This is a genomic window from Brevibacillus parabrevis (assembly GCF_003710905.1).
Classification (GTDB): Bacteria; Bacillota; Bacilli; order Brevibacillales; family Brevibacillaceae; genus Brevibacillus; species Brevibacillus parabrevis.
This window is the reverse complement of record NZ_RHHV01000005.1, coordinates 115,344-230,686: the sequence shown is the minus strand read 5'-3', so window position 1 is coordinate 230,686 and position 115,343 is coordinate 115,344. Positions and strand designations below refer to the sequence as shown.

Annotated in this window: 109 protein-coding genes, 1 riboswitch and 1 other annotated feature (2 of these 111 cut by a window edge); of the genes, 23 read left to right on the top strand and 86 right to left on the bottom strand. The window is 52.6% G+C overall.

Annotation, left to right across the window (positions count from 1 at the left end; translation table 11 throughout):
• Positions 1-674 carry the 3' portion of an amidohydrolase gene (locus EDM60_RS04450; protein ID WP_122962868.1) on the top strand. Its footprint begins 625 nt before the window's first position, so 674 of the gene's 1,299 nt are visible here — the last part of the coding sequence; the start codon falls outside the window, past its left edge; its stop codon occupies positions 672-674.
• A 19-nt stretch (positions 675-693) separates the two neighbouring features.
• On the opposite strand, the gene EDM60_RS04445 is transcribed toward EDM60_RS04450, so the two are convergent.
• Positions 694-1,152, bottom strand: a complete 459-nt coding sequence (locus EDM60_RS04445) for a TspO/MBR family protein (RefSeq protein WP_122962867.1) — start codon at positions 1,150-1,152, stop codon at positions 694-696.
• A gap of 158 nt (positions 1,153-1,310) precedes the next feature.
• Between EDM60_RS04445 and EDM60_RS04440 the strand changes: the two genes are divergently transcribed.
• Complete coding sequence (locus tag EDM60_RS04440; protein ID WP_122962866.1) at positions 1,311-1,535, top strand: hypothetical protein; 225 nt, start codon at positions 1,311-1,313, stop codon at positions 1,533-1,535.
• An 82-nt stretch (positions 1,536-1,617) separates the two neighbouring features.
• Here EDM60_RS04440 and EDM60_RS04435 read toward each other — a convergent pair whose 3' ends face one another.
• Together EDM60_RS04435 and EDM60_RS04430 are read right to left on the bottom strand one after the other, a co-directional pair.
• Positions 1,618-2,313, bottom strand: coding sequence for a metal-dependent hydrolase (locus tag EDM60_RS04435; RefSeq protein WP_122962865.1), 696 nt, complete (start codon positions 2,311-2,313; stop codon positions 1,618-1,620).
• Between the two features lie 167 nt (positions 2,314-2,480).
• On the bottom strand, positions 2,481-2,675 hold the full coding sequence (locus EDM60_RS04430; RefSeq protein WP_122962864.1) for a hypothetical protein: 195 nt from the start codon (positions 2,673-2,675) through the stop codon (positions 2,481-2,483).
• A 290-nt stretch (positions 2,676-2,965) separates the two neighbouring features.
• On the opposite strand from EDM60_RS04430, the gene EDM60_RS04425 reads away from it, so the two are divergent.
• Together EDM60_RS04425 and EDM60_RS04420 are read left to right on the top strand one after the other, a co-directional pair.
• The gene (locus EDM60_RS04425) at positions 2,966-3,562 is read left to right on the top strand and encodes a MerR family transcriptional regulator (RefSeq protein ID WP_122962863.1); all 597 of its coding nucleotides are present in this window, start codon (positions 2,966-2,968) and stop codon (positions 3,560-3,562) included.
• 600 nt (positions 3,563-4,162) lie between these two features.
• Positions 4,163-4,738, top strand: a complete 576-nt coding sequence (locus EDM60_RS04420) for a hypothetical protein (RefSeq protein ID WP_122962862.1) — start codon at positions 4,163-4,165, stop codon at positions 4,736-4,738.
• 319 nt (positions 4,739-5,057) lie between these two features.
• Here EDM60_RS04420 and EDM60_RS04415 read toward each other — a convergent pair whose 3' ends face one another.
• The 6 genes from EDM60_RS04415 to EDM60_RS04390 form a co-directional block, all read right to left on the bottom strand.
• Positions 5,058-5,429: a hypothetical protein gene (locus EDM60_RS04415; protein ID WP_122962861.1), complete on the bottom strand. Its 372-nt coding sequence runs from the start codon at positions 5,427-5,429 to the stop codon at positions 5,058-5,060.
• An 11-nt stretch (positions 5,430-5,440) separates the two neighbouring features.
• The gene (locus EDM60_RS04410) at positions 5,441-10,234 is read right to left on the bottom strand and encodes a polymorphic toxin-type HINT domain-containing protein (RefSeq protein WP_122962860.1); all 4,794 of its coding nucleotides are present in this window, start codon (positions 10,232-10,234) and stop codon (positions 5,441-5,443) included.
• Between the two features lie 160 nt (positions 10,235-10,394).
• Entirely contained in the window at positions 10,395-11,258 is an 864-nt protein-coding gene (locus EDM60_RS04405; RefSeq protein ID WP_122962859.1) for an ABC transporter ATP-binding protein, read from the bottom strand.
• 4 nt (positions 11,259-11,262) lie between these two features.
• Positions 11,263-14,139, bottom strand: a complete 2,877-nt coding sequence (locus EDM60_RS04400) for an ABC transporter permease (protein WP_233454052.1) — start codon at positions 14,137-14,139, stop codon at positions 11,263-11,265.
• An 18-nt stretch (positions 14,140-14,157) separates the two neighbouring features.
• Positions 14,158-15,294 carry an efflux RND transporter periplasmic adaptor subunit gene (locus tag EDM60_RS04395; RefSeq protein ID WP_233454048.1) on the bottom strand — a complete coding sequence of 379 codons (1,137 nt, stop codon included), beginning with the start codon at positions 15,292-15,294 and terminating at the stop codon, positions 14,158-14,160.
• Between the two features lie 4 nt (positions 15,295-15,298).
• A complete protein-coding gene (locus EDM60_RS04390) occupies positions 15,299-15,988 on the bottom strand; it encodes an ABC transporter ATP-binding protein (protein WP_122962856.1) in 690 nt (229 codons plus the stop codon).
• A gap of 246 nt (positions 15,989-16,234) precedes the next feature.
• On the opposite strand from EDM60_RS04390, the gene EDM60_RS04385 reads away from it, so the two are divergent.
• Genes EDM60_RS04385 through EDM60_RS04365 form a run of 5 tightly spaced genes read left to right on the top strand, consistent with a single transcriptional unit; the run spans position 16,235 to position 20,069 of the window.
• Positions 16,235-17,242, top strand: coding sequence for a helical backbone metal receptor (locus EDM60_RS04385; protein ID WP_122962855.1), 1,008 nt, complete (start codon positions 16,235-16,237; stop codon positions 17,240-17,242).
• 19 nt (positions 17,243-17,261) lie between these two features.
• A complete protein-coding gene (locus EDM60_RS04380; protein ID WP_122962854.1) occupies positions 17,262-18,257 on the top strand; it encodes a FecCD family ABC transporter permease in 996 nt (331 codons plus the stop codon).
• Between the two features lies 1 nt (position 18,258).
• Positions 18,259-19,038, top strand: coding sequence for an ABC transporter ATP-binding protein (locus EDM60_RS04375; protein WP_122962853.1), 780 nt, complete (start codon positions 18,259-18,261; stop codon positions 19,036-19,038).
• Positions 19,039-19,063: 25 nt separating this feature from the next.
• Positions 19,064-19,570, top strand: coding sequence for a HugZ family pyridoxamine 5'-phosphate oxidase (locus tag EDM60_RS04370; RefSeq protein ID WP_122962852.1), 507 nt, complete (start codon positions 19,064-19,066; stop codon positions 19,568-19,570).
• A 28-nt stretch (positions 19,571-19,598) separates the two neighbouring features.
• A complete protein-coding gene (locus EDM60_RS04365) occupies positions 19,599-20,069 on the top strand; it encodes a DinB family protein (protein WP_122962851.1) in 471 nt (156 codons plus the stop codon).
• A 79-nt stretch (positions 20,070-20,148) separates the two neighbouring features.
• On the opposite strand, the gene EDM60_RS04360 is transcribed toward EDM60_RS04365, so the two are convergent.
• The 5 genes from EDM60_RS04360 to EDM60_RS04340 all read right to left on the bottom strand — a co-directional run bounded on the left by EDM60_RS04360 (position 20,149) and on the right by EDM60_RS04340 (position 25,262).
• Positions 20,149-21,333: a M20 family metallopeptidase gene (locus EDM60_RS04360; RefSeq protein WP_122962850.1), complete on the bottom strand. Its 1,185-nt coding sequence runs from the start codon at positions 21,331-21,333 to the stop codon at positions 20,149-20,151.
• Positions 21,334-21,391: 58 nt separating this feature from the next.
• Positions 21,392-22,621 carry a Zn-dependent hydrolase gene (locus EDM60_RS04355; RefSeq protein WP_122962849.1) on the bottom strand — a complete coding sequence of 410 codons (1,230 nt, stop codon included), beginning with the start codon at positions 22,619-22,621 and terminating at the stop codon, positions 21,392-21,394.
• A gap of 130 nt (positions 22,622-22,751) precedes the next feature.
• Positions 22,752-24,050, bottom strand: a complete 1,299-nt coding sequence (locus tag EDM60_RS04350; protein WP_122962848.1) for a helix-turn-helix domain-containing protein — start codon at positions 24,048-24,050, stop codon at positions 22,752-22,754.
• A 72-nt stretch (positions 24,051-24,122) separates the two neighbouring features.
• On the bottom strand, positions 24,123-24,659 hold the full coding sequence (locus EDM60_RS04345; protein ID WP_122962847.1) for an HXXEE domain-containing protein: 537 nt from the start codon (positions 24,657-24,659) through the stop codon (positions 24,123-24,125).
• Positions 24,660-24,671: 12 nt separating this feature from the next.
• Positions 24,672-25,262 (bottom strand): TetR/AcrR family transcriptional regulator, encoded by a 591-nt coding sequence (locus tag EDM60_RS04340; RefSeq protein ID WP_122962846.1) that lies wholly within the window; start codon positions 25,260-25,262, stop codon positions 24,672-24,674.
• A 133-nt stretch (positions 25,263-25,395) separates the two neighbouring features.
• Positions 25,396-25,660 (top strand) — a binding site (T-box leader).
• Between the two features lie 67 nt (positions 25,661-25,727).
• On the opposite strand from EDM60_RS04340, the gene trpS reads away from it, so the two are divergent.
• The gene (gene trpS / locus EDM60_RS04330; protein WP_122962844.1) at positions 25,728-26,711 is read left to right on the top strand and encodes a tryptophan--tRNA ligase; all 984 of its coding nucleotides are present in this window, start codon (positions 25,728-25,730) and stop codon (positions 26,709-26,711) included.
• 71 nt (positions 26,712-26,782) lie between these two features.
• Here trpS and EDM60_RS04325 read toward each other — a convergent pair whose 3' ends face one another.
• The 8 genes from EDM60_RS04325 to EDM60_RS04290 form a co-directional block, all read right to left on the bottom strand.
• Positions 26,783-28,255 carry a sodium:solute symporter family protein gene (locus EDM60_RS04325; RefSeq protein WP_122962843.1) on the bottom strand — a complete coding sequence of 491 codons (1,473 nt, stop codon included), beginning with the start codon at positions 28,253-28,255 and terminating at the stop codon, positions 26,783-26,785.
• Positions 28,252-28,455, bottom strand: a complete 204-nt coding sequence (locus EDM60_RS04320) for a DUF3311 domain-containing protein (protein WP_122962842.1) — start codon at positions 28,453-28,455, stop codon at positions 28,252-28,254. The genes EDM60_RS04325 and EDM60_RS04320 overlap by 4 nt, the downstream gene beginning before the upstream one ends.
• 114 nt (positions 28,456-28,569) lie before the next feature.
• Positions 28,570-29,775 (bottom strand): Zn-dependent hydrolase, encoded by a 1,206-nt coding sequence (locus EDM60_RS04315; RefSeq protein ID WP_122962841.1) that lies wholly within the window; start codon positions 29,773-29,775, stop codon positions 28,570-28,572.
• 7 nt (positions 29,776-29,782) lie between these two features.
• The gene (locus EDM60_RS04310) at positions 29,783-31,138 is read right to left on the bottom strand and encodes an MmgE/PrpD family protein (RefSeq protein WP_217021881.1); all 1,356 of its coding nucleotides are present in this window, start codon (positions 31,136-31,138) and stop codon (positions 29,783-29,785) included.
• 2 nt (positions 31,139-31,140) lie between these two features.
• Positions 31,141-32,529 carry a dihydroorotase gene (locus EDM60_RS04305; protein ID WP_122962839.1) on the bottom strand — a complete coding sequence of 463 codons (1,389 nt, stop codon included), beginning with the start codon at positions 32,527-32,529 and terminating at the stop codon, positions 31,141-31,143.
• A gap of 19 nt (positions 32,530-32,548) precedes the next feature.
• The gene (locus EDM60_RS04300; RefSeq protein WP_122962838.1) at positions 32,549-33,280 is read right to left on the bottom strand and encodes an IclR family transcriptional regulator; all 732 of its coding nucleotides are present in this window, start codon (positions 33,278-33,280) and stop codon (positions 32,549-32,551) included.
• A gap of 275 nt (positions 33,281-33,555) precedes the next feature.
• The gene (locus EDM60_RS04295) at positions 33,556-39,087 is read right to left on the bottom strand and encodes a chitobiase/beta-hexosaminidase C-terminal domain-containing protein (RefSeq protein ID WP_122962837.1); all 5,532 of its coding nucleotides are present in this window, start codon (positions 39,085-39,087) and stop codon (positions 33,556-33,558) included.
• A 170-nt stretch (positions 39,088-39,257) separates the two neighbouring features.
• The gene (locus EDM60_RS04290) at positions 39,258-39,938 is read right to left on the bottom strand and encodes a queuosine precursor transporter (RefSeq protein WP_122962836.1); all 681 of its coding nucleotides are present in this window, start codon (positions 39,936-39,938) and stop codon (positions 39,258-39,260) included.
• Between the two features lie 351 nt (positions 39,939-40,289).
• Here EDM60_RS04290 and EDM60_RS04285 point away from each other — a divergent pair, with 351 nt between their 5' ends.
• Positions 40,290-41,348 carry a hypothetical protein gene (locus tag EDM60_RS04285; RefSeq protein ID WP_122962835.1) on the top strand — a complete coding sequence of 353 codons (1,059 nt, stop codon included), beginning with the start codon at positions 40,290-40,292 and terminating at the stop codon, positions 41,346-41,348.
• Between the two features lie 151 nt (positions 41,349-41,499).
• On the opposite strand, the gene EDM60_RS04280 is transcribed toward EDM60_RS04285, so the two are convergent.
• Entirely contained in the window at positions 41,500-41,940 is a 441-nt protein-coding gene (locus EDM60_RS04280) for a GNAT family N-acetyltransferase (protein WP_122963249.1), read from the bottom strand.
• 827 nt (positions 41,941-42,767) lie between these two features.
• On the opposite strand from EDM60_RS04280, the gene EDM60_RS29060 reads away from it, so the two are divergent.
• Complete coding sequence (locus EDM60_RS29060; RefSeq protein WP_217364955.1) at positions 42,768-43,958, top strand: hypothetical protein; 1,191 nt, start codon at positions 42,768-42,770, stop codon at positions 43,956-43,958.
• Between the two features lie 88 nt (positions 43,959-44,046).
• Here EDM60_RS29060 and EDM60_RS04265 read toward each other — a convergent pair whose 3' ends face one another.
• The gene (locus EDM60_RS04265; protein WP_122962834.1) at positions 44,047-44,523 is read right to left on the bottom strand and encodes a hypothetical protein; all 477 of its coding nucleotides are present in this window, start codon (positions 44,521-44,523) and stop codon (positions 44,047-44,049) included.
• A 203-nt stretch (positions 44,524-44,726) separates the two neighbouring features.
• A complete protein-coding gene (locus EDM60_RS04260) occupies positions 44,727-46,019 on the bottom strand; it encodes an NCS2 family permease (protein WP_122962833.1) in 1,293 nt (430 codons plus the stop codon).
• A 144-nt stretch (positions 46,020-46,163) separates the two neighbouring features.
• Between EDM60_RS04260 and EDM60_RS04255 the strand changes: the two genes are divergently transcribed.
• Together EDM60_RS04255 and EDM60_RS04250 are read left to right on the top strand one after the other, a co-directional pair.
• On the top strand, positions 46,164-47,033 hold the full coding sequence (locus EDM60_RS04255; RefSeq protein ID WP_122962832.1) for a LysR family transcriptional regulator: 870 nt from the start codon (positions 46,164-46,166) through the stop codon (positions 47,031-47,033).
• Positions 47,034-47,130: 97 nt separating this feature from the next.
• Positions 47,131-48,654 (top strand): glycine betaine uptake BCCT transporter, encoded by a 1,524-nt coding sequence (locus tag EDM60_RS04250; protein WP_122962831.1) that lies wholly within the window; start codon positions 47,131-47,133, stop codon positions 48,652-48,654.
• A gap of 122 nt (positions 48,655-48,776) precedes the next feature.
• Here EDM60_RS04250 and EDM60_RS04245 read toward each other — a convergent pair whose 3' ends face one another.
• The 12 genes from EDM60_RS04245 to EDM60_RS04190 all read right to left on the bottom strand — a co-directional run bounded on the left by EDM60_RS04245 (position 48,777) and on the right by EDM60_RS04190 (position 59,853).
• The gene (locus tag EDM60_RS04245) at positions 48,777-49,217 is read right to left on the bottom strand and encodes a 2-thiouracil desulfurase family protein (protein ID WP_122962830.1); all 441 of its coding nucleotides are present in this window, start codon (positions 49,215-49,217) and stop codon (positions 48,777-48,779) included.
• A 32-nt stretch (positions 49,218-49,249) separates the two neighbouring features.
• Positions 49,250-50,182, bottom strand: a complete 933-nt coding sequence (coaA, locus tag EDM60_RS04240; protein ID WP_229049841.1) for a type I pantothenate kinase — start codon at positions 50,180-50,182, stop codon at positions 49,250-49,252.
• A gap of 155 nt (positions 50,183-50,337) precedes the next feature.
• On the bottom strand, positions 50,338-51,324 hold the full coding sequence (locus EDM60_RS04235) for a hypothetical protein (RefSeq protein WP_122962829.1): 987 nt from the start codon (positions 51,322-51,324) through the stop codon (positions 50,338-50,340).
• Entirely contained in the window at positions 51,315-51,806 is a 492-nt protein-coding gene (locus EDM60_RS04230; protein ID WP_229049840.1) for an RNA polymerase sigma factor, read from the bottom strand. The genes EDM60_RS04235 and EDM60_RS04230 overlap by 10 nt, the downstream gene beginning before the upstream one ends.
• Before the next feature lie 179 nt (positions 51,807-51,985).
• Entirely contained in the window at positions 51,986-52,438 is a 453-nt protein-coding gene (locus EDM60_RS04225) for a Dps family protein (RefSeq protein WP_122962828.1), read from the bottom strand.
• A 100-nt stretch (positions 52,439-52,538) separates the two neighbouring features.
• Positions 52,539-53,753, bottom strand: a complete 1,215-nt coding sequence (locus EDM60_RS04220) for a M20 metallopeptidase family protein (RefSeq protein WP_122962827.1) — start codon at positions 53,751-53,753, stop codon at positions 52,539-52,541.
• On the bottom strand, positions 53,750-54,679 hold the full coding sequence (locus tag EDM60_RS04215) for a S66 peptidase family protein (RefSeq protein ID WP_122962826.1): 930 nt from the start codon (positions 54,677-54,679) through the stop codon (positions 53,750-53,752). Before EDM60_RS04215 ends, EDM60_RS04220 begins: the two co-directional genes overlap by 4 nt.
• A 233-nt stretch (positions 54,680-54,912) precedes the next feature.
• Complete coding sequence (locus EDM60_RS04210; RefSeq protein ID WP_122962825.1) at positions 54,913-56,283, bottom strand: sigma-54 interaction domain-containing protein; 1,371 nt, start codon at positions 56,281-56,283, stop codon at positions 54,913-54,915.
• Positions 56,280-57,764: a HAMP domain-containing sensor histidine kinase gene (locus EDM60_RS04205; RefSeq protein WP_122962824.1), complete on the bottom strand. Its 1,485-nt coding sequence runs from the start codon at positions 57,762-57,764 to the stop codon at positions 56,280-56,282. The genes EDM60_RS04210 and EDM60_RS04205 overlap by 4 nt, the downstream gene beginning before the upstream one ends.
• A complete protein-coding gene (locus EDM60_RS04200; protein ID WP_122962823.1) occupies positions 57,754-58,434 on the bottom strand; it encodes a response regulator transcription factor in 681 nt (226 codons plus the stop codon). Before EDM60_RS04200 ends, EDM60_RS04205 begins: the two co-directional genes overlap by 11 nt.
• 173 nt (positions 58,435-58,607) lie before the next feature.
• Entirely contained in the window at positions 58,608-59,354 is a 747-nt protein-coding gene (locus tag EDM60_RS04195; protein WP_122962822.1) for a stalk domain-containing protein, read from the bottom strand.
• 244 nt (positions 59,355-59,598) lie between these two features.
• On the bottom strand, positions 59,599-59,853 hold the full coding sequence (locus EDM60_RS04190) for a hypothetical protein (RefSeq protein WP_063228359.1): 255 nt from the start codon (positions 59,851-59,853) through the stop codon (positions 59,599-59,601).
• Between the two features lie 260 nt (positions 59,854-60,113).
• On the opposite strand from EDM60_RS04190, the gene EDM60_RS04185 reads away from it, so the two are divergent.
• Positions 60,114-60,611, top strand: a complete 498-nt coding sequence (locus EDM60_RS04185) for a cation:proton antiporter regulatory subunit (protein ID WP_122962821.1) — start codon at positions 60,114-60,116, stop codon at positions 60,609-60,611.
• 2 nt (positions 60,612-60,613) lie between these two features.
• Positions 60,614-61,843: a cation:proton antiporter gene (locus EDM60_RS04180; protein WP_122962820.1), complete on the top strand. Its 1,230-nt coding sequence runs from the start codon at positions 60,614-60,616 to the stop codon at positions 61,841-61,843.
• Positions 61,844-61,944: 101 nt separating this feature from the next.
• Here EDM60_RS04180 and EDM60_RS04175 read toward each other — a convergent pair whose 3' ends face one another.
• Both EDM60_RS04175 and EDM60_RS04170 read right to left on the bottom strand, forming a co-directional pair.
• A complete protein-coding gene (locus tag EDM60_RS04175; protein ID WP_122962819.1) occupies positions 61,945-62,511 on the bottom strand; it encodes a peroxiredoxin family protein in 567 nt (188 codons plus the stop codon).
• Positions 62,501-63,193 carry a hypothetical protein gene (locus EDM60_RS04170; protein ID WP_122962818.1) on the bottom strand — a complete coding sequence of 231 codons (693 nt, stop codon included), beginning with the start codon at positions 63,191-63,193 and terminating at the stop codon, positions 62,501-62,503. Before EDM60_RS04170 ends, EDM60_RS04175 begins: the two co-directional genes overlap by 11 nt.
• 85 nt (positions 63,194-63,278) lie before the next feature.
• Here EDM60_RS04170 and EDM60_RS04165 point away from each other — a divergent pair, with 85 nt between their 5' ends.
• Positions 63,279-63,584 carry a hypothetical protein gene (locus tag EDM60_RS04165; protein WP_122962817.1) on the top strand — a complete coding sequence of 102 codons (306 nt, stop codon included), beginning with the start codon at positions 63,279-63,281 and terminating at the stop codon, positions 63,582-63,584.
• A gap of 39 nt (positions 63,585-63,623) precedes the next feature.
• Here the strand turns inward: EDM60_RS04165 and EDM60_RS04160 are convergent, their stop codons facing one another.
• From EDM60_RS04160 to EDM60_RS04060, 21 genes are all read right to left on the bottom strand, one after another.
• Positions 63,624-64,280, bottom strand: a complete 657-nt coding sequence (locus EDM60_RS04160; RefSeq protein ID WP_122962816.1) for a precorrin-2 dehydrogenase/sirohydrochlorin ferrochelatase family protein — start codon at positions 64,278-64,280, stop codon at positions 63,624-63,626.
• A 71-nt stretch (positions 64,281-64,351) separates the two neighbouring features.
• A complete protein-coding gene (gene cobA, locus EDM60_RS04155) occupies positions 64,352-65,140 on the bottom strand; it encodes a uroporphyrinogen-III C-methyltransferase (protein ID WP_122962815.1) in 789 nt (262 codons plus the stop codon).
• Complete coding sequence (cobT, locus tag EDM60_RS04150; protein WP_173596049.1) at positions 65,137-66,189, bottom strand: nicotinate-nucleotide--dimethylbenzimidazole phosphoribosyltransferase; 1,053 nt, start codon at positions 66,187-66,189, stop codon at positions 65,137-65,139. Before cobT ends, cobA begins: the two co-directional genes overlap by 4 nt.
• Complete coding sequence (locus tag EDM60_RS04145; protein WP_122962814.1) at positions 66,186-67,703, bottom strand: cobyric acid synthase; 1,518 nt, start codon at positions 67,701-67,703, stop codon at positions 66,186-66,188. Before EDM60_RS04145 ends, cobT begins: the two co-directional genes overlap by 4 nt.
• Positions 67,696-69,075: a cobyrinic acid a,c-diamide synthase CobB gene (locus EDM60_RS04140; RefSeq protein ID WP_122962813.1), complete on the bottom strand. Its 1,380-nt coding sequence runs from the start codon at positions 69,073-69,075 to the stop codon at positions 67,696-67,698. Before EDM60_RS04140 ends, EDM60_RS04145 begins: the two co-directional genes overlap by 8 nt.
• Complete coding sequence (locus tag EDM60_RS04135) at positions 69,072-70,214, bottom strand: cobalt-precorrin 5A hydrolase (protein ID WP_122962812.1); 1,143 nt, start codon at positions 70,212-70,214, stop codon at positions 69,072-69,074. The genes EDM60_RS04140 and EDM60_RS04135 overlap by 4 nt, the downstream gene beginning before the upstream one ends.
• Positions 70,211-70,990 (bottom strand): precorrin-4 C(11)-methyltransferase, encoded by a 780-nt coding sequence (gene cobM, locus EDM60_RS04130; RefSeq protein ID WP_063228368.1) that lies wholly within the window; start codon positions 70,988-70,990, stop codon positions 70,211-70,213. Before cobM ends, EDM60_RS04135 begins: the two co-directional genes overlap by 4 nt.
• On the bottom strand, positions 70,987-71,700 hold the full coding sequence (cobI, locus tag EDM60_RS04125) for a precorrin-2 C(20)-methyltransferase (RefSeq protein ID WP_063228369.1): 714 nt from the start codon (positions 71,698-71,700) through the stop codon (positions 70,987-70,989). The genes cobM and cobI overlap by 4 nt, the downstream gene beginning before the upstream one ends.
• Positions 71,697-72,926 (bottom strand): precorrin-6y C5,15-methyltransferase (decarboxylating) subunit CbiE, encoded by a 1,230-nt coding sequence (cbiE, locus tag EDM60_RS04120; protein WP_122962811.1) that lies wholly within the window; start codon positions 72,924-72,926, stop codon positions 71,697-71,699. The genes cobI and cbiE overlap by 4 nt, the downstream gene beginning before the upstream one ends.
• A complete protein-coding gene (locus EDM60_RS04115; RefSeq protein ID WP_122962810.1) occupies positions 72,889-74,025 on the bottom strand; it encodes a cobalt-precorrin-5B (C(1))-methyltransferase in 1,137 nt (378 codons plus the stop codon). The genes cbiE and EDM60_RS04115 overlap by 38 nt, the downstream gene beginning before the upstream one ends.
• A gap of 4 nt (positions 74,026-74,029) precedes the next feature.
• Positions 74,030-74,680, bottom strand: coding sequence for a precorrin-8X methylmutase (locus tag EDM60_RS04110; protein ID WP_063228372.1), 651 nt, complete (start codon positions 74,678-74,680; stop codon positions 74,030-74,032).
• A gap of 57 nt (positions 74,681-74,737) precedes the next feature.
• Positions 74,738-75,505, bottom strand: coding sequence for a precorrin-6A reductase (gene cobK, locus EDM60_RS04105; RefSeq protein WP_122962809.1), 768 nt, complete (start codon positions 75,503-75,505; stop codon positions 74,738-74,740).
• Positions 75,506-75,518: 13 nt separating this feature from the next.
• On the bottom strand, positions 75,519-76,568 hold the full coding sequence (locus EDM60_RS04100; protein WP_122962808.1) for a sirohydrochlorin chelatase: 1,050 nt from the start codon (positions 76,566-76,568) through the stop codon (positions 75,519-75,521).
• Positions 76,569-76,617: 49 nt separating this feature from the next.
• Positions 76,618-78,402, bottom strand: a complete 1,785-nt coding sequence (gene cobJ, locus EDM60_RS04095; RefSeq protein WP_122962807.1) for a precorrin-3B C(17)-methyltransferase — start codon at positions 78,400-78,402, stop codon at positions 76,618-76,620.
• Positions 78,403-78,489: 87 nt separating this feature from the next.
• Positions 78,490-79,449 (bottom strand): adenosylcobinamide-phosphate synthase CbiB, encoded by a 960-nt coding sequence (gene cbiB / locus EDM60_RS04090; protein WP_122962806.1) that lies wholly within the window; start codon positions 79,447-79,449, stop codon positions 78,490-78,492.
• 13 nt (positions 79,450-79,462) lie between these two features.
• A complete protein-coding gene (locus tag EDM60_RS04085) occupies positions 79,463-80,068 on the bottom strand; it encodes a histidine phosphatase family protein (protein ID WP_122962805.1) in 606 nt (201 codons plus the stop codon).
• Positions 80,065-80,805: an adenosylcobinamide-GDP ribazoletransferase gene (gene cobS, locus EDM60_RS04080; RefSeq protein WP_122962804.1), complete on the bottom strand. Its 741-nt coding sequence runs from the start codon at positions 80,803-80,805 to the stop codon at positions 80,065-80,067. The genes EDM60_RS04085 and cobS overlap by 4 nt, the downstream gene beginning before the upstream one ends.
• The gene (cobU, locus tag EDM60_RS04075) at positions 80,802-81,332 is read right to left on the bottom strand and encodes a bifunctional adenosylcobinamide kinase/adenosylcobinamide-phosphate guanylyltransferase (protein ID WP_233454051.1); all 531 of its coding nucleotides are present in this window, start codon (positions 81,330-81,332) and stop codon (positions 80,802-80,804) included. The genes cobS and cobU overlap by 4 nt, the downstream gene beginning before the upstream one ends.
• Positions 81,333-81,337: 5 nt before the next feature.
• Positions 81,338-82,444, bottom strand: a complete 1,107-nt coding sequence (gene cobD, locus EDM60_RS04070) for a threonine-phosphate decarboxylase CobD (RefSeq protein WP_122962802.1) — start codon at positions 82,442-82,444, stop codon at positions 81,338-81,340.
• Complete coding sequence (cobO, locus tag EDM60_RS04065) at positions 82,444-82,983, bottom strand: cob(I)yrinic acid a,c-diamide adenosyltransferase (RefSeq protein WP_122962801.1); 540 nt, start codon at positions 82,981-82,983, stop codon at positions 82,444-82,446. The genes cobD and cobO overlap by 1 nt, the downstream gene beginning before the upstream one ends.
• A 271-nt stretch (positions 82,984-83,254) precedes the next feature.
• A riboswitch (cobalamin riboswitch) is annotated at positions 83,255-83,476 on the bottom strand.
• Between the two features lie 180 nt (positions 83,477-83,656).
• The gene (locus EDM60_RS04060; protein ID WP_122962800.1) at positions 83,657-85,747 is read right to left on the bottom strand and encodes a TerD family protein; all 2,091 of its coding nucleotides are present in this window, start codon (positions 85,745-85,747) and stop codon (positions 83,657-83,659) included.
• A gap of 273 nt (positions 85,748-86,020) precedes the next feature.
• Between EDM60_RS04060 and EDM60_RS04055 the strand changes: the two genes are divergently transcribed.
• Positions 86,021-87,265, top strand: coding sequence for a copper amine oxidase N-terminal domain-containing protein (locus EDM60_RS04055; protein ID WP_122962799.1), 1,245 nt, complete (start codon positions 86,021-86,023; stop codon positions 87,263-87,265).
• On the opposite strand, the gene EDM60_RS04050 is transcribed toward EDM60_RS04055, so the two are convergent.
• Positions 87,245-88,843: an FMN-binding glutamate synthase family protein gene (locus EDM60_RS04050; protein WP_122962798.1), complete on the bottom strand. Its 1,599-nt coding sequence runs from the start codon at positions 88,841-88,843 to the stop codon at positions 87,245-87,247. The two genes, EDM60_RS04055 and EDM60_RS04050, sit on opposite strands and share 21 nt — an antisense overlap.
• A 213-nt stretch (positions 88,844-89,056) precedes the next feature.
• Here EDM60_RS04050 and EDM60_RS04045 point away from each other — a divergent pair, with 213 nt between their 5' ends.
• Positions 89,057-89,587, top strand: a complete 531-nt coding sequence (locus EDM60_RS04045; RefSeq protein ID WP_122962797.1) for a peroxiredoxin — start codon at positions 89,057-89,059, stop codon at positions 89,585-89,587.
• Between the two features lie 93 nt (positions 89,588-89,680).
• On the opposite strand, the gene EDM60_RS04040 is transcribed toward EDM60_RS04045, so the two are convergent.
• Positions 89,681-89,992 carry a hypothetical protein gene (locus tag EDM60_RS04040; RefSeq protein WP_122962796.1) on the bottom strand — a complete coding sequence of 104 codons (312 nt, stop codon included), beginning with the start codon at positions 89,990-89,992 and terminating at the stop codon, positions 89,681-89,683.
• Positions 89,993-90,273: 281 nt separating this feature from the next.
• On the opposite strand from EDM60_RS04040, the gene EDM60_RS04035 reads away from it, so the two are divergent.
• The 4 genes from EDM60_RS04035 to EDM60_RS04020 are packed head-to-tail and all read left to right on the top strand — an operon-like array spanning position 90,274 to position 93,810.
• Positions 90,274-91,662 (top strand): right-handed parallel beta-helix repeat-containing protein, encoded by a 1,389-nt coding sequence (locus EDM60_RS04035; protein ID WP_233454047.1) that lies wholly within the window; start codon positions 90,274-90,276, stop codon positions 91,660-91,662.
• A complete protein-coding gene (locus tag EDM60_RS04030) occupies positions 91,659-92,246 on the top strand; it encodes a nitrous oxide reductase accessory protein NosL (RefSeq protein WP_122962795.1) in 588 nt (195 codons plus the stop codon). Before EDM60_RS04035 ends, EDM60_RS04030 begins: the two co-directional genes overlap by 4 nt.
• A gap of 27 nt (positions 92,247-92,273) precedes the next feature.
• Positions 92,274-93,080 (top strand): ABC transporter permease, encoded by an 807-nt coding sequence (locus tag EDM60_RS04025; RefSeq protein ID WP_122962794.1) that lies wholly within the window; start codon positions 92,274-92,276, stop codon positions 93,078-93,080.
• A gap of 4 nt (positions 93,081-93,084) precedes the next feature.
• Positions 93,085-93,810, top strand: a complete 726-nt coding sequence (locus EDM60_RS04020; RefSeq protein ID WP_122962793.1) for an ABC transporter ATP-binding protein — start codon at positions 93,085-93,087, stop codon at positions 93,808-93,810.
• A gap of 118 nt (positions 93,811-93,928) precedes the next feature.
• Here EDM60_RS04020 and EDM60_RS04015 read toward each other — a convergent pair whose 3' ends face one another.
• The 24 genes from EDM60_RS04015 to EDM60_RS03900 form a co-directional block, all read right to left on the bottom strand.
• Complete coding sequence (locus EDM60_RS04015) at positions 93,929-94,654, bottom strand: nucleotidyltransferase family protein (protein WP_122962792.1); 726 nt, start codon at positions 94,652-94,654, stop codon at positions 93,929-93,931.
• Positions 94,655-94,666: 12 nt separating this feature from the next.
• A complete protein-coding gene (gene dgt / locus EDM60_RS04010; protein ID WP_122962791.1) occupies positions 94,667-96,172 on the bottom strand; it encodes a dGTP triphosphohydrolase in 1,506 nt (501 codons plus the stop codon).
• A 150-nt stretch (positions 96,173-96,322) separates the two neighbouring features.
• Positions 96,323-97,240: a response regulator gene (locus tag EDM60_RS04005; protein WP_122962790.1), complete on the bottom strand. Its 918-nt coding sequence runs from the start codon at positions 97,238-97,240 to the stop codon at positions 96,323-96,325.
• Positions 97,241-97,243: 3 nt separating this feature from the next.
• A complete protein-coding gene (locus EDM60_RS04000) occupies positions 97,244-98,512 on the bottom strand; it encodes a sensor histidine kinase (protein WP_122962789.1) in 1,269 nt (422 codons plus the stop codon).
• An 80-nt stretch (positions 98,513-98,592) separates the two neighbouring features.
• A complete protein-coding gene (locus EDM60_RS03995; RefSeq protein ID WP_122962788.1) occupies positions 98,593-99,243 on the bottom strand; it encodes an amino acid ABC transporter permease in 651 nt (216 codons plus the stop codon).
• 13 nt (positions 99,244-99,256) lie between these two features.
• Complete coding sequence (locus tag EDM60_RS03990) at positions 99,257-99,910, bottom strand: amino acid ABC transporter permease (RefSeq protein WP_063228395.1); 654 nt, start codon at positions 99,908-99,910, stop codon at positions 99,257-99,259.
• An 83-nt stretch (positions 99,911-99,993) separates the two neighbouring features.
• A complete protein-coding gene (locus tag EDM60_RS03985; RefSeq protein WP_122962787.1) occupies positions 99,994-100,848 on the bottom strand; it encodes a glutamate ABC transporter substrate-binding protein in 855 nt (284 codons plus the stop codon).
• 33 nt (positions 100,849-100,881) lie between these two features.
• The gene (locus EDM60_RS03980) at positions 100,882-101,610 is read right to left on the bottom strand and encodes an amino acid ABC transporter ATP-binding protein (protein WP_122962786.1); all 729 of its coding nucleotides are present in this window, start codon (positions 101,608-101,610) and stop codon (positions 100,882-100,884) included.
• Positions 101,611-101,802: 192 nt separating this feature from the next.
• Entirely contained in the window at positions 101,803-102,321 is a 519-nt protein-coding gene (locus tag EDM60_RS03975) for a DUF2179 domain-containing protein (protein WP_122962785.1), read from the bottom strand.
• A gap of 174 nt (positions 102,322-102,495) precedes the next feature.
• Positions 102,496-103,422 (bottom strand): ADP-ribosylglycohydrolase family protein, encoded by a 927-nt coding sequence (locus EDM60_RS03970; protein WP_122962784.1) that lies wholly within the window; start codon positions 103,420-103,422, stop codon positions 102,496-102,498.
• A gap of 78 nt (positions 103,423-103,500) precedes the next feature.
• Positions 103,501-103,698 carry a hypothetical protein gene (locus EDM60_RS03965; RefSeq protein ID WP_122962783.1) on the bottom strand — a complete coding sequence of 66 codons (198 nt, stop codon included), beginning with the start codon at positions 103,696-103,698 and terminating at the stop codon, positions 103,501-103,503.
• 114 nt (positions 103,699-103,812) lie between these two features.
• On the bottom strand, positions 103,813-104,103 hold the full coding sequence (locus EDM60_RS03960; RefSeq protein WP_122962782.1) for a DUF3817 domain-containing protein: 291 nt from the start codon (positions 104,101-104,103) through the stop codon (positions 103,813-103,815).
• A gap of 94 nt (positions 104,104-104,197) precedes the next feature.
• The gene (locus EDM60_RS03955) at positions 104,198-104,719 is read right to left on the bottom strand and encodes a PadR family transcriptional regulator (protein WP_063228400.1); all 522 of its coding nucleotides are present in this window, start codon (positions 104,717-104,719) and stop codon (positions 104,198-104,200) included.
• A 13-nt stretch (positions 104,720-104,732) separates the two neighbouring features.
• Positions 104,733-106,256 (bottom strand): MDR family MFS transporter, encoded by a 1,524-nt coding sequence (locus tag EDM60_RS03950; protein ID WP_122962781.1) that lies wholly within the window; start codon positions 106,254-106,256, stop codon positions 104,733-104,735.
• 167 nt (positions 106,257-106,423) lie between these two features.
• Positions 106,424-106,993, bottom strand: a complete 570-nt coding sequence (locus EDM60_RS03945; protein WP_122962780.1) for an FAD-dependent oxidoreductase — start codon at positions 106,991-106,993, stop codon at positions 106,424-106,426.
• A gap of 160 nt (positions 106,994-107,153) precedes the next feature.
• On the bottom strand, positions 107,154-107,678 hold the full coding sequence (locus EDM60_RS03940; protein ID WP_122962779.1) for a GNAT family N-acetyltransferase: 525 nt from the start codon (positions 107,676-107,678) through the stop codon (positions 107,154-107,156).
• Between the two features lie 137 nt (positions 107,679-107,815).
• On the bottom strand, positions 107,816-108,133 hold the full coding sequence (cyoD, locus tag EDM60_RS03935) for a cytochrome o ubiquinol oxidase subunit IV (protein WP_063228404.1): 318 nt from the start codon (positions 108,131-108,133) through the stop codon (positions 107,816-107,818).
• A 1-nt stretch (position 108,134) separates the two neighbouring features.
• Entirely contained in the window at positions 108,135-108,737 is a 603-nt protein-coding gene (gene cyoC, locus EDM60_RS03930) for a cytochrome o ubiquinol oxidase subunit III (protein WP_173596270.1), read from the bottom strand.
• 2 nt (positions 108,738-108,739) lie between these two features.
• Positions 108,740-110,710: a cbb3-type cytochrome c oxidase subunit I gene (locus tag EDM60_RS03925; protein WP_122962777.1), complete on the bottom strand. Its 1,971-nt coding sequence runs from the start codon at positions 110,708-110,710 to the stop codon at positions 108,740-108,742.
• A gap of 21 nt (positions 110,711-110,731) precedes the next feature.
• Positions 110,732-111,709 (bottom strand): cytochrome aa3 quinol oxidase subunit II, encoded by a 978-nt coding sequence (gene qoxA / locus EDM60_RS03920; RefSeq protein ID WP_122962776.1) that lies wholly within the window; start codon positions 111,707-111,709, stop codon positions 110,732-110,734.
• Positions 111,710-112,249: 540 nt separating this feature from the next.
• Positions 112,250-112,462 carry a hypothetical protein gene (locus EDM60_RS03915; protein WP_122962775.1) on the bottom strand — a complete coding sequence of 71 codons (213 nt, stop codon included), beginning with the start codon at positions 112,460-112,462 and terminating at the stop codon, positions 112,250-112,252.
• 279 nt (positions 112,463-112,741) lie between these two features.
• Positions 112,742-113,821, bottom strand: coding sequence for an AbrB family transcriptional regulator (locus tag EDM60_RS03910; RefSeq protein ID WP_122962774.1), 1,080 nt, complete (start codon positions 113,819-113,821; stop codon positions 112,742-112,744).
• A gap of 179 nt (positions 113,822-114,000) precedes the next feature.
• The gene (locus tag EDM60_RS03905) at positions 114,001-114,873 is read right to left on the bottom strand and encodes a LysR family transcriptional regulator (RefSeq protein WP_122962773.1); all 873 of its coding nucleotides are present in this window, start codon (positions 114,871-114,873) and stop codon (positions 114,001-114,003) included.
• Between the two features lie 2 nt (positions 114,874-114,875).
• A protein-coding gene (locus tag EDM60_RS03900; protein ID WP_122962772.1) for a TerC family protein crosses the window boundary here: on the bottom strand, positions 114,876-115,343 show its 3' portion. The gene runs 234 nt beyond the window's last position; only the last 468 of its 702 coding nucleotides appear in the window; its start codon lies off the right edge, out of view; the stop codon is at positions 114,876-114,878.

Sequence of the window (115,343 nt, the reverse complement as noted above, 5' to 3'; positions counted from 1 at the left end):
TTCACCTCGCGGAAACGCGCGAAGAAGTGGCCAAAGTCCGCGAAAAATACAACCAGACTCCTACCGAGTATTTGCACGAGCTTGGGATGTTCCACGACAATCACGTCCTGCTCGCCCACGCTGTCCATCTCGATCTGGAAGACATCGGACGGCTTCGCGGCATGCGCGGCGGTGTCGCGCACAATCCCGTCAGCAACCTAAAGCTCGGCTGCGGCATCGCGCCTGTGACGGAACTGCTCTCGCAAGGTGTCACAGTCGGAATGGGTACGGACGGAGCAGGAAGCGCCACAACGCTCGACATGTTTGCCGAAATCAAGGCGGCATCATGGATGCAAAAGCTGCACTACGGCGATCCGACTGTCCTGCCTGCCGAGCAAGTTTTGCGCATGGCGACGATTGAAAGCGCCAAGCTGCTGCACATCGATCACGAAGTGGGCACACTTGAGGTCGGCAAGCGGGCTGATCTCATCCTGATCGATACGAACAAGCCGCATCTCTCTCCCCTCCACGACTTGCATTCGCTCATCGCTTACAGCGCTACCGGAGCAGATGTCGATACGACCATCGTCAACGGGGAAATACTGATGCGCAACCGCGAACTGACGCTCATTTCCTGGGAAGAAATCCAGCGGGAAGCCGCTGTGCGGGCCAAGCGACTCGTCGAAGGACTGTAAGCCAAGCAGCGCTCAGCGCTCACAAATTCAGCACACAGAACGAAACAGCCAAGTAGATGGCAAATACGCTCCATTGCAAATACGGAATCAAGAGCGAGGAAGCGATTTTGTCCAGAGGACGGATCGCTCTGATCAGGACCCATGTCGAGTACAAAATCAGGAGCGTGTCGACAGCGGCAAGAAACGGGAGCTGCAAGCCATAGAACAGAAGCGGGAACAACTGATGAAAAAACCAGTTGATTCCATATAATAGAAGCAGCTCCCGGTTCATTTGCCTGCGGCGAACCGAAAGAACGACAGAAGCGGCGATGAGCGCATGCAAAAGAAACCAAACCGTTCCCAGCACATAGTCGGGTGGCGTTCCGTCAGGCTTGGCTAATGAAGCATACCAAGCCCCACCTACTGGAAAGGCGAAGCTCGCCAGCGAATAAAGGACAATGACAGTGAAAAATAGCAAAACATGATGCAGCGTACTCATTCAGACAACCCTCTCCTTTTTGCCAAGCTGCCTTTCCTATGTTTCTATGTCTATGAGAGTCGCTACCATTTTCATGCCGTATTTTCAAAGATAGTCCCTTGCTCTTTTTTCAGCGTCAAGTTTAGAATGCGTATTGCCTGATAAAAGGAGGCAAGCAAATGAACAGACCTCTCGGAGTAACCTTAATCGGCTATTTTTACATATTTGGTGCAGTCGTGCTGCTCGTCACAGCCGTAATGTGGCAAGCAGATGCCAGTGAAATCGGGCTTGCAGACAGATTTGGCGTCTCGCCCTTCCCGGAACAACTTTTTCGAGTGATCGTGGCTATTGCTGCTCTGATCGGCGTCTATGGCTACATGCGGCTACAAAAATGGGGTTTCTGATAACTCCTGGCAAAACAAGAAAAACCGCTTGTCCCTTTTTCGAGACGAGCGGTTTTTTGCAATCGCAAAACAAGTGCTCAAGCTACGGCAGACGCAAAATCTCTCCCGGCTTGAGCGCTTTGCCTCTGATATCCTTTTCGGCCAATGTCGCAACAAAGGCGTCTCCATCCTGCTTGATCGGCGGGAAGGTGTCATAATGAATCGGCACAACGTAGTCGGCTTCGATCCACTCAGCAGCCTTCACGGCATCCTCCGGCCCCATCGTGAACACGTCTCCGATCGGCAAAAACGCCAGATCGATGTCGTGGGAATCGCCGATCAGCTTCATATCCCCGAACAAGCCTGTATCTCCCGCGTGATAGATCGTTTTGCCGCCCAGCTCGAATACGAATCCGCCCGGCATGCCCATGTAGACGATTTGCTGTTGGTCATCGAGCACCACGCCCGAGCTGTGGAACGCCTGTGTCATTTTGACTTTGCCAAAAGGCAGCGTCACCGATCCGCCCAAATTCATGGAAATCGTTTTTACTCCTTGCCAGCCAAGGTATGTAGCAAGCTCATGCGTCGCAACGATCGTGGCATCGTTCGCTTTTGCCAGTTCCACTGCATCGAGAATGTGGTCCTGATGTCCGTGCGTCAGCAGGATGTACTGGACGTGGATGTCTTCAAGCTTTGTTTTTGCCAGCGGATTTCCCGAAATAAACGGGTCAATCATGATCGAATGACCTTCACTGGTCAACTGCACGGAAGAGTGTCCGTGAAACCGGATTTCCAACATGGTATCCCCTGCCCTCTTTCATTATCGTTTTGTACTCTATCATGTTACCACGTCCAGGGGTGGGAATAAAATCCACCTGAACAGTTGCTGCCCAAAAAGAGAAGAGGCCGCCGATTGCTCGACAGCCTGAGGAACAACTTTTTTCTTGCCAAGACTTCCTTGGAAGCTTAGCAATCGTGGTCGTGTTCTGTAACGGCAATGATTTTCGAATCACGGATGATAGTGCGGCGATTATTATCGTGTTCACGCAGGATGATCGTGCTGGATTTCACTTCAACCAGCTTGCCGAAAAAGTTGCCATTCACAGTCTCAACCTTTACATTTTTCCCTTCGAATCGTTTCACCTGGTCTCTGAATGCCATGGTCAATCCCTCCTTCTGTAAGCATCCTATGTACGTTTGGCATAGCCCTACTGAGCAGATGCACAGACAAACAGAAAATGTACTTGTACCCGTCCGTCATTTGTCCCGATTGCCGCTTTTCCCGTCAGATAGACAAGTTTTTCCGCCAGTTGGCAGAGCCGGACAAACAGTCGTGCACGAGTTTCGAACGCTGCTGGAATTTGTCGCACGATTCCAAAAGGATTTCTCTTTTGGCGCACAGAAAAGGGTTAGAAAACGTACGAACGCACTCTGCGTCAGGAGGGGTAAACATGGGAGACGTCATTGAGCTTGTTGCCAGAGAACGGACTTACAGCGGCAGGGAAGTCGCCGAGATGCTGGGAATTGGCGCGAGCACCTTGCGCAAATGGAGCATGCTCTTAGAACAGCACGGCTACTGGTTCCTGCGGGACAGCCAAAACCGCCGCGAGTATCGCCAGCTGGATGTATCCTGCATGAAACGCTTTTATCGGCTGACCAAAGATCAGCTCATCCCCCAGGAAGAAGCGGCGCAAATGATCGTCAGCCAAACCCAGGTGGAAACGACCCGAAACGAAACGGCTGTCGCGGTTGCCCTCGCTCCTGTCACTCACCCTGCCGCAAATGAAGACGCCCTGGAAGCACTGGAAGCCATCGATGAAAAGCTGCACGCACTGGCGCTCCACGTGAAGCAACAGGACGAGAACCAGCAGGCATTGCTCGCCCGTCTGGAAAAGCAGGAAGCGTACATTCGCACCAGCTTGAAGGAGCGCGACCGCCACCTGACCAAAGCAATGAGCGACATCATGGCCGCCAAGGTACAGTTGGCAAAAATGCAGGACGCCGAGCGGAAAACTTCTATTTGGCATAAGCTGTTTCGGCTGAACTAAATGTAATGGTAGATAGCTGCTGCTTGGCAAGCTGGCGGGGGAAGGTTCTGCGGTTTCGTTCATTTGTTCGTGAGGCAAATGCAAAAACACTCTGACTCGCCTCGGTGCGTAAGGGGCGGTAGAGTGTTTTTTGTTTTGGACGTTAACTGTTACGTTGTGGGGCTGGTCATGATAGGTGATTGCGCATGCGCTTCAGGCGCGTTGCTGATCATTGGGTGTATTTTTCATCTCTTCCGCCAGTTCGATTCTGGCAGACAGCTTGCCGCTCCATCGTCCATTCAGGTAGCCTTCCCTTTGCCCTCGCTGTCTCTCCGGTGAAATTTCTTGATGCGAGTCGTTTACGATTTCAATGAACCACTGTTTATCTGTCTCCTGCGAAGAGTCAAACCTGACGATCCCTTGTCATTTATTTGGCACTCTTGTGCAGACATTTGATAATGTTCTAAAGCCAGTTTGGCACCACTCAGGAGGGACTCAGAAGCTGACGCCAGTTGAGTACCGACATCAGCTTGCTGCCCAGGACTTTTTTCAATGTCCACTAAACAGGGCTTGACCACAACTCGACCTATTCAGATACCAAAAGACAGGTGGAGAAAAGAAATGAAAAAGCTTTCCATAACGGTACTTTCAAGTATGTTAGCTGTATTACTGGGAGTGGGTTCTGTTGTCGCTCTGAACGAATACAAAAAAAGCGATCGTCAGGAAACCACTGCTTTAAGCCCAGCCTACAAAGAAAAAGACAAGCTTATGAAGAAATCGGATCTGATTGTGACAGGCTTTGTTCCCGAACAATATACGGAAGTAGAAGTAGAGCTGCCTGACGAAAAAGGGCTTTATGAAATTTCACGCGTGTACGAAGTCAAAGTGGCAGAGTCCGCCAAAAACAACAGCAGTCACGCTCTCAAAAAAGACGAAATGATTGAGCTTTACGTTCCAGTTGGATTGAAACAAAAGAAAAGCGGTAAATTTCTTCCTCTTGTCGAAGAAGAAAAAATAAAATTGGAGGCAGGGGAATATTTACTCTTTCTTAAAAGCACCCACTCAGATTTATACGGGAAAGAAATTTATCAGCTGACAACTCCCAACCATATATACAAAAAGAACGGCGAAAAATACGAAAACATCGGCTCTTCCCTTGTTCCAGTAATAGAAGCAAGAGAGCTTTCCATTGAATAGTTTTGCCACAGCAAAAACAGACACGTCACATGCACGTGTCTGTTTTTCTTGCAACAACTCCCCGCACCCGAACCGGAACTTGCACGCTTATAGTAACTTGGATCTGTACTTCCTTCCATCATCTTCCCAAAAGCATAAAAATTCAAGCGTTTAAGTACGTACAAGCATATTAGAGGAATATCATGCGGAGGTGATGAGGGTTAAGTTCTTTCGGAGTGTGCCGCCCGATTCATTTGGCACTGGGTGTGAAGGAGAGATAGAGAAGGTGGCAACTATTCAGCTACCACCCTCTTGTAATTATTTGTTCATTGCTTATTCTTTAACATCTATTTATGTCTACATCCAACACTTCAATTTCGTCATGATTTTTAAGTACACTTTTAAGCAGCATGGTTAAATAATAATCAAGTTTAAACTCCTCTCGTTCAACATCACATATATTGTCATTTGGCAAAATTGATAATACATAACCTTCTGTTTCACCAAATCCTTTATACCCTTGTAATACCACGCTCAGACCTAATAATGGAGATGAGATGAATAATGCTGGTACCTCATCATAAATTCTCTTCTCCTTCCCTCCAAATTTTAATCCCCCTAATATTTCCTTAGAAATAACGTTTCCTACTTCCTCTATTTCCAAGTTCGATTTTATTGTAACATCGCCCACGAGATAAGGTAATTTATCCATTCATGTCCTCCCTATTTAAATAAATTGTATCCATACGGTTTAACCTTTTGTTCGAACTCTGCCTCTGTCCAAACCCTAAATGTAAATGGTTTTCCAGGTTCCGTGCGATATCCATCAAAGGATTTTTTAAATACCTTCTCCAAGTCATCACATATAGCACCTAATTCCTTAAACCTTCTCGCATCCCTGAAAACAACGTTAGGGCCAAACTGAGAAGCCAATTTATCACTTACGATGAAAGCATCTACGTCAAAATCATTCGGGTCAAAAGGGCCCCCAGTGGAATATTTGGTGCCAGTTGCAAGAGACCCTCGATAACCAACTTTTGCATCGGGATATAGCTTTTTAATTTTTGTTACATAGGTAGTCATAATGTTGTAAACACTTTTAGCTATATCACACCATCCAATATTATGAACCCAAATGCCCAAGTCACTTACAAAGTAGGTATGGAAGTCAGCAACAGTAAAATTATATACCTCAACTGGCTCATCATGCTTAACAATCTTGATGTTGTCAATCGTCAAGGTATTCCCGTTACTCTGCTGTAACTTATCCCCCACCTTCAAGTCTGCCGCCAGTACCCAGCCTTTGCCTATTGCCCAAAACGGATGGTTATCGGTTGTCTCAATGACTTGGTCGCCTACAGTGAGTTCATAGATGATCTCCTTATCATTTCGATACAGATGCGTAACTACCTTGTAAGCCTGCTCACCAGTTTCTTCATTCTTGGAAAGAACCTTATCTCCGACTTCAATGTCTTCGATATTTTTCTCCCCTGCGTCTGTTAAAATCTTTGTGCCTGCTGTAAAGCAGTTGCATTCAAATAGATCATCAATGGTCTTACCCGCTTTCTTGACTAGCTTTCCACCACTCTTGGTCAAGCGAAGCACAGGAACCGCGGCTGCACCAGTCTCATATATAACAATATCTCCATTAAAGAGAAACTGAGCAAACTTTCCATATTTATCCCGCCCAGTCGCTCTTCCTGAATGGATGTAATAAACTAACTGATTCGTTAACTCCCCTTTCTCTTCTAGCACTTCTCCACCGCCAACGTTTACGTTGAGAGAAACATGCACGCTTCTGTTCAGAATCACTTCAAAAGCAATGGCAGACATCAAGAAGTCTTCATTGTACGCACCCGTGATCGGGCCATCGTAGAACAGCATCGCCTGTAGGTTCTCTTGTGCTTGACGGATCGTTGCGCTTGGAATGGTGCTATTGTAGCGAGAGATTAAATATTGGATATCAAGCTCTTCATTCGGGTTCGTATTCACAACGCTTATTGGCACAAGAATTTGATATTGTTGTGCATCGGAAGCTACGACTTTAACAAAGTAGACGCCACTTTCAGCCCGTTGTCCGGGATTCCCTTTTGTGTAGATGCCATTCCAACTAAACGTATGGTATCCTGCTGGTTGGTTTGTTCTGGTTTCTTCATAGACAGGTCTTCCCTGCTTGATTACCTGAATCGTTACGCTTGGATGCGGATTTGAAAATCTCCATTGTACAGTTACTGATTTTTCAAAACCTGGTGTTGTATCCACTGCGAAATTACTGGAAATTCGTTTTGGACCATGAAAGCCTGCCTGATAGTTTCCACCGATTTCGGTGGACAATAGCGAAATGCCAGACTTTAATTGGGCTTGCGTCTGGCTTTTATTCCAAACTACTTTTGCATAATAGGTCCCAGCCACTTCCGTAACAAACAACGTGTCTTCCTCATTCGCGTGGAAGGTTTTAAGCTCTGTTCCTTGTGAGTCCTCCAAGATGAGCATGTTATTTGTCACATAAAGGTTCATGTAAGCCATTTCTTCAGCCGTGAGCACAAAGTAGTCAACGTCATAGGGAGAAGACAATTTGTCCGTATAAATTTCATCCCATTCAGCCGGAATGGCTGTTTCTCTCGTGCTGTCCAAGTCTTCTTCAAATGTAAGTCGAGACTGCAAGGCAGATGCTGTTGTTTCAAGTTTAACGTAGTATGTTGTATTCGCTGTTGCGTCCCATTCGACTTTTGAAAATTTGGTGCCAAAAGGACCACCGTGATCGTCGTTGCTTGTCACTTCATTCTGCAAATTTACATCCGAATAAATATACAGTCTTGTATCTTGTTCAAGTCCATTATTTAAATACGGAGACGAAAAGATCCGGTGCTTACCAGAATGGTCCGGCGTCACTTTAAAGAAAGCTGCTGTGCGATTATTTTTATTTACATCCGTAAATGCATCGACACTCAAGTTCTCAAACTGCGGTTCATTGCCGCTGTCATTTGCGATTTGAATATGATCGTAGGAACCAAAAAAAGTGATCGGAGCTGCTGATGTTACGGTTACTTTAATCGCTCCACCTGCCGGAACTTGAAGCGAAGTAAGCGCTGAGTTTAACTCGCTGGAAACCAGGGAACCCGCGCTATCGTAGATTTCGTAGTCGTATCTCTCCACCACATTGATCGCATCGTATCTCAGTAGTTGGCTCTCCAGCAAAGATTTGTTTTTAAATGCAAGGTTCTGGCCTTGAACAACGGTTTCTCTAATAATTGCAGGCTGTGTTCTTTCCAAGCCAACAAAATCCGAGGTGAAGGCTTCTAGCATGAGCGGATCATTGGAATGATTCGTAATGATCAATTTGCCACGCGGCGGAACTTGCATGGTAGAAATGGTCGCATCCATATCTTGTGAACGGATAGACCCATCCTGATTCAAGATCACAAAATCAAACGACTTTGCTCCATTGGTACGGATATCTACACTTTGTTGCTGATCGGTTTGATTCACAAACTCATACGATTGAGTGTTCTCCAAAGTCTTTTGAATGATAGAGGAGGCACTCTGCAATTCCGGCCGAAATATTTGTTCGTATCCGCTAAAAGTAACGGGCTCCTCTGATGTGACTGTAGCAAGAATAGTTGCATTCGCAGGGATGTTTCGATAGGAAACAGTGGCATTATGATGAGCAGAGGTAACCGTTCCGTTTTCCATCAACTGGTAACTAAACTTGCCTCCACTGCTCATGGTGAGCAAGTCTGCATTCGCCTTGCCGATGTTCGTTACCGAGATACTGCTTCCTTTGCTGAGCTTCTGTGTAAATAGAGCAGGTCTCGATGTATCTTGCCCGATAAAATAAGATCTGAATGCCCGGAAGGTTACAGGCAACTCTGATGTTGCGGTAACGACAATCGTTCCACCTGCAGGGACAACTTTGGAAGATACGCCTGAATCAATATCCTGGTATAACGGGTCCCCGCTGCCGCTATAGATGGCATAGTTAAAAGTTCTTTTACCGGACGAATTTAAAGTCCCATCTGTATCTATGCTTTGGTTAGAACCTGACGTATTTACGAAAATATAAGATTGACCATTGTCCAACGTTTTCGTAATGATCGAATCCGCCGAAGTAAGGTCTTGCAAAATATCATAATAGCCGGTAAAGGTAACAGGCGTATCACTGATTGTAGTTGCGATCAGCTTGCCACCAGCAGGGATGGAGAGAGAGGTATTTCCAGAGTCATAGGACTGTTGATAAGTAGATCCATCACTTTTTAACAACTGGTAACTGTAGCGTCTGCTGCTGGAGCCGTTTACCAAAACGGTCGTGCTTTCCGTTGCCGTATTGAATAGTTGAATGGTTTCCTCTTTTTTGAGTGTTTTTTTGATTAATGCCGGATGATCGTTTCTTTTCCCACTAAAGTAGCTTGTGAAAGCCTTAAAGGTAACGGGAATAGCTGACGTGGCAGTAACGACCATTTTCCCGCCAGCAGGGATCGTTTTGGAAGTAACCGTTGCATCGGCATCCTGGGCATGAGCGCTACCATCTGCTTTATATATGGCTGAATCGTATGTCTTCTTGGCACTGGACGAGTTTGAAGCGTTTGTTTTAATGACGTGGGTAGCCGTATCATCAAGATTTTCAAAAAGATAGGATTCCCCTGCTTCCAAAGTTACGAAAAGTAATGCATCGCTTACAGGTTCTTCGTCGTTAAAGTCATAATATCCAGCAAACGTAACGGGATCGTCGGCTGTCACTGTAGCGATGATTTTCCCGCCTGCGGGTATCGTTACGGTACTGGAAGCATAATCATAGGCTTCGGTTGATAAAGTACCATCTTCTTTATACGTTTGATAACTAAACTCTTTTGTTACACCTTCCACCTTGATGGAATTGTTAACCTCCCCGGTATTTACAAACGAGAAACTCTCTCCTGACGACACTTCTTTTTTTACTAATGCCGGAGTAGTGCTCGCTTCAGAGATGACTTGACTGGTAGTAAAAGTGAAAGTAACGGGGTTTGACGAGGTAACTGTAACGACCATGTGCCCACCGGCACGAACGGACCTGGAAGTAGACTTTGAATCCGTATCATAATCGTAACCGGATCCGTCTGGCAGGTAGATGGCGTAATCGTACGTATTTGTACTCGTTGCGTTAGATTTTATGTACGTGGCATTCGTATGGATGTTCGTGAATTTATAAGACTCACCCTTTGATAAGGTGATGGATCCATCGTAAGCTGCTGCTAGTGCAAACTCCCCTTTTACCGGGGCTTCTTCTTCAAGATTAGCAGGCTCTGCTTCGGGTGTTTTTTCTGATGACGTGCCATCAGCAATCTCTTCTTCTGTATCAGTCTGGACAGGTTCTTCCGGAGGGGCAGTGCCCGGATTCGTCTTGCTTTCATCGACGGATGAAACAACTTCCTGGGCCAAGGCCGTATTGTTAAAAATGAGTGGCTGGCTAAAAATACCGATTGGTTCTAGCAATAGGCAAAACATAACAAAGCAGCATAAAAGTCGCTTTAAGTGAACCAAACCTTACACATCCCTTCCTCTTTTTCCAATTAATTGATATGCAAACTTGATTATACGCTTAATGAATCTGAGTGCAAGATGATTAGCTTTTCACATCAAAAACAGACACGTCACATGTACGTGTCTGTTTTCTAACAAATCCCTGCCCCCAAACCATAATTTACCGCCGCGGCGGGAAGAGAACGATTCGATCATCCTGCAACTCGATCCGCAGCTTGCCGTCTGCCTGGATCGCCTGGAGGTACTCCATCGGGATTTGCAACCGTCCAGCCTGGTCAAGCACTGCCCATTCTTCATGGGAATCCGCCTCTTCTCCCGCTGAATCGCCGCTGTCCTCTTCTGTTCCTTTTCGCCGCAACAGCTCGCTGGACGTCTTTCCGTCCCGGATCGCTACGACGCGATCCACCTTGCGCGCAAGCTCCAGGTCATGCGTCACGATCACGACGGTAAGACCGAACGAACGGTTCAGCTCCTGAAACAAGTCGAGAATGATCGCCGCTGTGCGGGTGTCTACGCTTCCCGTCGGCTCGTCAGCCAACAGCAGCTTTGGGTTGTTTGCCAAAGCAATGGCGATCGCCACTCGCTGCTGCTCGCCACCGGACAGCTCGCTCAGCTTGTTCTTTTTGCGATGGCCCAGCCCGACCAGTTCCAGCAGTTCGTGCGCCCGCTCGCGTTTTCGCATGCCGCGAAGCAGCATCGGCATCTCTACATTTTGCAAAGCCGAGAGATACGGGATCAGGTTGCGCGCGTTGTTTTGCCAGACAAAGCCGACCGTCTGCAAACGATATTGCACCAATTCCCTCGGCGTCAACCGAAACAAATCCGCTCCCGCGACCGACAGCTTTCCGGCCGAGGGACGATCCAGTCCCCCCAGCATGTTCAGAAGCGTTGACTTTCCGCTCCCGCTATTTCCGATGATTCCCATCAATTCTCCGTTCTCCACACGCAGATCCAATCCTTGCAGCGCCACTACTTCCAGATCGTTAGCCTTGTAGATTTTAACCAAGTTTTCGCACACAATCATCTGCTTAGTCCTCCCCCAGCTTGACGGCCTGGTGAATCTGCATGCGCGACAGCAAAAACCCTACAATGCCGATTCCGATCGCAAGCGTCACCGCAATAAACGTATAGATCACTTGCTCATCTTGCGGCATCGAGACGACGGTAAAGGGCGGCACTTGCTTGTCTGCATGCAAGTAGAGACGCAGTGCCGGCAAAAACAGGATGTTGGACAGCTTGCCTGCCGCCATTCCGATCGCAAAAGCAAAGCCGAACGTCAACAGCTGCTCCCAGGCCAGGATGGACAAAAGCTGCCTGAACGGCATGCCCATCGCGCGGAACACGCCGTATTGCAATTTCCTTGCTCCCAGTGTCAGTACCCAATACATCACGTACCCGATAAAAGTAACGAGCATCGACAGCAAAAATCCGAGCGTCAGCGAGCCGTTCAGTCCGAGGTAAAAGGCGTTGTTTTTCACCGTGATCAGCTGCTGCCTGGCATTGTCCAGCATGGCGAGCTTGACCCCGCCTTGGGCCAAACTTTTGTAGAGCGACTCGGAGGATGCCCCAGCCTTCATTTTGATCCAGACCTCATAAGGCTCCAGCCGAATCTTGTCCTGGACAAAAGGCAAGTTGGCCACAGCCAGGTACTGTTCCTGCATTTTGCTTGTATACGTGCTTTTGACTGGCGCCGGACTCCATCCCGGCCAGTAGTCGACGATCGCATATACAACCATCTCAACCCGGCGCGAATTGCCCCATCCCATCAGGATCGTTTGCCCCTCCACAACGTGCAGCTTGTCGGCGAGCGAACGGGACAACAAAAGCGCCCGCGGTTCTTTTGCCAGCAAGTTCAAATATTCATGAAAATGATGCGGCAGCAAACCAGGCTTGATCCAGGCCGTCTGTCCGAACTCTTTTGGATCGATCCCCATCAAGGTAACATCGGACACCGGATCTCCCTGAAAAGCGGCCTCGGCCAGTCCATTTACGTATACCTTCGCGGCATGCTCCACTTCCGGCAAGCTGGTGAACACTTGAAAATCCGGCTCGATATACTGAACAGGAGGCGCTACAGGCTCTTTTTCCGCGCTCTCGCCTTCCTCTGCGTTGTTGCCCCGCCTAAAGACCATGACAGGTGGCTTGTCGCTCTCCCACTCGGTTTTCAGCCGGATGTCGGCACCTGTTCCGTAGCGGATTCGCTCTTCCGCATTTTGATTAATGGTCCGCGCCGTGCTTGCGCTGTACATCCCCACTGCAACGGTAATCGTCACAAAGAGCATGAGAAAATGATACTGGCGCGGCGACCTGCCTACCTGGACCAGCGTAGTATGCAGCGAGAGCGGAAAGACCGAGCGCCCCGCCCACGACAGCAACCGCAGCAACCACGGGTACAGCCGGAGGCAGAGCAAGCCAAAGCCTAGCGAAAACAGAACAGGCACAAAAAAGAGCAGGAAGTCTACGGAGATGTCCGAAGCCCCTTCCGTCACTTTGGCGGCGTTTTCCACGGCGAGTCGGTGCGAATACCAGCCATACCACGATATCGCAAGCAGCAGTACATCGAGGAAAAGCCGATGCCAGACCGCCGAGCCACTCATTCGCGCGAGACTTTGCTTATGCGTCACTATATTTTGTCTCGTAGCGAAAAACACCGACAACAGCAAAAGCCCGATACATGCAAGCACCGTCCACGCCGCGTAAGCAAAAACCTCGCTGTTTACGGCGATCTCCAGTCCTTTGCGATCGACAAATTCGAGAAACCCGTTGGAAATGCCCAATATTTTGCTGAGCTGAACCCCGACAAAAGGCCCGAGCAGAAAAGCGCACAATCCGAGAATGCCTATCTCCATTAAATAGATAAAAAAGATTTGCAGCCGACTCGCTCCACGGCTCCCGAGCACTGCAATCTCTGTGCGCTGCCTCTCCACAATCAAGCCGGAAACCATGACCAGATACAGGCCGAGCATCAGAAAAATCGGGATGTAGAGCGACCAAAGAATCAGATTGAACTGCTTCGCCTGCTCCTCGTATTTTTTCGCGATACTGCCTGCTGGAAACTGGATGCCGTACTCCGCCCCCTTCAAACCTTGCTGCTTCAAATACGCTTCCATCCCCGCTACGACAGAAAGCAACTGTTCCGTATCGGGAATGCGAAACGACTGATACTGCATGGCCACGTACATCTGGGCAGATATAACGAGATTCTTTTCCTGCAAAAAAGCGCTGCGCAACAGTTGCTCGTCCAAAATAAAGCCTTTTTCGTATTCGGACGCGGTGACAAACCAATACGGATCGTTTCCCTCTTTTTCCTTGAATACGCCAACTGGCTTGACTCGTACCGTAAGCCCTTTTGCCTTATCTGTCGTCAGCTCATACAAACTTCCCAGGACCATTTTTCTATCCCGCAAAGCTTTTTCCGTCACAAGCGCTTCCAGCACGCCATCTACTTGCGTTGCAGCCGGCATTCGCCCATCGACCAGAGTCATATGCTTTTCCAGCTCACTCAAGGAATAGAGCGGCGTACTATCGGAGCTGGCAGCCTTTGTTCCTTGCAGCCGGGATGGCACAGCGTCAAAAGGGACTGTCCGCAAAACGGTGACATGTTCGAGTACAGGCACACCCAGCGGAGCAATCACCTCGTTTTGCAAATGGACGGCCATATTGTCGAAAAGGGCTGCGCTATTCTCCACTGGTTTGTTCAAATTGACGGAGACGAGCAGGCCGCCAGGGAAGTGCTTCACCTTGTTTTGGTATTCCTCCAGCTCCTTTGTGAGCAAACGCTGGAGAACCCCTGACGTGAAGGCAGGAATGCTGGAAACCAATCCTACAGCGACGATCAGCCCGATCAGCAAACTGCCGACAAGCCAGCGGTTATTTATCATTTTTCGCAGGATCATCTGCACCATCGCCACGACATTGTCCCCCTATTCCAAAATAATCAGTTGGCCTGCCACAAGACCTTTGCGAATTTCGACCTCCGTCTGGTTCATGATCCCGATCTCCACGTCCACTTCCTTCTTGCTCTTGCCGTCCAAGACGCGCACGTAATTTCTGCCCGCTATTTCATGCAGCGCTTTTCGCGGGATAATCAGTGTCTGCTCCGCTTTGTCCACGATAACCTCAATGCTGACTCCCGTTCCGATTTCCAGTCCCTGCGCAAACGTTTTCGGGGAGATGAGCAAGCTTCGCTGATACAAATTGCTCAAATCTTCCGGCAAATTTCCCGGGACGTGAAGCGGTGTCTGTACGACTGTTCCCTCTATTTTATCTCCGCCGTTAACAGAGATAATGACGTTCATGCCTTCCTTGACATCTTTCAGAGCCTCTCGCTCCGGAGCAGTGTAAATGACGTACAGCTTGCTCGGATCGCCTACAGTGACGAGCGTTTGGTGCGCGTCCACCTCATCGCCTACTTGCTCGTTGCTGACAAAGATGACGATTCCGTCAAAAGGCGCCACCAGCTTGGTCTGCGTCCAGCGTTTTTGCAGATTGTCCAGCTCCATTTGCTTTTGCTTCACATTCAGCTTCGCCCGCTCCACGGCGTACTTGCGTTCTTGCGGGTCCTGCAATTTTGCCAGCTCCAAAAGAGCCTTGTCCCATTCGATCTTGGCCAGCTTCGTCTCACTCGCCTTGGCGTTCATCTCCGCCTTCAGAGCATCCAGCTTGGCCGATTCCACTTCGTAATGATTGTCGCGCTGGGCATCCAGCAGCTCCAGCTTGGCTTTTTCCACCTCGTAGCGGGCGGATTCGATCTCCCGCTCCAGATCGGCGGCATCCAGCTCAGCCAGCACTTGCCCTTTTTTCACCCGCTCCCCGCTTTGGGCAGCAAACGACTTCAGGCGCAGTCCTTTTGTCTCGGGAAAAGATAGCTCCACCGTATTCGCGGTCGTAAACGTACTGTTGCCTTTGACGCTTTTCACGATTGATCCTTGCGTCACTTCGGCAACCTCGTACGTAATCGGAGATGGCTCCACCAGCGGCGGCGCCAAAGCTTCCTCTTCCTTTGGCAACAGGGAACAGCCTGTCAACATCACGGCCAACGATACATACAGCCACTTCATCTGCTTACCTCGAACCGCGTACCGTCTTGATGCGACCGTCCTCCAATTCATAGACATCATCCGCCACCTCCATTACCCCAGGATCGTGTGTGGTCATGACGATGCTCATTTCGCCTTCATCCACCAAGCGGCGAAACAAACGGCTGATCTGCAGCCCTGTTTTGCTGTCTAGCTCGGCTGTCGGCTCATCTGCCAAAAGCAGTGTCGGCCTGCTCGCAATCGCTCTGGCAATCGCACATCGCTGCTGTTCTCCTCCGGACATCTCGAACGGCCGATGCTGTGCCCGTTTGGACAATCCCACGAAGTCAAGAGATTCACCAACACGCTCCTTCCATGTCGCAGCAGACGCTCCGGACAGGCGCAGCCCAAACTCGACGTTTTCCGCCGCTGACATGAGTGGAAGCAAGCCAAACGATTGAAAAATAAAGCCCATGTGCTTTTTCCTGATTTTGGTGCGCGCATGATCAGGAAGCTTGCCGATTTCACGGCCCTCGAAATAAACGCTGCCTGACGTCGGGCGATCAAGGCCGCCCAGCAGATTTAAAAGAGTCGTCTTGCCTGACCCTGATCTTCCTTTTAAAACTAGCAATCTTCCTTTTTCCACGTGCATTTCTACACCTTGCAGCGCTCGAACGGCAGCGGCCCCTCGGCCAAATATGCGCTCTACGCTTTTTGTCTCTGCAATCAAAGTCACGATGACACCCCCGAAAATAAATTTTTAAATAGATAGAATATTATAGTAACGAAAATAATGACTTCTTTTCCATGAAAATGCAATAAAGCAATATAAAATAAAATAAACCGTTACTTTATTTCTTTTTGTTTCCAGTTCTATTCCTATTCAAAATTCTTATTGATAATAGTAATCATTCTCTAATATAATCATCCCAAAAGACAAAGATATTGATTCTCATTATCAAGTAACGGGAGGCTATACATCGTGAAGCAAGCAGGATGGAAAATGGGCATGATGGCGTTGCTGTTGACAAGTGCAGTCGGGTGCAGCAACACGCAACCTGCCGAACCGGCGAAGGATTCAAGCGCAACCGCACAACAACCAGCTACAGAACAACAGACAACCTCGTCCTCTCCAGAGAAAGCGGCTGCCGCAATCAGCGTGGACGAGAAACAGGCAGCAGAGCTGCTGGCGCAATTTCAGGGTCACTCTCCTGCCAAAGTCGTAACGATCTCCGTCGCGATTACCGAAATCATGAACGAGCTAGGCATTGCCCCGATCGGAGTGCCTACGACCAGCAGCAAGCTGCCTGCTGCTCTGGACAGCGTGCCCCGGATCGGGACGTCGCACCAGCCTGACCTGGAGCAAATCGCCAAGCTCCAGCCGGAAATCGTCCTCGGCCCCAGCTCCATCAAGGACAGTGTCGACAAAAAATTGAAGCCTGCGGGCACGCCAACCGCTTATTTGCCCGTCGATTCCCTCGATGAGCTGAAGCTGTCCACAGTCGTGCTCGGACGCCTTTTCAAACAGGAAGCGAAAGCAGAACAACTGCTCGGCAAAATCGCGGAACAGGAAAAAACCGCCATCGAGGCGACGAAGGGCAAACCGGCTCCCAAAGTGCTGTTTTTGTTCGGCTCGGCTGAAGCGCTCATGGTCATGAATGAAAACACGTTCGCCGGAAGCATTGCCCGCAACCTGGGGGCTGTCAACGTAGCTGCCGATACACTCAAGCAAACGCAAACCTACGCTCCTTTGAACATGGAGAGCATCATCGCGGCCAATCCGGATGCCATCTTGCTTGTAGCTCACGGCGATCCGAATGCTGTAGCGAAAAAATTCGAAGAAGATGTGAAAAAGAACGGCGCCTGGGAAAAAATGAACGCCTTCAAAAATGGCAAAATGCAGTCGCTTGATTTCAGTACGTTCGGCACGGCTTCTCTCGTCAACGCCCCTGCGGCCTATCAGCAGCTTGCGGACATCCTGTACAAGTAAGCAATAAGGAGCTTTTGCCGTGAGCCAGAACCACTCAAACAAAAAAACAGTCGTGTTGGGAATCGCCTGCCTGCTGCTTCTGCTGGCTACGCTGCTCTCTGTCGGGCTCGGGAGTGTGCAGCTATCGCTGTGGGAAACAATGACAACGGTACTGGGGCAAGGGACTGAAGCCAACCATACCATCCTGTGGGACATTCGGATTCCCCGCGTTTTCCTTGCGCTCTTGATTGGCGCCAATCTCGCCGCATCCGGAGCGCTGTTGCAGGCTGTCATGCAAAACCCGCTGGCTGATCCCGGGCTGACCGGAGTGTCCAGCGGTGCAGCCGTCACGGTTTTGTTCATTATGCTGGTGGTGCCCGGCTATTCCGCTCTTATCCCGCTTTTTGCCATCCTTGGAGGCGGGGTCGCTGCCTTGATGGTTTACATATGGGCTTGGAAAAAGCAGGGGGGCTTCACTCCTGTGCGCATCATCCTGTCTGGTGTCGCCGTCAATGCCGTATTTGGCGGCGTCATCGGCCTGTTGTCCATTTTGTACAGCGACAAGCTGCCAGCGGCTCTGCAATGGATGAACGGGAGCCTGTCCGGGAAAAGCATGAGCGATGTGCTGACGATCCTCCCCTACTCGGTCGCCGGGTGGATCGCCGCTCTGTTATGCATTCGCTCCGCCAACATTTTGCGCCTGGGCGAGCAGGTCGCGCACAATCTCGGGCAAAACTTGAATCGGCTCCGCTTCACCTTGTCCCTGATCGCCGTCTACCTCGCTGCCATCTCCGTATCGACCGTGGGACTGGTCGGTTTTGTCGGGCTGATCGTCCCGCATATGGCGCGCATGCTGATGGGCTCCGATTACCGGATGAACCTGCCTTTCGGACTTGTCCTCGGCTCTCTCGTCCTGCTCGTAGCGGATACGCTGGGACGGACGCTTTTTGCACCGCTCGAAATTCCGGCAGGGATCGTCATGGCGATTGTCGGCGGCCCCTACTTCCTTTACCTGATGCGAAAAGGAGGACAGTGAAGTGCTACATGTACAGTCGTTGAATATAAATTACGGGAGCAAACGAATCGTCAACGATTTTTCCCTGACGATCGAGGAAGGGGAAATCGTTTCGATCATCGGACCAAACGGCTCAGGCAAATCGACCGTGCTCAAAGCGATCTCACGCCTGATTCCTTGCGAGAGCGGCTGCGTGCGCATCGCGGGCCAACTGGCGGACAGCATGAGCATGAAGCAGCTGTCCCGCGTCATGTGCATGCTGTGCCAATCCAACTCCTGTCCCTCGGATGTCACCGTCGAGGAACTCGTCGGATATGGTCGTGTTCCGCACAAAAAGTGGTATGAACGACTCGATGCAAACGATTTTGAAATCGTCGACTGGGCCTTGCAACAAACAGGCATGGACAGCTACCGGAAGCGCTATCTGGCTTCCCTGTCCGGCGGGGAAGCCCAACGAGCCTGGATTGCCATGGCCTTGGCCCAGAAACCGAAGCTTCTCTTGCTCGATGAACCGACAACGTATTTGGACATCGCCCACCAGCTGGACGTGCTGGAGCTGGTAGCAAAGCTGAATAAGGAATTACAGCTCACGGTTGTGATGGTGCTGCACGATCTGAACCACGCCAGCACTTACAGCGACAAGATTTGCGTCATCAAGGACGGGGACATTCGCGTATTCGGCAAGCCCCAGGATGTCTTTACGATGGAGCTGATTCGCAGCGTCTACGGCGTCGACACGGAAATTCAATATACGCCAGACAGCAAAAGCCCGCGTATCCACGTCCTGAAAAAAGCACAATAATTTACGAAAAGCGAGGGATGCTCGTATGAAAGCAATGGACAAAGAAGCGATGAAGGTTCAGTACCAGACGTTTGCTGCCGGTATGAAAACACTCATGCTCAGCACAATCGACGAGCATGGAACGCCGTTTATCTCCTATGCCCCGTTCGTCAAGCACAACGGAAATTTTTATATTTACATCAGCAAAATCGCCAATCACTACCGTTACCTGGAAGAACAGCCGGGAGTCGATGCGATGCTGATTGAAGACGAATCCAAGACGGCGAATCTGTTTGCCCGCCAGCGCGCCCGCTTCGTCTGCACAGCCCGCAACATCGGCAACACCGGACATGATGAGATATTCGCCCAGTTCGAACAGCGCTTCGGCAAAAGCATGATGGATATGCTGCGCGGCCTCGACTTCTCCCTGTTCGAGCTTGAGCCATCGGAAGGCCGCTACGTTGCCGGATTTGGTCAGGCGTACGACATCGACCTGGCCGCGGACAAATTCGTGCACGTCAACCGGGACGGCCATTCCCAATCAGCCAAATAGACATTCACGCCAACAGGAGGGCACTTTCATGACTACATATTCAACTGCATTGACACTGTGGCTCACCATCCAGGAGAGATTCCACAAAACAGCCAAAAGCATGCCGGAAGAAGATTTGAAGCTCCGCATGGGCGCGGCATCCATCGGCTATATGCTCAGACATAACGCCGAGGTGGAATACATGTTTGCCGACTGGTATTTCGGGCAAAGCATCCCGGCAGACGTTCAGCTTTTGACGAAAAACGGGCCTGTCGAGGGAAAAGAATTTACCAACATGCGCGAGCTTGCCGATTTCATGACAGCCTCCAACGATCATCTGCTTGCCGGAATGCAGAACATGTCGGAAGAAGCGTGGACGACGCCTGTGACGACGCCGCTCGGTACGTCGACCCCGCTCGAAGCATTGGGACGCCTCATGTACCACACAGGCATCCACGCCGGACAAATCTCGCAAATTCAACGAGCGTTCCATGCAAAAGAAAAAGAGCGCACGCATTAAAGCGCCGCTCTACACAAAAAAGATCGCCCCTCGTCACGATCCAGCGGACGAAAGGGCGATTTTTTCATTGGCAATTGCGTCAGGACATGACGATTTTTCTGGCTGCGTTCAAAAACATTTTCACGCCGATTTCCAGCGCATCCTCGTCGATGGTAAAGCGCGGATGATGGTGCGGGTAAGTGATCCCCTTTTCCTTGTTTCCGGCCGCGACATAGAAGAAGCAGCCCGGAGCTTTTTGCTGGAAGGCGGAAAAGTCTTCGCCACCCATCGTCGGACGCATATGCTCGACCCACTCTTCGCCCAGCGCTTCCACGACGACCTCTTCCATCAGACGCGTCACTTCCGCATCGTTGATTACCGGACGGTAGCCGAACTCGTACTTGAACTGATAGCTCGCGCCGTGTGCTTCGGTAATCCCTTTGATCACCCGCTCCATCAGGCCGGGAATGGACTCCCGCAACGTTTGGTCAAAGCTGCGCACCGTCCCGCAAATTTCCACCGAGCCAGGAATGACGTTGTGAGTAGTCCCGCCGACAAACTGTGTGACGGACAGCACCAGGTTGTCGAGCGGATCGGCATTGCGCGAGACGATATGCTGCAAATTGGTTACGACCTGTGCCGCAACGGCGATGCTGTCGATAGTTTCATGCGGAAGCGCGGCATGGCCGCCTTTTCCCACCACAGTGATCCAGAACGTGTCAGGCGCTGCCATCATTGGTCCCGGGCAAATGCCGACTGTCCCGAACTCCATCGTCGCCCACAGGTGCGTCCCGATGACGATATCCACGCCATCCATTACACCTGCCTGCACCATCTCCTCCGCACCGCCTGGAAACACTTCTTCGGCGTGCTGGAACAAAAAGCGCACTTCGCCCTTGATCTGCTCTTTCATGCCGGACAAAATTTTCGCAGTACCAAGCAGCATCGAGGTATGTCCGTCGTGCCCGCAAGCGTGCATCACGCCCGGATTTTTCGAGACAAATTCAAAGCTGTTTTCTTCCGTGATCGGGAGCGCGTCCATGTCCGCGCGCATCGCCAGCACTTTTCCCGGCTCGGAGCCGATAAGCCGCGCCATCACACTGTTTTTCGTCGGTCTGCTCACTTCCAGGTTGCCAAAAGACAAAAGCGTCTCATAGACGAATTGCGCTGTCTTCTCTTCGTGGAAGGACAGCTCGGGATGCTCGTGCAAGTAGCGTCTCCACGCTATGACTTGCTCTTTGACCGCTCCGGCCGCCTGGTTCAAATCTGTCACTGTCGCTGTCATCGTTGTCTCCTCCTCGCCCGGCGAACGGCTTTGGAGCGCCTGTCCGCCTGCCTGCTCTCTATATTTGCTTTGCCAAAGTCAAAACGGTTCGGTACAACACCTTCGCGCCGTCCGCGCAATCCTCCATAGTCGAGTATTCCGCCGGATTGTGGCTGATGCCGTCTTTGGAGCGGATGAAAATCATCCCGACCGGACACAAATCGACCAGCTGCATGCAGTCGTGCCCCGCTCCGCTAGGGAGTCGAAACACTTCCAAGCCTTCCGCTGCACAGCCGTCCGCCGCAGCCTCCTGAATGCTGTCCGAGCATACCGCTGGCGCGATCCGCTGCAACAACTCCACTTTCAGCGTCACGTTGCGCTCTGCGCAAATCGCCTTGGCCCGATCGCAAATGCGCCGTTCCACGTCATCGCGAATCAACTCGTCCACATCGCGCAGGTCGAGCGCGAACTCTACCCGGCCCGGAATCACGTTGACCCCGCCAGGAAACGCCTGGATTTGTCCGACTGTCCCGACGCTGGTTCTCGTCCGGGCGGCTTCGTCTTCGATGGCGAGCATCACGCGTGCGGCCGCTGCCAGCGGATCACGGCGCAAATTCATCGGGGTAGCTCCGGCATGCCCTGCCTCGCCTTCCAAAATGAATTTCATCCAGAGCGGCCCCGCTACACCTGTGACGATTCCGACGGACAAACCGCGGCTTTCCAGCACTTTGCCCTGTTCGATATGCATCTCCACATACGCCTTGACGCTGCCAGGCGCGCGTGCGGCAAGGCCCGTCTGGTCAGGATCAAGCCCGACCTGGCGCATCGCCTCGGCTATGGTGATTCCGTCCTTGTCTGCCTGCTCCAGCTCGCTTCTTTTGATCAGTCCGGCAATCGCCCGGCTTCCGATCATCCCGTAGCCAAACCGCGTTCCTTCCTCGTCCGTCAAAGCAAGCACCTCAATCGGGTGCTCCGTCTCAATTCCCTGCTCATTCATCGTCTGCAAAATTTCCACGCCTGCCAAAACGCCAAGAGGCCCGTCAAAATCTCCGCCATTCGGCACGGAGTCGATATGCGAGCCAACCAAAACAACAGGTGCCGAAGGATTTTTCCCTTCTTTGCGTCCAATCAGATTGCCTACTTCATCCTCGCGAACGTCAAGCCCTGCTTCCTTCATGAAGGAAGCTACGAGATCTTTTGCCGCACGCTCCTCGGGGGTAAACGACAGCCGCGTTATCCCTCCAGCTTCCTGGGCGCCAATCTTGCCCAACTGCCCCAGCCGATCCCACAACCGATCCGCATTGATCATGACGAGTGACTCCTCCCTTATCCAACCGCTTATTAACGGTTGATTTACGGCTATGTCCCTAATTGTATAATAGTCTGTCTATTTTGAAAAGAAAAAAGCGTGTCGCCACGCCTCCCAAATAACGCACTTATCACAAGGAAATCCGGTACACTTTGCGCGGACGGCCGCGCGGATTCGGACTCTCCTCGCCGACGACTTGCGCGATGCCTTTCGACTCCAGCTCGATCAATATCCGGCGGGCGCTGCGCGGCAAAATTTGCATATGCGAAGCCAACTCATGCGCGTTGATCTCTTGCTTGCCCCGCTTTTTCAAAATCGACTCCAGCTTGGACAAAGTCATGACGCTTAACGACGTCAACTGGCTCAGTTCCTGCAGCTTTTCCGAGTCGTAGCGATAGGCGATCTGCTCCTCCCGTCCCAGTGGCCCAAGGACGCTTTTGTCGTCCAAAAACACCATCCAGTTGCCAGCTCCCCGCTCCTTGGCGTGAAGCAGTGCCGTGCCGCCGTGAATTTCCGCTTCGTAAGCCGTTTTGCCGATGCCGATGCCGCACGTGACCAGATCGGGGCGAATCCCGAACAGCTCCTCCAGATCGGGAATCGTGGCGTAGTCAGACGTGACCTCCTGCACTTTTCCGCGCGTGGTAAAAATCACGTAGCGCCCCGGCCCGGCCGTCTTCAGCGAGCCTTGCAAATACTTGGCGTAGCGCAAGAGCTTTTCCATCGTCTTGATCTCGGCATTTTGCCATTCATCCGTGGAAAAATTGCCGCCCGCAAGCTCGCGGAACGGATCGATTTCCATCATCTGCACCGCGATCTGCGTATCCTTGAAGTGGAGCATCTCGTGCGTGCGCAAAAGCATGTGGATGACAGACAGCACGCCCGCTTTTGTCGGCACGACGCGATGTACCGGGACACCGCGGCGCAAAAGCTCCTGCTCAGCCGTTCGCAGGCAAGTGACCGCTGCCTTCGTCTTGCCTTCCTGCCATAGCTTTTCGTGAAAATCCGCCAGCTCGCTGGCCAAAATCGCGCCCTCGTAATGTTTGAGCCAGCGAAAGCCTTCTGCTATGCCCGCTTCCTGCAAAAAGTGTCCAAGCTCTTCCGCAGTGAACGTGTCGAAGCTCACCTCGTCTACGCGAATCCCGAGCTGGTGGGACAAATGCAGCAACGTTCGGTACAGGCTCGCGCCAATGTGCGGCACATAGGCTGTCGGCACCTGGATTTTTCCCGTCTGGCTCGCCATCGCATGCGGAACCTGGCCGGAAAAAAGCCACATGTCCACCTCGTCCAGGTGCGGCAGCAGCAAATCCGGAATGTCTTCTTCTCTCCAATACACAATCGGCAAGCATTCAATCTCGGGAAACTCCTGCACAGCCGATTCGATGATCGCAAGCGAATCATCCGCGCCGATCACGCCTAGTCGCAGCCTCAATACTCGTCCCTCTTTCACGCTTTTTTCCTAGAATAGCAAAAATTTGCGCCGGCAAACAGCCACCGCCTTCCGTTAACGGGCGACCAGACTGCCTGCTGCCTGCCCGATCCGGTGCGCCGCGTACAAAATGGGCACGACCAGCAAACAGTAAGGCAGCGTGCTCCAGACGAGCGACCATGTGACCAGACCCGCTTCGAACAAGCGGACATACGTGTACACGCTGTAGGGCAGAACCAAAATCACGGCAGTTGCCACGCCAGGTGTGTACGTGCGCAGCGCAATCGTATGCCCGAGATGGGTGAAGACATGCAGAAACATGGCGTGCAGGCAGACCAGGAACAACGGCAAATAAGTTCCCTGTGGCAGTGTGGCAGCCGCAAGAACGACCGCAGCAGAGAGGACAGCGAAAATGCACGCGACTGCCACGGCAAACTGCGCGGTACTCATGGACAGAGACGGCTCCAGCCATTTTTGCAGGCCGCGGGGAACCTTTTGCATGATCTGCTCCCGCTTCACCCGGAGCCAGCTTTCGACCATGATGATTTCCTCCAGATCGTGAAAGACAAACACAACCAGCAACAGCCAAATGAGATGCGTCAACTCACCCATGCGCCATCCTCCTCATCGCTTTTCCTGCAAAATTCCGTGCGCCAAAAAGCATACGGCTTCGTCGGCGAGCTGCTCGGGCGGCTTTTCCCCGGTCAGCAAAAAGCGGGCCGTCAGCCGGTAGCATACGGCGACCATCGCTTCTGCGGCCACTTCAGGCGACAAAGCGGCGCGGACGTGTCCGGCAGCCTGATTTTGCCGCAAGTTGGCGCTTACCATCGCTGCCAGCTTGCGGTGCAGCTCCTCTCCTGCTTCCGCCTGATACAGGACAATCTGCGTCAATTCGGGCCGCTCCTGAAAGAACCTAAACAGAGCGACGAGATTTTCGCGCACCTGGTCGAAGACGTCTGCTTTGCCCAACGCCGTTACCTTGCTCCCTCCGTCAGCAAGCTCCCACAGCCGGGAAAAAAATTCGTCCATAAGCTGCTGGTACAGCCCTTCCTTGCTCTCGAAATACTGGTAAAAGGAAGCTTGCGTCAGCCCCGCCGCCTTGACGATGTCGCTCACCCGCGCGCGATGAAACCCTTTCGCCGCAAATTCAGAAGCTGCCGCCGCAAGCAGTCGGCCACGGCTTTGCTCGCCTTTTGGCAATTTGCTCTCCTCCATCTCCCCACCCCCAAAAGTAACTCAACAGTTATATAACTCATGAGTTACTTTTACATTTTTTGGCTTATTTTGTCAATCCCCTCTTGCTTTTTTGATTGGCACTGCGTAAAATGATTGCTCAAAGGGTATCTTTTTAATGGCAATGAGGAAGAAGAGTAGTCATTTTTCGAGACGACAGAGAGCTGATGGTTGGTGCGAATCAGTGTTGAGGGAATGATGAATGGGCTTCCGAGCTCCAAACCGAACCCGGCTTGTTCGCAGCGGCAGTAGGCTTTGGCGTTACGTCCGTACGTTACAAAGGACACCGTATCAAAACGGTACGGAACAAAGCGATTTTGCGCATGATTGTTTCCTGTGCAAAATAACAAGGGTGGCACCACGGTTCATTCGTCCCTGTCCAGGGCGGATGGACCTTTTTGTATTTCCATCATTTATTTCCCCATTTGGAAAGGAGCAGCATCTATCATGAAAACCATTTTTTCCGGTATTCAGCCCAGCGGCATCTTGACCCTCGGCAACTATTTGGGCGCCATGAAGCATTTTGTTCCGTTGCAGGACCAGTTCAACTGCTATTACTGCATCGTCGATCAGCATGCGATCACTGTGCCGCAAGAGCCGGCTGTTTTGCGCGAAAACATTCGTCGTCTCGCAGCCCTCTACCTGGCAGTCGGCCTCGATCCGAACAAAATGACCTTGTTCATCCAATCGGAAGTCCCGGCCCACGCCAAGCTCGGCTGGATCATGCTTTGCACGGCGTACCTCGGCGAGCTGGAGCGCATGACCCAATTCAAGGACAAATCGGACGGACGCGGCGAGTCGATCCCTGCCGGACTGCTGGCGTATCCTCCACTGATGGCGGCAGACATTCTCCTGTACGGCACTGACCTCGTTCCGGTCGGCGAAGACCAGAAGCAACACCTGGAGCTGACACGCGACCTGGCAACCCGCTTCAACAACCGTTACGGAGAAATTTTCACCATTCCGGAAGTTCGCCTGCCGGAAACGGGCGCACGCATCATGTCGCTCGCCGATGGCACGAAAAAGATGAGCAAATCCGATCCGAACCAGGGCGGCTTCATCTCCATGCTGGATGACCCGGCTACGATCACGAAAAAAATCAAGCGTGCGCAGACCGATTCCGACAGCGCTGTGCGCTATGACAAGACAGAAAAGCCAGCTGTCTCCAACCTGATGACCATCTACTCGCTCTGCTCCGGCAAATCGCTGCAAGAGATCGAAGCGATGTACGACGGCAAAGGCTACGGCGCTTTCAAGACCGACCTGGCCGAAGTCGTGGTGGAAACATTGCGTCCGATCCAGGAGCGCTACGAGCAGCTATTCCACTCCTCCGAGCTGGATGACATTCTCTCTGCCGGAGCCAAAAAAGCCAATGATGCTGCCAACGAGATGCTGCACAAAGTCGAAACAGCGATGGGCATGGCTCGCTGACCGACAGCAAGAACCACGCAAAAAACGGGCCGGGATATATCTCCCGACCCGTTTTCTTTTGGCAAAGGCGACTACGAATACTGCGTTACTTGCTTCGCATCGGCCGCCTTTTTGGTAACGAAGCTGACAGCAACCATGACGAATATGTTGACCACGAGAGCGAAAACCCCGTTGTTCAAATCCTGAATCCACTGGGGGAAGCCCGCGAACAGCATGGCCATGGTCGTTTTGGTGAACGTCATGTACAAGACGATTCCTACCCCGAAGAAAATGCCCAGGAACGCCCCTTGCTTCGTAATCTGGTTACGCTTCATCAAGCTGCAATACAGGGCCGGAGCCAGTTGGGTCACCAAACTGAACGAGGTGAGGTACAAAGTGGCAAGCGTGTTGTTCTCGCCCAAAGCCATCATCGTGCACACGAGGGACAGGACGATCACGAAGCTTTTGGCAATCAGGGCAGAGTTGGCCCCTTCGGCCTTGGGAAACATGTAACCGTATACATTCTTCGTCAGCATCGTAGCCGCAGACATCAGCATCATGGAGCCGGGCACGAGGGTAGCCAACAAGCCTGTAGCACCGATGATGCCCACAAACCACGGATCAAACGTCTTCATCGACAGGCGCAAAAGCGCGTAATCGCCGTCTGGCCCCGTAAGTCCAGGCACTTGAACGATGGCGGTAAAGCCGACAAAGTAGACGAACAAAATCATGATCGCATAGAGCGGAAGCAAAATGGCGTTGGTACGGAATGTCCGCGCATTTTTGGCTGCGAAAATCGTCGGTGCGTTATGCGGCCACATGAAGTAGCCGAAAGCGCTGATCGCTACGGTGGAGATGAACCAGGAGAGACTCATGCCTTTGTCCGGCAAGGTCAAAATCCCTTCCTTGGCCGCACTGACCGTTTCAAACATATGTTGAAAACTGCCATGGTAATGCACGGGCAAGTAAATACCGAGGAACAGGATGACAAAGAAAATCAGAAAGTCTTTCACCGTGGAAGTCCAGGCAGAACCGTGGATGCCGGAAATCATGACGTAAACGACCAAGGCGATCATCCCGATCCAGATCGCTACGGTAGGAGAAATCGCTCCGTACGAAGTGGCGGACACCAGTATACCCATCGACTTGAACAACAGAACAATATAAGGGACAAGGGCGACTACGCCGACAATCGTCACAAACACGCCCAACACGGGACTGTTGTATTTGACGGCAAAAAATTCGGATTGGGACACGAGGTTGTGTTTCTTCGCGAACCGCCAGATCGGGGGCAACAGCCAGTAGGACGTAATCGCGCCCAAAGTCGTTAAAGCGATCAGATAAAAGCCGACTGCGCCTTTGGAATAAGCCAGACCGCTCGTGCCGAGCAGGGTAAAAATCGAGTACGTCTCACCCGCCAACAGCAGGAACACGAAAATACTGCCGAATCCCCTGCCGCCAATCGCCCATTGCTCCATGCTCATGTCTTTTCCCCTGCGGGCCATGATGCCCAGCAACAGACTGACGAGTAACGCCCCGAAGATGATCCACATCGCGCTGTTCATTCGGTTTCCTCCTCTTGTTTGTTAATCGGATCGAGCTTGAAAATGATCCACATGATGACAGAGGACATAATCGTCCAGAAAAAGAACCAGAACAGCAGGAAAGGAAGTCCGAAAACGAATGGTTCCATTCGGTTGACAAATCCTGTGCCGACAAGAATTGCCAGAAACGGCAGCAAGCCGAGCAAATAATACACTTTCATCGATGTAGCCCCCTTTTCGTGGCAGGCAACAGGAGACCAGCCGCCCGGTCCGGTCGTTTACAGCCGTTCCGGTAAAAATGGCCAGCGCTCCGTTCGCCTGCTCTGTGACTGTTTTTATTGGGCCTGTCCGTATGTTTTCATCAACAAATGCAGCGTTTCCAGCATGACATTGGCTCCAGCCTCAATGTCTTCCCAAGACGTAAACTCATCCGGATGATGGCTAACCCCGTCCTTGCTGGGAACGAAAATCATGCCGACGTCGGTAACAGCCGTCAGCGAGTTGGCATCGTGATTGGCCCCGCTGAACATGTACTGGTAAGACTCGCCTAGTTGCTGGCACGCTGCCTCTATGTTCGCCTGAATCCGCGGCGAGAGCGCGTTTGGCCGCTTTTCCACGTCCACCTCGATCCGGGCCGCGATATTGGCTTGCGACCAGTTCCGAATCTGCTCCTCAATCCCCTTCATTTCCTCCCAGTTGCTGCCGCGAATTTCAATGTTGAGATCGGCTTCGCCTGGCACGACGTTTGCCAGATTGGGCGAAATAGCTATTTCGCCAACCGTTGCCACAATATCGCTGTTCGCTGCGACAGCGAGCCTGTTGACCTCCTGGATCAAGCGCGCCGCATCAAGCAAGGCGTCATGGCGCAGATGCATCGGTGTCGTGCCGGAGTGGCTGGCCTGCCCCTTTACTTTCACGGCTAGTCTCAGGATTCCCGCAATGGCTGTCACAATGCCGATTCGCTTTTGATTGGTTTCCAAAAGGGCTCCCTGCTCAATGTGCAGTTCCAGATAGCAATGGTAGTCGTCTTTACTGCGCTTGGCGCCTGCAACGTCGCACCATGTAAAGTTCAACTGACGCAGTTTTTTGTCAAAATCTTCCGACTGTTCGATTGATCCTGCGACTGCTCTGCTGCCAAATGTGCCTCCGAGAAGATTGGCTTCCTCGCCTACAAAACCAACCAGTTCTAGCGGCACTTCCGGCAGGCTGCCTGCTTCCTGCAATGTCTGGATACATTCCAGTCCGACGATGACGCCGAGCGCTCCGTCGTACAATCCGCCGTTTGGCACCGTATCGAGGTGGGAGCCAAACACAATGGCGGGTACTCCCGCAGCTCCCCACCGACCAGTCACGTTTCCCAAGCTGTCTTCGTTTACCGTCAGCTTCAGTGCGGACATCTTTTCTTGCAGCCAGGCAAGCGCCCTTTTTTCCTCGGCGGAGTAGGCCAGCCGGGTATAGCCTGCTGTTCCTGCATTGGCAACCGCGCCCACTTCCATCAAGTTGTTTTTCAACCGTTCGAGGTTGATGCGCATTCGTGTCATGTTGTCTTCATCCTTCCACTGACCAACTTTCGATCCGCTCCAGCCATTCGCTGACGGACGTTCGCTCTGGCAGCAGCAAGGCTTCTGCGATCATCTTGCTGGATACATCCGCCTTCCATCGTCCGAGCATGCTGGTAAATTTGTCGCGCAGCAATTCTGTTGGAAACGGCTGATCGAATCCCCCCGATGCCGCATCGACGTAGACGCTTTTCGTTGTGCCTTCGCGCGTCGCAACCGTCACTCTCGCCGCACGCTTGGCTGGCAGCAGCGCCGTCATTTCGGCACTTTCCGTCACGCGTATTTTTTTTGCCAGCTCGCGGACAGAACGGTCTTGGAACAGGGCTCCAGAGAAGCAATCGTACAGCGAATGGCCGTGAATGAGCACGGAGAGCAAAAACGGGATGGAAAACTTCGCCGCCAAAGCGTTCGCCGGATCTGGATCGTCCAGGCGGGCCGCCAAACCGTACGTCTCTACTTGCACGAAGTCGATCTGCGCTGCTTGCAGCTCCATTTCTTGCTGGAGAGCAAGCAGGGCATCGATTGCGGAATGGGAAAAACGGCAAGACGGGTATAGCTTGAAGTAATTTTTGTTCAACAAGGGCGGTGCCCACAAATCCGTCTGGAACAGCTCATACCGGATGCCTTTGGACAAAATCGTTCCCCACAGATGGTCGACGACATGCTCGCTGCTTGCAAAACCGGCCGCCTGGAACTCCCACGCCTGCAACGCCAGAAAACTGCCGATCCCGGCATACAGATTGCGAACCGTCATCCCCGTGACGGCTGCTTCCCAAGACGTTGCCAGCGGGAGCGAGGCAGCGAGCAGCGCCGCCTCGATGATTTGCTGCCTGGACTTTTTTTGCAAAAGGCCGCTGGCAACCGCTCCCCCGACAATTCCCCACGTTCCGTGCGGGTGCATGTCGTCATTCATGTTGCTCGCATAAGCCAGACGCGCTGCTACTTCATAGCCAATGGCAAAGGCACGGATCAGTTCTGCGCCTGACGCCTTGTGCTCCAGGGCGGTAATCAGGGCAGGCGCGAGCATGTGCGCCGCAGGATGCCCTTTTGCAAACTGGTTGCCCTCATCCAGCTCATTCGTTACGATCGCAGTGCCGTACAGCATCGCTGCCTGCGCACTCGTCGTATACAATCCGGTTCCAAATACGGGAACGGCGTGCAGTTCGTCCCGCTCGGCAAAAGCCACGTTTTCCAAATAGGCGCTCAGCTCTGGCGAAGCGAAGCCGTAGCAGGCAGCAAACAGCGTATCCGCAATCATCCACGTAGCCCGCTCGATCGTCTCGTCAGGGATGTCTTCCGGCCGCAAGTCGAGCAGTTCGCTCAACATGTCTGTAAATCGCTCCATGCTCAATGGTTGCGCCCCCCAACAGCCGCTCCCTTGTAAGCGGAACCGGGAACAAACGAACCGAAGCCCGGCTCGACAGTGACCTCTTCGCCGTCGTACACAGTCGTCCCGCGCACAATCGTCTGAATGACTTTGCCCTTCACTTCCTGGCCGTGGAACGGCGACATTTTCGAATGAGAGCGGAAGCGAGTCTCGTCAATTACCCATGTCTGGTCAGGATCAATCACGGCAAAATCGGCATCGTAGCCTACCGCGATTTTCCCTTTGCCCGGAATCTGGAACACTTCTGCCGGATGCTGCGCCATTACTTTGGCGAACTGGACAGGGGTCATCGTGCCTTTTGCTACCGTCGCAGCAAACATCAGCGGCGTCATGATCTCCACGCCTGGCAAACCGGATGCCGCTTTGAAAATGTTGTCATTGCCCGGATTTTTGTGCTCGGCTCCCCATGGCGCATGGTCGGAGGAAATCAGTTCGATATTCCCGTCCTGGAGGTGCTTCCACAACCCTGCCACTTCCTCTGGCTCGCGCAGCGGAGGATTGTTTTTCGCTTTCGGTCCGAACTGATCCAGTGCATTCACGTCCAGCAGCAAGTACGGATAACAAGTTTCGCTCGTCACCTGGACGCCTTGCGCCTTGAAAGCATTGATCAAATCGATCGTACGCGGATGACTGACATGGACGATGTGCAGCTTCACGCCTGTCCAATAGGCAAATTCCATCAGCTTGAGCACGGCGCTTGTCTCGGTGACAGGCGGGCGCGTCTCATTATGCGCTTTTGGGTACACTTTGTTTGCCTGTTTATACTCCTCGATCATGTCGACGATGATTTCGTCATTTTCGGAGTGAAAAGCTGCGCGCAGTCCCGTTTCTTTGATCAGCTCCATCGCCTTGATAATTTCCGGGTCCGGGATGCGCGGAAAACGGTACGCATCAGTCTCAAACGTGGACATTTTGAAAGCGACGGCGCCAGCCTCCGCGAGCGGCACGATCTGATCCGTCCCGTTCGTTTTGGAAATGGTGCCCCACAGACATATATCCACGACTGCTTCTTGCTCCAATTGTTTTACCTTTTTTTCAAAGATTTCTACATTCGAAATCGGATTTGGCAGGTCGTAGGGCATGTCCAGAAATGTCGTGATTCCCCCTGCTGCCGCAGACATGCTCGTCGGGATAAATCCTTCGTTCGGATTGCTGAAACAGTGAACGTGAACATCGATGGTTCCCGGGAACACGTAGGCGTTGGCAAAATCCAGCACCTTATCCGCCACAAGAACCGCATCCGGCGACTCGATAACGGCAATCTTCCCGTCCTTGACCCCAATCTGTCCCAAAGTCACCTGATCTTCTCGTACCATCTTCCCGCGAACAACCAAATCGTATTTTTCCATTGTATTCTCCCACCTATCTTTACAGATAGCGCTGAATCGACTCTGCCGCTGCCATCAGATGGGCAACCAGTTCCTTTTCGTCTTTTTCCAGCATCCGTCCACGAGGTCCGGCAATGCTCAAAGAAGCGACAACCTGCTGATCGGAATCATGGATGGGTACACCGTAAGAAACGACGCCTTCATCGATCTCCCCATCCGAGAAGGCGTACCCCTTCTCTCTGATTTCAGCCAAATTTTGTTTCATGACGGCGAGATCGGTGATCGTCTGCTCGGTATGTTTGCGCACAAACCCTTTCCCGTACAGCTCTTCCACGATCTCCTCTGCAAGAAAGGCAAGCAGCGCCTTGGAAGATGCCCCGCCGTACAACGGAACAATCTGTCCTTGCTCCGACGAAACTTTGATGGGCTGATGAGACGCAATCGTTTCGAGACAGACCGCATGCATGTTGGAGTACACCAGCAAAATCGACGTCTCTTCTGTCTCCTTGGTCAATTGCCTCATCACAGGCTGCGCGATGGCTGTTATGTTCATGTCCAGGCGGACGATTTTCGCCAGCTTCAAAAAACGGTAGCCCAGGCTGTAGTACCCGTTGGCCGATTCCATGATATAGCCTTTTTCTTTGAGCAAACGCAGATGACGATAGACAGAACTTTGCGGCTGTCCCAACTTCTCGGCGATTTGCGGTACGTTCAACGCTCTTGTGTCAAAATCGAACAAATCCAAAATGTCCAAGGTTTTCTCTGCACTCATCTGATCTTGTATCCTTCTTTCGTAGTGTGATATCCCTCCTAACAGATTAGCATAGGACTGACTCTTGTTCCATTATCAATATTTGATAATTGATTATCATTTATTAAATTTTATGTTTTTACTATAGCGCACTTCGTTTGCTGAAGACAACTCATTTTTTCATTTGCCTGAAAATAAAGCTTTTCTCCCGGCCATAACTGCTTGATACGATTGGATTTTGTTTGGTACGCAGCAAAAAAGAAAAAGCTCCCCTGTTTGACAGAGGAGCTTTTCGCTCATTGGCTAGTTTCTACATTTCGCACAAACACATACACCTTCACCGTCTTGCCTTCATACTGGATCGTGATCGTTGCCCTTGTACCCCCAGAGGCATCTGCCAAGACGCGAATCCGTCCTGTCTCGTCTACCTCCACCTGCTCGGGCACGCTCGACTCGAACTGGATTCCTGCTGCATCCGTCACTTCTTCTGAACTTCCGTCGCCGTAAGTAGCGAGGACTTCAAGCTGCAGCTCCTCTCCAGGTACGAGCTTTAGCGATTTTGCCTTGACTTCGAGTTTGTCCAAAGCGGCATCTCCGACGACGTAAGCCGCAGCGGATTGCACCGGGAACACGGCCATGTCATCCTCTTGTGTCACCTTGATCGGCTTGCCCTTGGCTCCGGTTACCGTCTTCCACTTTTTGTTCCGGTACGTGTAAACTTGCCGCTTGTCGTCGCCGTCAGTTGCAGCGGGCAATCCGAGCGTGAAGCCTGCTTTGCCCAGGCTGGTCAGTTCTTTTCCGTTACTCCACGCTTGCAACAGGTAGGCTTCGCCCGGATTGGGAACGCCTTGCCACCCGTTTCCTTCTGCTTCCGTCAAAGAGAGGGCGAATTTTCTGGCCCGTTCCGCCGCAAAATACGCTCCCGGCACTTCCACCCATGCCCCGCCAGGTACGGTCAGTCTTGCGCCGATCTCCTTTTTCTTCAACACTTCGACCAGTTGCTGATCCAGTGAAATCTGCTGCTCTTCCTGCCTTGCCTGTTTGCTCTGGAGGCGATCTTCTGTATCGGCATCATCCTCCTCGGGTGCCTCTACTGCCTCCTCTTCGATCTGGATGAACAACGCAGGCGTGAAGCCGATTTTTTCCCTCACATCCTTGATCGCCACAAGGAAATCGCCGAGCGTTTCCAGCAATTCCTCCACTTGCTCGTCTGACGCCTTGATCTCGGCTCCAGGCTCGACCTCGATTGTGCCAGCCTGTTTCAGCAGCGTTTCAGCCAGGACGCGAACGCGTTTCGCAGCATCTTTTGAGATATCTTCTGCATCGAGTGGGGCGAGCGCCGTTTTGGCAAAGTTCGTCAAGGCAGCAAGCCCGAGTCTGGCAAGCTCTTCGTCCTCCCCTTTTTCGCTGACAAGAGGATCAAACGCTTTTTGCAAAAATGATTCGGTCAAATCACGCAATGTCGCTTCCCGGATGACCTCACGTTCGGCCTGCTCCATTACAGCAGCCAGCACCGTTGAAATCGTATCGGAAACTGTATCCCACTTGTCCGCTGGCTCCGGCTTTTTCGATTGGAGCAGCTTTTCCAAACTGCCGAGAACGAGACTCACCTGTTTCACAATGCTTTCCTCGTCGGTTGCAGACAAAATCGCGTTTTCCGCTTGCTTGTTCAGCTCCCTCTGCTTTTCCGGCGTCGGTGTCGTGTCTGGCGGGGTGACTGGCGGAATCGACGGGCTTGTCGGTTTGGCAGGCACTTGCACCGCAAGCGTTTGGGTCAGGGCAGTCGATTGATCTGACAGCCTGGTTACTTGCAAAATCAGCTCTACACTCGTCGCGCGATTCGGCGGCGTGATCGTGCCATCCAGCGCTACGACATCGGTGTCGCTCGACGACTTGATCGCAAGCGCAAATTTTGCCGGCACTTGCGGCAGAACAAGTCTGGTCGCTCCGGCTGCTGGCTGGGCGATGCGTGTAATACTGTCTGCTACTTCCTGCGCTGTCGTTTCGTGCTCGCCTTGATTTTGCAAATCGAGCTGCACAAGCACCGGATCATGGTCGCTTACCCGGCCTTGACGCTCTGTGAACCCGGCATTGATATGCACGATATCGACCTTCGCGTTCGGTTCCAGATGCGGGCTGACCAAAATTTGATCGAGCACTTGCGAGTTGCCTTGGTACACATACGTGTATTGTCTGCCCGGCGGCAGCGTCTCGACCATGTTGGTCAAAGCTCCATCCGCCAAAGCTCTCACCGGGTTGGAGAACGGGAAGTCATTCAGGTCACCCAAAACAACTACGTTTGCCTTGGCGTCTGCTGCGTGAATCTGTTTGACAAAGCGGTTCACAACGCCGGCGATTTTCATCCGCTGTGCTTCACTCACCAGCTTCGGCGGCTGATCTTTGCCAAACAGCGCCCCATCTCCGCCCTTGGAATTAAAATGGTTGGCGATGACAAACACGGATTGGCCCTGGAATACAAACTCGGCTGCCAGCGGCTTGCGGCTGGACGCGAACGCCTCGTTGTTCGGATCGACCCGGCCCGGATTGAGTGTGAGGTGCGGCGCTCCGTTGCGCGACTCGACCTGCACCGCTTCTGTTGCTGTTCCCGCTGCGCCGTCTGCCAGTTGCACGCGATCCGGGTTGTAGAAAAATCCGACGCGAATGTTCCCGCCTGGCTGGCCGCCGTCCTGGTTGTTTTGCGGAGCGATATCGACGTAGCGGTAAGCAGGCCCGTTCTTTTGCCCGATGGCCTGAATCAACGCTTGCGCCGATTTGGAAGCATCCGTCTCACCGTTGTCTGTCGGCCCGTTGTTGTCCTGCATCTCTACGACACCGATAATATCCGGCGCTTTCATGTTCTCCACGATCGTTTCCGCGATGCGCCCGATTTTGTCTGAATCCGTTTTCGCTGAAAAGTTCTCGATGTTGTAGGAAGCGATCACGAGCTTATCCGGTTTCGGAGACAGTTTGGTCACAGTCGGCTCGCTTTCGCCTGCCTGTACGGAAAACGTTTTGGTGTGATACAGCTTGTAGTTCGCAAAGCTGTAATCGACAATTCCTACCAACGGTTCGGAAAAAGTGTCGCCAACCTTCGGATGATCCAAGATCGGCTCGAATTTGTCCGCTACCGTAATGCGCTCAGGGTGAAAATCGTCTGCTTGCAGCAAAACTCCGCCCGCTGGCGTGCGCGGCTGATCGGGGTGCGCCTGGTCGTCAATGATGACGAACTCAACGCTTGCCGGGTTGGAGAAAACTTTTGTCTCCCCGACCACGACTGGATTGTCGATCTGAACCAGCATCCCTTCGAGGCTTTCCCAAAAATCAATGCCGTCCTCCTCCGGATCGAACTTGCCCAGACTGTCGTTGTCGATGACCCTTTTTGGATAGCGGTAATTTCCTTTTCCGAGCACAATCGGGTCTGGCAAGGACTGATCCGGTTTCGTCACGGTGACTTTCGCAGCATCAATCTGCGTCTGCGTGAGGTCAGTGGCCGCCCTGCTCTGTTGCACATACTCCTTCACAGTCCCGTCGACGCTCACTTCATCGCCCGGTTTGACGGCTGCTTTCGGCTCATACACATAAATTCCTTCTGATGTACGCGGATCATCGTCGGGAGCTGTGTCTTGCATGTAGAAGCCCTGGACCGTTCCGCCGCTTTTCACGACCGCCGTGACAATTCCCGCAACGGCTTTTACCGTGCCGTCCGCCATCGGCGATTGGTGCGAAGCTCCTTGGATATCATGAATGCGAATGTTGTCTTTTTGGATCGTGTAACGGAACGTGGCGACTTTGCTGTCCGTAAAGCCTTCTTTGACTGCAAGCGCTTGAATCGTCGTGTCCGCATCAATCTGGAGCGGGGCTGTATAGACGGCACTGGCGCGAGTCGGCGGCGAACCGTCTGTCGTGTAGTAAATTTTCGCATCGGCCATAGACGTAGACAAAGTTACTTTGGTGCCTGCGGCGATCAGCGGCCCTTGCGGATACGCTGTCACAGTCGGCACTGTGGTCGCATCCTCTACCAGATCAGCCGCCGTGCGCGGCACAAGTTTGTACTCGTTATAATCGTAATTGACGACCCCGGTGATGCTGGCGTAGGTCACGTCCTTTTCCAAAAGAAGCGCTGGCGATGGACGCGACAGAAAGCTTCCCTGCGCGTCTTGCAGCGTGTAGTTTCCGCTTTGTACGGACTTTACCGTAACTTGGTGAACTGTGACCAGCTTGCCTTCGATTGCTTCTCCCGTGCTTGCCGCAAAATCGGCCGAGGTAACCAACTGCGGTGCTGGCACGCCTGCCTGCTTTTCTACGACCGTGACCTGATCGGCAGCCGCTTCCAACTGGGCAAGCCCGTAGTAGTCGTTCAGTTTTCCGATCGCCTGAATTTTGTCTCCGACCTCGATCTTGCCCGCAAGTCCTGGCGCGCGCAGGACAATCCCGGCTGTGTCATCCTGCATGTAGACGTTGAACTGCCCGCCTGCCTCGAACATGGCTGTGACGGTTCCTTCAATCATGGCTGTTGTCCCTTTGGCCAAAACTCTCGCTTCGGCAATCGCGCTCGGCGCAAGCACAGCCTTCGCCACGGCTACAGGCTCGCTTTCGAACATCTGGCCGCGCTCGTCCGCAAGCTGCTGCGTCACGTACACTTTTTCCAGCTGATCGGGAACTTGAACTGAATAGGAAAAGGCCCCGTTGTCCGCTGCGCTTCCTGTCGGACTGCCGCCGAGCAACAAGCTGTTTCCGCCGGGAGCGTCATACGCGCGAAGAATCGCCTTGCCCGCTGCCGCTCCTGCCTGGCCCTTCAGCTCGGCTGTCTGCCCCCCTTGCTGCAAACTGACTTTGTCTACTGCGATGGCAGGGCTTGTGGCTGCTGGAACCAGTTCCGCGCCCTGACTTTCCTGTTTGCTGCCTTCTTTTGCCGTGAGATAGACAGCCGTTGCCCCCGGATTGGGATTGGCAAAAGTCAAATCGATTTGCCCGGCTTGGTCTGCTGCTTGTTCAGCCAGAGCTGTTTCGCTTCCCGTAGGCTGGGCTGCGTATACTTTGATCGTGACATTCGGGCGAACATAGCCGCGAATGGTGGCTGCCGCCGGATTCGTGTTGTCAAACAACAGCCCTCTGCCGCTCGGCTTCTCGGTGACATCTGTCGCAGGCGGAGTTTCCGCCGGACTCGCCGTGTTTTTTGGCGTCAGCTCACCCGCGATGAAGTCGGCGCTGTTATCGTTCGTATCCCAGCCGTTTCCGCCGTTTGGCGCGATGCCGTCGGCGTTGCTTTTGCGGGAGACACTGGTGGAGGCCGTCGTAGCCGGAGCAGGTGCTGCGCCTTCATACGCATTGGCTGCTCCGAAGCCGACCAGATCGACGATATCAGGGGATGACACATCGGTTCCGGTCAAAACGGTTCCGCTCCTGACCAGCGCAACCTTTCCTTCCGTGCCGGACAAGTTCAGCGTCCCTGTATCATCTGGTGCGGGAAGCTCTGCTATGCCCCCTGTGCCTGCCGCCTGTTTGACCAAATAAAAGCCGTACGGGGCAATCGTGCCAGTCAAACTGGACTTTTGCCAGGCGCCTGTTCCTTTGGCAGAACCGTATTGCACCGACCAGCCGTTAAGAGATACTGGTGTGCTAGTCGGGTTGTACAGCTCGATAAAATCATTTTTGTAATGGGACCCGCTGTTTCCCCCGCCCCCGTACACCTCGCTGATCACGATATGATCGGCATGCTGCGCCTTTGCCTGCGGCAGCCATCCCGTCGGCAAAACCGCGCCCGCAACCACAGCTGCGATTAGCGCCAGCTTGGGCAAACGGCGAAAACCTTGGTTTTTGTGTGACATTCTTTCTTCATTCCTCCTCTCCAAAATACGAAACGAAAGCTATGAACATCGTAAACAATCAATCTGAACTGTATGTAAATTTGATGTAAACAATGTATAATCCTTCCATTATACACACAACAAAAACCGCCAAAAAGCACGATGCTTTGGCGGTTTTTCTGTCTTTTCACTTAATCCTCCGGAACTTTCATACTGCGGGCGATATAGAGAACCGGCGTGGAAGCGGCCGATACGACAAATTTGATCAGGTAGGTAGTCAGCAAAATTTGCCACCATACTTCCATCGGGTACACGCCGAGAAAAGCAATCGTGCAAAAAGTAACGGAATCGAGCAATTGGCTAAACAAGGTGCTTCCGTTGTTGCGAATCCACAGCTGATTGCGGCCCGGGCATTTCTTTTTCAGCCAGGAGTAAATTTTCACGTCGACAAACTGGCTGAGCAAATACGCGCACAGGCTGCCCAGCGCAAGCCGCGGCATCAAACCGAACAGCGTCTCCAGCGATTGCTGCGAAATGTCTGTCTCTTGCGGCTCAAATACAAGCACGAGCTGCATAATGATCGTCGTCGCGATCAAGGTAAAAAATCCGAACCAGACTGCCTTTTTCGCTGCCTTCTCCCCATACTTTTCGTTCAGCAGGTCTGACACGAGGTAAATCGACGCGTAAATCGTGTTGCCCAATGTCATGACCAGTCCAAACATTTCGATGGTTTTCACCACCTGTATGTTGGCGAGCACCGTAGCCATCCCGATCCAGGCATACAGCCCCATGCGGCCGAACAGGCGGTAGCAGAGCAGAAACAGCCCGAAATTCACCAGAGCGAAAAAGACTCCAAGTGTAAGATTAAACATATATAATGCCTCCTAGTTTTGATAACGCGGGAGTTTTGCGAACCGCGGCCCTTTTTGGGCATTCCAACATTGTACTTGGATTTGCTTGTTTTCGCAATGATATCTTGGCGAGGTTCCCACTCCCTCCCCCTCCGGCTTGCCGCGCCGCATGTCGCTCGCTGTCGTTTTCCACGTGCTATTTTTCATGACAACGCTCCTTCAAGCATGTCCTGTTACTCCTTTGTCAGCACGATGTCATCCGGTTGTAACCATTTCGCTATCTGCTTCGTACATAATGAACGCATAGCAAGACACGAACTCACTCACCACACACACCACGAACAAACATCTAGACAGGAGAGGATTTTCATCATGAACAACTGGAACAAAATCGTAACCGGAACGGTGCTCACTTCGGTGCTTTTCACCGGACAAGCCCTGACTGCCGATGCCGCAAGCACAAGCTCTGCACCGAAAAACTTGCAGGTGCTCTCGCAAAAAACAGCAGACGTTACCGGCGACAACAAAGCCGACACGATCGCCTTGTATGGCAAAAAGGAGAAAAACAGCCCGTACGTGAGCGATCTCACTGTCAAAGTGACAGACGGCCAAACGAAAAAGTCCGTGACGATTGACCTCAAAGACAGCGGCTATGAGCCAAAGCTGTCCGTGCAAGATTTCACTTACGACAAAAAAGGCGAAATCATGGTTTCGGCTGATACAGGCGGCAGCGGCGGCTATACCACCAACTATATTTACACGCTGAAAAACGGTAAAGCCGAGAAGCTCAGCTTGCCTGGACTGGATAAAAACAAGGCAGGTGTGCTCGGCGGCGGATTCGTCCAGCTGAAACCGATCGACAACAATAAAAACGGCCTGTACGTTCTGGAAGGCACAGAGCGCCTGACCGGAGATTACAATGCGGACGTTCGCGGCTACCTCCAGTCGAAATGGAAATGGAGCCAAAACAAATGGGAATTGATGAGCGCCCACTTCGAGCCGACCAAAACGGAAAAGCAAGTGTACCAAGGTTCTTTTAAAAGCCATGACTCCGCGTATGCTTTTCTCGCGCCAAAGTCTTGGAACGGCAACATCCTGATTGACGAGCGGACAGGCCCGAACGCAGACCCTTACTTGCCGGAAGCCAAAAGCGTGACTTCCTTCCAGTTCAACGCAAGCAAAACGGAAGATCAGGCGGCTGTCGTCGTCATCTACGCTTTTGACAAAAACGACTGGAAAAAGCTGAACAACCCTGACGAGCCGCCAGTCGGCTACGAAATCGCGCAAGATCCCGCTACCAACACGGTCTATGCAGCTGCTTTGCCTCAGGACAGCGTATTCGACCCGGCAACAGACCAAGGCAAAAAGTTTCTCTCGCTGGTCATGACGCTGGATGAAGTGAAAAAAGCGTTCGTGCTGGTGAAGCGCTAAGCTTTCAAGCATCTGAGCCAGCCGAGCCTCTAGACTTCGTGAGCCATGAAAAAGAAAAGGACACCTTTTGCCCGATCAGGTGCAGCAGGTGTCTTTTTTCTGTGAACAACGTCTCGGCGTTTTTTATGCAATGGGGTGTGACGGCTTGCGCTCAAACGACACGGTCATGACTGTTTGGTTTGACACAGAAAAAACGTTCCGTCCCGGGGTACAGCTCCCCCAGGCTCTCCACGGCAAAGCCGCACGCCTGATAAAACGCGACTGCGTCCTGGTCTGTCTCCGCTTGCAGGGCAGCAAACGAATGCTGCTGCAGTACCTCGTCAATCAGTTTGCGTCCGATTCCTTTTCCTCTTTTTGCTTCTTCGACAGCGATATGTAAAATGACGGCGGTATTTTCCGTGCGATTGATTTTGAGTCCAATGATCGCCACGAGCTTTTCGCCTTCCGCGAAAGCGTACAAAATCCGGTTCGGGTCGGACTTGTACAGCCGCATGAGCACGTTCAGTTTTTCCTCGGTCGGGTTGAAAATGCTCGCTGTGATGACGGACGCCACATCATCCGTCAGTTCATGGATTTGTTTTAGCTGGAGCATTTGTTTCCTCCCCTTTTTCACTTTTTGAATGCCGCCGACATAAAAATCATTGGCTGTCAGGTTTTCCTTGAAACAGGCATTGCATCGCTCTACACCTGCTCGTTCATTATACAGATTCCTCCAATTTTCTTGTGTCCCGATGTGACAATGAAAATTTGTGGAGATCATCGGTGCCGTTCACTTTTACTACCATTCCGTATTTGGATGAGGAGCACCAGTTCGAACCGTGTGGAAACTTTACTTTTCCCATCACATGAGGGCAGTGAAATTTGAGATCGTTTCTGTCGTCGCCTGCGTACGCCATTTCAAATCTAAATGTTGCAATGGATGGAACCGGATGATCGATGGGAAACCCACATTGATAACGCAAACGTAAATCACTGATAAATCTCAGGTGAAGGGCAATAAATTAAAAAGTGCCTTCGCGCGGCGCCATCAACAAAGCCCGTAAAATCGCTTCGCGGCTGTGCCCCGTTGCACCTTGGGGGGAATGCTTCTTAATTCTTTTACGTATTGGCACAAGTGACTTCACCTTTCTCGAAGTTTTCGTGCTTGGTCGCTTGAAAACCTCCAAGAAGGTGAAGTCTTTTTTATGCTTTTCTAGCCCTTGATACCAAAGGTCTCAAGAACCTGTCAAAGACTCATCTATGAAAAACGCTTTAGAAAACTATGCACCCTATTTATTTTAAAGATAGCTATTAAGAGACGTATGAAAGCCAAAGTAAAAGTTTCAAAATATTAATAATTGGAAATGAACTCCTAAACAATATTTTACAACAAAAATAATTAATGGTAATATTTCACTTATTATAAAGGAGGTAATAAGTATGAAAAAAATAAGTAGTTTAGTTATAGCTTTTGCTCTTGTATCTTCCTTAGTGGTTACACCTAGTGGTATGGCAGCAGAAAAAAATTTCAATATAAGGACAGTAGGTCACCTTGAGTCAATCACTTCAGAAACGGAGTACAATGAAGCAACAGGGGAAGAAATAACAACTGAAAAACACGGTGTAGATGTAAAAGGAATGTTTAACGTGAATGAAAAATTGTTTTCAGCCAAGATTAAGAATTTAGAACAAGGGATTTCCTACAATTTAATAGGAGAATTAGATAAAGTATTGTCTGAAGATCAAGCTTACTATTTTATTGGAAAAGATTCTAATAATGACTTGATTCAATTTGAAGCAATAGTAGAAAAAGTATCAGACAATGACTATAAATCAACCATTAACATCTATGAATACTTGGAAAACAATGAAGAACCAATAAATGCAAATACTTTTATATTTGATGGAAATTCTTCTGAGATAAAAAAATATAGAATTGAAACAGAAAGAAAACCTATTGTACTTAGCTTATCTAATAATGCTCTAAAATCTTTTAGTGAAGAAGACTCCTATTATAGCGATTTACAAGGTGGGTCTGGAGAAGGCTATAGATACTTAATTCAAGGGCCTGAGACAACACATATAGACGCTGGTAATAATTACGCATTTAGATGGGGTACAAAAATTAAGGACATTGAAACAAAATTAAAAAAAGAAGGGATTGATTACACTGGATACCATGATATTGTTGATTTCAGAACAAGAGTATACACTAATGCGCCTCTTGTATTTAACACTGTAGAGCCAATTAGCAATTCAACAACAGAGTTCCAAATCCCAATGTACTTAGGACAATACGTGGGTACACAATTTATTACTGTGAGAGCTCACGATGTTACAATAACAGGATCAGGTACAGATAACTTACTCTACAAATTAACATGGAATTCAGCCTATTCCCCTTCTGGTTACCTAGATGAAAGAAAATTTGATGTTAATCCTAAATCCGCTCCAGGTTTTGTTGTAAAATATTTTATGGATACGCCCTCTTCAATAAGCACTGGAAGCAAAAAAGTTAATTTTAATGGTTATTTTAAATACAGATCAAAATACAACTCCTATTCTCTACTACTCAATTATTATACAGAAATAACGCATAGTGATTACTACACGATTAAAATAATTAAATAATCTTATTTGCACAAAAATAGCGGTTAGGCTATATAACCTAACCGCTATTTTTGCTTTTAGCTTCTTTTATTTAAGTTATGTAACTTTTTTAATAGGAAAATGGATACATATCACTAAAAAGAATTGTATCGCTCAGAATGTAGTTATCCACTTCTGTCACAAAGGAAGAATAAACTGAGGTGAGTGGAGCAGAGTTATTTCCTTTCTTCCAGTATGTCAATCGAATTTCCACATCATGACTAACTGAAAATACAGACTCTTCATATCCTCCTTTCATCCCTTCAAAACTGACTCCTTCGGCTTGCTTGAAACTCTCTGGAGCTAATTCTAAGTACCTATTGTCTGCATGAATAATTATTTTGGTCTCTCCTGTTTGAGGTACTCCTGATATTTTTAAATTTATGCTTATTTTATCCCTTTCATTAATCGTAGTTCCATCTTCCTCATACTCAACTTTTATCTTTTTTAATGCTTCAGTAGCAGAATTATAGTTATACAAATCTCTAGCAAGCAATCCTAAGACAACAGCAATAATAATCAGAAAAACTAAAATAATTTTTCTCATTAGAATCTACCCGCTTTCTATTTTTGTATAAAATTTACATTTTAAAATTATATCACAAATAAGTAATATCGTATAGAAACCTCTTCTTAACACAGGCATGCTCTCTTTTTTATGTAATTTCATCTTTATCAAAAGGCAATTTTTCATCACGCCCAAACGAGACAAAAAAATACCCCGACTATTTACGTCAGGGTATCGTTGTCTCACGCCAAAATCGGCAGCATCAGGTTGAGCAAAAACAGTCCGGCGATCACGTAGAGCAGAGCAGGCACTTCCTGGCGTTTGCCCAGCGCGAGCTTCATCAGCGGGTACGCCACGAAGCCAAAAGCGATTCCGTCGACAATGCTGTAGGACAGCGGAATGATCGCGATGATCAGGAAGGCCGGGAAGCCCTCGGAAAAGTCTTTCAGGTTGATGTTTTGCACATTTTGCAGCATCAACGCCCCGATGATGATCAACACAGGAGCAACGGCGCCATCCGGGATCATTTTCACGACCGGAATCAGGCCGAGCGAGAACAGCAGAAGCGTTCCGGTCACGAGCGTGGTCAAGCCTGTGCGCCCACCTGCGGCGATACCTGCGGCTGTCTCAACCGTAGCGACCGTCGGGCTGGTTCCCATAATCCCCGAGATGGCTGCCGACAAGGCGTTTGCTTGCAAGGAGCGGCGAAACTTTTGCGGCTGGCCGAACATCGCTGTATGCCCGTGCAGCAATCCGATATTTTCAAACACGATCACCATTGCCAGCGAAAAAGTGGCGATCCAGAATGGCAAAGTCCAGATGGCGGAAAACGACATGCCAGCAAAAACTTGCCCGTACTGCGCAAACGAGAAGCTGCCGCCTTCACCCGGCGAAACAACCCCGAGCAAGAAACCCAATCCGGTTCCCGCCGCAATCCCGATCAAAAAATTGCCCGGGACATTGCGCACGAACAAGATCAGCGTAAGCAACAACGTGACCAGCGTCACTACCACGTGCGGGCTGGACAAATCGCCGAGCGCCACGAATGTGGACGGGTTGGTGACGATCAGGCCGCCTTTTTGCAGCCCGATAAAGGTCAAAAACAGACCGATGCCCACGGTGATCGCTTCTTTCAGCGACGTAGGAATCGCATTGGACAAAATCGTCGCCACCCGGGTAAAGGCGATGACGGTAAAAATCAACCCGGAAACGAATACGGCTGCCAGCGCCTCTTGCCAGGACAGCCCCATCGACTGGCAAAGCGTATAAGTGAACAGCGCGTTAATCCCCATCCCAGGGACGAGAATGATCGGCGCATTCGCCCAGAAGGCCATCAAGAGCGAGCCGATAAAAGCGGTCAGTACCGTTGCGAGAATGCCCGCTTCCATCGGTATTCCGGCATCCTGCAAAATCGAAGCGTTTACGGCAACAATGTAGACAATGGTGACAAAGCCGATAAATCCGGCGATAAGTTCCCTTTGAAACGTCGTGTCGCAAGCGCGCAAGTGAAAAAGTTTTTCCAGCCACGTACGCACGTATATTTCCCTTCTTTCTTCGTTGTCTTCTCCAACTTTCACGTAAAAAATATGCTATCATAGCGACAACAATATGAAAAATATCAAGAAAATCTGCTTTTCATATCGAAATCATATAGATGACAACAGAAAGAAGGAAGCTACGTGGATATACGGCAGTTGCGCTACTTTATCGCGATCGCGGAAGAAGGGCAGATTACGGGGGCGGCAAAGCGGCTGAACATGGCCCAACCGCCGCTGAGTCAGCAGCTCAAGCAAATGGAGGACGAGCTGGGAGTCGTACTGGTGGAGCGCTCCGGAAAACGGATGGAGTTGACGGAAGCCGGACTCACTCTGTACAGACAGGCGCTGAATATCGTGCACCAAATGGAAGAAGCTTTGTCCGAAGTAAAAGAAACGGGGGAAGGGATTCGCGGGACGCTGTCCATCGGGGTGAGCGCTCTGTCCGCCTATCGCCTGCCGGGGCAAATTCGCCTGTTCCAGCAAAAATACCCGCTCATTACGTATAAAGTCTGGAAAGGCGACACCCAGTTGCTCAATCAATGGCTGGAGCGGCGCACGATTGAGGTCGCCATCGTCCGGCTGCCCCACTCGCTCAACAACTGCACCATGATTCCGCTCGAAGAGGAAGCTTTCGTCCTGATCGTCCCGGCAGACTCGCCCTATGCAGATCGCAGCGAGATTCACATGCGTGAAATCGCCCAGTTGCCGCTGATCATGCCAAGCCTTCCCGGGCTGGGCATCTACGATCTGATCGTGAAAGAATTTTCCCGGCTGGGCGTGGAGCCGCACGTCATCTGCGAGTGTCCGGATATCTCGCTGATCGTCAGCATGGTCGCCGCTTCCGTCGGTTCGTCGATCGTCCCCATCTCCGCCTGGGAGACGCATCAGAGCGAACAAATCCGCGGAATCAGGCTCGCGGGAACTTCTATTTACTCGTCCGCGGCTGTCGTCTGGCAATCCGGGCGGCATTTGTCCAAAGCCGCCAAGCGGTTCATTGAGACGTTTTCGTAGAGGCTGCCGTATGTCTAATGCCATCTCATTGGAATAATCTCGGAAATCTCGCGGGACGATAAACTATCGCCATATTGCCTGTCCCGGGAGGAACCGTATGACCTTTTTCATTTCTATCGTGATCGTGGTGCTGATCGTCTTGTTCGGCGCTATCTCGCCGGAGCTGTTCGCCAGTGCAGCCGCGCAGGTGCTGAAGATGACCACGACGAACTTTGGCTGGTTTTACTTGATCGTCACATTCGGCTTTCTGATCTTTTGCCTGTTTCTCGCGTTTAGCCGCTATGGACAAATTCCGCTCGGCGGCGATGACGACGAGCCGGAATATTCCTTGCCGACCTGGTTTGCCATGCTGTTTAGTGCTGGAATGGGCATCGGGCTTGTTTTTTGGGGAGTGGCAGAGCCGATCTCGCACTACTTTGCTCCCCCGGCGGGCGTGACCGGACAAACGACCGAAGCCGCCCAGACGGCCTTGCGTTACGCCTTTTTCCACTGGGGCTTGCATCCGTGGGGAATATACGCCGTCATTGCGCTTGCCCTCGCCTACTTTCAGTTCCGCAAAGGGGCAAAAGGCTTGATCTCCTCGACTTTTCTCCCCCTGCTTGGCGACAAAGTAAACGGCCCGATCGGCAAAGGCATTGATGTGCTCGCTGTCATTGCGACTGCTTTTGGCGTTGCCACTTCCCTCGGGCTGGGCACGCTGCAAATTAACGGAGGCTTTACCCACTTGTTCGGCGTGCCTTCCAATTTGTTCGTGCAAATCGCCATTATCGTAGTCATTACCGTGCTGTTTCTCGTGTCCGCAACGACCGGACTGGACAAAGGGATCAAGTACCTCAGCAACACCAACCTGATTTTGGCATTGACCTTGCTTTTCCTCACGCTTGTCCTGGGGCCGACCTCGTTTCTGTTCGATACTTTCACAAGCACCCTTGGCAGCTACTTGAACAACCTTGTCTCCATGAGCCTCAGACTCACCCCGTTCACGCAAGGAACATGGGTGGCGAACTGGACGCTGTTTTACTGGGCCTGGTGGATTGCCTGGGCACCGTTTGTCGGCATGTTCATCGCCCGTGTCTCCAAAGGGCGCACAATCAAAGAGTTCGTCATCTGCGTCATGCTCGTGCCGAGCCTGCTCAGCTTCATCTGGTTTTCCGTGTTTGGGGGAACCGCGCTGCATTTGGAGATTTTTGATCAGGCCCAGATCGGGCAAGCTGTGCAGAACGATATTTCCACTGCCCTGTTTCTCGCTCTGGAGCAGCTTCCCATGGGCTACATCTTGGCCGTAGTCGCAACGCTTTTGGTCATCACCTTTTTTATCACTTCGGCGGACTCGGCTATTTTTGTCCTGGGCATGCTGTCGTCGGACGGCAAGCTGAATCCGTCCAATCGCGTCAAAATTACGTGGGGCATCCTGCAATCGGCCATTGCCGTCGTGCTGTTGCTCAGCGGCGGATTGGAAGGGCTGCAAACCGCCTCGATCGTCGCTGCCCTGCCTTTTGCCGTCATCATGGTTTTGATGTGCTACTCCTTGCTAAAAGCGCTCAAAGAAGAAGACCAGCTTGTCAAAAAGCAGCGCAAGGAACAGCAAAGAAAGTTGGAGCGCTTGCTGGAAAAATCGTGAATGGCTCATGAGGAGTCAGCCAGCACAAAAAGCCCGCGTACAGAGCAATCGCTGCGTACACGGGCTTTTCATGGCATCGCAGGCAAAAGTTTTCTCCACCCGCTTTGTTCTTCTGTTTCGCTTTAGTCCCGCTCCGACTGGACTTCTATCCCGTTTCTGCGGAACAAGGCGGCGGTCAAGCCGATGCCCGACACCTTTTTCCCCGAAAATTGGCCGTCGTACACAAACGAACTGCCACAGGACGGACTGTTTTCCTTCAAAATGGCAGAAGTTGCCCCGACAGTTGTCGCCAGCCTGAGCGCCTGCTGTGCTCCCGCCAAAAATTCGGCCGTCACGTCGCGGCCTGTGTTGTCGATAATTTTTGCCCGGCCATCCAGCACATCGTATCCGTCGCCCCCGACAATCTCCGCTGGCGGACGGGGAGTTGGCAGACCACCCAACTGCTCAGGACAGACAGGGATTGCTTTGCCCTCCCTCAGCAGTTGTTCCAGCTCGCTGTCCAGGCACGATTTCTGGTCATAACGGCATTCACACCCGATCAGGCACGCACTGATCACTTTCACAAGCAATCCCTCCCGTTGCGATTCGCTTTTCGTTACAGTTTGCGCAGCTTGACGCTTTGCACCATGTGATCTTGCCCTTTGTTCAAAATGAGCTGCGCCCTGACTCGCGTCGGCAAAATGTTTTGCACCAAATTGGCCCCGTTGATTTCCGTCCAGATGCCTGTCGCCACTTCTGTCGCTTCTTCGTCGGACAAGCTCGCATACCGTCTGAAATACGAGTTCGGATCGGAAAACGCCGTTTGCCGCAGCAACTTGAAGCGCTCGACGTACCATTCCAAAATGTCTTTTTCTTCTGCATGCACGTAAATCGAATAATCGAAGAAATCGGAGACGATGACTTCCGATATGCGCGGCTCGTCGCCTTTTGGCGGTTGCAGAACATTCAATCCTTCCACAATCAGAATATCCGGCTGGCGAACGGTTTGCCATTCCCCCGGAACGATGTCGTAGACCAGATGGGAGTAAACAGGAGCCTTGACTTCAGGCAACCCGGATTTCACATCAGCCAAAAAATTGATAAAACGGCGCAGGTCGTAGCTCTCCGGGAAGCCTTTGCGCTTCATGATGCCCCGCTCTTCCAGGACGCGGTTCGGGTAGAGGAAGCCGTCTGTCGTGACCAGATCGACCTTGGGATGGTTCGGCCAACGCGACAAGAGCGTCTGCAAAATCCGGGCCGTCGTGCTTTTGCCTACAGCGACGCTGCCGGCAATCCCGATAATAAACGGAACCTTGCCGTCCTGATTGCCCAAAAACGTATGCGTAGCCTGATACAGCTCCTGCATGCCGCCAACATACAAGTTCAACAGTCGGGACAACGGCAAATAAATGTCGGCGACCTCGGTCATGGATATATTTTCATTCAGTCCCTGCAAACAGGAGAGCTCTTCATCTGATATGGTTAGCGGTGTGGAAGCACGCAGTGCTCTCCACTGCTCGCGGTTGAAAGTAACGTAGGGTGATGCCATGGGAATGTACATCCTTTCCATCATGAAAGTGCTTTCTTTGTTTCATCACAAAGTAAGTTTACACTAGCATGCCGCTCTTGGGAACAAGAGGGATGTCCCGAAGCAAATCACGGACACTTTCCCCCTGCGAAAATGAGTACATTCCCACAGCAATATCACCTTTCTTGTTTCGCGAAGTCTTTGGCTGGCAAGCTTTGTTTTCCCTCCAATTCCCAGGTTTTCGTTTGCTCCACCCAGCGGTAGCGAACAGACTGATCGCTGCCCTTTCCGTCATTGTAAATCACGATTGCGGTAGGATTATGCCTTGCTAAAAATACGGAAGGAAGGCTCCCTTTGTACGGCCTGTTCTCGAAAACTGGTTGCATGGAGAGGCGAGCGATTTGTTTTAACACCTCTTCCCTCCATCCCAAATCAGCGTAGATACGACCCTGCTTGTCATTGCTGAGGTAAATAAAGGCAGACGGCTCAAGAGAAAAAGATTGGAGCATCGCTGCTTTTTTTTGCGCAAGTTCATAGGCATACTTCACATCTGCCTGAAATTCCAGGTTGTTCGTCAAAAAAAGAATGTTTTGAAAAGCATACACATAAGTTGGCCCACTGGCTCGCAGCGGCAGCCGTTCTGCTTTCAAACGGGCATTCTCAAACGTATACGTAATATCGTGCGAGCGCGTGAAGTCTTCTTTGATCTTGATTTGGTCTGCCTGATAGCCTTCCGGGAACAAAACGACATGAAGCTTCCTGCGCTTGTCTTCTAACAGCAGCGCTTCTTTGGCATCGAGGAAGACACCGTCCAGTGGTGAACGTGACATTTTCTCGATGTTCACCCCTCCATATACCCACAGCAGCTCTTTCATGCTTTCCAGCTGCCTTTGAACGAAATAATCGCTCACTGGAACGCTCTCTTTTTCCTGCGACCAATTTTTGCTGCTCTCCTGGCCAAACTCGCTCGTAACGCCTGCACTTGTCACGGCAATGAGAACCGAGCACGCCAAAATGGCTGCGATCCGGCCTGACCCGCTTTTTTTCCTTCCCTTTACCTGGGCGAAAATGTTTTGTTCGATTTGCTTCAAGTGTTCTGCATCCGCCTTGAATGCCTTCTGCTCGCGCTTTGCCAACAGGCGCAGTCCTTTCTCTATGTCCAATCCTCTCCCTCCTTTAGCAAAAGTGCCTTTAGCTTTTCGCGGGCACGATGCAATCGCGTATACACCGCACCAGTCGAGATGCCAAGCACCTCTGCGATCTCTTCCGCGCTAAGCTCTTCAAAATAGCAGAGAATCAGCATTTGCCGATGCCGATAGGGCAGTTTGGATACAGTTGTAACCAATTGACGCCATTCTTCTTTTTGCATGACTTCCTCTTCCAATTCGGTAAACCCTGGAACAAGCGGATCTGCCTGGTAAAACAAATTTCGGAATGACCATGATCGTCGATATCTTTTGCATTCATTGACAGCAATCCGATACAGCCAGGTTTCGACTTTACTATCGCCCCGAAAGTTCGGCAGATGCTGATACGCACGCAAAAACACTTCCTGCGTGATATCTTCCGCAACCAGCCGATCTTGGACCAGCCAACAACACAGGCGATACACGCGATAAAGATGGTCATCAACCAATTGTTCCAACGAGACTTCCGCCGTAGCATGGAGAACCGAGATGGACGATAGCAGCTCTTTATTCCTCAGCTTTCTCGCCTCCTTCTCCTGTTAGATACAACATCTGCTTGTTTCTTACAGCTATTTTGTAAATATTTTCATATAAAAACAAGCTGACACCAAAGGCATCAGCTTGCTTCTGCTTTCGTTTATTTTCCCAAGTACGCCTGCAGCATCCAGACATGCTTTTGCAAGCTTTCACTCATTCCCAAAAACATGTCGCCTGTCGCTTCGTCGTTTGCCGCTTCCGCCGCCGTGATGCCCTCTTCAAGCTCCCCGATCAATGTCGTGAAATCGCTCACGACTGCTTGCACCATCTGATCGGCCGACTCGCCGCCAGCCGCTTCCTTGATGGAAGCTTGCTCGATACAGGACTTCATGGTCGAGACAGGCTTGCCGCCGACAGCGAGAAGTCGTTCAGCCAGGTCGTCCACATACGTCGCGGCTTCGTTGTACAGCTCCTCGAATTTGGCATGGAGCGTGAAGAAATGCGGGCCTTTTACATACCAGTGGAAATGGTGCAGCTTCACATACAACACAGACCAGTTGGCAACCTGCTTATTCAACACATCGGTGACGGGCCGACTCATTGTCATGCTCATGAAAGACGCTCCTCTCTTCACTTTCCTAAAAAAGATATGCGTCTGTATTGTGCCGCCGCTCGCGATATCCTATACCCGTCCCACGGATTCAGCTTCCTCGCTATTTTGCTTGGCGTTGCGCCGCCTGTTTTTGCAAAAAGGTCATGGCGTTACAGGCTTGCATGGCTGCGCCGATCATCAGGCTGCGCTCATCGAGGTCGAAGCGCGGGTGGTGAACGGGATAAACGAGGCCCGCCTGCTCATTGCGCACGCCCAGGTGGTAAAAAGCACTGGGAACATGCTCGGCAAAAAAGGCAAAGTCCTCTACGCCCAGACTGGGCAGCTCATTCACCTTAACCTTGTCGGTTCCCAGCAGTTGCTCGCCGCACTGCTTTACGAGGTCAACCATGGCGCTGTCGTTGATCAAGGAAGTGTAGCCTTCCTCAAACACGACCTCAGCCGCCCCGCCGAGGCTTCGCGCCGCAAGCTCTGCCACCTCGCGCACGCGCTCCTTCACCATCGTCCTGACTTTTTTGTCCAGCGTCCGAATCGTTCCGGTCAGTTTCACTTCCGAAGCGATCACGTTGCTCGCCGTCCCGCCGGAAATCATGCCGAGCGACAGCACCGCCGAGTCGCGCGGATCGACGTTTCGGCTGACAATCGTTTGCAGAGCGGTGATGACGTGGGCGGCGATCACAATCGCGTCTCTTCCGTTGTGCGGATAGGCGCCGTGCCCGTTTTCTCCCCTGACGACGATGTGTACATCGTCAGACGCGGCGTTCATTTGTCCGTATTTGACCGCGATGCTGCCGACGGCAAGCTCCGGGGATACGTGCAAGCCAAAGACGGCGTCCACACGCGGGTTGTCCAGCACGCCTTCGCGAATCATCGGCAACGCTCCGCCTACCGTCTCTTCTGCTGGCTGGAAAAACAGCTTCACGCTGCCTGCCAGTTGATGCTTCTGCGCTACGAGCAGCCGCGCTGCGCCAAGCAAGCATGTCATGTGGGCATCGTGACCGCAGGCATGCATCCGGCCCGCGATCTGGGAGCGGTACTCCACCGCGTTTTCCTCGAAAATCGGCAAGGCATCCATATCGCCGCGAAGCCCGACAACACCACCCGGATGCGCTCCTTCGATTATTCCGACGATACCTGTGCCCGCCACTTTTTCATGCGGAATGCCCAGTTCGTTCAAGTAGGCGCTGATTTTTTCCTGGGTACGGAACTCCTCCATCCCGAACTCGGGATATCGGTGAAAATCGCGGCGAACCTCCGTCAGCCACGGAAGCAGCTCTTGTGCACGTTGCAGCAACGCTTCGTTTAGCCCTGTACTCATACCGTCACACTCTCCTCAATCGCCAACACCCCGTGCGTTGCGTCAAGCGTAGCCTCCACGCCAAAAGGCAGAGCCATGTTGAAAGCGCCGTGCCCGATTTGCACGTTCCAGATGGTCGGCTTCCCGTACGGCACGACAATGTTTTGGAAGACGTCCCACACGGAAAAGCCTTCGCGTTTTTTCGGCTCGCAGTTGGTCCACGTACCGATGACCACGCCCGCGCAATCGTTGAACAGCCCGCCGAGCGCCATCTGTGTCAGCATGCGATCGATGCGGTACGGCTCCTCGTCGATATCTTCCAGAAACAAGATTTTTCCTCGCGTATCCAGCTGATAAGGCGTGCCCATCAAAGTGGCGATCAAAGCGAGATTGCCGCCGACAATCGGCCCGTACGCTTGCCCTTCTACGAGACAGACAACGTCCTCTCCCGGCGGATTGATGATCGGTCCGAGCGGCTCCGGTCGCGTCATCGCCCGCAGCAAATACTGTTTGGACCAGTCATCCAGCCCGTGTGCAATATCGGAAGTCGCCATCGGGCCGTGCAAAGTCGCAAGCCCGGCCTGCTGCCCAAACGCGGTGTGCAGCGCTGTAATGTCGCTGTAGCCGACAAACAGCTTCGGATTTTGCGCAATCAGGTCGTAATCGAGCATCGGCAAAATTTGCGGCGCCCCGTATCCGCCACGCATGCACATGATTCCGTCCACTTCATCATCGGCAAACATCGCGTTCAGCTCGCCAGCCCGCTGCAGCGGCGTCCCGGCCAAATACCCGCCGTACGTCTCATAGCACGTTTCCCCGACTTTTACCTTGAAGCCAAGCTCCACAAGCCCGGCAATCGCTTTGTTCAACATTTCTTCCGTAGCCGGACTTGAAGTGGCAACCAGTCCGATCGTATCTCCTGCACGCAACGCTTTTCCTTTGTTCATCCGACCCGTCTCCCTTTTACGATGATTGATCCCGTTCACAGCTTCCTGTTGCATGCAACTTGGCACGCCCCGCGTACGCTGCCACTATGCTGTTGATGACTTTCGTAATATTGCAAAAACAATGCCAATACGTTGGCTGCTCGCGATTCGCTCCTCCTCTATTCACCGTTGCATATCGGAGTCGCTAAAAGCGGAAATCATCGGCTCGCGTGCTATTCGCAGCTGAATAGCGTTTATTCACGCGTGAATAGCCATTTTCGCAGCTTCCGGCTCGCTGACGGCTGGCTGATGCCAAGCACTTCCGCTACTTTTGTCGTCGTCTTATGCTGCTCGTAGGCGCGCTCAAGCAATTGCCGCTCCACTTCCTCCATCGCCTCCTGCATCTGCATCACCCGCTCCACTTTGATTCCCCCTGAAGGGCTGCCCTCGTGGCCGTGGATATAGCGCGGAATTTGACTCGGCGTGATGAGGACGTCCGGTGAAGTCACGACAAGCCGCTCCACTACATTTTCCAATTCACGCACATTGCCAGGCCAATCGTACTCCGCAAGAATCCGGTAGCACACATCGGCCAGCCGCCTGTCCAAACAATATTTTTCCGAGAAAACATGGAGAAAGTAATGGACGAGCACCGGAATTTCTTCGCGGCGTTCCCGCAATGGCGGAATCTCCAGCGGCACGACGTGAATCCGGTAGTACAAATCCTCGCGAAATCTGCCCTCTTTGACCATCTGCCGCAAATTTTGGTTGGTGGCGGTAATCAGCTTGACGTCGACTTTTCGCGGGACCGCACTGCCGACAGGCGTAATCGTTTTTTCCTGCAGCACATTGAGCAGTTTGACTTGCAAAGATAGCGGCATTTCGCCGATTTCATCCAAAAACAGCGTGCCGCCGTTCGCCTTTTCGATCAAGCCTGCTTTGCCGTCCTTGTCCGCTCCGGTAAACGCGCCTTTTTCGTACCCGAACAGCTCGGACTCCAGCAAAGTCTCGGGGATCGCGCCACAGTTGATGTGGATAAAAGGCTTCCCTGAGCGCGGACTGCACTCGTGTATGTATTTCGCCAGGACGCCCTTGCCAACGCCTGACTCTCCAAGCAAAATCATCGACGACTCGACCTGCGCCAGCTTTTCTGCCATCGTGGTCACCTGCTCCATCGACTGGCTGCGGTAGATCAGGTTCGTTTTGCTTTTTTTCCTGCTGTTCTCCTTGGTCATCTCGCTTTGCAAAATGCCGCCGACGTACTTCCTCTCGTTCTGCACCTGCTGTAGCTGCTCCTGATCGGTAATATCAAGCGACGTGTTGACGACTCCGCAAAACTCCCCGTTCGCATCCCACAGCGGAGTGCCTTCGACCAGCAATCTGCGGTTGTTGCGCGTCGTCTGAATCGTATGCACCTTTTTTCTGTCGCGAATGACCCGCATCGTGATGGTCGGAGAAAAATAGCCCAAATGATAAAATTCCTCGATAGGCTTCCCGATCATTTCCTGCGGGTCAATCCCGAAAAATTCCTCGTAGCGCCCGGAGCAATACAGTGTCCGTCCCTTTTCGTCGGTGACGTGCACGATATCAAAAAGCGCCCCCAAAATGGCTTCGTAATCGATCATATCCGCTTGCCACCCCCAGTCTCGTGCTCGCTTGCGCCTGCCTCCGCTCGCTTGGGCAATGGCAATGCAAGGGTAAAAACAGAGCCTTGCTCACTGCTGGATGCAAGCACCAGCTCCCCGCCGAGCGCTTTTGCCATCAGACGGGAGTAGGACAGCCCCAATCCCAATCCGCGCACTTTGTCTTTTTTGTTGCTGCCCCGAAAAAAGCGCTCGAAAACAAGCGGCTGCTCCTCAACGGGAATCCCGTTGCCATTGTCTTTTACATCGATGCACACCGCGTGCTCTGTCTCGTACATCACCAATTGGATGTTCCCGCGCGCGCCTGCTTTGCCTACTGCCTGTCTTGCGTTGTTCAACAAATTCGTCAAGATTTGCTGAACGCGGCCAGAGTCAACAAACAGCAGCAGTTGCTTTTCCGGGACGACGATCTCAAACACGATTCCTTCCAGCTCCTGGACGATTCGCCATTGCGAAGCGATTTCTTTGACCAGCTTGCTGATGTTTTGCTCTTCTTGCTGGACTGTAATGGCTCCGACCGCAAACGAGTTGAAATCGAGCAAGTCTTCGACCATTTTTTGCAGACGCTTTGTTTCGCGCAGGCAAATCTCCAGAAATTCTTTCTGCTCGGCTCCCGAAACGACCTCGTCGTTAACCGCCTGCACCAATCCGCTAATCGAAGTGACGGGAGTCTTCAACTCGTGGGTCACACCTGCCAACAGCTCCGTGCGCATGCTTTCCAGTTGACGAAGCCGATCCGCCATCTCCTTGAAAGTATACACCAGCTCGTGAATTTCCCGCTCCTTGATCGGCTTCGTAATCGTCACATCGTAGTTGCCCTCCACGATTTTGCGCGCAGACAGCACGACATTTTGAATCGGCTCAGACAACCTTCTGGAATGGAAGTAGATGACGGCCCAACCGAGCACGCCGAGACTGCCGAGCATGATGACCAAATACTGTAGCTGCTCCCTGCCGATCTTGATGTCTGTTTCCGGAAACAGCAAAATGACCTTCCCGATTACGCTGTCATTATATTCCAAATTTTTCCTGATGACGTACAGCGTATCTCCTGTCGGTTGCCGAATTTTGTCTGCCTCGTCTGCTTGCTGGAGCAAACCGGGAAGCACCTTCTGAATTTCGGGAGGGAGCATGCCCATCCCCGGTCGGCTGTAGATCACTTCGCCCTGCTTGTCTTTGATGAACAAAACGAGGTTGCGATCCACCCCCATAAATTTTCGCCGATTGTCCAGCGTCTGATGAAGCTTGCCGCCTACCAAAATGTTGCCATCGTCGTCTACGACCCGATCCGCTACTTCTTCGGCGAACAGCTTGGTCACTTCAATCTGCTTCTCCACGGCGGCGTATTTAATCCAGTAGGCGGAAACCGCTCCGACGATGAGCAGCCCTACTACCAACGTCAGCAGGTAGCGCGTCGTCCAGTAGCGCAGCAGCGAGACAGGCTCGTTTTTTTTAGTAAACACAGAACTGATACCCCACCCCTCGGAGCGTCTTGATCTCGCCTTCTTGGGCAGGCCAGTTCTCCAATGTTTTTCTCACTCGCTTGATAGCGAGGTCCACAGCGCGATCGCTGCCTGCAAAGTCGATTCCCCACACTTGATCTATCAATTGTTCCCGCGTGAACGTCTGATTCGGATTTTGGGCCAAAAACAGCAGCAGCGACAGATCGCGAGGATGAAACACCAGCTCCAGTCCATGCAAGGTTACGTGGTGAGACTGGAAGTTGATTCTCAGACTGCCGAAAAAGCGCGTCTCCTGATCTTTTACCAAAATCGCCGACCGCCGCAGCACAGCATTGACCCGCGCCACTACTTCCTCAGCGACAAACGGTTTCGTTATATAGTCATCGGCTCCCTGGTTCAGCCCTTTCAGCTTTTGATCGGTCTGCCCCAGCGCAGTCAAAATGATCACCGGACAGGCGCTCTTTTCGCGAATATACTGTAAAATCTCCCAGCCGCTTCGCTCCGGAAGCATGACATCCAAAAGAACGAGATCCGGCTTTTTCTCGTCAAACAGCCGAATGGCGGCGATTCCATCGTCAGCTTGCCAGACCTGATGGCCTTCCTTTTGCAGGTACGCCTTCAAAACGCGCGAGATTACCAGTTCATCTTCTACCAACAAAATGCTTTTCATAGGCTCCCTTTTCTCCCATTCGCGATTGCTCGCATGGTTCCTCTCTTTCCAATACGTACTCCTAATACTATCAGTTTACCTCTTTCTTTTTATATTTGGATTTGCGGTTTTTGGAAAATAGGAAAAAAGCCTTGCCCCATTTTTCGGGAAGCAAGGCTTTTCTTTAGAAAAGATTAGTTGATAACATCGTCTTCGAAGCTGATTTCTTCATCGCTGGCATCGCCATCAAAGTCGTATTCCGTTTTGTCGTTGTTGCTGGAGTCTACGATTTCGCCTGTTACGTCAGCGTCTTCAAACTCATCCCAAATGTCTTCGATGACATTTTCCACGAGGTCTTCGAAGTCCGATTGATCCAGTTCATCCTCGTACTCATCGAAGTCAAGCGCGATTTCTACGTCGATGTCATCCTCGTCGCCGCTCAGGGTGATATCCCATTCAACGCCACGGAAATCTCCGTAGTCGTCATTCAGGGCATCCTCCAGATCGTCCATACGGTCATCTACATCGTCGTCATCGTCTTTGTTTTTCGCATCGTCCAAATCGTCTTCCAGATCAGAGATTTGTTGGTTCAGCGTGTCGATCTTGCTTTGCAAGGTGCGAATCTGGGCGTCACGCGCGGACAACTCGGCTGCATGCTGCGCATCTGCCTGATCTTTTACCGTGATGGTGTAGGACGTGCCATTCCACTCGACTTCCTTGTTGAACACGCCTGCCATCATGCGAAGCGGGATGTAAGTGGTTCCGTTTACGATAAATGGTTCGATCGTAGTCGGAACAGTAGCACCATTATACAAGACCTTGATATTGTTGTACTTTGCCTGCAAGTTTTTTGTTCCAGTCGCTGCCTGAGAGCCAGTCGGCAGCAAGCTCGTCGCAAGAACCACCGCTGAGAAAACTGCTAGATACTGTTTTTTGAACATGAAAAGTCCTCCTTCTCCCGGTTGTCTTTTTCCTATCATGTCGCTATGTACATAACTTACTTTACCTATTGATCGTGTCGAGAGTATGTCAACATCGCATTTTTTCCTTGCCAAATTCCGGAGACATCCTGTTTCGCACCTCCAAGTTTATTCCATCGGACAAAAAAAAGAACCCGCTGAGCGCAGGTTCTGCTGTTTCCTTATGGATGCTTTTGGCAAGCGCCAGCCATGCCGGGCTGCCTGGTTAATCATGCGGCCACGTCTTGCGCAAGTCTTGCTCAAACTGGCGAAGGTGATTGATTCGCTTCTTGGCAGCCTGGTATTCGGCTTCCCAGCCTTCTTTTTCCCGTTCGCGGATGATTTCCGCTTTCTTTTCCAGCTCTCGCACTTCATTGCGCAGAGCGATGACAATGTCCAGCAGCTCATCCATCTCCATGGAGCGCATGTCCGAAATAAAGTTCCACTCTGCTTCTGTCAAACGATATTGCTTGTTAGCCACGCTTCATCACCCTTAAAAAATGTGTCAAATCTATGCGAATTTGTTTCGGTTATGCCAAAAAGGGAAAGCCGCTTCGTGTATAATAATGGATAATGGGTACGTATGTCGACAATGCTTCCAAGGATGATCCGGAATTATTACTAAAGTAACACCGGAATGGTTATAATTCCAAATGATCTTGCGCGACATGCAGGGCGCTCTTTCGTGCATAAGAGTGATTACCTATATACATATGGGCAGACGTAGAAGGAGGTTGTTGCATGTTCTCGATTCGCGAGACGGATTTGCCGGGAATCGGCAGAAAATATCAGGTAGAAACAAAAGGCGGCGACAAGCTGGTCATCATCATTCACGATGACGGCCGCCGGGAAATGTACCATTTTGACCGCGAAGATCCGGATGAGAACATCTCGATGGTTACGCTGGATGACGACGAGGCGCGGCAAATTGCAGCGATTGTCGGCGGCCTGACGTACACGCCGACCGCTCTGGAAACAGTTGAGGTCGCTTTGGACAAGCTTATGATCGAATGGTACAAAATCGACGCTGGCTCACGCGCCGTCGGCAAGACGATCGGCGAGCTGGACGTGCGTCAGGAGACGGGTGCCACGATCATCGCTGTCATTGAAAAAGACCACACACAAACGATCAATCCGGGACCGGAGTATGTGCTTCGTGCAAGCTCCACCCTCGTAGTAGCAGGTGAACGAAAGCAGGTGAAAGCGCTCAAGACTATTCTCAGCAACGGGGGTGATTGACCTTGGAGCACATCGTGTTTGAAGTCGGCCTGGCGCTCGCTCTGATTGCCATCGCCGGCTTCCTCTCCATCAAGTTGAAGTTCTCCATCGTTCCCTTTTACATTTTGGTCGGGATGGTCGTCGGTCCGCACGCCCCCGATATCGGCCTGTTCGATCTGCGCTTTATCGACAGTGCGCCGCTCATCGAATTTATGGGCAGAGTCGGGGTGCTTTTCCTGCTGTTTTACCTCGGCCTTGAGTTTTCGGTAGGGCGTCTGATCAAGGCCGGGCGCTCTATCGCGATCGGCGGGACGATCTACATCGCCATTAACTTTACTCTCGGCGTGCTGTTTGGCTGGGTCTGCGGCTTCCCGCTGAAAGAAGTGCTGATCATCGCCGGAATCACTACGATTTCGTCCAGCGCCATCGTCGCAAAAGTCCTGGTCGATCTCAAACGGACAGCCAATCGCGAAACCGAGATGATTCTTGGGATCATCATGTTCGAGGACATCTTTTTGGCCGTGTACATCTCGATCGTATCGGGGCTTGTCCTCAGCGGAGCAACTTCTCTCGGAGGCGTGGTTTCCTCCGCTCTGATTGCTCTCGGCTACATGCTCCTGCTCATCGTCGTAGGCCGCAGGCTCGTCCCTTTTTTGAATCGCGCGCTAAACATCAAATCAAACGAAGTGTTCATGATTACGGTGTTTGCCGCCCTGTTTTTGATTGCGGGTTTTTCCGAGACAATCCATGTAGCTGAAGCCATCGGCGCGCTGCTCGTGGGGCTCGTATTAGCAGAAACACAACATATGAAACGCATCGAACATCTGATACTGCCATTTCGCGACTTTTTCGGCGCCATGTTTTTCTTCAGCTTCGGTTTAACGATTGATCCTCTGTCATTGGGGGGAGCCGTCTGGCTGTCCATCGCTGCGGTCGTCATCACCCTCATCGGAAACGTCGCTGCCGGACTTTTGGCAGGACGCAGCGCCGGGCTGCCGCCCAAAGCTTCCACCAACATTGGACTGACAATCGTTTCACGCGGTGAGTTTTCCATCATCATGGCTAATCTGGGAAAAGCGGGCGCACTCATGGATATTCTCCAGCCGTTCGCAGCTCTGTACGTGCTGATTCTCGCCATTTTAGGCCCTTTGCTGACGAAAGAATCAAAGCGCATCTACCAGCTGCTGAATGCCGTCCTTCCACTGGAGCGCGGCAGTGTCAAGCAGCCTCCTGCAAACCAGTCCGATTCATAGTGTATTGATAGGTGATTCAAGGCAGCCGCTGCGTGTACAGGCTGCCTTTTTCGTCCGTTCCGTCCATCATCGTGCTCGCCGCTTTCCGCCCCCATGCTTCCTCACTGGATCGCTGCCAGCGTCTCCTCCATCCATTCGTAGCTCATCGGCCCGATATACTTGTGCTGGACGATGCCATTCGAATCAATAATGTAGCTGGTCGGAATCGAGATCGCCTTGTACTCGTTGGTGACTTGCTTGTCTTCATCCAGCAGGACAGGGAACGTCATGCCGTACGCTTTTACGAACACGCCGACATCTTCCGGTTTTGTTTCCGTCGTCGTCAAGTTTACGCCCAAAATGACGACATCGTTGTCTTTGTTTGCTTCATAGTATTGCTGCATGTCGGGAATTTCTGCCCGACAAGGCGGACACCAGGTAGCCCACAAATTGACGATCACTTTTTTCCCGCGAAAATCGGACAGCTTTACTTTCTTGCCGTCCAGCCGTTGCAGTTCAAAATCGGGAGCCGCGTTTCCTTTTTCCGTGCCGACCTGCGCTGTGCTAGTCGCCCCCGGCCCGCTCGTCGCGGCATTTTTCCCTTTTGGCGACAGGATCGAGGCATCGACAATTCCCCACGCCAGCAAGCCGATCAACACGACAAACGCCGCTATTTGATTAAACTTCATCTGCGTTCTCACCTTTCCGTTTGGTCATGCGTCTGGACAAAAAGAGCAGCAACAGCGCGCACCCGTAGTAGACAAGCTGCTCGGAGGAAAGTCCCGCGAAGGCGGCTTCGCGCGGTTGAACGTAAAACTGCACGTACACTTGTCCAATCGCAAACCACATCAGCAGCATAAGCCAGACAGCCAGCTCGTTCAGCTGTTTTCGCGCGCGTTGGAGCCAGACAAGGAACAACAGGCATAAAACGATCTGCTGAACATCGTACAAAAAGCCGCTTTGTTCAAGCAGCACCGTCAATAGCTGATACATGCCTGTCGCAGCCAACGAACCAGTAGCCACCGCCCAGGCCACGAGGTCGACCGGAACCGATTTTTTGCGCAGACGCAGCGAAAAATATACCAGCACAGCAAGCGCCGCCAGCCAGGCTCCACGCTCGCCGCCGGAAAAATACAAAAGCGACGAAGGATTTTGCACGACTTGGTCCAGATGAAACAGCGCATAGCTGAACTTCCAAACCAAAAAGCCGAGGAGAACGGCGTTGCTTAGCAGCTCCGTGAGCGCCCCTCTTGTCGCCCTGTCTTTTTTGACAAGAAACGTGATTGCAAGAAAGCCCGTCGCAATGGAGACGATGACGGCCAAGGTGCTCATTTTCAATAAAAACGGGCCGATTTGAACAGCATCCCACAAAGAGGTTTCCTCCCCGAAAAAAATGACTTACGCTAGAGGGTATACGTACCAACTATCACCATATCAGGAAAAGGAGAATAATGGAATGCTTCAGCAAATTTTTGCGTTGCAGGAGAGCTTTGACTGCTCCTTCTCGAAACGCACGACCGTGCCCCACGTTCATCACTACCGGGACGAGAACATTTCAGACATGTATTCCAGCAATTTCAGCCAAATTTATGACGCGCCGGGTGAAGGCTGGATCAAAAGCTACATAGCCAGGCAGCTACAGGACGCCAAAGAACGAGGGCTGGGACATCTGAAAGTAACACTGCATCCCTCCTTGCCTTTTTCGGACGAGCTAAGCTGCCTGCTTCTCATCGCGGATCGCGCACAAAAAGAAACAACCTAAGTCGACATCCCGATCAGACTTAGGTTGTTCCTTTTTTGCCTATGATCGATCACAGCCCAGCCATTCAGCTACAACCGCCTCTGCCTCCCGATCCCTTCGCTCGATCTCCCCGCTGCGGGTCCATTCCAGGAAACGGTCATCCAAAAGCTCGGCCAAAACGGCTCGTTTGCCTGCAGCGTCCAGTTCGTCCAGCGCGAGCACCCGTTTGCGCATCGTTCCCAAAAAGCGCGTGTAGTCTTTGTACTCAGGCCCGATCCACGCTTCCAGCTGGCGGCGCAGTTTTTTCGCCAAGCCCGGATTGTTGCCCCCTGTCGAGATGGCCACAGTCAGGTCGCCGCGCTCGACTACGGACGGAACCGTAAACGAGCACAGGTCGGGACGATCCACTACATTGATCCACGGGCACCCGGCTTGCTGACACGCTTCGTAGACAGCCAGATTGACCGCAGAATCGCTGGTCGCGGCGACAACGAGCACAGCAGAAGAAACATCAGCGGAAGCAAACGGTCGCTGCCAAAGCGTCAGCCTGCCCGCTTGCCCCCAGGCGTGAATCGCTTCTGTACAGGTGGGACTGACGACGCAGACATCCGCGCCAGCGGCAAGCAGACTGGCGATTTTCCGTTCTGCGACCTGTCCGCCACCGACTACGACGCAACGTTTACGTTCCAGATTGACCATCATCGCATAGTGCGGCATCCGCCGTCCCTCCCTGCAATACTACATATTCGCGGCAGCAAGCCGTCTAGCCTAGCCGCCCAGCCGTGGCTCTACTCGGCAAGACTATCGTTTACGCCAAGCGTGGCCTCAAACCAGTTGATTTTTTCCCGCATTTTCACGACATCGCCGACCAAAATGATCGCCGGATTGGTGACGTGGCTGTTCTCTGCCAAGCGTTCCTCGATGTTTGCCAAAGTGCCCGTTACGACCGCTTGCTTGGGCAGCGTCCCCCAAGAGATGACAGCGACAGGCGTCTCTGCGTCGCGGCCGTGCTTGATCAATTGCGTGCGGATCAGCGGCAAATTGGCGACGCCCATGTAAAAGGCAACCGTGTCGATCCCGCTCGCCAGCGCCCGCCATTTTTCCACAGCCAGCTCCGGCTTGTCTTCGCGCAGATGACCTGTCACTACGGCAAAAGATGAACCGTGATCGCGATGAGTCACCGGGATTCCCGCGTATGCGGAAGCCGCGATTCCCGCCGTGACGCCTGGCACGATCTCAAAAGCGACTCCTCGCCCAGCCAGATGCTCGGCTTCTTCTCCCGCACGTCCGAACACGCACGGGTCGCCACCTTTCAGGCGTACAACGATCTTGCCTTCCAGCGCCTTCTCCGCGAGGACTTCATTGATCGATTCCTGGCGCATCGTGTGATGATCAGGCAGTTTGCCGCAATAAATACGCTCTGCCGTTTCAGGCGCATAAGCGAGCAATTCAGGGTTAGCCAGGCGGTCATAGACGACCACATCAGCCTTTTGCAAGCATTCAAGCCCTTTGACCGTAATCAGCTTGGGATCACCAGGTCCAGCGCCGACGAGGTACACTTTTCCCGCGCCGCTCATCGGTCACTGACTCCCGCCGAAGCAAAAGTCGCCATCTCGCGCACCATCCGTGCCGATGCCTCGACGATGGAAAACGCCACTGCCGCTCCGCTGCCTTCGCCAAGCCGCAGGTTCAAATCGAGCAACGGCTGTTTGCCCAGTACGTTCAGTACGAAAGCATGTCCCGGCTCCTGGGAACGGTGACCGGCAATCAAGTAGTCCGCTACGCCTGGCTCCAACCGCACCGCCAAAAGTGCTGCTACGGTGGCGATAAAGCCGTCGAGCAACACCGGAACGCGTCTGGATGCAGCGCCGATCACGGCCCCTGCCATCGCGCCGATTTCCAGTCCGCCCACTTTTGCCAGCACGTCGAGCGGCTGATCCGCATCCGGGCGATGCAGCGCGAGCGCTTCGCGGACAACGGCTTTTTTGCGCTGCCAGCCAGCGTCGTCCAAGCCTGTGCCCCGCCCGACAATCTCATCCGGGTCTGCGCCCGTCAAAGCGGACAAAATCGCGCTGCTCGCTGTCGTGTTGCCGATCCCTACTTCACCGACGATCAGCACCTTGGCTCCTTCATCGATGATCTGCTGCGCCAGCTCGATGCCGACCGCAAGCGACTGCCGCGCTTCTTCCGGCGACATCGCCGCTTCTTTCAGCATGTTGCCCGAGCCAGAGCGGATACGTCTGCTGGTCACTCCTGGAGCCTCTACCTCTACAGCCACGCCGACATCCACGAATTTTTGGATCGCGCCGATTTGCCGGGCGAACACGTTGATCCCCGCGCCACCGTTCACCAGGTTCAGCACCATTTGCGCCGTTACTTCCTGGGGATAGGCCGACACCCCTTCGGCGGCGACACCGTGATCCGCCGCGAAAACAAGTACGCCAGGCGGCGTTACGACCGGAAACGTCTCTCCTGTCATTCCTGCCAGCTCCACAGCCAGTTCCTCCAGGCGTCCCAAACTTCCCAGCGGCTTGGTCAGCTGATCCACATGTTGTCTCGTTTGCTCACTTGCCTCATGGTTTCGCGGCTCAATCGCCGGAAATAGCTTTTCCAAGCCTGCCATCATATACGCACCTCTTTTTCCTGATAAGCCTTCATCTGTTCTTCAATGACATCCATCCGCACATGACGGCGTACCGTATCTGCCAGCAGGTCGTAGCCTTGCTCGCGAAGCGCCACGAAGGACGGACGCTCCACGATTGGCTCCAACCCTTTTTTCGCACGGATTGCGTTCAATAGCAGCGTACGAAAGCGGTCGTTGTGAAACAACCCGTGAAAATACGTCCCGATCAGTTGGCGCTCCTCCTGACAGTAGCCTTCCGTGCGCTCTCCCATCTGGATAAAGGGGGCATCCACCTGCTCATAAGCGGACTGGCCCATATGAATCTCGTAGCCTTCCACTTCGAGCCGCTCTCCGGCAAACACCGCTTCGCCCCTCGACAAAACCGTCGTCTTCTTTGTCTCCATCGTCGTCGTCATCGGAATCAGCCCCAGCCCGTCAAGCTGCTGCAACGGAGATTCCACGCCATCCGGGTCCAAAATCGTCAGCCCCAGCATTTGATAGCCGCCGCACAGACCGACTACGTACGATTTTTTTTGCACATGGAGCTGTTTCACGGCGTCTGCCAGCCCTGACTCGCGCAAAAACTGCAAGTCTTCCAGCGTATTTTTGCTGCCTGGCAACACGATGAGGTCAGGCTCGCCCAGCTCTTCCAAACGGGTCACAAAGCGCATCCGGCAATCCGGCTCCACAAAAAACGGGTCTACGTCTGTGAAATTGGAAATGCGCGGATAGCGCAAGACCGCGATGTCCAGATCGCGCGGCGTCTCTCTCTGCCCCTGGTAGCGATGCAAAATCAGCGAGTCCTCCGCATCGATCCACAAGTCGGGAATGAACGGCACCACGCCAAGCACAGGCTTGCCCGTATACTCCTCAAACCAGTCCAAGCCTGACTGCAACAGCGTCAAATCGCCGCGAAAACGGTTGATGACGACGCCGATCACCCGGTCGCGATCTTCGGGTTCGAGCAGTTGCAGCGTGCCGACCAGGCTGGCAAAAACGCCGCCGCGCTCGATGTCAGCCACCAAAATGACCGGAGCGTTCGTCAGTCGCGCGACCCGCATGTTGACCAGCTCGCGATCGTTGAGATTGACTTCTGCCGGACTGCCTGCCCCCTCAATCACGATCCGCTCATACGCGGCGGCGAGCCGCTCGTAAGCCTCGCCGATAATCCGCAGTCCTTCCTCGTAAAACTCCTGGCGATACGCCATCGCTTTCATGTTGGCGTACGGCTCGCCGTTCACCACGATTTGCGACTCGGAATCGCGCGTCGGCTTGATCAGGATCGGATTCATGTCGGTCGTGGCGAGAATCCCGGCCGCTTCCGCCTGAACGCCCTGTGCCCGCCCGATTTCTTTCCCGTCCAGCGTGACGTAGGAGTTCAGCGCCATGTTTTGCGATTTGAACGGAGCCGTCTTGTAGCCATCCTGCGCAAAAATTCGGCAAAGTGCCGTTGCGATCGCACTTTTCCCTGCGTCTGAGCTGGTTCCCTGAACCATCAGCGGGAGAGCTTTAGGCACGAGCCGCCACCTCCGCGCACAGACTCAGCCACCGCTTCACCAACTCTGGATTGGAGCCAAAGTGCAAGTGCGTGTAGCCTGCGACCAGATTGCCCTCTGCGAAGCCTTCTGGCTTGGTTCCGCGCAGCCCTTTTGTCTCATAGGCCGCAGGAAGCTGTTGCTCGCTGGAATAAGTCGAATAATGGAACTCGTGCCCTTTTGCCTGTTCATCCGGGCCGATCAGGAAATTGCCTGCCTTGCCGCGCACTTCCCGATAGCCAAGCGCGGCCAGCTTTTTCTGCATCGTCACCTTCCCGGGCACGATCCCGAGCATCGGGAAGCTCTCGCCGTCTGTCGTCACAATCGCTTCCGTCAAAAACATGAACCCGCCGCACTCGGCCAAGGTCGGCAAGCCTTTGGCAATCGCCTTGCGGAACGAGTCTTTCACCAGCTCGTTTTGCGACAGCTCGGCAGCAAACTCCTCAGGAAAGCCTCCGCCGATGTACAGGCCGTCCGCTGCTTCCGGCACGCCTTCTCCTGCCAGCGGCGAGAAAAAGGCCAGCTTCGCTCCGTGCGCCTGCAGCAGTTCCAAATTTTCCGGATAGTAAAAATGAAACGCCGGGTCTTTCGCTACCGCGATCGTCACGTCGTAGTTCGCTTGACGCGGCGCGAACAGCTTTGGCTCCACTTGCAGCGGCTCTGCTTTCGCCAGTTCCCAAACCAGATCGAGGTCTACCGTTTCGTGAATCAAGTCTGCCAGCTTCGCAAACAGAGGCGCAAGCTCGCCGCGTTCCACGGATGGCACGAGTCCGAGATGACGCTCGGGAATTTCCAGCTCGTTTTCCCGTTTCAAATAGCCGACAACCGGAATCCCGCACTCCTGCTCAATCGCCGCCTTGACGATTTTGTGGTGCCCTTCGCTGCCGACTTTGTTGGCGATCACACCGACGATTTTCGCCTGCGGATTGAGCAGCTGAAAGCCTTTGACGATCGCAGCCGCGCTGCGCGCCATGCTTTGGCAGTTGACCACGAGCAACACAGGCGAAGCTGTCAAAATGCTGATTTCAGCCGTGCTTCCTTTGTCGCTCGTCGCTTCCTTGCCGTCGTACATGCCCATGACGCCCTCGATGATCGAGATGTCCGCGCCTTCGCTGCCGCGGACGAAAATCTCTTTGACCACCTCATGCTCCAGCATGAAGCTGTCGAGGTTGCGCGACGCTCTGCCTGTTACGGCTGTATGGTAAGTGGGATCGATATAGTCAGGGCCGCACTTGAAGCCTTGGACGACATGGCCTTTGCGGATCAGGGCAGCCATCAGTCCGATGGTAACGGTCGTCTTGCCTGCCCCACTGCCCGTTCCGGCGATTACGATACGGCGGCTGTTATCCGTCATACGCGCTCCTCCTCACGATAAGGCATTAAAGCGACAGAAATAGTGGCGTTGCCCGATTTTTTCTTGGTCAGGACGAGTTCGTCGACACCTGCGTACAGCTTCGCCGCAGGCTCGCTTACCCCGTACGCTCCCGTGAACTTGAATACCGTCTCGGACGGATCACTGATCTCCACCTTGTTCAGTTCCTCCGGGGAATACCAGACAAAAGGCCAGCCGTACTTCTCGCATACGGCGATCAGTCCAGCCTCGTCTTTTTTCAGTTCAATCGTCGCAAGAGCCTTGACGCTTTTGATGGAGAACTGCAATTCATTCAGCGTCTCCTTGATGACCGCCTCGATCTCCTCGGCAGATGTTCCCCGGTTGCAGCCCATTCCGAGCACGATTACTTTCGGACGATACAGGACGCCATTGTCCAAAATCGTCTGCTCCTCTGGCGCAAGCAAGCGGTGGGAGACGACGAGCGCGGCATGCGGATTGGCTGCCTGCGCTTCGGCAATCGTCTTGTATTCCTTGATCGACGGCGGCATCGGCGTGTCGTGCATCCACCAGTCGCGCTCGCCTGATTCGTTGACCACCGCTACATGCTCCTCGTTGACGACAGAGGCGCTCACTGGCGTCAGCTTGTCAGCCGAATCCCACTCCCAGCCAAAACGGCGGCCGAACAAATCGACAGGGATCGTCTTTTGTACATCGGAAGCAGTCGTGATGATCGGACGAGCGCCCATGATTGCCGATACCTCGCGAGCCAGCTCATTGGCTCCCCCGAGGTGGCCGGACAGGACGCTGATCACATTTTCCCCGCGATCGTCCACGACGACGACACCCGGGTCTTTCTTTTTATCTTCCAGCAAAGGAGCGATCATCCGCACAACCGCCCCGAGCGAAATAATGATAATCAGCCCTTTGTAAGCGGGCCAAAGCGCAGGAAACAGCATGCGCACACTGTTGGAAAACAGCTGGATGCCACGCGCTTCCTCGTCTCCACGGGCGAACTTGCTCATGTAGTACAAGTCTGCCCCGGGAAATTTTTGCGCCAGATCGCGTGCCATCTCTACCCCGTGCTTCGTGATGGCGACGATCGCATATTCCCCGCGCTGGCGGATGGCTGGAATTTCCCCTTCAACCAGTTCGATAATCATTCTTTCACACCTTTTCTGTACCCGTGCGTGAAGGTTTTATCGTACAGCTTGGAACGGTACTGTTCGCTTTTTTCATGGATATCCGGGTCCAAAGCCCAGCCTGCCAAAATCATCGCGTGCTTGCGAATGCCGTTTTTGCCCATGTCTTCGTCCAAATTTCTCAAGGTCGTGCGCACGATCAGCTGATCCGGCCAGCTTGCCCGTTGCACGACAGCGACTGGCGTATCTTCGCTCCAGCCTGCCTCGACAAGCTCACGCACTACTTTTTTCGTCAAAGTCGCGCTCAAGTACAAAGCGAGTGTGCAGTGATGCTCGGCAAGCGCGCGCAGCTTCTCCCTGTCCGGTACAGGCGTGCGCCCCTCTGCGCGGGTAAGGATGAGCGTCTGGGTCAGCTCCGGGATGGTCAATTCGGCGCCTACTGCTGCTGCTGCCGCAAATACGGAGCTGACGCCTGGCACGATCTCTACCTCGATGCCTTTTGCTTTCAGCAAAGCGATCTGCTCCATGATCGCTCCGTACACGGACGGGTCGCCCGTATGCAAGCGCACGACTGTTTTTCCGCTGCTGATGCGGTCTACCATCAGCTCTACCATTTCTTCCAGCGCCATGCCCGAGCTGTGCAGCACCTCTGCATCAGGATTGCCAAGCGCAACCAGCTCTTCGTTGACGAGCGAGTCGGTGTACAAAATGACGTCTGCCTTTTGCAGCAGCTTCATGCCTTTTACGGTAATCAAATCCGGGTCGCCGGGACCCGCTCCCACTATGTACAGTTTCATCCCTTTTTCACCACCATCAGTGTAAGATAGCTAAGCTCTGCCCGCTCCAGTTCACGCATGTCCGTCCAGACCATTTCTTCCGAAGAAGTGACCTTTGTCGCAACAGCGGCTTTGTCTGCGAGTCCCATTTCTTTCAGCAAACCGATGATCATCGGCAGCACTTTTGCTACCTTCAAAAACACGACGGTATCGTGATCTTCAATCGCTTTGCGCATCGCTTCCTTGTCTTCTGTAGCCGGAATGATCCCGATTTGCTCGTCGCCATCCGCGAGCGGCATGTTGAAGCGGGAAGCAGCTCCGAGGAACGAAGATACGCCCGGCACGGTTACGACAGGCACTTCCGGGTGCTCTTCATGCATGACGCGCATCATGTGGATGAACGTACTGTAAAACATCGGATCGCCTTCGGTCACAAACGCGACGTCTTTGCCTTCGGACAGACGCTCCCAGACGATTTCGACCGTTTTGTTCCACTCGCGCTCCAAAATTTCTTTGTCGCGTGTCATCGGGAAGACGAGTCCGAGCATTTCCTTGTCTTGCGGCTGCACGTACAGCTCGGCAATTTGGTGGGCGTAGCTTTTGCTGCCCATCCGTTTTTTCGGGTACGCAACTACCGGGGATTGCTGCAGCAGGCGGAATGCCTTGACAGTAATCAATTCTGGATCGCCAGGGCCGACTCCCAGCCCGTACAATGTTCCGATCTTGGTCACTTGCTGTCTCCTCCTTGTTCCTCTGCCTGCTTGGCCCAGGCCGTAATGATGTAGATCGGATTCAACGCTTCAAAACGGGTCAAAGACAAAATCGGCTTGCTGCGCGACAGCTGCGCCAGCGTGACCGATGTTTCGAAGCCTTCCTCTGCAAAAGCTTGCGTCGCTTCGTACAACGTCTCAATCGTCGCTGCGTTGACCACGATGCGTCCGCCTGCCCGAAGCCGCGTGCAGCAAATGTTCAGAAGCTCGCGCAATTCTCCGCCGCTGCCCCCGATAAAGACGGCATCCGGGTCGGGGAACTCATCCAGTCCTTTTGGCGCGCGGGCATTCACAACAGTCAGATCGGTGCGAAACTTCGCCATGTTTTGGCGGCAGTTTTCCAGGTCGTCCGCATTTTTCTCCACGCCGTACACTTCGCCTTCGCGTGCGATTCGCGCTGCCTCGATCGCGACGGAGCCTGTGCAGGTGCCGATGTCCCAAACGATGCTTTTGGCGTGCAATTGCAGTTGGGCGATGCTTAAAATGCGCACTTCTTTTTTCGTAATCAGTCCCTTGTCCGGCTTGCGCTGGGAAAACTCCTCGTCCGCAATCCCAAACGGCCAGACCGGGCTTGGCCGACGCTTTTTCAAAATCACGACATTCAAATCGGAAAAGACGCCGTCAGCCATGTCCTGCAAAGCGTACCAGCCTGTCCGCTCGTCTTCGCTGCCCAAGTTTTCCGCCACGAACGCATCGTATTCGGTCATCTGAAACGACAGCAAATACTTGGCGATCGCCGCAGGCGTGTTTTCCCGATCGGTGAGCAGCGCAACTTTGTCCTTGCCGTCCATCCGCTGCGCCAGCCCTTTGATGCTGCGGCCGTGTACGCTGAGCAATGTCGCATCTTGCCACGCCTCGCCCATTTTGGCAAAAGCGAGCTGAATGGAGCTGAGGTGCGGGTAAATGTCCACATTAAGCTTTTTCGCCAAAAGGCTGCCGATCCCGTAAAAGAGCGGATCGCCGGAAGCGAGAATGACCGTCTTGCGCGTCTCTGACCGCAGTTCCTCGACCATCGCGGTCAATCCGCCTTTCAAAACTCGCTTTTCCCCTTTGTACTCCGGAAAAAAGCCAAGATGCCGCTCTCCTCCAACCAACAGCTCACTTTCTTCGATCCAGGTCCGGTACAGCGGCAGCAAGCTTTGCTGTCCGTCATCCCCGATCCCGATCACTTTCATCGCTTGTGTCATCGATCGTCACCCTTCCCAGCAGGGACCCTTTCATAGTAATGATGATGGTTTCGACCACGATGCCGCCGCCTACTTCTTTCAGGGCGGCACGGCAGCAGTTGGCGCACATGATCTCGAAAAAGGCAGGCGTCTCCGCCATCATATCCCCGACCTGCGAGGCTGTATTTGCTCCCAGTATTTCGTCCACTTGCTCTTGGGAAACACCTGCTTCCGTCGCCATCTGGGCCAAAAACCCGAAGTCGACAGGAGCGCTTTTCGAGTGAACCATCATGACACCTTGCGCCACTTTGGAAAACTTGCCCATCATGCCGACAAGCGTCACTTTGCGCATTTTCCTGACCTTGCACTGCTTGAGCGCAAACCCGACGAAATCGCCCATCTCCACGAAAGCTTCCTCGGACAGCTCCGGGTAGGTAGCGATTCCATACGACTCGCTTTTTCCGCCCGTGGAGAGGACGATGTGATCGCAGCCCGCTTCTTTGGCGACGTTGATCGCCTGAGCCACGCTTGCCTTGTAAGCAGAAGTGGAAAACGGCACCACGATTCCGCGCGTCCCCAAAATGGAAATGCCACCGAGTATGCCGAGTCGTCCGTTCAATGTTTTTTTGGCAATTTCCTCGCCCGCAGGCACGGAAATTACGATTTTGATCCCGCGCTCTATCCCGTACTCATCGAGTACCGCCTGAGCCGTCTCGCGAATCATTTTGCGCGGAACGGGATTGATCGCGGCCTCGCCAATCGGGACAGGCAACCCTGGCTTGGTCACCCGTCCTACCCCGACGCCACCGTCCAAAATAATCCCAGGCTCGTCTGACCATTCGACAGTGGAAAGAATCAACGCCCCATGCGTGGCATCCGGGTCGTCACCGCCGTCCTTGATCGTGGCTGCTGTCGCTTTTTCCGGCGAAAACTCGCAGCTCTCCATCTGGAAAGCCACGTCTTCCCCGATCGGCAGGCGGATCGTAGCCTCCCTTTGCGGCTCCTGGGTTATCAGCGCTATCAAAGCAGCCTTGGTCGTCGCCGTTGCGCATGATCCAGTTGTGTAGCCGTGGCGGAGGGGTTTCGCCTCTTTTTCGTCCGATGCTGCTTTGGCTGCCATCTGCTTAGCCCAACCGTTCCGCCATGATGGAGATGGCATTCAATGCCGCTACAGTTACAGGGCTTCCGCCTTTGCGCCCGATGTTGGTGATGAAAGGAATGTCGAGCTTCGCCAGCTCTTCCTTGGACTCCGCCGCAGATACGAAGCCTACTGGCATTCCGATGACAAGTCCTGGCTTCGCTTCCCCTTCCTTCACCATGCGAATCAGCTCCAACAGAGCTGTCGGCGCGTTACCGATGCAGAAAATTCCTCCGTCTGCTTCCTTCACAGCTTTGCGCATGGAAATAATCGCACGAGTGGTGTTGAGGCGTTTTGCTTCTTCCATGACGTCGCGGTCAGAGATGTATACTTTCACTTCGCCGCCGAATTTCTCAATCCGGTTTTTGCTGATGCCGACTTGAACCATTTGCACGTCCGCCACGACGATTTTTCCGCTGCGAATCGCTTGAATACCGGATTGGACAGCATCCGGGTGGAAAACGAGACTGCGTCCGAGATCAAAGTCGGCGGAAGCGTGGATGACGCGCTGCACGACAGGGTATTGTTCCTCTGTAAACGGGTGCTCGCCCAGCTCGTCGGTAATGATTTGAAAGCTCATGTCCTCGATCTCTTGCGGTTGTACAGTCAAAGGCTTAAATTCGGTTTTGAAGTCCATGGTTGGTTTCCTCCAGTCACTTGTTTGGATGCTTGTTTATACAGGCGGCATGCCGTGTTATTGCACGACCTCTTTAAGCTGGTTCAGCACGCTTTGGTAGTCGGAAAACTTGGTGCCGTAATCGATTTTCGGACGTCCGATGACGATTGTCTCGATGCCCATTTCCAGCGCTGCTTCCACTTTTTCGTCAAAAGCGCCTACCTTGCCGCTCTCTTTCGTAATCATCAGCGTCACGCCATAGTGGGCGTAGAGCGCTTTGTTCAGCTCTTTGGAAAAAGGCCCTTGCATGGCGACGATGTTTTTTTGCTCCACGCCGAGTTCTTCGCATTTTTGCATATTGTCGAGCCGCGGCAGCATGCGGGCAACCAATGTCGTGTCCGGCAGGCCCAAGAGACGATCCGTGAACGTCTTCAACGTCTTGCTGCCAGTCGTCAGCATGATGACGCCGCGCTTGTCAGCCGCAAGCTCGGCTGCTTGCACGTAATCCTCGACGATGATCAGCTTTTCGCTGCCTGGCGCATCCAGGCTCTCACGCTCGTAACGGATGTACGGAACACCCGCTCCTTGTGCGCCCGCCATCGCGTTTTTCGAGGCTTCCTCCGCAAAAGGGTGGCTCGCGTCAACGACACAGCGCACGCCCCTCTCCTGGATCAACTGCTGGATGTCGTCGGCAGTCAAGCGTCCGACCTGGACGGGCACACCGGCCTCCTCCATGCTTTTCGCTGCGTTGTCCGTTACGACGGTGGTCAGCAGATCGTAGCCGTTTTCCTTGATCAACAAGGCCAATTCACGCGCGTCGCTCGTTCCAGCCAATACGAGAATCATGCTGTGTCTCCTCCTACTTGGTTACGTGGTCATGCTTGTGGTCGTGTTTGTGATCATGGTCGTGATCATGATCGTGGTTATGGTTATGATCGTGAGCATGGTGATGATCGTGGTCATGGTTATGATCGTGGTCATGGTTATGATCGTGGTCATGGTGATGATCATGGTCATGGTGGTGATCGTGATCATGATGATGCCCGTGATGGTGGTGGTGATGTCCATGTCCGTGATCGTCATCATGGTGGTGGTGATGGTGGTCGATATGCTCCATCGCTGCCAGTCTGTACTGACAGGTGTCACAGTTCAGCTTCACTTCCCCGTGCAAAGCTTCCTCGACGCGATCCTTGAGCACTTCTTTCAGCAACGGGTGGAAACCGAAATACTCGGCCATCTCAAACTGGGCATCCGGATATTGCGCGCGGAACTTCTCCAGTTGATCGCTCATCCGTTTGATCAGCACACCTGTAAACAGGAAGTACGGCAGCAGCACGATGCGCTTGGCGCCAAGCTTCAGGCAGCGCTCCACTCCCTCGTCGTACAGCGGGTAGGTCACACCCATGAAAGCTGTCTCGACCAAAGGCGCCTTGTAACGCTCCCAGAAAAGGCGGGACATTTTGTAAATATCACTGTTGGCATCCGCGTCGCTGCTGCCGCGCCCGATGACGAGCACAGCCAGATCGTCGTAATCTTCACCGGAAGCAAAGCCCGCTTCTGCCATGCGTGTAGACAAAATGTTGATCACTTCTTCGTGAATGCCGATCGGACGACCGTAGATGAACTGTACGTGCGGGTGCAGCTCCTTCGCTTCGTCAATCGCCGCCGGGATGTGGATTTTCGCATGACCCGCAGAGAACAGGATGATCGGAATAACCGCTACCCGCGTCGCTCCTCTCGCTACACACGTATTCAATCCTTGCAGCATGTCTGGTCTGGCAAACTCGAGAAAGCACGTCTCGATAATCGGCACATCCAGCTCAGGCGCAAGGGAAGCGACAAACTGGCGAATCTCTTCGTTGCCTTCCGGGTCCTTGCTTCCATGTCCTACAAATAAAACCGCGTCCATTTCGTTTCCCCCTCGTTTTCGGTCAACTCCGCTATCTATTGATCGTCTGTCAATCTCCGCAAGCGGCGTTCTCGATTTCCGCTTTGGCAGGTTCGTACCAGGCATACCCCTCCAGCTCGCCTACCCTTTGGAAAAACTTGTGGAAGCGCTCATTCGGAAACGCCTCTTTTTTGAATCGGTTCACGATTCGCTCGACAAGCGGCACAATCGCCTCTTTATCAATGCCTTCCGCAACCGGAATGCCGGAATGCGCGTTACGTCCCACCGTTTTCGCGCCCAGGAACAAATCGAATTTGCCTTTGCGGAACACGATTCCGATATCCTCCTGAACAGCTCCATAGCAGGCCATTCCGCAGCCGTTAAAGCCGATTCTCAGCTCCTTGGGCATTTCCTTGCCACCCAGCCGCTGGTGCAGCTCCTCCGCGTACGGGATGCTGTCTTTTTTCTCGCCATCGCAAAAATCGCACGCCTTCACCTGCAACACATCCCCGATCGGGCTGAGGATAAGCCCCAGCTCGCGCAAACGGCTGGTCACGCTTTCCGGATCAGCAGTCGGCACACGCATGATGATCTGGTGGTGCGGGGTATATTCGATCTCGCCTTTTTCTCCTGCGACTTCGGCGATCGCCATCATCTGCATCGGCGTGATTTTTTTGTTGGCGACACCGGGACTGACGGCGAACTCAAAAATCATTTCCGGCTGAAACGATGAAGCCGTACGAACAGCGCTTGCTTGGGCAGGCTTCGTTTCGATGCCTTTTGCCGTATTGACGGCACTCAGCGCTTGCATGGCCCAATCGAGCGGCGAGCGCTCTGCCTGGGGAGCAACCGTTTGCGCTGCCTGTTCCACCGGAGGAGCTTCCAGGACAGCCGTACTCGTTGCACTTCCGGCTAGTCCGGCTTGACCAGCAGCCGACGGACTTTCCACATCAGTCGCCAGCACAGGTCGCTCACTTGCTGGCTCTACTGTCTTTGGGGCAGTCGTGCCCACGCTTTCGTCGCCTGCTTCCAATGACCACGGTTCATTTTCCACGCGCAGCCGTTGATGCGGCTTGAGCGGCTGTTCGTCTGCCGACAGCGTGTATTTGCGCTGGTAGCCGCGCGGCGTAATCATTTTGCCATCGTACACGAACGTCGAAGAGTTCCCGATGATGACCGTCGTCAACATGCCGATGTCGTGCTCCAGCATTTGCGCAAGTGTCGTCACCACGACCGTCTCGCGCTCGCGGTAGGCGCTTTTCACGATTCCGACAGGTGTATCAGGCGAACGGTATTGCAAAAGGATGCGCTGCGCCTCCACAATCTGGCGCGTGCGTCGACCGCTGCGCGGGTTGTACAAGGCGATGACGAAATCAGCCATCCCGGCTGCATCGATCCGTCTGGCAATCAGCTCCCACGGCGTCAAGTGGTCGCTCAAGCTGATCGTGCAGGCGTCATGCATGATCGGAGCACCGAGAATAGCGCCACAGGAGTTGATCGCCGAGATGCCCGGAACGATTTCGATCGGAACGCCAGTCGCCTCTGTCCAGCCTTTCTCGACCAGCACTTCGTAGACCAGACCCGCCATCCCGTAAACGCCGGAGTCTCCACTGGAGATCACCGCTACTTTTTTGCCTTCCTCTTCCGCTTGGCGCACGGCTTCGCGCGCACGCGTCACTTCCTCGGTCATCCCGGTGCTGACGATCTCCTGATTGGTCAAAAGTCCGCGGATCAAATCCACGTACGTCGAGTAACCGATAATGACGTCAGATTCTTGCAGGGCTTCCCGCGCACGCTTGGTGATATGTTCAAAACTTCCCGGGCCAAACCCGATCACAAACAACTTGCCGCTCATACGGCCCCTCCCCTTTCCATCGCATACGTGTCGCATGCAGGCGTTATATGGTCTTACTCTTACGGTGTCTTTTCGCTCATCATCCGGCTAGACAAGTGCCAGAGCTGCTGCAATCCCCGAACATAAAAGCAGGCACAGCAAGGAAGTGAGATACATCAGACGAATGGTTGCCGTGATATCGGCAGCAGCCAACGGCCGATGCGGGTCCCCGAGCCTTGCCCGATTGGACGGCACACCCTGGTAGTAGTTAAGACCCCCAAGCTGTACGCCAAGTGCGCCAGCCACCCCCGCTTCCGGCAATCCGCTGTTTGGACTTGGATGCAGGTGCGCGTCTCTTTTGATCATCGCCCAGCACTGTCTCCAGTCCAGTCGTTGCAGCCAGCTTGCCATGACCAAAAGCAGCGCGGTCAGGCGAGCGGGTATGTAATTCATCACGTCGTCAAAACGCGCGGACGCCCAGCCCAAGTTTTTGTACTTCTCATTTTTGTAGCCGACCATCGAATCAAGCGTGTTGGCCGCCCGATAAGCCATCGCCAGTGGCGCACCGCCCAATGCGGCGTAGATCAGCGGGGAAACAATCGCATCCACGATGTTTTCCGCTACCGTCTCCACCGCCCCCCGGCAAATTTCCGGCTCATCGAGCTGATCCGTGTCACGCCCTACAACCATCGACAAGGAGCTCCTTGCCGCCGCCATGTCATTTGCCAGCAGATGGCGGGCAATCTCCAGCCCAGCGTCCGCCAAGCCTTTTGTCGCGATCGTCGTGGAGATGAGCCAGGCTCCAACCACCCACGCGAGCAGTGGATGCACGAGAGCAGCCACCCACAAAATCAGCCAGACGGCGGCATAGCTGCCTGACACGATCAGGAGCGGAAACAGGATTCCCGCCAGCTTCAAATGCGATTCCCGCTTGACGACAGCGCGAATGACACGCTCCAGCCGCGTGATCCACCATCCGATGATCACCACCGGATGCGGCAAGCTGCGCGGGTCGCCTACCACCCGATCAATCAAGTATGCCGCGCACAATACCCACACTTCCGTCATGTTGTCCCTCTCTTTAGCTTCCCAGCCTTTGTCTGTGCCAGCGCTGCCCATCCCACTCCGCAAACAGCGCTTCTCCGTGCTTTAGCCCGTCTACTTGCCAGTATTGGCGCGGGTCTTTTGCAAGCCATGCCGCCTGAAACCAGCGAATCACTCCGCCGTGGGCAACCAATACGGTCGTTTCGTTTGGCTCCCGCTGTTGCCGATCCATCAGCTTGCACAACCAGCCGTCTACGCGGTGGCCCAGCGCTTGCAGGCTTTCCCCGTTGGGCGGACAGCAGTGAAAAGGATCGTCGTACCAGCGCGTAGCCCGCTCGCAATCCGCCTGCATCAGCTCGTCGTAGGTCAGCAGCTCCCAGTCGCCAAAAGACAGCTCCCGCAAAGCCGGAACAGAGATGATCGGCACATCCCATACGTCGGCCAGCGGTTGGGCCGTCTCCATGCACCGGAGCAAATCGCTGGCGTAGAGCGCATCAGGCCGTTCGATCTGGCGGGACAAGCGCTCTGCCAGTTCACTCGCCTGCCTTTTTCCATCTATGTTCAAAGGGACGTCGCTATGCCCGAGATATCTGTGTTCCCGATTGCTGTCAGTCTCGCCATGGCGTATCCAGACCCACCTCATAACCACCAACTCCCGACCAGTACAAGCAGCATGACCGCCTCGCTGCTCTCGATGACAGCCCCGTAGCAATCCCCGTTCAGCCCGCCCAGCTTGCGGGCAACCGAACGACAGAACAGCAGAGCGAACAAGCACGATCCAGCGATCGCCGCGACGACCTGCCAGCCGCCTGCCAGCCAGCCAACTGCGAGCAAAGCCACATAGCCGATGACGATCGCCCACAGCGACAATCCGGCGCTGATGCCTTTGCCGATCCCTTTATCCGCCGACAAGTACGGCCAGAGCCGAATGGCAAGCAGGACATGGGTCCGCGCCGCTGCGGGAACAAAAACGAGGAGCAGCCCCCAGCCTGGATGTGTCAGCTCTGTCAAAGCGCCCGCCTTGAGCAGCAGTAGCAAAAGCGCCGCCAGCACGCCAAAAGCACCCACGCGGCTGTCCTTCATGATCGCAAGCACTTGTTCTTTTGGCCTGCTGCTGCCCAATCCGTCCGCCAAATCCATCCAGCCGTCGAGATGCAGTCCGCCTGTGATGTACACCCAGACGATGAGCGTCAACACGGCGGCAAGCCACGGACTGAAGAGCGAAAGCCCTGCCTGGTGGACACCCCATAGCAAAATACCTATGACCAGCCCGACAGCCGGATACCAGTTGACGCTTTTTTTCCACGCCTCATCGGATGGGCGCAGCCACGGGACGGGAATCCGCGTAAAAAAGGCAATCGCGTGCCAAAATGCATTCATCCTTTGATCCTCCACGGGATTCCGGCCATTACCGCGTAGACGGCATCCGCCTGCCGTGCAGTCTGTTGATTGACATCCCCGAGCACATCGGCGAACCATCTGCCCAGCCGATTCATCGCCACTCCGCCCAAGCCGACCTCGCTGGTGACTGCGATCACTTTTTGCGGGGAGCGGCTGACGAGGGCAAGCCACGCCTCCAGTTCCTGCAAAAGCGCTTCGGTATGCTCCTGGCTGCGCCACTGCGCTTCCTCGACGCTCATCAGCCGATTGCTCACCCATGTCGACAAGCAATCAATCAGCACGACCCCGTAGCCTGATGCAACGCTCTCGTAGTCGCAAAGCCGCTCCCCTACCTCGACGCTTCCCCATTGACTTGGACGGCGCTCTTTGTGCCGCTCGATCCGCTGCTTCATCTCTTCGTCCCAGGCTTGCCCCGTTGCTACGTAAAGAACTCGCTCGCCAGCCTGTTCGGCCAGCTCTTCGGCAAAGCGGCTCTTGCCGGAGCGAACGCCGCCTGTCACCAACACCAGACTCAACGCTTGCCGCCCCTTTCATCCCGCACCTCGCGCAAGACCGCCATCAGGCGAGCATTTTCCGCACTTCCGCGAACCGCGATGCGCACGTCATGGGCAGTCAGTCCGGGATACATCGCGCAATTGCGGATCAGCACCCCTTTTTTGCCAAGCCATTCTTGCAACTGGGCCGCCGGCAGCTCCCCCGGCGAGCGAACGAGCAAGAAGTTCGCCTCTCCCGGCCACACTTGCCATCCCAGCTCCTTGCCGACGAAGTCGAGCAATTTGGCCCGCTCTTCGGCGATCAGGCTGCGGGTTTTTCGCTCGTACTCCTGCTCCATCAGGCACAGTTCCCCCGCCAAAAGGGCCAGCGCATTCACGCTCCAGCTCACTTGCTTTTGCCGCATGTTGGCGATCACGTCTGGATGGGCGATCGCGTATCCCAGACGCAGGCCGGGAATCGCATACATTTTCGTCATCGACCGCATCAAAATGACCCATGGAAAGCTCTCCAGGCGACTCGCCAGCGTAAACTGCCGTTCTTCCGCCACGAAATCGAGAAAAGCTTCGTCCACGACCAGCCAGGTGCCTGTCTCTGCCGCCCAGTCCGCCATTTGCAACAGCTCCTGCGGCTCGTACAAGATCCCGGTCGGGTTGTTCGGCGAGCCGACAAATACGAGATCAGCCTGTTCAAACAGCTTGTACAGCTCGGCGCGATCCGGCTTGTAGCCGTTCTCTGCTTTTCCGTAGCAACCAATGACACGCGCGCCAAACTGCTCGGAAAGCTCTGCATATTCCGAAAAGCACGGATACACGACGCCGACTGTCTCTGGTTGCAGCCCGAGAATCGCCAAAGCCATCGCTTCCGCCGCTCCATTGGCTGGCAAAAGATATGCTTCCGGCAGTCCGAGACGCTTCGCCAGCGCCTTGCGAAACTCGCGGTGTCCCGGGTCCGGATAGCGCAACACCGCAGACAGCGAATCCAGCAGCATGTCCCTGACCCGTTCCGGCATGCCGAGCGGATTGATATTGGCGCTGAAATCGAGAAACTCTCCAGGCTTTACGCCAAAGCGTTGCGAGGCGGTCAGCAAGTCGCCACCGTGACCATACGTTTCCAGCACGTTCATTAAAATTCTACCCCCAGCACTGCTGGTATTCCTTCGTCATAGTAATGCTTGAGCGGCTTCATTTCTGTCACCAGATCAGCCATGTCCATCACTTCCTGCTTGGCGCTCCGCCCCGTCACGACCAGATGCACATGGCTCGGCCTGTTTTGAATCGCTTCCAAAACATCCGAAAGCGGCAGCACATCGTCAATGGGAAAACGGTCGATCGCCAGCGCGTTGTTCAGCTCGTCCAAAATCACGACGTCATACGCTCCCGAAGACAGCGTTTCCCGGGCAAAAGTCCACGCCTCCTTGAGCGCTTCCCGATGCTCCTCTGGCGTCTTCGTCCACGTAAAGCCTACGCCCTTTTGCACGATCTCGATGCCGAGCTTGTCAAAAATGATTTTCTCTCCATACGTCCGCTCAGGCGACTTGATGAACTGAATCATAATCACCTTTTTCCCCCGCCCGGTCGCCCGTACAGCCAGGCCCACCGCTGCTGTCGTCTTTCCTTTTCCGTCTCCGGTATAGACCAAAAACAGTCCACGTTTATTGCTCACAACGCACACCCCCAGATTGAAGTGAAGACCTTGCTGTCATTTTGACCCTACATACTTTTCAGGGCCCCCGTCAGTTACCTAAAAAAGGATAGTTTTCTCCAGCCCTTTTCAGGTACTTTTCGGGGACCCCATTGTCCAGTCCAAAAAGTGTCAGCGATTGCTTGTCAGGCGCACAAAAAAACGCTTTGTTTTCCAAAATCTAGAAGGAAAACAAAGCGCGGATAGCTGACAAAAACAATCCTCACCTCTTCCTTTGACCCGAAGGAAAACAGTGCATACACCAAAACAGGCAGGTTTCCTGGCTCAAGGATCATCACTCTTCTTCTCCTTCCCGCCTCGTAGTGGGGCAGTGGATGGCGCCGTTGCCAGGAAGAAGAGCTACTCTTTTACAGTGGCGGGACCGCGTTGGCATTTCACCAAACTTCCCTTTTAACCCTGTCTTTCACGAAATAAGCACTCGCAAAAACACAAGGACCTGTTTTCTATCCTATTCAAATGTCGTTCATTCATTTCAATAACACTCACTTGTTTTAATAATAGCAAATGCTACCGTGGATTCAAGCAAAAGCTGCAAATCGGAGAGGGAAAATGGAAAAACACGGAAAATCCGAGGGAGCGATTCTTGCAAACAACGAAAAAAGCCAGCCTGAGCTGACTTTTAAACTTCCCATCATTAACCAGCGAGGAAATCAGCCAAGATCACTTCCATGTCAAACGGGGTAATCCCCTCTTCCATGGAAAAAACCGTGTCTGCTTCCTCCATCCGGTCGGTAATCGTCCCTCTCGCCTGTGCGTGCAGGGTGAACAGCTCGTGCAAGGTCGGTTTCACAAGTGTCGTCAGCGCGCGGCCCATCCATTCGATGCCGCCGCCATTTGCCTCTACGTTGTTGACAAAGCGCGGATGCGAACGCAGCGCGATGTCCGTCCAAATGACTTTTCGCTCTGCCAGATCGAGAATGACCGGGAGGCAGATCGTCGAACGGGCAGCGATGTCGGCTTTATCCTGAACTGTCAACGGTTCAAAAACTTCGCCGGACTCGGGCTGACTGCGGATCATCCAGCCTGCGAAGCACTCCGGCAAATCGCAATACGGCTGGCTCGTAAACGAGTTCAGTGACATCACGACATAGCGCCCGCCGTATCGAAGCACTGACTCGATATCGACATCGATGAACTCGCACGCTCCGTTCGGCGCCTGTACGACATCGCCGCTATGGCAGGCGCGATACTTCGCGGACCGCAAATTGGTGTAGGACACATGCTCCATGTACGTCCACTTCTCGTCATACAGGACAGCGGACAAATCGATATCTACCCGCCCGGTAGGGACATCGTTGACGATCCCTTCCTTCCACCAGGTGAAAAAGCGGATCGTGCTCCCCTCGGGGATCGGCAGTCTGGAGCCGCGCGCTATCGTGCGCAACGCCTTGCTTGCCGATCTTTGGGAAAAAGGCACCAGTTGCTCGTGCAATTGCGGGTCGATATAAACTTTTCCGAGAGTAGGCAAGGCAGAAAAGCGCCGAATCAATACCTCGCGACATATCCCGGCTGCACGCGCGCGCTGTTCATCCGCCAGCTGCGGAAGCATATTGGGGATCGCCTGTACTTTTGCCACTTCTCCTTTTGGAAAGAACGTTCGCCACTCACCGTATCGCTCCCGCTTGTCAAAGTGATTCATCACCTGCAAAAGGACGGGGGTCGATACAGAAGTCGCTATCTGCTCAAAGGAGCGCAACACCTGATCGCCCGCTTCCGTCAAGCGGAGCATGTGATCCAGCCGTCGGGCAAATTCACCTGGCCGTTGCATCAGCAATCTGGTCGCTTCTTTTATATCGCACGCCAGGATCGCCAGCTCGACCTGACTGTTGAAAGTCTCGATGCGCCGATTGTTGCGCAAAATATCAAACGCTTCCGCTGCCCGCGGATAACGGTCTTTGTATTCAAAAGGATGCAAAATCTCCCCGAGGCGAATCCAGCGGTTTTTATAGCGCTGCATGTCTTCCGCCAGGTTCGGGCTTGCTTCCAGCAATCGAAGCAACAGCCTGCGCTCGGCCCGTCTGAACTTGCGAAACTTCGCAGGGGCAGCCAGGCTGACATCCCCGTCGGACAGAGCCGTCGCCAGTCGCAGAACATCTGTTGACGTCTTGCAATACTTCGCAAAAAAGTCAGGCGGCATTTTGTCGGCCCGAAGCAACACGCTCGCCACGACAGCGGCATTTTCCTTGTGCGGGATTTCCGGCGGCAAAGCTTCCGCAATCCCTTTGCAACCGTGAATCAAGCCTTTCAAGTCTTCCTTGTCCTGAGCGGAGAGCGAGCTGTTCGCCCGCAGCATGTTCATGCCTATTTGCAGCAGCTCTTCGTCCGTTCCCAGTTGAATCACTTTCAAACGGGATTCTTTCAGGAGCGGCAGCCGCTTTTTCACTTCATGCACGGGAAGCTGCCACGTCAAGTAATGGATAATCGCCTGGAGGTACAGTTCCCCGTCGCTCGCTTCCATGACCTGGCGCGGGAAATTCGGATAAAAAGGCTTGAAGCGCCTGGAGGCACCGACCATGTCTTTTAAAACTCTCACTACCTCCGAGTAGAGCGGGAAAAATTCCGCTTCGGACAGCGTGCGGATTCGCTCGATCAGCTCCAGGGAAAACGTGTAGCCCAAGCTCTCCATATTGCGCAAGGCCGCAGCCAAGTAAGAGACAGGCAATTCATGCTGTCCCGCTTTCACAATCAGTTTGTTTTTCCGGCGAAGGTAGATTTGATTTTTCATCGGCAGCAATAAAAAAAATCAGGAAAGCAGTACCCCTAATATCCAAGTTGAGTAGAAGGAAGGTGTACAATAGCCTGATTTTTTTGTTCCTTTTGTCATTTTTATACATATTATCCTGTTTGCCATAGGTTGTAAAGGCTCTCCCGAAAAATAGGAGTTTCTTCACAGGCGGTCTGTTTGGCCTTGCATCCTTTCGATCAGGCACTGGAAAACAACCCCATAGTACAATAAGACAGCACCTGCCTGAAATGAAAAACATTGAGGACATGACAGATGAAAAAAATTCAGCAAATCATGGCGCTGGCTGTACTGCAAAGCGCTGTTTCCTTCGGCACTCCTGTCTGCGCACAGCCCGTCGACGTCACGGTAAACGGGCAAGCTGTCGCCTTTCCCGACGTCCAGCCGTATGTAGACGCACGCTCGCAACGTACGCTGGTGCCCGTCAGATTCGTGGCTGAAAAGCTCGGGCTGCGCACGCAATGGGATGCAAAAACCGGACAGGTTACGCTGCAAAACGCGACAACCACGATCAGGCTGACGGTCGGTCAAAGCATTGCGCACGTGAACGGCAAGCAAGTCCAGCTGGATACGGCGGCTGCGCTCCGCAATGGCCGGACAATGGTGCCGCTCCGTTTTATCAGCGAATCATTTGACGCCCGGATCGATTGGAACGCCGAGCGCAATCTGATTGTTATCGCGACAGCCGCTCCAAAGCAGCACAGCACGTGGCTGTGGGATGCGTCCTTGCTTTTGAGCGGTCAGGAACAGGAGCGAATGATTGAATTTGCCGCGGAACAGCAAGTGACGAGCATTTACTTGCAAATCGACAAGGACATTCCGCAAGCTGTATACCAATCGTTCATGCAAAAAGCGCAAAAAAGGCAAATCAAAGTAGAAGCATTGAACGGCCGCCCCGGATGGGCTTTTCCTTCCGGCCACAGCCAGATCGAGGCTTTTATCGACTGGGTCGAAGCCTACAATGCGGCTGTCGCCCCTGAGGAGAGGTTTTCCGGGCTGCATTTTGACATTGAACCGTACGTGCTTCCCGAATGGAAAAGCGATCAGACACGGGTCGTCAGCAACTGGATGGACAGCATACGCCTGATCGAGCGCAGAACAAAAGCGAACGGTCTGCGGCTTACGCTGGACATTCCTTTTTGGCTGCATCAGGTCAAGGTTCCCGACACCCGCTACAGTTTGAGTGCGTGGATGCTGGAAAAAGCCGATGCGGTGGTCATCATGGATTACCGCAACTCCGCTTTGGGCAATGACGGAATCATCGCCAATGCCCAGCCGATTTTGCGGGAAGCGGGCACATTGGGCAAGCAGGTCATCGTCGGAATCGAAACCGCCCCCAGCGCGGAAGGTGCCCATACGACTTTTCATTCGCTGCCGACACATGTGCTGAAAACAGAGCTTCAGCTCGCCAAGGAAAAGCTCGCTCAGCACGCAAGCTACGCAGGCTTTGCCATTCATGACTACAACCACTGGACGAAACTAAAGCAAGACAGCTTCTGAGTGTCCGGGCTGCTCGGGCTCGGGATACGGGAACAAATCCGCTACCCGCACGCTCTGGCCGCTTTCATTCGTGTAGACGACATGCTCGCGCGTAAAATCACGCGGGCTTTCCAGTCCACAGGCTGCGGCGAGCGAAAACAAGCCTTCGCGCAACTGCAAAATGTAGTTCATGACCCGCCACTGCTTTTCTTCCGGGGCGAGCGCCTCCTGGTATTTGGCGTCCGTGGTCGTAATTCCGGTCGGACACTTGCCTGTATGGCATTGCATCGCCATGATGCAGCCGTTCGCCATCATGAAGCCGCGCGCGGAGTTGACAGCGTCCGCCCCTAAGGCGAGAGCAATCGCCACTTTGTCAGGCGTGATCAGCTTGCCGGACGCAAAAATTTTGAAGCGGTCACGCACGCCGAATGTCCGCGCCACATCGTCGAGGATGAGCAGCGCAGGATAGAGCGGCAGCCCCATCCCGTCCGCCATCGCTTTGAAAGTCGCGCCAGAACCTCCCTCCGAGCCGTCAACCGTAATGAAATCGGGGTAAATATCCAGCTCGGTCATTTTGGCGAACAGCGGCTCCAGCCTTTTGGCGTCACCGACGACGATTTTAATTCCCACTGGTTTTCCGCCCGCTTCCTGCAACGTGCCGACAAACCGGAGAGCTTCCTCTGGTTTGGTCAGAAACGCAAAACGGTTGGGGGAATTGACCGTTTTGCCCACAGGCACCAGCCGCGCTGCCGCCACCTTTTCTGTCACCTTGGAGCCTTCGAGATGGCCGCCCCGTATTTTTGCCCCTTGATGAAATTTCAGTTCAAACGCTTTGATCGCAGGCTGACTCGCCTTGCGCTTGTATTCCTCGATCGAGAATCGCCCTTCGTCATCGCGGTATCCGAACATGCCTGGCCCGATCTGTGCGACGATATCCGCGCCTGTAGCGAGGTGGACTTCCGCCACGCCCCCTTCTCCTGTGTTGATCCAGGAGCCGCCCGCCATTTTGGCTCCGCTTCCCGTAGACAAAATGTAGTTTTCTCCGACCGCCCCGTACGATGTGGCAGATGCCCCGAACATGCCTTTGAGCCGCCACGGGTGTTCGCGGCGCTCTCCCACGACAATCGCATCCTGATCAGCCAGCAGCCACGGCTTCACTTGTTCCTCGATGAACTTTTCCTGGCGAGTGAACAGGCCCTCATCTGTAATCACGTACTTTTTGCCCACAAGCACTTGCTCGTTGTCTACCCGCAGCTCGCTCGTCAGCTTGGGAAACATGGCGTTGGACAAGTAAAAGCCCGGCTTTTCGTAATCTCGTCTGCCGCCAAACGAGATGAGATCCGTGCGGTATTTCGCCGCGTAGACCAACCCGACGAAATCAGCGCGGGAAAACGGTCTGCCGTCTGTGTCGTTGTCAAACCAGTATTGGCGAAATTCCGGCCCGAGCTTTTCCAGCAAATAGCGCACCCAGCCCAAAAACGGGTGCGAGCGGATAATCGAATGCTTCGGCTGTTTGGACAAGGCGTACATATATCCGAAAAAGACAAGCGGCGGCAGTACCACCACCACGAGCACTATGATCAAAAGTATCGACTGCATCTTGTTTCCCCTCCGGCATTGAGCATCTTCGTTCATTAGGATGCTACCTGATCCTTCCTCTCATACAGTACGGCGGTTTAGGGCAATTCCGCTCCTGTTTTTGTGCAAAATATTATTTAAAGTAACTTTCAAATGATATTGATTATAAATATCATTCATGATAATTTGATAGCAGAACCATACATCATGCCTACAGAAACGAGGAGATTCTCGATGAGCGCACGCATTGGACTTCCCGCACCCGATTTTACGATGGACACCGTGACGTTTGACAACGGCTTCCCTGTTCCGAAAAGCTTGGTCGATTACCGCGGCAAGTGGCTGCTGCTATTTTTTTATCCATTTGATTTTTCCAAAGTATGCCCGACCGAAATTCTCAGTCTCAATCGCCGAATTGACGAGTTCCGTGAGCTGAACGTCGAAGTGCTCGGCGTCAGCGGAGACAGTGTGCATACGCACAAAGCCTGGATGAGAGCAAGCGACGGAATCGGGCCGCTGTCGTTCCCGCTGGCTTCTGATTACAGCAAAGAAGCGACCAACAGCTACGGCGTGCTCGATGAAGCGACCAAAGCACCCCTGCGGGCGAGCTTCATCATTGACCCGGAAGGCATCTTGCAGTATGCGGTTGTCTCCAACTCCAAAGTGGGCCGAAGCGTAGATGAGACATTGCGGGTCATTGAAGCTTTGCAATCCGGCGGCCTGTGTCCGATGGACTGGAAGCCAGGGCAAAAAACGATCTCTTAACAGGCATACAGCAACTGACAGGCAACGAAAAACCTCGACCGAATGAGCTGGTTGACAGCTCCGGTCGAGGTTTCTTTTTGGCGAACAAACAGCCTAATCGTACTTCTCGTCGTCCACGCGTATTTGCCCGTCCACGATCAGCTCCAGCTCCGTTTCGAAGTTCAGCACGATTTCGCCCGGCATCTGGTCGGCGACCTCTGCCAAATCGGGAAGCAGCAGCGCGTCTTCCAGCGATTCGGGCTTTGCTGGCAGCTCATTGAACCAGCCGCGAATCGCATCCATCAGCTTGTAAAACGACGCCTCGAACTGGTTGGCGTCATCTTCGGCGTCATCCTCATGGCTTCTTTTCATCCGCTCCCACGCATCCAGCGTCTGGCGCAGTGCTTTTTCGATCGTCGCGTCCATGCTCCGCCCTCCTTTTCGCTCCTGTATTCTTCCTAGCTAGTATGACCGCTTTCGCTGCCCTTTTCCAGCCTTTCCGGCACCTCCGCTTTCGGATGAAGTCCCTTCCATTTTTTATAATCGTTGCGATTTTTGACACCTTTTATAGCCCGTTTGAGTCATACGCAAATGAATCGGGACTGCTATCCTAGTCTTAGCTGGCAGCCCCTTCCCTCAGGAGGAATTATCGAGAGCTCTCATTACAAAGGGGGGAACGTACCCTGACTCGTACTAGGAACAAAAAAATGGCGCTTCGCCAACTGCTGTCTGCTTCCCTGGCAATCGCGCTTGTCATGCCTGCTGCCCTCACAGCGCTGGCGGAAGAGTCCGCAGACTCCTTGCAAGCACAGATCGACCGGGCGGCATCAGGCGAAACTATCACGATACCGGAAGGCAAATACGAAGGGCCGATTCGCATTACGAAGCCGCTCAAACTGGTGGCAGACGGAGACGTCAAGCTGACCAACCCGAGCGAGGAAGCTGCCTTGATCATCGCGGCAGACGACGTTACCTTGCAAGGCATTACGGTGGTGGACAGGAGAATCAACAGCGAGGACGCCTCGATTATCGTCAAGGGCAACCGCAATCTGCTGGAAAAAGTCACCGTGGATACGATGGGAACAGGAGTTCAGTTGCGAGGGGCCAACTCCAATACGCTGCACAAAGTTTTCGTCATCGGCAAGGTAAAAGACAGGGGCAGTACGAGTGATGCCGGCCACGATCACAGCGCTCATCTGTCCAAAAGCCAAAGCAAGCCAAAGGTGACGGTTCAGGCTCAAAAAGGAAACGGCATCGACCTGTACGACTCGAATGACAATCGGCTGACCGACAATCAGGTGACGAACGTCTTTGACGGAATCTACCTGGAGAAAAGCAGCGGCAATCAACTGGAGCAAAACTGGGTGGAAAAGTCGCGCTACGGCTATCACCTGATGGGCACCACGAATACAACTTTGAAAAACAATACCGGCAGCGAAAATGTGACGGGCGCCATGCTGATGGAAACAAGCGAAGCCACAGTCATCGGGAACCAATTTTTGAAGCAGCAGAAAAACCCGAACTCCCAAGGCATTTTGCTGTACGATGTGCAAAATTCGCTCATCACGGACAACCGCATCGAAGGGAACCGGGTCGGACTGTACCTGGAGCGCTCGACCGGGATTACCGTCAAAGGCAATCAGCTGGCGCTCAATTTCGTCGGGATGCAGCTCACGTCCTCTTCGCAAAACACGTGGACGAACAACCAGTTCATCTCCAATGTCATCGCGGCGCAAGCCCAGGACAGCGCCACTGACAACATAAACGGCAACTATTGGGACAACTTGCTCGGTCTTGACGTAGACGGCGATCATATCAGCGATCTGCCGTACGAAATGAACCCGTTTTACCTCGGCCTGACTGACGCCGTTCCCGCCTATCAGCTGTTTTTCCAGTCGCCGGGCTTCGTGTTTCTGGAAAATTTGTTCACAAACGGCGCAGGCAGTCCGATTCGGGACAACTCGCCGCTGATGCCGACATCCGCTGTCTTGGCAGCCGATGCCCAAACGACCAGCGGCTGGGGTGCTGGCATACTTGGCCTCATTCTTTTACTGGGAAGCTGTACATTCATATACGTAGGAGTGAAGAAATCATGATGAAATTGAAAAAATGGGTAACCACACTGGGAGCAATCGCAGGAATCAGCCTGCTCATGGTCGGCTGCGGAAAAGAAGAAGCACAGCCTGTAGACATCGCGGAAGGCGTAGACAAATGTGACCTCTGCCACATGCACGTGCCGAACGACCACAACGCAACAGAAATCATTTTGAAAGACGGCAAAGCGCTGAAGTTCGACGATATCGGCTGCTTGCATGAATGGACGAAAGAACACGGAACAGACGAAGTCGCCATGCAATACGTTCGCGACTACTATACGGCAGAGTGGACAAAAGCCGATACGGCAACTTTTGCCTACGACAAAGAATTTAAAACGCCAATGAGCTACGGCATCTACTCGTTTAAAGACAAAGCGGAAGCGGACAAATTCGTGGCGGAACAAAAGAAAGGCGTCGTCATGAACGCGGAAGGTCTGAAAAGCCACACGTGGGAACGCAGCATGAGCGAACACATGAAAAAAGACGGACATTCTTCGGGCGGACATCAATCGGGCGGTACGGAGAGCACTCCTGCCCCAGCACACGGCAATGGCACAAGCACGCCAACGACTACACACCACTAATACCACGAATAGAGGAAGTGGCGAGCCTTGCACATCAATCTGATTGCGAAAAGGGAAGTGAAGGTAGGTTTCCGCAATCCATGGGCCTACTCTTTCATGGCTCTGTTTTCCCTGTTTAGCCTGGGGCTGCTGGTGATCCAGTCGCAGTCCTACATGAAAGGCTACACGTATACGACAGGCACCATGCTCAATCTGATTTTGTATTTGCTGCCGCTGATGACGATGCTCCTCTCCTCTTTCTCCCTGACTGCGGAGAAAGAGGAAGGTAGCTGGCAACTGCTCTCGACCTACGCGATGACGACCTCGTCGTTTCTCATCGGCAAATACGTCGGCCAGGCGCTCGTCCTGATTGCCATCGTCAGCTTTGGCTACGGCATCTCCGGGGTGGCTGGACTTTTGCTCGGCAAAAGCTTTGCCTTTTCCACCCTGCTGTTCCTGCTCGTCTTCTCGATTTGTCTGATCCTTTTATTTTTAGGAATCGCCATGCTGATTGGCGCTCTGTGCCGGAATCGCTGGCAAGCTTTGACCATGGGCGTCAGCATCTGGTTTTTCTACATTTTGGCCTGGCCGACGCTGTTGATTTCCTTGCTCAGCTTCGTGCCGTACACATGGATCAAGCCCTTGCTGCAAATCGTGACTTTTTTCAATCCAGCTGAATTTGTCCGCGTCTATTCTGTGACCCGGCTTGGCGGCGGTGCCATTTTCGGGCCGGAATACTACAAGTGGATTTACTGGATCGACTCGGCGCTCGGCGACGTTTGCTTCGTCGCACTCTGTCTGCTGTGGATTAGCGCTACGCTGTTTATCGCTACCCGGGCATGGGAAAGGAGATAACACGATGCAAACATTCGGCCTTACCGTCGATCAGGTAAGCAAGACGATCAACGACAAAACGATTGTCCATCCTTTCAGCCTGCGCATCGAGCCTGGCGAAGTGGTCGCTCTGTGCGGCGGAAACGGAGCGGGAAAAAGCACGATCCTGCGCATGCTGGTAGGCATTCTCCGTCCCACTACAGGCACGATTCAGCTCAACGGCATGAGCTGGGAGGAGCAGCGCGTCGACTATTTGCAGCAGATTGGCTACATGCCTGATCATTTCTCCTTCACCGCTGGTCTGACTGCACGCGAGACATTGGAGTTTTACGCAGCGTTGCGCAATCGGACCGCAGAAGATGCCGACAGGATGCTGAAAGCCGTCGGTCTGCACGATGCCCGCAACAAGCGCGTTTCGCATTTTTCCAAAGGCATGCAGCAACGCCTGCTGTTTGCCCAGGCGATCCTGGCAAAACCGGCCTTGGTCGTCCTGGACGAGCCGACAAACGGCCTCGACCCTTACTGGATGGACGCCTTCGTCGATCTCGTGCGCGAGCTGCGCCTGGCGGGACAGTCGGTCATCTTCTCCACTCACCAGCTTCAAGTAGCTGACGCCGTGGCTGACCGCGCGATTTTCCTCATGAACGGACAAATCGTCCGCGACGACACGATTGATCAGTACCAGGAGCAGTACGGCAATGTCGGGCTGTACGGTGCGTTCGCGGAGCTGGTGTCTCGGGCGCATTCATAGCCAAAGAAGAACATACAGTCAGACATGATAGTGACACCGCTGTTCATTCGCAGCTATCGTCCAAACGCAAGAAGCCAGTCAACGGTTGATCCCGCCGACTGACTTCTTTTTTTTCAGGCTAAGCTTTAACATGCGATAACAGTTGCGAATAATCATCGTACGATAGCTGACTTCCATCCCCATAATGCTTTCGTTCTGCCTCGACAAGTCTCTCTTGCGGATTGTCAGCGGTAGCAGCCCACTCCCTGATATAATTCCTTAACCGATCGGAAAACTGCAATCCGCGTGTCTTGTGAATCTTCCAAGCGCGAACAACATTAACCTCTGGAGTAGGGTTTTTCCATACGACCTCATCATCAAGCAAAATATCAAGCACTCTGCTATTTATCGCTTCCATGAAATAAGTGCAATCAAGGTTCTGCCATTGCAAATGAAAACTTACTGCATCGAAATTGAAAAAGACCCCTTTAGATATATTCTCAAAGTTCGGCGCTAATAAGCGTTCGCGAAAAGCCCAATTGCTTTGGATTCCCCATATGTCGAATTCAATGCCGTCAACCTTAAGCTTATATCCCCCGAACCGATTTTGTTTATAGGAAAAGCTGGAAAAAGCTTCGGCAAACCTCGTATCAGGAGCATCCACAATTATGTCATAATCCCGTGGTGTTCTGCTCTCAGCCAGATCCCGTACAGCCCCACCAATCAAAATCAAATTACCGTAGGAGCTAAGGTCATGTAGCAAGCGGTCTACTTGTGGGCTGACTTCTCTTAACAGTTCAATCCTTTTTAGGATCATGCCTGTCTGATTGTAGTCTTCGTGAGCGCATCTCCATGCACTGCCCATAAGTAGCCCTCCTTACAATTTGATGCCTGATAGCTTTTGATACAATTCTAACGCATAAGTGTCAGTCATGCCACAAACAAAATCCGTCACTAGCAATAACCGATCATACAAACTTGGCTGTTTATCAACTTGCAGCGAAAAGGGGTAGCGCTGCATGAGATAGCGATAATTATCAGAGATCAGCATGAAATTCTTGCCTTTTTCGGAGTAGGCAAATTCATCATTGATTTTGAAAATATTCTTCTCCAGTTCAGCTAGCTGGTAGATGCTATCTGTACTCACTGAGCAAACGAATATTTCCAGCAATCCGCGAATCACCTTTCCCCCTACCAACTCGCGTGTAATAATGTCCCGATTCGGAAAAATATAATTCTCTGCAAGCGCTCGGAAAGCTTCCCGAACCTTCGCTGCTGACGAATTTTCCAAAATCTCCTCATCAAAGTCGCCGTTCAAGATGCGGTCATGCAATTTGAGGAAGCTTTCCACTACTCCATGAATCATGGCTCCCTGCGCCTTAATCCGCAGCTTTTGCACCGCATTGTCTAAACGGTCTGAACGCCGCTCCTCTGTATTTTGTTTAAAGTCACTTACAAAGGAATCGAGAAGCTTTCTATCGTCTTCTGTTTTGAAAAATTCTGCGAACACATCTGTAATGATCGAATAGTCCAATACTTTCTTTTTGCACCCATCTTCAATATCCGCTGCTGAGTAGGCAATATCATCGGCCGCCTCCAACAAAAACGTGACAGGATGGCGTTTATCCATAATTCCGGTATATTGGCGAACTAGCTCAAAACGTTCCTGCTCCGAAGTCATGTATCCAAATTTTTTGTAAGAAACGCCGAGATCTTGTGCTTTGCGCTCTGCTCTGCTTTTGTTCCCTTCCAACGAAGAACGGGGATATTTCAAAATGCTTGCCAAAGAAGCGGCGCTTAGATTGTAGCTATATTCATCCACTAATCCATTCAGCTTGGTCAACAGGCGGAACGATTGCGCATTTCCTTCGAAGTGTTCAAAATCAGCCTGCATCTGCTTTGCATACTGCGAATTCCCCTCAGCCAGTTGCCTGAGATTTTTTTCGTTTTCAAACCAATCCCGAAAGAAAGTTTGAATCGCTGCTTCCCCAAAATGACCAAATGGCGGATTACCCAAATCATGCACAAGACCAGCAACGGCCAATAGCGCGCTCAGTTTTCCAACAGACTCCTCTTTAAATGCCTGCGGTTTTCGTGTCGAAAGATACTTTTCCACACTGATGCCCAGTGATCGACCAATTGTCGCCACTTCATGAGAATGTGTTAAGCGAGTGCGCACAAAGTCACTGTTATCAAGAGGGAAAACTTGCGCTTTATCTTGTAATCTGCGAACTGCTGAGCTAATAATCAATCGGCTATAATCATCATCAAAGTCATTTCGCAAATCGTATTCATTATCCTTTGTGCGATCTTTTACCTGTCGATCTCGCAAGCGAACTCCGCTCAATAGTTGTTCCCACTGCATTAATGTGCTGTTCTGCATCTACTCATCCCTCCCTTCTCTATTTTACTACACAAAAACGCATTATTTGGTATTTTTGTCTCTTTATACAAACAAAAAAACATTACTTTTTTCCTAAAAATCAACTAGAGTTACCTACTCTTCCGTTCGTTTGTTCTTATCCTCGCTTACTCAAATCGCCTTCGCTTCCATATAAAAAACAGATAAAAACTTTTTCACGCTGATGCGGCATTTTGTCGTCTTTTCTCCGGCTTCCAGCTCCTGCATCCGTTGGCGAATTTCCTGGAAGTCAAACAAGCGCGGGGCAAAATGCTCAAAAGTCGGGTTCGCGTAATCCGTCAAACCGAGCGAGGACAAATGCGTAAACGCTTGCAACACCATGCGGCGAATCCGCTGCTCCATCGCCCGTACCTCTTTGGTCAACGCCTGCTCGTCGAGGCTGCCGTGCAACTTGAGCAAAATTTGCGTGTACAGCTCCTTCAGTTGCAAATCCCGCAGTTTGTCCACTTCCCGATCGTTTTGCGCCAGCCAGCCCATGATGACGAGCAAATCGTGCGCCCCCGCCTCGCTTGCGATCCCGAGCTGCAACAACAGTTGTCTCGCTTTTTGCGCCAGGCCCTCCTCGTCGGAGGAATGAGCTTTCAGCCCGCCCGTCGGCTGCTCTTTTCCTTTGACATCAAGAATTTGCAACGACTTGCGGATAGATTGCAAAGAGGCTTCCAGCGTCAAGTAATCAGACACCCTTTTGAGCACTGCGATGACCTCCAGGCGGTTGATCGGCTTCTGGATAAACGTATCAATCCCCTGCAAATAAGCCTCTCCGATCATCTCCTTGTTCTCCACCTGAGAAACCATGATGAACCGGCCCGCGAACCCTTCCGCTTGCAACTTCTTGATCGTCTGGATGCCATCCAGCCCAGGCATGAGCAAATCGATCAGGACGACATCTACTCCGTAAAGCTGATCGATGGAGACACAGTTGCCATCGCTTGCCTGGCCGACGATCTCGCCCAGGCCGCTGTCCGCTATGATTCGCTCCAGCATGCGCCGCACTACGGCATCGTCTTCAATCAAAAAGAAACGTATCATCGGTTACCCTCCCTCCCCTCTCAGCAATTGATGAGTCGGAATCCGCACTTCAAAATGAGTCCACTCTCCCAGATCGCGCAAAATGTGCAACTGCCCCTGCAAGCTCTGCACGATGCCTCTAGCATGTGTCAGGCCAATCCCGGTGGATGCGTTGCCCTGCGCGTCGTATTTCGTCGTATAGCCCGGTTCAAACACCCACTCCCGTTCATCCTGCGAGATTCCCGGCCCGGTATCCAGCACCTGAAAGACGATTTGCCGCCCTTCCAGTCTGACGTTCAATTCAATTTTACCCGATCCGTCGATTGCTTCTACGGCATTCGCCACCAAATTGTTCAGCACAGACAACAGCGCATAAATTTGATTGGTCGCCAGGCTGACCTGACAGCTCCAGGCAAATTCGATTTCTTTTCCGAGCATCTCCGCATACTTCTGATTCGCTCGCATCACCAGCTCGCACAATTCGCCGACAGGCATCTGGGGAGCCAGTCCCTCCTGATTGATCAGCTTGGAAATACCTGCGAGAATGCGCTGCGAGTCTTTTTTTACCTCGTGCACATGCTCGGCAATCGTCAAAGCCGTAGGAGATTCGGCATGCTGCGACGTCAGCAGCCGCCTGTACAACCGATAGCTTTCACGGGTGATGTCCTCCAGTTGCGTCATCGATTTGCGCAAGTAAAACGCCTCTTCGTAAAGCTCGGTATTGATCATCCGCAGCCGTTCCAGCTCTTGCTGGCGCACCTCGCCTACCGCCCGAATTTGCCGGATCGAGACGCTGTTGTACAGACCGACAGCGAAAAAGCTGCGCAATACGCCGAAGAACAAGAGCATGAAAAAGCCTTGCCACGTAAGCGGCGGAAAACCGTTCAAAAACTCGCGCACCTGCAATTCGACCAGATTGGAAGCAAAGTCGACAGAAGCTCCGATCAGCCCCATTTTCAGCGGAAATTCCACGTAGTTTCTTGCCCGCAGCACCCGGAACAAAATGGCAAAGCTGAAATAGTAAAACGCAGAGGGAAGGTGATCATACACACTTTCCAGCCACGGGCCGTAGCCCATGAGCATGTCCATGCCGACCCGAAAGCCGAGGATGAACGTCCCGGTTAAAAAGCCTGTCGTGATCACAGGTACGGAAGAAAACCAGAGCAAACCGAAAGAAAAAGCAGCAATCCCCAGCGAGAAGCGAAACGATCCTCCAAGTGGATTGACCTTCATCTCTCCGAAAAAGGCCGTTGCCAGCATAATAATCATGAGGACCAACAGGCGCTCGCGCATAGATTCCCCCCTTTCCTACGCAAAAAGATCTCCCATTCCTATTTTACTAAGAACTGGAGATCCGAACAGATGCTTTTGCATCAGGCGTGTTTGTTTTCAAGTCGTTTGGACACGATCGACAAGGCGTAATTGACGACGAAGTACATGACCGCTACCAGCAGGAAGGTCGGGATCACGTAGTTGACGTTGCGCCCGTTGATGATTTGCGCGTGGTTCATCAGCTCTGGCAGGGCGATTACGACGGCGAGCGACGTGTCTTTCAGCAGCGAGATGAACTGGCTGACGATCGGCGGAACCATTCTTCGCAAAGCTTGCGGCAAAATGATGTGCCACAGCGTTTGCACGTAGGTAAGGCCCGATGAACGCGCAGCCTCAATTTGCCCTTTTTCCACCGATTTTAAACCGCTGCGCACGATCTCCGAGAGCATCGCCGCTTCAAAGATGACCAGTGCAAGGACAGCTGCATAAAACTTGTCGAGCTTGATGCCGACTTCCGGCAAAGCAAAGTACGTGAAAAATATAATCAACAAGAGCGGCAGGTTGCGGATCAGCTCGACGACTGTAGCCAGAGCTTGGGAAACACCGGGAATATTGGCGTAACGCAGAACCCCGACGACGATCGCGATCGCAAAGCTGAACACAATCGCTAAAAAGGCAACTTGCAAAGTAAGCCAGAAACCTTCGAGCAGGAAGGTCAAATGACTGGGCGCGTATGCTCCGATAAAGTCCATGTTTTCCCCTCCCTTAGCGGCTTCCAGCCAAGCGTCGCTCCCAATAGCTGACGAGCATGCTTAACGGAAGTGTCAAAATCAAATAAAAGATAGCGACAAAAATGTAAACGTCAAACGTCACGAATGTGTCGGCAGAGATCAAATCCCCGAAGTACATCAGATCAAGACCCGCGATAACGCCAAGCACCGAGGAATTTTTCACCAGGTTGATAAACTGGTTGCCCATCGGCGGAATGACGACCTTGATCGCTTGCGGCAAAATGATGTAGCGCATCGCCTGTCCGTACGTAAGTCCCGAGGAACGGGCTGCTTCCATTTGTCCTTTTGGTACAGCCAAAATTCCGGCGCGGATAGTCTCCGCAATGAATGCTGCGGTGTACACCGTCAGTCCAAGCGTCCCGGCTACGAATGGCGCCAGCAAAATGCCCATGGCAGGCAGACCGACAAAGAACAGAAACACGACGAGAATCAGCGGAATGTTGCGGACGAACTCCACGTAAGCCGTTCCGATCCAATTGAGCGGGCGAATCGGCGAAATCCGAAAAATCGCAAAAAGCGTTCCCAAAACAAAGCTCCCGACGAGAGCGAGCAGGCTGGCTTGCACCGTGTTCCAGAAGCCTTCGAGGTACATATCCCAATGATCAAACAAGATGGAAAAATCGATCATAGCTGTAGCGATCCCCCTAGTCGTAAGAAAATAAGGGAATGAGCGGCGAAGTGAACCGCTCATCCGTCATGGAGTAGAACCGCTTATTTTTTTGGTTTTTCCCCGATCCATTTTTCATAAATCTTGTCGTATTCGCCGTTTTCCTTCATTTCTTTCAGCAGGTCGTTGACGGCTTTGACAAACTCGGCGTCGCCTTTGTTGATCGCGATCCCGTACGGCTCTTCGGTGAACGTTTCTTCTGTTACACGGTAGTTCGGATCTTGCTTCGCCATTCCGTACAGGAGAGCGTTATCGGTAGTGAGCGCATCGCCTTGTCCAGCCTTGAGCGCTGTGAAGGCTTCTGCGTAGTTTTCAAATTCGAGCACTTCTACATCAGGCGCGCTGGCGCGAATGTTTTTCGCAGAAGTGGAGCCTTTGGCTGTCAGCACTTTCATCCCTTTTTGCAGGTCTTTGAGTCCGTTGATCGGGCTGTCTTTTTTCACGAGCAAAGACTGTCCAGCCAGGAAGTACACGTCGGAGAAGTCTACTTCTTTTTTGCGGTCCTCGGTAATGGTCATCGTCGCGATAATTGCGTCAATTTCCCCGTTTTTCAGCATCGGGATGCGCGTTTTGGAGGTGACTTCCTTCAACTCGATTTTGTTTTCGTCGCCGAGCACTTTTTTCGCAATCGCTTTGGCGATATCGATGTCGAAGCCTTCTACGTTGCCGGACGCCGGATCTTTCAAACCGAACAGGTTCAGGTCGTACTTGACGCCGACGACAAACTTGTCTCTTTCTTTGATTTTTGCCAATGTTCCGGTACCAGCTGCCGCACCAGCGCCAGTCGAAGCGGTTCCTCCCTCCGACTTGGCCCCGCCACAGCCTGCCAAAGCAGTTGCGCTAAGCATCAAGACAAGACCCATTCCTGCGATTTTTTTCCAGACGTTTTTTGTTTTCATTTGATTACCCCTCATCTCTTTTTATGTGAATGGCTAGTGATTCAAAATTCGGCTCAGGAACAGACGCGCGCGCTCTTCACGCGGACTTGCGAAAAATTCCTGCGGTGTCGCTTCTTCCAAAATCGTTCCCTGGTCCATGAACACGATGCGATCGGCCACCTCGCGGGCAAAGCCCATTTCGTGCGTGACAACGACCATCGTCATCCCTTCTTTTGCAAGCGTCTTCATGACGTCCAGCACTTCCCCGATCGTCTCGGGATCGAGCGCTGAGGTCGGCTCGTCGAACAGCATGATTTTCGGGCGCATCGCCAGTCCACGGGCAATCGCTACGCGCTGCTGCTGCCCGCCGGAGAGCTGGGTCGGGAATTTTTCCGCCTTTTCCGGAATCCCTACTTTCTCCAAGTAATAGAGCGCCGTTTCTTCTGCTTCCTGTTTGGAGACACCCAATACTTTGATCGGCGCAAGCGTGATGTTTTCCAGAACAGTCTTGTGCGGATACAGGTTGAAGTGCTGGAACACCATGCCGATATCGCGGCGCAGCTTGTTGATGTCGGTATTTTTGTCGTTTACTTTTACGCCGTCCACCAAAAGCTCTCCGCTTGTAACCGTTTCCAATCTGTTGATGCAACGAACCATCGTACTCTTCCCCGAACCGGACGGTCCGATGACGACGACAACCTCTCCCTGGTTGATATGCAGGTCGATGTTTTTCAGGACGTGGAAGCTTCCGTAATGTTTGTTGACTTGATGAAAACTGATCAACCAGATCCCCCCTTGCTCTCTTTCATAGTTTGTATCGTAAAGGCGAACTACCCGAATCTACAGAAAAATACAAATCAATTTTATTTCTCTTTATAATTTTCTAAATTGTGAACGGAATTTAAGCACAAAAAAGGCCAGTTGCCCCCATGCCTGCCCGGCACAAAAGTCAACTGGCTTCGTTTTGGGATCGCCTTATCCCCGCAGACGGTTCACCCAGAAACCGCCCTTCAAGTGTTTCGGCTCAAAAGAAATGACAAAAGCTTTAGGCGCGATCTGCTGAATGAGCTGCCACAGCTTTTTTTCGTTGCTGCGCTTGGTCAGCACTTGCATCATGAGCCGATGCCCATCGCGGCCTTCCGCTACCCAGGAAGTGACGCCAAAGCCATGTTCCCGCAGCTTCACCGGAACGTCCAGATCGACAGAATCGACCACCACCTGGAGCGTCACATAGCCCAGGGCCAAATATTCCTCGATCTTGCTGCCGATGTACACGCCCATTCCCCACCCGATACAGTAAGCGGCGAGATTGACCGGATTGTCCAGGTTATCCAGAACAATCGCCAGTCCTTTCAAATACACGAACACTTCCACCATCGCCAGGAGCGAAGCCAACACGCGGTACCCTTTGATCACCATCAACAGTCTCAGCGTAAAAAAAGACACGTACAAAATGTTAATCCCGATGATGATCCACACAAACTCGAAGCCCATTTCTCCCCTACCCCCACCCAGACCGGGTCATTGCTGTTTTCCAATCACGTCTCGAATATAAACGATGTGCCGTGCAAAATCTAGCTGGAAAAGGACGCTTAAAATTTTCCAGCGAGCCGCCTTTCACCAACAGCCCAAAACAGCTTAATGACCAAAAGAATTGGGTAGATTTGCTCAGTTCGCCCGCCGATCCAGCAGCTTGTCAGCCATCTGCTCGATCAGCTCGCGCTTGGCCAGCAAATCGAGCATTCGCTTGGGCAGTGCCTCGACTCCGTAGTAGGCTCCTGCCAATTGACCGTAAACAGCCCCGGTCGTATCCGCGTCATCACCGAGATTGACAGCGCGAAACAAGCCCGCCTCAAATGTGTCTGTCGTGCAAAAAGCCCACAGCGCTGCTTCCAGCGACTCTACCACGTACCCTGATCCTTTGATTTCCGTCTCTGCTTTGCCTTTGTACGAACCAAGAGCGACGCGGGCAATGCCGGGATCAAGCGGTTCCTCTGCCCACAAATTCTCGACAGGCGAATAGGCTCCCGCCAGCAATTGATCTTTTGGCACGCCCTGCAAAGCTCCCAGCAACAGCGCACCCAAAAACCGGCAGCCATCTACCGCTTGGGCTGCCGCATGTGTCGTGCGCGAGCTTTGGGCGCACATGTCGATGGCTTGCCTCGGCTCGCCTGCGAAAAAGAGCGCTACAGGAGCCAGCCGCATGATCGAACCGTTTCCAGCCGTCCTCGGGTCTGTCGATCCGCTGTATGGCTGTCCTGTCTGTTCATACCGCCACAGCGCTTCCTTTGTCGCATTGCCGATGTCAAAACAGTGATCCTTGCAGCTCATGTACCCTTTGCGATACCAGGCTAAGTAACGGTTCATTTGATCCTCTGGATCGAACCTCCCCGTCTCGCTCAGGCTCTCCGCCAGGCACAGCGCCATGGAAGTATCATCCGTCCATTGACCCGGCTGCAAATCAAACGGCCCTCCGCCGATCATTTCCGTAAGCGGCTCAAACGTGCCTGGCTTGCGAAATTCCAGCGTCGCTCCAAGCGCATCCCCTATTGCCAAACCGAGCAAACTGCCTGCATAACGCTCACGCAGTTCCATAGCCAACACCACCTTTTAACAGAATTATCAATCTATTTATCGGCAGGTCAGAATAGGCTCTTGCCTACCCTACCTCCTTCAGACAAAACATCTGGCAATCACACTCTTGCCGACATGCTGCTCGTCCAGCTCGTCAGACGCCACCTTCTCGTCGCTTTGCGTGAAGGTAATAATCTGCGGCATTACCAGCTTGTACCGATTCTCCATCACGGTTTCCAGCACATACTGCCCTTCGTTATCCCACAAAAGAACACCTGCCAAAATCCTGGTCTCCACACAGATCCTCCCCCGTCGTGGTAAATATAGACAACCCACCTACGATTGAACTTATCTGCTGGTGCAGCAAAGACGGGTACGATGACCCGCCTTTCCTCTGCGCTCTTTGTTGTTTTATTGCTCTTTTTTCAATCGTGCATCCAGAACAAAATTGCCGAACGGCAACAGAGACGCGATAAACGCCACGATTACCTTCAAAATGGACCATCTGTCCTTAAATGTAACATGAGCCAAGGCCAAAATATAGAGGACAAAAAACAAGCCATGCAATGAGCCTGCGACTTTTACTGCGTCCGGAAAATCGAGGTAGTACTTGAGCGGCATCGCAATCAACAGCAACACCAGATACGAAATTCCTTCAATAATGCCGATAACGCGAAAACGTCCGAGTGCGGTATTCATCATGGGCGGATACCATCCTTGCTTGTAATTATCATCATTATAAACGAAAAACTATCTAAATGATGAGAATTGTCCATTGTTCATAATAAATTCAAAATCAGCGGCCCCATGATTGTTCGCGAATGCGTTCCATCCAGCGCACCTCGGCATGCAAATGCTCGATCGCCCCAATCAGGATCGTCTTCGCCCCCCAATTCAGCTGCTGCTGCTCCATGATCGATTCGAGCAAGGCAGCAAGCCGTTGCACCTCCTGGATGTTCACGGCCAAAGCTTCCCCCATTTTTGCGGGATCGCCATGAGAGGCGAAGGTCAGAGCTGTATAAATCGGATTGGTGAGTTGCATCGGCTTGCGCATTTCCTGCAAAAGCAGCTCCTGAAACTCCGCCTCCCCTGTTTTGGTGATGCGATACATTGTCTTATCCGGGCGGTTAGACTCGCGAATGACTTGCGTAATCTCGATCATCCCACCCTTTTCAAGCTGATTGATGGCGTAGTAGAGTGAGCCTTTGGCGTATTTGACGTAGCAATCGATTCCTCGCGTCTTCACCTGCTGCTGGATTTCATACGGGTGCTTTTCCCCTTCCATCAGCAGCCCTAAAATAAGCAATTTCAAACTCATGGCTACTCCCCTCTTACCCGCGTTCAGGCTTGGCTTGCGGAGCCTTTTTTCCCGACGTTACCACTCGCTCATTGCCCATCAGCAAAATACAGACGACCGCGAGTAGAGCGGGAACAAGCGCCCACAAAAACGTGTGAGCGATGGAAGAAGCAAGAATGTCCGTCATTTTTTCCAGCACGGGAGCCGGAATCGCAGCTCTTGCTTCCGGCGTCAAAATCGCGCGCGGATCGGTGATCGCACCAGCTGCACCTTGACCGGAGAAAGCAGAAGCCATGCCATTTTCAAACTGGTTGCGCTGCAAAATGCCAAACACCGTAATCCCCAGCGTCATGCCGAGCGAACGGGAAAAAGAGTTCGTCGAGCTGGCCGATCCACGTTGGCGCATGTCGAAGCCATGAATCGCGGATATCCCGAGAACCGAGAAATTGAACCCGACGCCAAATCCGGTAATCGTCATGAAGATCGTCACCGTAGAGCGAGCCATGTCAGGCGACAAGGTGCTGAGCAGAAACAATCCCGGTACGAAAAAGACCGCTGACAGCAGCATGATGTTGCGGAAGCTCGTTTTCGTCGTGAGAAAACCGCCGACCTGGCTGCCGACAACCGAACCGAGCATCATCGGCGTCAGGAGCAAGCCGGAATTGGATGCAGACCCGCCATATACCCCTTGGATGAAGATCGGCAAATAGACCGTCGTGATGATAAAAGCGGCTCCGTACAGCAGAGCGACTGCATTCGTCGTAGCGAACAATCTGCGTTTAAACATCGCAAACGAAATAATCGGTTCCGAAGCTTTCTTTTCCACAAACAGAAAAATCACGAACAGCAGGAAAAACGCAGTAAACAGTCCGATGATTTGCACGGAGTTCCATGCGTACTGATTGCCGCCAAGCTCCAGGGCAAACATGAGACTCACGACAGCGCCGACAAGCGTGATCGCTCCCCACCAGTCGATGCTTTGCTTGCGGTGCTCAAGCGACTCTCTGTAGTACCTCGCGATAAACCAGAGAGACAGCGCCCCGATTGGCACGTTGATGAAAAAGATCCAGTGCCAGCTGACGTACTCCGTGATGTACGCTCCGAGCAACGGCCCGAACACGCTGGAAGTACCGAAAACCGCTCCGAACAGCCCCGTCATTTTCCCGCGCTTTTCCGGCGGGAACACGTCAAAAATGATCGTGAAGGCAATCGGCATCAAAGCGCCTCCGCCGATCCCCTGAATGGCGCGGTAAATGCTCAATTCGATGATGCTGTTTGCCGTTCCGCACAAAATCGAACCCAATAAGAAAACGATCAGGCCAAATATGTAGAAACGCTTGCGCCCGTACATGTCGGAAAGCTTGCCGAAGATCGGCATACCCGCCATCGTCGCGACCATGTAAGCGGATGTTACCCAGACGAATTTGTCCATGCCGCCCATCTCGCCCACAATCGTCGCCATGGCAGTCGCCACGATCGTGTTGTCCATAGACGCGATCAAGAGCCCTAACAAGAGGCCCGCGACGACAAAATTCACTTTGCTTTCTTTGGCGATCATTGCCGTTGTCCTCCCTGATAGTCAAATCAAACTAATATTCCTTATTATATTCAAATTTGACCATTTGTCTGTAAAAAAATATTGAAGAACTCCAACTGGCTTCTCCTTCTCTTCGCGCGATACAAAAACACCTTCTCTCCCAAAAGAGAAGGTGCCTTACTTTTCGCTTAGTTCGTTTTCAACACGTCGTGATCGACATAACGCTCGCCATTCAGCTCGCTGATGACGTTGATCGCAACTTTGGCGCCATCGCCAGAAGTAATGATCGTATGTACGCTCACGCCTGCGCACGTGCCCGCTGCCCAAATGCCGTCGATGTTCGTTTTTCCTTGCGCGTCTACGTCTACTATTGTTTTGATTCTTGGCTCCGTGCCATCTTTCGTCTTCAAGCCGATTGTTTCCGCGAGAGCTGTGACTGCTCCCGTCGCCAAAATGACGTGCTTCGCTTCGAACGAGCCTTTTTCCGCCGTTTCGACTACCAGTCCTTGCTCGGTTTTCGTCACGTTGGTTACTTGGTCTTCCACCAGCTCTGCTCCGAATTTTGCAGCCTGTTTTTTCCCCGTTTCAATCAGGTCAGGGCCAGAGATTTCCATGATGCCATAGTGGTTTTCCATCCAAGCGCGTTTGGTCATGCTTTTGTCATTGTCAATCAACAGCGTCTTTTTGCCTGCTTTTGCAGCGAAAATCGCTGCGCTGCCTCCCGCTGGACCTGCTCCAATAATCACGATATCAAACAAAGAAATCTCCCCTTTCCAAAATGTGTTACAAGACATAATTATATACTTTGTTTGTGAAAAGAAAAGCCCTCCCTTCTCTGAAAATCTCGCGAAGACGTTCTGCACCCTTCAATAGTATGAAATCTTCGCAGAAAACGATGCACGGCTTTGGCGCAAAACCTTACAGACGAATCCAAAACCGCCGCACGACATTGCCATCCTCTTCGATCACCTCGGATTCAAACACCCCGCCGTTGCCGAGAATCGTTTTTTCCGAACCGATATTGTGACTGTCGCACACGACCAGCACCCGCTCCAGGCCAAGCTCCCTCGTCTTGTCCAGCGCTTGGGCAAGAATTGCCGTCGCGTAGCCTTTGCGTCTTTCGCTGGGCCGGATGCCGTAGCCAATATGTCCCCCGACGTTCAGCAACCGTTCGTTCAGGCGATGGCGAATGTTGACCGCCCCGACGATCTGCTCTTTTCCATCGACCAGCCAGTAAGTAGAGTGCGGCACCCAGCCTGCTTGCAAGTTTTCTTCTTTCCCCTCTCGCTCCATGAATGCCAGATAAGTCTCAAAATCATGCGGATCGTGCCCGATCACCCATGGAACGAACGGTTCCCCGCTTTGCTTCCACTCCTCGTAAAAAGCCAAATACTCCTGTTTGCGCTCGACTGACGGCTTGACCAAATACGGCGTCTCCGACATGCTTGTTCTCTCCTTTTTGTCAATAAATTCCGTCTATCTTAGCATGGACATCGCCGCTGGACAAGAAAAAAAGCGTGACACGAGCAGCCAATCGCTCGCATCACGCCTTGTTTGTTTTTGAAAATTACCCTTGCTTCTTAATACTTGTTGAACATCATGATCCAGATGGAACCTGCGATAATCGTGAACACGATCACAAGTCCGAGAATCAGTGTCTGTACATTGTAGCGCGGCTTTTCTCCCTCACGGATGTGCATGAAGAAGAACAGCTGAACAACGAATTGCAAGATGGCCATCACCAGAATCGTGATTACGAGAGCCGTTTTTTCGAGCATCTGATTCATGACCAGCACCAGCGGGATGATGGTGAGCACAATCGAGAGAACGAAACCGATCACGTAAGACTTCAGCGATCCGTGATCTTGATGACCGCCATGGTTTTGATGTTGTGTCATCTTACATCACCCCCATCAGATAGACGACTGTGAAGAGGAAGATCCACACAACGTCCAGGAAGTGCCAGTACAAGCTCAGGTTGGTAACTTTGCGGCGAGTTACCGCATTAATTCCACGGCGCTTCAGCTGCATCATCAGCGCTACCATCCAGAACAGACCAACGGAAACGTGCAAACCGTGCGTACCGACCAGTGTGAAGAACGCGGACCAGAAGCCGCTAGTAGCCATGGTCGCACCTTCGTGCATCAAATGCGTAAACTCGTTAACCTCCAGCACGACGAACGCAAGACCGAGAACAGCAGTTACAGCGAGCCAGGCGATCAGCTCTTTTACTTTCCCTTTGTTCATCGCCAGTACAGCAAGTCCGCTGGTAAAGCTACTGGTCAACAAGATAAAGGTTGAAGCGATGATCCCAGGCAGTTCAAACAATTCTTTTCCAGTCGGTCCGCCTGCAAAGCTATGCATCATTACCGCATAGGTAGCAAACAGCGTACCGAACAAAATGCAGTCCGTTACAACGAAAATCCAGAAGCCAAGAACCTTGAGTTGCTCATGCTCTTCATGATGGTCATGGCCATGACTATGGTCGTGATGATTAGCCATCATTACAACACCCTCCCCAGTGAAGCCTCCGTGCGACGCACTTCATCCACCGGTACGTAATAATCCGTATCGTATTGGAAGGAGCGTACCCACATGCACACGGCAACTCCAATGAATCCAACTACGGCCATCCATACCCATCCAAAGGTGAAACCAAATCCAATCAGGAACCAGAAGGTCGACATGATAATCGGAATACCCGAGTTTTTCGGCATATGAATTGGTTCCAGATGCACCGGCTCTTCTTTATACGTGCCGTTTGCTTTCGCTTGTTTTGTTGCCCACCAGTCATCCGAGTCTTTTACATTCGGAACGACAGCAAAGTTGTAGAACGGTGCTGGAGATGGAATCGACCATTCCAGTGTACGCGCATCCCATGGGTCGCCTGTTGTATCCCGTTCCCCATGCTTGATGCTGTACGTAATTTGCCATACTTGGAAGATGAAACCGATCCCCATCATGAAGGCACCGACAGTCGATACGAGGTTGAGGTCTTCCCAACCGCGATCCCAGCCGTATGTGTAGTAACGGCGTGTCATACCCATAAAGCCAAGCGCGTATTGCGGCATAAAGCAAATATAGAAACCGATATTCCAGAACCAGAAGCCCCAACGTCCGAGCTTCTCATCGAGCTTGAAGCCGAACAGTTTTGGCCACCAGTAGTAAATACCTGCCAGGTAACCGAACACAACCCCACCGATCAACACTTGGTGGAAGTGGGCAATCAGGAAGTAGCTGTTGTGGTACTGGTAGTCTGCCGGAGCTACCGCCAGCATGACACCTGTCGCTCCCCCTACGAGGAAGCAAGGAATGAACGCAATGGTCCACAGCATTGGTTGTTTAAAGGATATCCGACCACGGAACATCGTAAACAGCCAGTTAAATACCTTAACCCCGGTCGGGATCGCAATGACCATCGTCGATATCGCAAAGAACGCGATAACGCTGGCGCTTGTACCCATTGTGAAAAAGTGGTGAGCCCATGTGAAGAAGGACGCGATCGCAATCGCCATCAAAGCCCACACCATGGATTTGTAACCGAAAATGCGTTTGCGCGAGAATGTCGCAACTACTTCAGAGAAAATACCGAATGCTGGTACAACTACGATGTATACCTCTGGGTGACCCCACATCCAGATGAGGTTCAGGTACATCATCGGGTTACCGCCGCCGTCCATCGTGAAGAAGTGAGCACCTGCGAAACGGTCAAGGAACAAAAGTGCGATTGTAATAGTCAAGATTGGGAAAGCAAAGATAATCATGATGCTGGAAGACAATACCGACCAGCTAAACAGCGGCATTTTGGAAAGAGTCATTCCTGGTGCACGCATTTTGAGAATCGTAACGATAAAGTTGATACCTGTTGCCAAACTACCGATACCGGAAATTTGAATACCCCAGATCCAGAAGTTTTGACCAGGTCCCGGACTGAAATCATTTTGTGACAATGGCGGATAAGACAACCAACCAGCGTCCGGGGAGCCCCCGATAACGAACGACAGGTTGAACAGCATCGCGCCAAGGAAGAACAGCCAGAAGCTGAGCGCGTTCAGGAACGGATACGCAACGTCGCGCGCACCGATTTGCAGCGGAACAACCATGTTGAACAAACCAAACATCATCGGCATCGCCATGAACAAAATCATGATCGTACCGTGAGTCGTAAAGATCGCGTTATAGTGATCGGCATGCAGGAATTCCAAATTCGGGAATGCCAGCTGCAAACGCATCAGCAGGGCGTCAACCCCACCGCGGAACAGCATGAGGAGCGATGCAATCAGGTACATGATCCCGATACGTTTATGGTCAACGGTAGTCAGCCATTCGCGCCAGAGCCAACCCCATTTTTTATATTTGGTCAAGACAAACACGATCGCGAGCATTGTCAAAACAATCGATACGTCCGCACCGTAAATCAGTGGGTCACCAGTTACAAAGAACGTGGATGCAAAATCCTTAATGTCCTCCCACACGTGGTATTCCTCCTCCCTCTCCTAATGTTTCATGCTGGAATGATCCATTCCAGGCATGTTGCTCATGTCAGTTGGTGGCAATTGCGAGGTTTCTTTTGACTTATCGCCTGTCGGAGCAGGCTGCTTTTGCATTACATGGTCCATATCATGGCCATGACCGTATTTTTGAACAATCTCTTCAAACAAGCCTTCCGGGAATGCAGAGTACAGTTTTTCCTCAGCCAATCCTGGTTTTTTCAGCTCGTTGTAATCTTCTTTTGTCATAGCAGGGGAAGTGCCTTTTACTTCACTGACCCATTTATTGAACTCTTCTTGCGGTTTCGCTACTACTTTAAACTGCATGTGCGCAAATTTTTCACCAGAGAAGTTGGAACTGAATCCAGCAAATTCGCCTGGTTCATCTGCTTGCAAATACAGCTCAGTCGCCATACCTGCCATCGCGTAAACCTGACCGCCCAACGATGGCACCCAGAAAGAGTTCATCGGAGCTTCTGCGGAAATTTGGAAATGAACAGGTACACCAACCGGAATTTCCAGGTAGTTGACCGTCGCAATGTTTTGTTCTGGATAAGTGAACATCCATTTCCAATCCAATGCGGTAACCTGAACGGTCATCGGTGCTACTTCTTTATTCGGAGATTCCTTCAGCACATACGTATCGCGAACGGTAAAGTAACCCAAGATCGCAATGATGACTACCGGAATGCCCCACCAGATTGCTTCAAGGACCGAGTTATGTGCCCACTCAGGTTTGTAAGGCGCCTTGTTATCCGGTTTATCCCGATATCGATACACGATAAAAGCGGTAAGCGCAAGAACCGGAACGATGATGACGGCGCACAATATCGTGGAAATAATAATGAGATTGTACTGCGTCTCTGCTACAGGCCCTTTCGGATTCAAGACAAGATACTCACTACCACAGCCTGAAAGCAGGACGGTGGTTAACGCTGCCAAGATCCAAAAGTGGATTTGCCTCAGCATTTTTCCTCCACTCATTCTCCTAATCCCTCCTCTTTCACAAAACAACAAGCCTCTAACTGATGATGTGTCCGCTATTCGCGTCCGCTTCCCCTCCGAGTCTTTCACGACAGAGGATGGAATCCATCTTCGAGCAGGACTCAGCAGAGAATTTTAACGTAAGTGAACATATCAACTAACCGCATATACATACTATCAGAGACGGAGAACTTTTGTACTTCTTTTTTCGGACGTTCAATAATTCGTAGCTTTTCTGTGACAAAGTGTTCACGAACCAGTCACGAGTTGATCAAATTCTTGTTAACAATCCCCTGCGATGCACATCTCCATCCAAAATTGGTCGCGATATCCAGCCGTTTTGCCGCCTTTGCGTTGTTTCATTTAAAATAAACAGCCCCTTCCTTCGGACATCGCCAGAAGAAGGGGCTGGATCAAGGCAAACAAAACGGTCACATCCCATTTCATGAAAAACGTCGAGACATTTTTCACAGAAAAAAACCTCTCATTTTAAAAAGGAAGCTTCATGAGAGGTTTTGTCTATGAATTTGTCATCGCTCTTTACACTTCTTGCTTACGCAGATTCAACAGGCGGAAAACGGTGCTCATAATGAAAATGTTCATTCCTGCAATCAAGAAACCAATCGATACCATCAACGGGAAGTTCTCTGCTCTGAAATCGCTTGCAGTAAACGCCATCAGCAGGCCACCAATTGCAATTGCGGTCCAGGCAATCCATCTCAGCACATCTGCGGCTCTTTTATCTGTATTCATGATTTAAAACCCCTGTCGTTTTGGATTTTCGTCTTTGCTCGTTTTCTTTGTTGAACTTATTGTAACATAAAATTCACTTTTTGTTCATGTTTTGTTCAAATTTTGATTGAAAATTTGTCAAAAGTTTTTTCACAAACCTCTTGTCGTCTATGTTGTTACATTTTTCCTTTGTGTCTTAATTGTGAAACAGGGAAAAAAACGGACAAAAAAAGCCTGCCGCCTCGCTTTTGCGAAAAACGGCAGACTCTTTTGTTCCCTTTTGCCTTGCCCATCAACCAATCAAGCTGTCTTTTCCAAAGTGGCAGCCGCCTCATTCCTGTGCCTTTTGCCCCAACTGCGCCCGCCAACAGAGAACAACGTCAGGACAAACAGGACGCGGAACAACTGGAAGGCGGTCACAAGCAACGGATCGGCTCCGATCGTCATCGCAGTCAGGCTCATTTCCGCGATTCCGCCGGGCGCAGTCGCCAGGATGCCTGTCGCAAGCTCCATGTCAGCCAAATAAGTCATGCCGGCAGCCATCGCTGTTACGATCGCGAACAGCAGCAGAGCGTGCATGACGGCGAAGAGAAAGAAGCGTTTTTGCTGCCGGACTTCCTCTTTGCGAAAGCCCAAGCCGATACTCACCCCGATCATCACTTGCGCCGCCTTGACCAACTCTCCCGCCAGCAGCGGATTTGCATTGCCCGACGGGTTGTTCAGCGACACAATCGCGGCAATCAGCAATGGTCCGAGAAGGTATGGCGCTGGCACGCGACAGCGCGCTGCGAGCAAGGCAGCAAGCGAGCTGGCGATGACCAGAAGCACAGTCGGGAGCCATGCCAGCTGCTGGACGCTCGCCAACACCCCCGTAGTCGAGCTGTGGTTCCCGGATATCCAGGAAATCAAAAAGGGGATGCACAGCACAATCATGACGGCGCGGATCGAATGAAAGATGGAGATAATCTGCTGATTGCCGCCGATGGACTGTCCAATCGACACCATTTCCGACAGCCCGCCCGGTATGTTGCTGAAGATAGCAGTAATTCGATCCACCTTGCCGATTTTGTAAAAAAGCCACGCGTTGAACAGGCTGAGCAACACGGTGAACAAGGTGGCGATCAGCATCAAACCGATATGATCTGTCATGGTCTGCCAAATACTCGGCGTCATGCGCAGGCCAAGCGATATGCCGATCACGATCAGTCCCGCCTGACGGAACCAACCGGGAATCCACAAGTTTTTGCTGCCCAACATCGTAGCAGCGACGGTGGCGACGAGCGAACCGATCATCCATGGAAGCGGGCTGTGAACGAGAGCAAACAGCCAGCCTCCAGCCGCTCCGAGCGACAGTGCAAGCCCTATTCGAAGCAAGTTCATGCTGATTCCTTCTCTCCCTGTCTGACGTTGCGATCTTTTGTACAGTTCCAGTGTACGCCAGAAGAAAACAGCTGAAAAATACCGAATCGTTATCGCGATCGATTCGTTTCGCGAATGGCACAAAAGAAAAAGCTGCCCGCGTGGAGCTTGCACTCCTTGCTCGGGCAGCGACGAACGCGTTAATAGGAATGAGGAAAATCCATCTGTTGCATAAAGCGGACGAACGCTTTTACATTTTGCAGCTCCATGGATTCCTCATGGTAAAACATCCATGTACTTCGCCTGATCGGCTGGTTTGCCGCATCCCGAAGCTCGATCAGATGCAGCCCTTCCTTGCCCTCTGCCACCAGACGGGGCAAAATGGCGTAGCCAAGCCCGCTCGCGACCATCTCGCCGCACGTGTCAGCCTTGTCTACTTCCATGTCGATTCGCGGCGGCGAGGAGTAATTTTGTGTCCACCAGCTATCCACCAATGTCTGCAAAAGCGGATCAGTCTCGTAATCAATTCGCGGCAAGTCAGGAAGGCTTTTTAAATCGAGCGGAGTTTGCGAGACAATGCACACGCTTTCCTCAAACAAAAGCTGTTTGCCCCCCGGCCAATTGTAATCACCGCGCACGAAGCCAAGGTGCACATCCTGGTTGTAAACGGCCTGGTACACGTCTTTGCTCCAGCCTGTCTCCACCTTAAATTCCACCAGCGGATACTTTTGCTTGAACAGCTTCAAAAGCCCTGGCAGCTTGTAACGGGCAAAGTAGTTGGAGACGCCGAGGCGCAAGGTGCCGCTAACCTCTTCTCCCATATTCGCCACATGTTCCTTGATCTTGCGCAGTCGGACGAGCATTTCGTCTGCACAGTTCGCCAAATACTCGCCCTCCGGTGTAAAGTGAACGCCCCTTCTGCCGCGCTGCACGATTTGCACGCCAAATTCTTTTTCGATTTGCCGCAGACGCTTGGTCAAAGCAGGTTGGGACAAGTACAGGCTTTTCGCCGTTTTGGTAATGTTTTGTTCCTGATACAGCGTTCGCAAAATTGACCAGTCGCGGTATTCCATGGCTACAATGTCTCCGCGTGATCTTGCGCGGCGCTGCCTTCCTCTGACTTTTCACCCTTGCGCTTCAGGTACGTGCCCACAGCAATGACCACGAGCGCCAAAGCCACCGGCAAAATGACATGCAAAGCAGGCAACAGTTGTTCCAGAAAAGCTCCGACTACCTTGTCGCCGACGATCATCTCGCCTGCTGTGTACCCAAGCAATGCCGCTCCCAGCAGGACGATGATCGGAAACCGATTCATCAGCTTCATCAAAAGCTGGCTGCCCCACACAATCAAAGGAATGCTGACCGCAAGCCCGATGACGACCAGCAGCATGTTCCCATTTGCCGCACCTGCAACGGCGATGACGTTGTCCAGGCTCATGATCAAATCGGCAAAAATAATCGTTTTCAAAGCCTCCATCATGTTCGAACCGCTACCAATGCGGGCATCCTCTTCCTCGCCTTTGAGCAGTTTGACCGCGATCAC

Bases quoted from the DNA above. Each gene is read 5' to 3' on its own strand.
- dgt (WP_122962791.1), bottom strand. From the start codon at position 96,172: ATGCAGAACAGCACATTAATGCAGTGGGAACAACTATTGAGCGGAGTT.
- EDM60_RS04405 (WP_122962859.1), bottom strand. From the start codon at position 11,258: ATGATTGTGTGCGAAAACTTGGTTAAAATCTACAAGGCTAACGATCTG.
- trpS (WP_122962844.1), top strand. From the start codon at position 25,728: ATGAAAACCATTTTTTCCGGTATTCAGCCCAGCGGCATCTTGACCCTC.
- EDM60_RS04290 (WP_122962836.1), bottom strand. From the start codon at position 39,938: ATGTTTAATCTTACACTTGGAGTCTTTTTCGCTCTGGTGAATTTCGGG.
- EDM60_RS04370 (WP_122962852.1), top strand. From the start codon at position 19,064: ATGAAAGCAATGGACAAAGAAGCGATGAAGGTTCAGTACCAGACGTTT.
- EDM60_RS04040 (WP_122962796.1), bottom strand. From the start codon at position 89,992: ATGGACGCGACGATCGAAAAAGCACTGCGCCAGACGCTGGATGCGTGG.
- EDM60_RS03940 (WP_122962779.1), bottom strand. From the start codon at position 107,678: ATGTCGGAGACGCCGTATTTGGTCAAGCCGTCAGTCGAGCGCAAACAG.
- EDM60_RS04325 (WP_122962843.1), bottom strand. From the start codon at position 28,255: ATGAACAGCGCGATGTGGATCATCTTCGGGGCGTTACTCGTCAGTCTG.
- EDM60_RS04265 (WP_122962834.1), bottom strand. From the start codon at position 44,523: ATGAGAAAAATTATTTTAGTTTTTCTGATTATTATTGCTGTTGTCTTA.
- EDM60_RS04250 (WP_122962831.1), top strand. From the start codon at position 47,131: ATGACCTTTTTCATTTCTATCGTGATCGTGGTGCTGATCGTCTTGTTC.
- cobA (WP_122962815.1), bottom strand. From the start codon at position 65,140: ATGAGCGGCGCGGGAAAAGTGTACCTCGTCGGCGCTGGACCTGGTGAT.
- cobJ (WP_122962807.1), bottom strand. From the start codon at position 78,402: ATGAGCGGCAAGTTGTTTGTGATCGGGTTTGGCCCGGGAAGTTTTGAA.
- qoxA (WP_122962776.1), bottom strand. From the start codon at position 111,709: ATGAGTGGAGGAAAAATGCTGAGGCAAATCCACTTTTGGATCTTGGCA.
- EDM60_RS04115 (WP_122962810.1), bottom strand. From the start codon at position 74,025: ATGGCAGCCAAAGCAGCATCGGACGAAAAAGAGGCGAAACCCCTCCGC.
- EDM60_RS04210 (WP_122962825.1), bottom strand. From the start codon at position 56,283: ATGATCGATTACGAAGCCATTTTGGGGGCGCTTTTTGATATCGTGCAC.
- EDM60_RS04060 (WP_122962800.1), bottom strand. From the start codon at position 85,747: ATGAAAAATCAAATCTACCTTCGCCGGAAAAACAAACTGATTGTGAAA.
- EDM60_RS04135 (WP_122962812.1), bottom strand. From the start codon at position 70,214: ATGATTATCGAACTGGTTGAAGGGGAAATTCCAGCCATCCGCCAGCGC.
- cobD (WP_122962802.1), bottom strand. From the start codon at position 82,444: ATGAACGTGCTGGAAACGTATGGTCACGGTGGCGACTTGCTGACCGCC.
- EDM60_RS04300 (WP_122962838.1), bottom strand. From the start codon at position 33,280: ATGAGTGCAGAGAAAACCTTGGACATTTTGGATTTGTTCGATTTTGAC.
- EDM60_RS29060 (WP_217364955.1), top strand. From the start codon at position 42,768: ATGAAAAAAATAAGTAGTTTAGTTATAGCTTTTGCTCTTGTATCTTCC.
- EDM60_RS04435 (WP_122962865.1), bottom strand. From the start codon at position 2,313: ATGTTGGAAATCCGGTTTCACGGACACTCTTCCGTGCAGTTGACCAGT.
- EDM60_RS04280 (WP_122963249.1), bottom strand. From the start codon at position 41,940: ATGCTCCAGCTAAAACAAATCCATGAACTGACGGATGATGTGGCGTCC.
- EDM60_RS04365 (WP_122962851.1), top strand. From the start codon at position 19,599: ATGACTACATATTCAACTGCATTGACACTGTGGCTCACCATCCAGGAG.
- EDM60_RS04395 (WP_233454048.1), bottom strand. From the start codon at position 15,294: ATGAAGTGGCTGTATGTATCGTTGGCCGTGATGTTGACAGGCTGTTCC.
- EDM60_RS03950 (WP_122962781.1), bottom strand. From the start codon at position 106,256: ATGATCGCCAAAGAAAGCAAAGTGAATTTTGTCGTCGCGGGCCTCTTG.
- EDM60_RS04200 (WP_122962823.1), bottom strand. From the start codon at position 58,434: ATGAAAAGCATTTTGTTGGTAGAAGATGAACTGGTAATCTCGCGCGTT.
- EDM60_RS04035 (WP_233454047.1), top strand. From the start codon at position 90,274: ATGGCGCTTCGCCAACTGCTGTCTGCTTCCCTGGCAATCGCGCTTGTC.
- EDM60_RS04430 (WP_122962864.1), bottom strand. From the start codon at position 2,675: ATGGCATTCAGAGACCAGGTGAAACGATTCGAAGGGAAAAATGTAAAG.
- EDM60_RS04015 (WP_122962792.1), bottom strand. From the start codon at position 94,654: ATGGGCAGTGCATGGAGATGCGCTCACGAAGACTACAATCAGACAGGC.
- EDM60_RS04225 (WP_122962828.1), bottom strand. From the start codon at position 52,438: ATGAGCATGACAATGAGTCGGCCCGTCACCGATGTGTTGAATAAGCAG.
- cobS (WP_122962804.1), bottom strand. From the start codon at position 80,805: ATGAATGCATTTTGGCACGCGATTGCCTTTTTTACGCGGATTCCCGTC.
- EDM60_RS04185 (WP_122962821.1), top strand. From the start codon at position 60,114: ATGTTCTCGATTCGCGAGACGGATTTGCCGGGAATCGGCAGAAAATAT.
- EDM60_RS03970 (WP_122962784.1), bottom strand. From the start codon at position 103,422: ATGGAACTGCGTGAGCGTTATGCAGGCAGTTTGCTCGGTTTGGCAATA.
- EDM60_RS04215 (WP_122962826.1), bottom strand. From the start codon at position 54,679: ATGAACAAAGGAAAAGCGTTGCGTGCAGGAGATACGATCGGACTGGTT.
- EDM60_RS04140 (WP_122962813.1), bottom strand. From the start codon at position 69,075: ATGACGGATAACAGCCGCCGTATCGTAATCGCCGGAACGGGCAGTGGG.
- cobK (WP_122962809.1), bottom strand. From the start codon at position 75,505: ATGATTCTCGTATTGGCTGGAACGAGCGACGCGCGTGAATTGGCCTTG.
- EDM60_RS04020 (WP_122962793.1), top strand. From the start codon at position 93,085: ATGCAAACATTCGGCCTTACCGTCGATCAGGTAAGCAAGACGATCAAC.
- EDM60_RS03975 (WP_122962785.1), bottom strand. From the start codon at position 102,321: ATGGGCTTCGAGTTTGTGTGGATCATCATCGGGATTAACATTTTGTAC.
- EDM60_RS04415 (WP_122962861.1), bottom strand. From the start codon at position 5,429: ATGGATAAATTACCTTATCTCGTGGGCGATGTTACAATAAAATCGAAC.
- EDM60_RS04400 (WP_233454052.1), bottom strand. From the start codon at position 14,139: ATGGTGCAGATGATCCTGCGAAAAATGATAAATAACCGCTGGCTTGTC.
- EDM60_RS04160 (WP_122962816.1), bottom strand. From the start codon at position 64,280: ATGCCGCACTATGCGATGATGGTCAATCTGGAACGTAAACGTTGCGTC.
- cbiE (WP_122962811.1), bottom strand. From the start codon at position 72,926: ATGACACAAGCGATGAAAGTGATCGGGATCGGGGATGACGGACAGCAA.
- EDM60_RS03995 (WP_122962788.1), bottom strand. From the start codon at position 99,243: ATGGACTTTATCGGAGCATACGCGCCCAGTCATTTGACCTTCCTGCTC.
- EDM60_RS04220 (WP_122962827.1), bottom strand. From the start codon at position 53,753: ATGAGTACAGGGCTAAACGAAGCGTTGCTGCAACGTGCACAAGAGCTG.
- coaA (WP_229049841.1), bottom strand. From the start codon at position 50,182: ATGGCATCACCCTACGTTACTTTCAACCGCGAGCAGTGGAGAGCACTG.
- EDM60_RS04310 (WP_217021881.1), bottom strand. From the start codon at position 31,138: ATGGAGCGATTTACAGACATGTTGAGCGAACTGCTCGACTTGCGGCCG.
- EDM60_RS03990 (WP_063228395.1), bottom strand. From the start codon at position 99,910: ATGATCGATTTTTCCATCTTGTTTGATCATTGGGATATGTACCTCGAA.
- EDM60_RS03910 (WP_122962774.1), bottom strand. From the start codon at position 113,821: ATGAACTTGCTTCGAATAGGGCTTGCACTGTCGCTCGGAGCGGCTGGA.
- EDM60_RS04295 (WP_122962837.1), bottom strand. From the start codon at position 39,087: ATGTCACACAAAAACCAAGGTTTTCGCCGTTTGCCCAAGCTGGCGCTA.
- EDM60_RS04340 (WP_122962846.1), bottom strand. From the start codon at position 25,262: ATGGAGGAGAGCAAATTGCCAAAAGGCGAGCAAAGCCGTGGCCGACTG.
- EDM60_RS04420 (WP_122962862.1), top strand. From the start codon at position 4,163: ATGAAAAAGCTTTCCATAACGGTACTTTCAAGTATGTTAGCTGTATTA.
- EDM60_RS04360 (WP_122962850.1), bottom strand. From the start codon at position 21,333: ATGACAGCGACAGTGACAGATTTGAACCAGGCGGCCGGAGCGGTCAAA.
- EDM60_RS04315 (WP_122962841.1), bottom strand. From the start codon at position 29,775: ATGACACGAATGCGCATCAACCTCGAACGGTTGAAAAACAACTTGATG.
- EDM60_RS03905 (WP_122962773.1), bottom strand. From the start codon at position 114,873: ATGGAATACCGCGACTGGTCAATTTTGCGAACGCTGTATCAGGAACAA.
- EDM60_RS03960 (WP_122962782.1), bottom strand. From the start codon at position 104,103: ATGATGAATACCGCACTCGGACGTTTTCGCGTTATCGGCATTATTGAA.
- EDM60_RS04050 (WP_122962798.1), bottom strand. From the start codon at position 88,843: ATGCAGTCGATACTTTTGATCATAGTGCTCGTGGTGGTGGTACTGCCG.
- EDM60_RS04445 (WP_122962867.1), bottom strand. From the start codon at position 1,152: ATGAGTACGCTGCATCATGTTTTGCTATTTTTCACTGTCATTGTCCTT.
- EDM60_RS04320 (WP_122962842.1), bottom strand. From the start codon at position 28,455: ATGAAAGTGTATTATTTGCTCGGCTTGCTGCCGTTTCTGGCAATTCTT.
- cyoD (WP_063228404.1), bottom strand. From the start codon at position 108,133: ATGACACAACATCAAAACCATGGCGGTCATCAAGATCACGGATCGCTG.
- EDM60_RS04440 (WP_122962866.1), top strand. From the start codon at position 1,311: ATGAACAGACCTCTCGGAGTAACCTTAATCGGCTATTTTTACATATTT.
- EDM60_RS04345 (WP_122962847.1), bottom strand. From the start codon at position 24,659: ATGGGTGAGTTGACGCATCTCATTTGGCTGTTGCTGGTTGTGTTTGTC.
- EDM60_RS04195 (WP_122962822.1), bottom strand. From the start codon at position 59,354: ATGTTCAAAAAACAGTATCTAGCAGTTTTCTCAGCGGTGGTTCTTGCG.
- EDM60_RS04355 (WP_122962849.1), bottom strand. From the start codon at position 22,621: ATGATCAATGCGGATCGGTTGTGGGATCGGCTGGGGCAGTTGGGCAAG.
- EDM60_RS04100 (WP_122962808.1), bottom strand. From the start codon at position 76,568: ATGGACGCGGTTTTATTTGTAGGACATGGAAGCAAGGACCCGGAAGGC.
- EDM60_RS04110 (WP_063228372.1), bottom strand. From the start codon at position 74,680: ATGGACTTCAAAACCGAATTTAAGCCTTTGACTGTACAACCGCAAGAG.
- cyoC (WP_173596270.1), bottom strand. From the start codon at position 108,737: ATGGCTAATCATCACGACCATAGTCATGGCCATGACCATCATGAAGAG.
- EDM60_RS04305 (WP_122962839.1), bottom strand. From the start codon at position 32,529: ATGGAAAAATACGATTTGGTTGTTCGCGGGAAGATGGTACGAGAAGAT.
- EDM60_RS04000 (WP_122962789.1), bottom strand. From the start codon at position 98,512: ATGCGCGAGCGCCTGTTGGTCCTCATGATTATTATGCTGGCAACGGCC.
- cobM (WP_063228368.1), bottom strand. From the start codon at position 70,990: ATGAAACTGTACATAGTGGGAGCGGGTCCCGGCGACCCGGATTTGATT.
- EDM60_RS04175 (WP_122962819.1), bottom strand. From the start codon at position 62,511: ATGAAGTTTAATCAAATAGCGGCGTTTGTCGTGTTGATCGGCTTGCTG.
- EDM60_RS04085 (WP_122962805.1), bottom strand. From the start codon at position 80,068: ATGAGGTGGGTCTGGATACGCCATGGCGAGACTGACAGCAATCGGGAA.
- EDM60_RS04285 (WP_122962835.1), top strand. From the start codon at position 40,290: ATGAACAACTGGAACAAAATCGTAACCGGAACGGTGCTCACTTCGGTG.
- cobT (WP_173596049.1), bottom strand. From the start codon at position 66,189: ATGATGGCAGGCTTGGAAAAGCTATTTCCGGCGATTGAGCCGCGAAAC.
- EDM60_RS04055 (WP_122962799.1), top strand. From the start codon at position 86,021: ATGAAAAAAATTCAGCAAATCATGGCGCTGGCTGTACTGCAAAGCGCT.
- EDM60_RS04030 (WP_122962795.1), top strand. From the start codon at position 91,659: ATGATGAAATTGAAAAAATGGGTAACCACACTGGGAGCAATCGCAGGA.
- EDM60_RS04165 (WP_122962817.1), top strand. From the start codon at position 63,279: ATGCTTCAGCAAATTTTTGCGTTGCAGGAGAGCTTTGACTGCTCCTTC.
- EDM60_RS03985 (WP_122962787.1), bottom strand. From the start codon at position 100,848: ATGAAAACAAAAAACGTCTGGAAAAAAATCGCAGGAATGGGTCTTGTC.
- EDM60_RS04425 (WP_122962863.1), top strand. From the start codon at position 2,966: ATGGGAGACGTCATTGAGCTTGTTGCCAGAGAACGGACTTACAGCGGC.
- EDM60_RS04045 (WP_122962797.1), top strand. From the start codon at position 89,057: ATGAGCGCACGCATTGGACTTCCCGCACCCGATTTTACGATGGACACC.
- EDM60_RS04005 (WP_122962790.1), bottom strand. From the start codon at position 97,240: ATGATACGTTTCTTTTTGATTGAAGACGATGCCGTAGTGCGGCGCATG.
- EDM60_RS03955 (WP_063228400.1), bottom strand. From the start codon at position 104,719: ATGAGTTTGAAATTGCTTATTTTAGGGCTGCTGATGGAAGGGGAAAAG.
- cbiB (WP_122962806.1), bottom strand. From the start codon at position 79,449: ATGACGGAAGTGTGGGTATTGTGCGCGGCATACTTGATTGATCGGGTG.
- EDM60_RS03915 (WP_122962775.1), bottom strand. From the start codon at position 112,462: ATGAATACAGATAAAAGAGCCGCAGATGTGCTGAGATGGATTGCCTGG.